The sequence below is a fragment of the Faecalibacterium prausnitzii genome, assembly GCF_019967995.1.
In the GTDB taxonomy this organism is placed as follows: Bacteria; Bacillota; Clostridia; order Oscillospirales; family Ruminococcaceae; genus Faecalibacterium; species Faecalibacterium prausnitzii_E.
Window position 1 is genome coordinate 226838 of record NZ_CP065377.1, and the last position, 112281, is coordinate 339118.

Annotated in this window: 103 protein-coding genes, 4 tRNA genes and 3 rRNA genes (1 of these 110 running past the window's edge); 50 read left to right on the plus strand and 60 right to left on the minus strand. The window is 61.2% G+C overall.

From position 1 onward, the window contains the following. Positions 1 to 325: the 5' portion of an ArsR/SmtB family transcription factor gene (locus I5P96_RS01130; protein WP_223382791.1), read on the minus strand. It extends 11 nt beyond the left edge of the window; the window shows 325 of its 336 coding nt (coding positions 1-325); it begins with the start codon at positions 323 to 325; its stop codon lies beyond the left edge, outside the window. 386 nt (positions 326 to 711) lie between these two features. Here I5P96_RS01130 and I5P96_RS01135 point away from each other — a divergent pair, with 386 nt between their 5' ends. Then, positions 712 to 1098, plus strand: coding sequence for a thioesterase family protein (locus tag I5P96_RS01135; protein WP_097791856.1), 387 nt, complete (start codon positions 712 to 714; stop codon positions 1096 to 1098). 289 nt (positions 1099 to 1387) lie between these two features. Here I5P96_RS01135 and I5P96_RS01140 read toward each other — a convergent pair whose 3' ends face one another. Further along, positions 1388 to 1630: a hypothetical protein gene (locus I5P96_RS01140; RefSeq protein WP_223382792.1), complete on the minus strand. Its 243-nt coding sequence runs from the start codon at positions 1628 to 1630 to the stop codon at positions 1388 to 1390. Positions 1631 to 1647: 17 nt separating this feature from the next. Between I5P96_RS01140 and I5P96_RS01145 the strand changes: the two genes are divergently transcribed. The 4 genes from I5P96_RS01145 (at position 1648) to I5P96_RS01160 (ending at position 9125) form a co-directional block, all read left to right on the plus strand. After that, a complete protein-coding gene (locus tag I5P96_RS01145) occupies positions 1648 to 3306 on the plus strand; it encodes a Na+/H+ antiporter NhaC family protein (RefSeq protein WP_223382793.1) in 1659 nt (552 codons plus the stop codon). 163 nt (positions 3307 to 3469) lie between these two features. After that, the gene (locus tag I5P96_RS01150) at positions 3470 to 6580 is read left to right on the plus strand and encodes a hypothetical protein (RefSeq protein WP_223382794.1); all 3111 of its coding nucleotides are present in this window, start codon (positions 3470 to 3472) and stop codon (positions 6578 to 6580) included. A gap of 155 nt (positions 6581 to 6735) precedes the next feature. After that, positions 6736 to 7194 carry a MarR family winged helix-turn-helix transcriptional regulator gene (locus I5P96_RS01155; protein ID WP_207686693.1) on the plus strand — a complete coding sequence of 153 codons (459 nt, stop codon included), beginning with the start codon at positions 6736 to 6738 and terminating at the stop codon, positions 7192 to 7194. Positions 7195 to 7325: 131 nt separating this feature from the next. Next, positions 7326 to 9125, plus strand: coding sequence for an aminopeptidase P family N-terminal domain-containing protein (locus I5P96_RS01160; protein ID WP_223382795.1), 1800 nt, complete (start codon positions 7326 to 7328; stop codon positions 9123 to 9125). Between the two features lie 144 nt (positions 9126 to 9269). Here I5P96_RS01160 and I5P96_RS01165 read toward each other — a convergent pair whose 3' ends face one another. Beyond that, the gene (locus I5P96_RS01165) at positions 9270 to 10220 is read right to left on the minus strand and encodes a glycosyltransferase (protein ID WP_097791766.1); all 951 of its coding nucleotides are present in this window, start codon (positions 10218 to 10220) and stop codon (positions 9270 to 9272) included. A 97-nt stretch (positions 10221 to 10317) separates the two neighbouring features. Between I5P96_RS01165 and I5P96_RS01170 the strand changes: the two genes are divergently transcribed. Beyond that, positions 10318 to 11040, plus strand: coding sequence for a LytR/AlgR family response regulator transcription factor (locus tag I5P96_RS01170; RefSeq protein ID WP_223382796.1), 723 nt, complete (start codon positions 10318 to 10320; stop codon positions 11038 to 11040). Between the two features lie 44 nt (positions 11041 to 11084). On the opposite strand, the gene I5P96_RS01175 is transcribed toward I5P96_RS01170, so the two are convergent. After that, positions 11085 to 11726 carry an HAD family hydrolase gene (locus tag I5P96_RS01175; protein ID WP_223382797.1) on the minus strand — a complete coding sequence of 214 codons (642 nt, stop codon included), beginning with the start codon at positions 11724 to 11726 and terminating at the stop codon, positions 11085 to 11087. 129 nt (positions 11727 to 11855) lie between these two features. On the opposite strand from I5P96_RS01175, the gene I5P96_RS01180 reads away from it, so the two are divergent. Further along, positions 11856 to 13028 (plus strand): patatin-like phospholipase family protein, encoded by a 1173-nt coding sequence (locus I5P96_RS01180; RefSeq protein WP_223382798.1) that lies wholly within the window; start codon positions 11856 to 11858, stop codon positions 13026 to 13028. Beyond that, complete coding sequence (locus I5P96_RS01185) at positions 13025 to 14638, plus strand: phosphoenolpyruvate--protein phosphotransferase (RefSeq protein ID WP_097791770.1); 1614 nt, start codon at positions 13025 to 13027, stop codon at positions 14636 to 14638. Before I5P96_RS01180 ends, I5P96_RS01185 begins: the two co-directional genes overlap by 4 nt. Positions 14639 to 14775: 137 nt before the next feature. Here I5P96_RS01185 and I5P96_RS01190 read toward each other — a convergent pair whose 3' ends face one another. Continuing rightward, positions 14776 to 15252 (minus strand): peptidylprolyl isomerase, encoded by a 477-nt coding sequence (locus I5P96_RS01190; protein WP_097791771.1) that lies wholly within the window; start codon positions 15250 to 15252, stop codon positions 14776 to 14778. A 195-nt stretch (positions 15253 to 15447) separates the two neighbouring features. Further along, positions 15448 to 16455, minus strand: coding sequence for an asparaginase (locus tag I5P96_RS01195; RefSeq protein ID WP_097791772.1), 1008 nt, complete (start codon positions 16453 to 16455; stop codon positions 15448 to 15450). Between the two features lie 142 nt (positions 16456 to 16597). Here I5P96_RS01195 and I5P96_RS01200 point away from each other — a divergent pair, with 142 nt between their 5' ends. Together I5P96_RS01200 and I5P96_RS01205 are read left to right on the plus strand one after the other, a co-directional pair. After that, positions 16598 to 17455, plus strand: a complete 858-nt coding sequence (locus I5P96_RS01200; RefSeq protein WP_223382799.1) for an NAD(P)/FAD-dependent oxidoreductase — start codon at positions 16598 to 16600, stop codon at positions 17453 to 17455. A 4-nt stretch (positions 17456 to 17459) separates the two neighbouring features. Beyond that, entirely contained in the window at positions 17460 to 18155 is a 696-nt protein-coding gene (locus I5P96_RS01205; RefSeq protein ID WP_207686701.1) for a Crp/Fnr family transcriptional regulator, read from the plus strand. A 61-nt stretch (positions 18156 to 18216) separates the two neighbouring features. Here I5P96_RS01205 and I5P96_RS01210 read toward each other — a convergent pair whose 3' ends face one another. From I5P96_RS01210 to I5P96_RS01235, 6 genes are all read right to left on the minus strand, one after another. Beyond that, positions 18217 to 18684: a hypothetical protein gene (locus tag I5P96_RS01210; RefSeq protein ID WP_223382800.1), complete on the minus strand. Its 468-nt coding sequence runs from the start codon at positions 18682 to 18684 to the stop codon at positions 18217 to 18219. Positions 18685 to 18720: 36 nt separating this feature from the next. Continuing rightward, on the minus strand, positions 18721 to 19683 hold the full coding sequence (locus tag I5P96_RS01215; RefSeq protein WP_223382801.1) for a GTP-binding protein: 963 nt from the start codon (positions 19681 to 19683) through the stop codon (positions 18721 to 18723). A gap of 31 nt (positions 19684 to 19714) precedes the next feature. Continuing rightward, the gene (locus I5P96_RS01220; RefSeq protein ID WP_223382802.1) at positions 19715 to 20962 is read right to left on the minus strand and encodes a CobW family GTP-binding protein; all 1248 of its coding nucleotides are present in this window, start codon (positions 20960 to 20962) and stop codon (positions 19715 to 19717) included. An 86-nt stretch (positions 20963 to 21048) separates the two neighbouring features. Continuing rightward, positions 21049 to 21303 (minus strand): MerR family transcriptional regulator, encoded by a 255-nt coding sequence (locus I5P96_RS14255; RefSeq protein ID WP_411703359.1) that lies wholly within the window; start codon positions 21301 to 21303, stop codon positions 21049 to 21051. Between the two features lie 99 nt (positions 21304 to 21402). After that, the gene (locus tag I5P96_RS01230; protein ID WP_097791780.1) at positions 21403 to 22773 is read right to left on the minus strand and encodes an NCS2 family permease; all 1371 of its coding nucleotides are present in this window, start codon (positions 22771 to 22773) and stop codon (positions 21403 to 21405) included. Between the two features lie 526 nt (positions 22774 to 23299). Further along, a tRNA-Lys gene (locus tag I5P96_RS01235) sits at positions 23300 to 23375 on the minus strand. 233 nt (positions 23376 to 23608) lie between these two features. On the opposite strand from I5P96_RS01235, the gene I5P96_RS01240 reads away from it, so the two are divergent. Continuing rightward, positions 23609 to 24880 carry a DUF3048 domain-containing protein gene (locus I5P96_RS01240; RefSeq protein WP_223382803.1) on the plus strand — a complete coding sequence of 424 codons (1272 nt, stop codon included), beginning with the start codon at positions 23609 to 23611 and terminating at the stop codon, positions 24878 to 24880. 36 nt (positions 24881 to 24916) lie between these two features. Beyond that, positions 24917 to 26023, plus strand: a complete 1107-nt coding sequence (locus I5P96_RS01245; RefSeq protein WP_223382804.1) for a DUF3048 domain-containing protein — start codon at positions 24917 to 24919, stop codon at positions 26021 to 26023. Positions 26024 to 26078: 55 nt separating this feature from the next. Here the strand turns inward: I5P96_RS01245 and I5P96_RS01250 are convergent, their stop codons facing one another. Both I5P96_RS01250 and I5P96_RS01255 read right to left on the minus strand, forming a co-directional pair. Next, entirely contained in the window at positions 26079 to 26684 is a 606-nt protein-coding gene (locus I5P96_RS01250) for a Tat pathway signal sequence (protein ID WP_118553706.1), read from the minus strand. A gap of 97 nt (positions 26685 to 26781) precedes the next feature. Then, positions 26782 to 27456, minus strand: coding sequence for a histidine phosphatase family protein (locus tag I5P96_RS01255; protein WP_223382805.1), 675 nt, complete (start codon positions 27454 to 27456; stop codon positions 26782 to 26784). A gap of 283 nt (positions 27457 to 27739) precedes the next feature. Here I5P96_RS01255 and I5P96_RS01260 point away from each other — a divergent pair, with 283 nt between their 5' ends. The 4 genes from I5P96_RS01260 to I5P96_RS01275 all read left to right on the plus strand — a co-directional run bounded on the left by I5P96_RS01260 (position 27740) and on the right by I5P96_RS01275 (position 30755). Further along, entirely contained in the window at positions 27740 to 28435 is a 696-nt protein-coding gene (locus I5P96_RS01260; RefSeq protein ID WP_097791784.1) for a helix-turn-helix domain-containing protein, read from the plus strand. Between the two features lie 114 nt (positions 28436 to 28549). Continuing rightward, positions 28550 to 29170, plus strand: a complete 621-nt coding sequence (locus I5P96_RS01265; RefSeq protein ID WP_223382806.1) for a twin-arginine translocation signal domain-containing protein — start codon at positions 28550 to 28552, stop codon at positions 29168 to 29170. A 159-nt stretch (positions 29171 to 29329) separates the two neighbouring features. After that, entirely contained in the window at positions 29330 to 29866 is a 537-nt protein-coding gene (locus I5P96_RS01270) for a twin-arginine translocation signal domain-containing protein (RefSeq protein ID WP_223382807.1), read from the plus strand. A gap of 253 nt (positions 29867 to 30119) precedes the next feature. Then, positions 30120 to 30755 carry an orotate phosphoribosyltransferase gene (locus I5P96_RS01275; protein WP_223382808.1) on the plus strand — a complete coding sequence of 212 codons (636 nt, stop codon included), beginning with the start codon at positions 30120 to 30122 and terminating at the stop codon, positions 30753 to 30755. Positions 30756 to 30911: 156 nt separating this feature from the next. Here I5P96_RS01275 and I5P96_RS01280 read toward each other — a convergent pair whose 3' ends face one another. From I5P96_RS01280 to I5P96_RS01370, 19 genes are all read right to left on the minus strand, one after another. Next, the gene (locus I5P96_RS01280; protein WP_097791788.1) at positions 30912 to 31376 is read right to left on the minus strand and encodes an Hsp20/alpha crystallin family protein; all 465 of its coding nucleotides are present in this window, start codon (positions 31374 to 31376) and stop codon (positions 30912 to 30914) included. Between the two features lie 255 nt (positions 31377 to 31631). Beyond that, positions 31632 to 33005: an MATE family efflux transporter gene (locus tag I5P96_RS01285; protein ID WP_223382809.1), complete on the minus strand. Its 1374-nt coding sequence runs from the start codon at positions 33003 to 33005 to the stop codon at positions 31632 to 31634. Between the two features lie 71 nt (positions 33006 to 33076). After that, positions 33077 to 33901: a PHP domain-containing protein gene (locus I5P96_RS01290; RefSeq protein WP_097791790.1), complete on the minus strand. Its 825-nt coding sequence runs from the start codon at positions 33899 to 33901 to the stop codon at positions 33077 to 33079. A 6-nt stretch (positions 33902 to 33907) separates the two neighbouring features. Further along, the gene (gene hisIE, locus I5P96_RS01295; protein WP_097791791.1) at positions 33908 to 34543 is read right to left on the minus strand and encodes a bifunctional phosphoribosyl-AMP cyclohydrolase/phosphoribosyl-ATP diphosphatase HisIE; all 636 of its coding nucleotides are present in this window, start codon (positions 34541 to 34543) and stop codon (positions 33908 to 33910) included. 68 nt (positions 34544 to 34611) lie between these two features. Beyond that, the gene (gene hisF, locus I5P96_RS01300; protein ID WP_223382810.1) at positions 34612 to 35367 is read right to left on the minus strand and encodes an imidazole glycerol phosphate synthase subunit HisF; all 756 of its coding nucleotides are present in this window, start codon (positions 35365 to 35367) and stop codon (positions 34612 to 34614) included. An 18-nt stretch (positions 35368 to 35385) separates the two neighbouring features. Then, a complete protein-coding gene (hisA, locus tag I5P96_RS01305) occupies positions 35386 to 36105 on the minus strand; it encodes a 1-(5-phosphoribosyl)-5-[(5-phosphoribosylamino)methylideneamino]imidazole-4-carboxamide isomerase (RefSeq protein ID WP_223382811.1) in 720 nt (239 codons plus the stop codon). 130 nt (positions 36106 to 36235) lie between these two features. Continuing rightward, positions 36236 to 36844: an imidazole glycerol phosphate synthase subunit HisH gene (gene hisH / locus I5P96_RS01310; RefSeq protein ID WP_223382812.1), complete on the minus strand. Its 609-nt coding sequence runs from the start codon at positions 36842 to 36844 to the stop codon at positions 36236 to 36238. Continuing rightward, the gene (hisB, locus tag I5P96_RS01315; RefSeq protein WP_118553697.1) at positions 36841 to 37431 is read right to left on the minus strand and encodes an imidazoleglycerol-phosphate dehydratase HisB; all 591 of its coding nucleotides are present in this window, start codon (positions 37429 to 37431) and stop codon (positions 36841 to 36843) included. The genes hisH and hisB overlap by 4 nt, the downstream gene beginning before the upstream one ends. A gap of 3 nt (positions 37432 to 37434) precedes the next feature. Beyond that, a complete protein-coding gene (gene hisC, locus I5P96_RS01320) occupies positions 37435 to 38496 on the minus strand; it encodes a histidinol-phosphate transaminase (RefSeq protein WP_223382813.1) in 1062 nt (353 codons plus the stop codon). 141 nt (positions 38497 to 38637) lie between these two features. Further along, positions 38638 to 39912, minus strand: a complete 1275-nt coding sequence (gene hisD, locus I5P96_RS01325; protein WP_223382814.1) for a histidinol dehydrogenase — start codon at positions 39910 to 39912, stop codon at positions 38638 to 38640. Next, complete coding sequence (gene hisG / locus I5P96_RS01330) at positions 39909 to 41501, minus strand: ATP phosphoribosyltransferase (protein WP_223382815.1); 1593 nt, start codon at positions 41499 to 41501, stop codon at positions 39909 to 39911. The genes hisD and hisG overlap by 4 nt, the downstream gene beginning before the upstream one ends. Positions 41502 to 41802: 301 nt before the next feature. Continuing rightward, the gene (trxA, locus tag I5P96_RS01335; protein WP_097791799.1) at positions 41803 to 42114 is read right to left on the minus strand and encodes a thioredoxin; all 312 of its coding nucleotides are present in this window, start codon (positions 42112 to 42114) and stop codon (positions 41803 to 41805) included. Positions 42115 to 42370: 256 nt separating this feature from the next. Continuing rightward, a complete protein-coding gene (locus I5P96_RS01340; protein WP_223382816.1) occupies positions 42371 to 42508 on the minus strand; it encodes a hypothetical protein in 138 nt (45 codons plus the stop codon). A 252-nt stretch (positions 42509 to 42760) separates the two neighbouring features. Next, on the minus strand, positions 42761 to 43099 hold the full coding sequence (locus tag I5P96_RS01345; protein WP_223382817.1) for a hypothetical protein: 339 nt from the start codon (positions 43097 to 43099) through the stop codon (positions 42761 to 42763). A gap of 108 nt (positions 43100 to 43207) precedes the next feature. After that, positions 43208 to 43549: a hypothetical protein gene (locus tag I5P96_RS01350; protein ID WP_097791801.1), complete on the minus strand. Its 342-nt coding sequence runs from the start codon at positions 43547 to 43549 to the stop codon at positions 43208 to 43210. Between the two features lie 204 nt (positions 43550 to 43753). Next, complete coding sequence (locus I5P96_RS01355; protein WP_223382818.1) at positions 43754 to 44917, minus strand: DHHW family protein; 1164 nt, start codon at positions 44915 to 44917, stop codon at positions 43754 to 43756. Positions 44918 to 44931: 14 nt separating this feature from the next. Next, positions 44932 to 46350, minus strand: a complete 1419-nt coding sequence (locus I5P96_RS01360) for an MBOAT family O-acyltransferase (RefSeq protein WP_223382819.1) — start codon at positions 46348 to 46350, stop codon at positions 44932 to 44934. A gap of 60 nt (positions 46351 to 46410) precedes the next feature. Further along, a complete protein-coding gene (locus tag I5P96_RS01365) occupies positions 46411 to 46986 on the minus strand; it encodes a DUF4358 domain-containing protein (protein WP_097791804.1) in 576 nt (191 codons plus the stop codon). A 161-nt stretch (positions 46987 to 47147) separates the two neighbouring features. Further along, complete coding sequence (locus I5P96_RS01370) at positions 47148 to 48029, minus strand: M15 family metallopeptidase (protein WP_223382820.1); 882 nt, start codon at positions 48027 to 48029, stop codon at positions 47148 to 47150. Between the two features lie 61 nt (positions 48030 to 48090). Between I5P96_RS01370 and I5P96_RS01375 the strand changes: the two genes are divergently transcribed. From I5P96_RS01375 to I5P96_RS01385, 3 genes are all read left to right on the plus strand, one after another. Next, positions 48091 to 48531 (plus strand): SpoVA/SpoVAEb family sporulation membrane protein, encoded by a 441-nt coding sequence (locus I5P96_RS01375; RefSeq protein WP_223382821.1) that lies wholly within the window; start codon positions 48091 to 48093, stop codon positions 48529 to 48531. A 111-nt stretch (positions 48532 to 48642) separates the two neighbouring features. Continuing rightward, positions 48643 to 49665: a stage V sporulation protein AD gene (locus I5P96_RS01380; RefSeq protein ID WP_223382822.1), complete on the plus strand. Its 1023-nt coding sequence runs from the start codon at positions 48643 to 48645 to the stop codon at positions 49663 to 49665. Continuing rightward, the gene (locus I5P96_RS01385; RefSeq protein WP_097791808.1) at positions 49662 to 50018 is read left to right on the plus strand and encodes a SpoVA/SpoVAEb family sporulation membrane protein; all 357 of its coding nucleotides are present in this window, start codon (positions 49662 to 49664) and stop codon (positions 50016 to 50018) included. Before I5P96_RS01380 ends, I5P96_RS01385 begins: the two co-directional genes overlap by 4 nt. Positions 50019 to 50154: 136 nt before the next feature. Here the strand turns inward: I5P96_RS01385 and rpsT are convergent, their stop codons facing one another. Continuing rightward, the gene (gene rpsT / locus I5P96_RS01390; RefSeq protein WP_005929709.1) at positions 50155 to 50415 is read right to left on the minus strand and encodes a 30S ribosomal protein S20; all 261 of its coding nucleotides are present in this window, start codon (positions 50413 to 50415) and stop codon (positions 50155 to 50157) included. Between the two features lie 178 nt (positions 50416 to 50593). On the opposite strand from rpsT, the gene gpr reads away from it, so the two are divergent. Beyond that, positions 50594 to 51376, plus strand: a complete 783-nt coding sequence (gene gpr, locus I5P96_RS01395) for a GPR endopeptidase (protein WP_223382823.1) — start codon at positions 50594 to 50596, stop codon at positions 51374 to 51376. A gap of 204 nt (positions 51377 to 51580) precedes the next feature. Then, the gene (gene spoIIP, locus I5P96_RS01400) at positions 51581 to 52687 is read left to right on the plus strand and encodes a stage II sporulation protein P (protein ID WP_223382824.1); all 1107 of its coding nucleotides are present in this window, start codon (positions 51581 to 51583) and stop codon (positions 52685 to 52687) included. A 49-nt stretch (positions 52688 to 52736) separates the two neighbouring features. Here spoIIP and I5P96_RS01405 read toward each other — a convergent pair whose 3' ends face one another. Further along, positions 52737 to 54230 carry a hypothetical protein gene (locus I5P96_RS01405; protein WP_223382825.1) on the minus strand — a complete coding sequence of 498 codons (1494 nt, stop codon included), beginning with the start codon at positions 54228 to 54230 and terminating at the stop codon, positions 52737 to 52739. A gap of 502 nt (positions 54231 to 54732) precedes the next feature. On the opposite strand from I5P96_RS01405, the gene asnS reads away from it, so the two are divergent. The 6 genes from asnS to I5P96_RS01435 all read left to right on the plus strand — a co-directional run bounded on the left by asnS (position 54733) and on the right by I5P96_RS01435 (position 60487). Continuing rightward, positions 54733 to 56121, plus strand: coding sequence for an asparagine--tRNA ligase (gene asnS / locus I5P96_RS01410; protein WP_097791812.1), 1389 nt, complete (start codon positions 54733 to 54735; stop codon positions 56119 to 56121). A 183-nt stretch (positions 56122 to 56304) separates the two neighbouring features. Further along, the gene (gene mutY, locus I5P96_RS01415) at positions 56305 to 57357 is read left to right on the plus strand and encodes an A/G-specific adenine glycosylase (RefSeq protein WP_223382826.1); all 1053 of its coding nucleotides are present in this window, start codon (positions 56305 to 56307) and stop codon (positions 57355 to 57357) included. Between the two features lie 199 nt (positions 57358 to 57556). Further along, positions 57557 to 57739 carry a phosphatase gene (locus I5P96_RS01420; RefSeq protein WP_097791814.1) on the plus strand — a complete coding sequence of 61 codons (183 nt, stop codon included), beginning with the start codon at positions 57557 to 57559 and terminating at the stop codon, positions 57737 to 57739. A gap of 200 nt (positions 57740 to 57939) precedes the next feature. Beyond that, complete coding sequence (locus tag I5P96_RS01425; RefSeq protein ID WP_223382827.1) at positions 57940 to 59244, plus strand: murein hydrolase activator EnvC family protein; 1305 nt, start codon at positions 57940 to 57942, stop codon at positions 59242 to 59244. A gap of 88 nt (positions 59245 to 59332) precedes the next feature. Next, a complete protein-coding gene (locus I5P96_RS01430; RefSeq protein ID WP_223382828.1) occupies positions 59333 to 59998 on the plus strand; it encodes a zf-HC2 domain-containing protein in 666 nt (221 codons plus the stop codon). A 3-nt stretch (positions 59999 to 60001) separates the two neighbouring features. Next, the gene (locus tag I5P96_RS01435) at positions 60002 to 60487 is read left to right on the plus strand and encodes an RNA polymerase sigma factor (RefSeq protein WP_223382829.1); all 486 of its coding nucleotides are present in this window, start codon (positions 60002 to 60004) and stop codon (positions 60485 to 60487) included. A gap of 52 nt (positions 60488 to 60539) precedes the next feature. On the opposite strand, the gene I5P96_RS01440 is transcribed toward I5P96_RS01435, so the two are convergent. The 3 genes from I5P96_RS01440 to I5P96_RS01450 form a co-directional block, all read right to left on the minus strand. After that, positions 60540 to 61523: an aldo/keto reductase gene (locus tag I5P96_RS01440; RefSeq protein WP_223382830.1), complete on the minus strand. Its 984-nt coding sequence runs from the start codon at positions 61521 to 61523 to the stop codon at positions 60540 to 60542. Positions 61524 to 61667: 144 nt separating this feature from the next. Continuing rightward, the gene (locus I5P96_RS01445) at positions 61668 to 63272 is read right to left on the minus strand and encodes a peptide chain release factor 3 (protein WP_097791819.1); all 1605 of its coding nucleotides are present in this window, start codon (positions 63270 to 63272) and stop codon (positions 61668 to 61670) included. Positions 63273 to 63496: 224 nt separating this feature from the next. Beyond that, a complete protein-coding gene (locus I5P96_RS01450) occupies positions 63497 to 64354 on the minus strand; it encodes a GNAT family N-acetyltransferase (RefSeq protein WP_118553679.1) in 858 nt (285 codons plus the stop codon). Positions 64355 to 64550: 196 nt separating this feature from the next. Here I5P96_RS01450 and I5P96_RS01455 point away from each other — a divergent pair, with 196 nt between their 5' ends. After that, positions 64551 to 65942 (plus strand): S1C family serine protease, encoded by a 1392-nt coding sequence (locus I5P96_RS01455; RefSeq protein ID WP_223382831.1) that lies wholly within the window; start codon positions 64551 to 64553, stop codon positions 65940 to 65942. A gap of 94 nt (positions 65943 to 66036) precedes the next feature. Here I5P96_RS01455 and pulA read toward each other — a convergent pair whose 3' ends face one another. Next, the gene (gene pulA / locus I5P96_RS01460; RefSeq protein ID WP_223382832.1) at positions 66037 to 67986 is read right to left on the minus strand and encodes a type I pullulanase; all 1950 of its coding nucleotides are present in this window, start codon (positions 67984 to 67986) and stop codon (positions 66037 to 66039) included. Positions 67987 to 68143: 157 nt separating this feature from the next. Here pulA and I5P96_RS01465 point away from each other — a divergent pair, with 157 nt between their 5' ends. Next, on the plus strand, positions 68144 to 70183 hold the full coding sequence (locus tag I5P96_RS01465) for an AAA family ATPase (protein ID WP_223382833.1): 2040 nt from the start codon (positions 68144 to 68146) through the stop codon (positions 70181 to 70183). A gap of 51 nt (positions 70184 to 70234) precedes the next feature. On the opposite strand, the gene I5P96_RS01470 is transcribed toward I5P96_RS01465, so the two are convergent. The 12 genes from I5P96_RS01470 to I5P96_RS01525 all read right to left on the minus strand — a co-directional run bounded on the left by I5P96_RS01470 (position 70235) and on the right by I5P96_RS01525 (position 81308). Then, positions 70235 to 71200, minus strand: a complete 966-nt coding sequence (locus I5P96_RS01470) for a helix-turn-helix transcriptional regulator (RefSeq protein WP_223382834.1) — start codon at positions 71198 to 71200, stop codon at positions 70235 to 70237. A 9-nt stretch (positions 71201 to 71209) separates the two neighbouring features. Beyond that, positions 71210 to 72073, minus strand: a complete 864-nt coding sequence (locus tag I5P96_RS01475) for a prephenate dehydrogenase (protein ID WP_223382835.1) — start codon at positions 72071 to 72073, stop codon at positions 71210 to 71212. Continuing rightward, positions 72063 to 73337 carry a 3-phosphoshikimate 1-carboxyvinyltransferase gene (aroA, locus tag I5P96_RS01480; protein WP_223382836.1) on the minus strand — a complete coding sequence of 425 codons (1275 nt, stop codon included), beginning with the start codon at positions 73335 to 73337 and terminating at the stop codon, positions 72063 to 72065. Before aroA ends, I5P96_RS01475 begins: the two co-directional genes overlap by 11 nt. A gap of 66 nt (positions 73338 to 73403) precedes the next feature. Beyond that, complete coding sequence (gene aroF, locus I5P96_RS01485) at positions 73404 to 74420, minus strand: 3-deoxy-7-phosphoheptulonate synthase (protein ID WP_097791828.1); 1017 nt, start codon at positions 74418 to 74420, stop codon at positions 73404 to 73406. 82 nt (positions 74421 to 74502) lie between these two features. Then, positions 74503 to 74967, minus strand: coding sequence for a type II 3-dehydroquinate dehydratase (locus I5P96_RS01490; protein WP_118553671.1), 465 nt, complete (start codon positions 74965 to 74967; stop codon positions 74503 to 74505). Then, positions 74948 to 76210, minus strand: coding sequence for a shikimate kinase (locus I5P96_RS01495; protein ID WP_223382837.1), 1263 nt, complete (start codon positions 76208 to 76210; stop codon positions 74948 to 74950). The genes I5P96_RS01490 and I5P96_RS01495 overlap by 20 nt, the downstream gene beginning before the upstream one ends. Beyond that, positions 76211 to 77353 carry a chorismate synthase gene (gene aroC, locus I5P96_RS01500; RefSeq protein ID WP_223382838.1) on the minus strand — a complete coding sequence of 381 codons (1143 nt, stop codon included), beginning with the start codon at positions 77351 to 77353 and terminating at the stop codon, positions 76211 to 76213. It lies immediately after the preceding gene. A gap of 2 nt (positions 77354 to 77355) precedes the next feature. Continuing rightward, positions 77356 to 78399 carry a 3-dehydroquinate synthase gene (gene aroB / locus I5P96_RS01505; RefSeq protein ID WP_097791832.1) on the minus strand — a complete coding sequence of 348 codons (1044 nt, stop codon included), beginning with the start codon at positions 78397 to 78399 and terminating at the stop codon, positions 77356 to 77358. After that, positions 78396 to 79466, minus strand: coding sequence for a bifunctional chorismate mutase/prephenate dehydratase (locus tag I5P96_RS01510; protein ID WP_097791833.1), 1071 nt, complete (start codon positions 79464 to 79466; stop codon positions 78396 to 78398). Before I5P96_RS01510 ends, aroB begins: the two co-directional genes overlap by 4 nt. 177 nt (positions 79467 to 79643) lie before the next feature. Beyond that, positions 79644 to 79805, minus strand: coding sequence for a hypothetical protein (locus I5P96_RS01515; protein WP_223382839.1), 162 nt, complete (start codon positions 79803 to 79805; stop codon positions 79644 to 79646). 4 nt (positions 79806 to 79809) lie between these two features. Further along, positions 79810 to 80574, minus strand: a complete 765-nt coding sequence (locus I5P96_RS01520; protein WP_223382840.1) for a hypothetical protein — start codon at positions 80572 to 80574, stop codon at positions 79810 to 79812. A gap of 8 nt (positions 80575 to 80582) precedes the next feature. After that, on the minus strand, positions 80583 to 81308 hold the full coding sequence (locus I5P96_RS01525; protein ID WP_223382841.1) for a lysophospholipid acyltransferase family protein: 726 nt from the start codon (positions 81306 to 81308) through the stop codon (positions 80583 to 80585). Positions 81309 to 81525: 217 nt separating this feature from the next. Between I5P96_RS01525 and I5P96_RS01530 the strand changes: the two genes are divergently transcribed. From I5P96_RS01530 to I5P96_RS01560, 7 genes are all read left to right on the plus strand, one after another. Beyond that, positions 81526 to 82374, plus strand: coding sequence for a DUF624 domain-containing protein (locus tag I5P96_RS01530; RefSeq protein ID WP_223382842.1), 849 nt, complete (start codon positions 81526 to 81528; stop codon positions 82372 to 82374). A 32-nt stretch (positions 82375 to 82406) separates the two neighbouring features. Then, positions 82407 to 83789, plus strand: coding sequence for a hypothetical protein (locus tag I5P96_RS01535; RefSeq protein WP_223382843.1), 1383 nt, complete (start codon positions 82407 to 82409; stop codon positions 83787 to 83789). Between the two features lie 58 nt (positions 83790 to 83847). Then, positions 83848 to 84456 (plus strand): AAA family ATPase, encoded by a 609-nt coding sequence (locus I5P96_RS01540; protein WP_097791838.1) that lies wholly within the window; start codon positions 83848 to 83850, stop codon positions 84454 to 84456. Positions 84457 to 84544: 88 nt separating this feature from the next. Next, complete coding sequence (locus I5P96_RS01545; protein ID WP_223382844.1) at positions 84545 to 85960, plus strand: MATE family efflux transporter; 1416 nt, start codon at positions 84545 to 84547, stop codon at positions 85958 to 85960. A gap of 45 nt (positions 85961 to 86005) precedes the next feature. Then, the gene (locus tag I5P96_RS01550) at positions 86006 to 86710 is read left to right on the plus strand and encodes an HdeD family acid-resistance protein (protein WP_223382845.1); all 705 of its coding nucleotides are present in this window, start codon (positions 86006 to 86008) and stop codon (positions 86708 to 86710) included. Between the two features lie 92 nt (positions 86711 to 86802). Then, positions 86803 to 88215: an NAD(P)/FAD-dependent oxidoreductase gene (locus tag I5P96_RS01555; protein WP_223382846.1), complete on the plus strand. Its 1413-nt coding sequence runs from the start codon at positions 86803 to 86805 to the stop codon at positions 88213 to 88215. A gap of 206 nt (positions 88216 to 88421) precedes the next feature. Next, on the plus strand, positions 88422 to 89222 hold the full coding sequence (locus I5P96_RS01560; RefSeq protein WP_223382847.1) for a MurR/RpiR family transcriptional regulator: 801 nt from the start codon (positions 88422 to 88424) through the stop codon (positions 89220 to 89222). A gap of 52 nt (positions 89223 to 89274) precedes the next feature. Here I5P96_RS01560 and I5P96_RS01565 read toward each other — a convergent pair whose 3' ends face one another. Together I5P96_RS01565 and I5P96_RS01570 are read right to left on the minus strand one after the other, a co-directional pair. Beyond that, positions 89275 to 90483 (minus strand): MalY/PatB family protein, encoded by a 1209-nt coding sequence (locus tag I5P96_RS01565; protein WP_223382848.1) that lies wholly within the window; start codon positions 90481 to 90483, stop codon positions 89275 to 89277. 266 nt (positions 90484 to 90749) lie between these two features. Further along, positions 90750 to 90825 (minus strand) — tRNA-Pro (locus I5P96_RS01570). Positions 90826 to 91011: 186 nt separating this feature from the next. Here I5P96_RS01570 and I5P96_RS01575 point away from each other — a divergent pair. Further along, positions 91012 to 92142, plus strand: coding sequence for an MFS transporter (locus I5P96_RS01575; protein WP_223382849.1), 1131 nt, complete (start codon positions 91012 to 91014; stop codon positions 92140 to 92142). 24 nt (positions 92143 to 92166) lie between these two features. Here the strand turns inward: I5P96_RS01575 and I5P96_RS01580 are convergent, their stop codons facing one another. Further along, positions 92167 to 92787 (minus strand): epoxyqueuosine reductase QueH, encoded by a 621-nt coding sequence (locus tag I5P96_RS01580; RefSeq protein WP_411703368.1) that lies wholly within the window; start codon positions 92785 to 92787, stop codon positions 92167 to 92169. Positions 92788 to 92922: 135 nt separating this feature from the next. On the opposite strand from I5P96_RS01580, the gene I5P96_RS01585 reads away from it, so the two are divergent. The 3 genes from I5P96_RS01585 (at position 92923) to I5P96_RS01595 (ending at position 95551) form a co-directional block, all read left to right on the plus strand. Beyond that, positions 92923 to 93126 carry a DUF896 domain-containing protein gene (locus tag I5P96_RS01585; protein ID WP_097791847.1) on the plus strand — a complete coding sequence of 68 codons (204 nt, stop codon included), beginning with the start codon at positions 92923 to 92925 and terminating at the stop codon, positions 93124 to 93126. 187 nt (positions 93127 to 93313) lie between these two features. Then, positions 93314 to 94606 carry an adenylosuccinate synthase gene (locus I5P96_RS01590; protein ID WP_223382851.1) on the plus strand — a complete coding sequence of 431 codons (1293 nt, stop codon included), beginning with the start codon at positions 93314 to 93316 and terminating at the stop codon, positions 94604 to 94606. A 45-nt stretch (positions 94607 to 94651) separates the two neighbouring features. Then, positions 94652 to 95551: a DegV family protein gene (locus tag I5P96_RS01595; RefSeq protein ID WP_223382852.1), complete on the plus strand. Its 900-nt coding sequence runs from the start codon at positions 94652 to 94654 to the stop codon at positions 95549 to 95551. 61 nt (positions 95552 to 95612) lie between these two features. Here the strand turns inward: I5P96_RS01595 and aroD are convergent, their stop codons facing one another. Further along, positions 95613 to 96371: a type I 3-dehydroquinate dehydratase gene (gene aroD, locus I5P96_RS01600; protein ID WP_223382853.1), complete on the minus strand. Its 759-nt coding sequence runs from the start codon at positions 96369 to 96371 to the stop codon at positions 95613 to 95615. A gap of 746 nt (positions 96372 to 97117) precedes the next feature. On the opposite strand from aroD, the gene I5P96_RS01605 reads away from it, so the two are divergent. The 8 genes from I5P96_RS01605 (at position 97118) to I5P96_RS01640 (ending at position 104799) form a co-directional block, all read left to right on the plus strand. Then, positions 97118 to 98628, plus strand: a 16S ribosomal RNA gene (locus I5P96_RS01605). 125 nt (positions 98629 to 98753) lie between these two features. Beyond that, a tRNA-Ala gene (locus I5P96_RS01610) sits at positions 98754 to 98829 on the plus strand. Between the two features lie 3 nt (positions 98830 to 98832). Then, a tRNA-Ile gene (locus I5P96_RS01615) sits at positions 98833 to 98909 on the plus strand. Positions 98910 to 99114: 205 nt separating this feature from the next. Continuing rightward, positions 99115 to 101949, plus strand: a 23S ribosomal RNA gene (locus I5P96_RS01620). A 125-nt stretch (positions 101950 to 102074) separates the two neighbouring features. After that, positions 102075 to 102191, plus strand: a 5S ribosomal RNA gene (gene rrf / locus I5P96_RS01625). The 16S, 23S and 5S rRNA genes sit together here with 2 tRNA genes alongside, the layout of an rRNA operon. Positions 102192 to 102333: 142 nt before the next feature. Further along, positions 102334 to 103197, plus strand: coding sequence for a TraX family protein (locus I5P96_RS01630; RefSeq protein WP_223382854.1), 864 nt, complete (start codon positions 102334 to 102336; stop codon positions 103195 to 103197). Between the two features lie 4 nt (positions 103198 to 103201). After that, positions 103202 to 103876, plus strand: coding sequence for a response regulator transcription factor (locus tag I5P96_RS01635; protein WP_223382855.1), 675 nt, complete (start codon positions 103202 to 103204; stop codon positions 103874 to 103876). Continuing rightward, complete coding sequence (locus tag I5P96_RS01640; protein WP_223382856.1) at positions 103858 to 104799, plus strand: histidine kinase dimerization/phospho-acceptor domain-containing protein; 942 nt, start codon at positions 103858 to 103860, stop codon at positions 104797 to 104799. Before I5P96_RS01635 ends, I5P96_RS01640 begins: the two co-directional genes overlap by 19 nt. Before the next feature lie 64 nt (positions 104800 to 104863). Here the strand turns inward: I5P96_RS01640 and udk are convergent, their stop codons facing one another. Then, a complete protein-coding gene (gene udk / locus I5P96_RS01645) occupies positions 104864 to 105493 on the minus strand; it encodes a uridine kinase (RefSeq protein ID WP_223382857.1) in 630 nt (209 codons plus the stop codon). Positions 105494 to 105634: 141 nt separating this feature from the next. Between udk and I5P96_RS01650 the strand changes: the two genes are divergently transcribed. Together I5P96_RS01650 and I5P96_RS01655 are read left to right on the plus strand one after the other, a co-directional pair. Continuing rightward, entirely contained in the window at positions 105635 to 106252 is a 618-nt protein-coding gene (locus I5P96_RS01650; RefSeq protein WP_223382858.1) for a C39 family peptidase, read from the plus strand. A gap of 6 nt (positions 106253 to 106258) precedes the next feature. Then, complete coding sequence (locus tag I5P96_RS01655) at positions 106259 to 107878, plus strand: phospholipase D-like domain-containing protein (protein WP_223382859.1); 1620 nt, start codon at positions 106259 to 106261, stop codon at positions 107876 to 107878. Positions 107879 to 107931: 53 nt separating this feature from the next. Here the strand turns inward: I5P96_RS01655 and I5P96_RS01660 are convergent, their stop codons facing one another. The 4 genes from I5P96_RS01660 to I5P96_RS01675 form a co-directional block, all read right to left on the minus strand. Continuing rightward, the gene (locus tag I5P96_RS01660) at positions 107932 to 108909 is read right to left on the minus strand and encodes an alpha/beta hydrolase (protein WP_223382860.1); all 978 of its coding nucleotides are present in this window, start codon (positions 108907 to 108909) and stop codon (positions 107932 to 107934) included. Positions 108910 to 108930: 21 nt separating this feature from the next. Continuing rightward, positions 108931 to 109797, minus strand: coding sequence for a YitT family protein (locus I5P96_RS01665; protein ID WP_223382861.1), 867 nt, complete (start codon positions 109795 to 109797; stop codon positions 108931 to 108933). A gap of 120 nt (positions 109798 to 109917) precedes the next feature. Continuing rightward, positions 109918 to 110595, minus strand: coding sequence for a P-II family nitrogen regulator (locus I5P96_RS01670; protein WP_223382862.1), 678 nt, complete (start codon positions 110593 to 110595; stop codon positions 109918 to 109920). A gap of 12 nt (positions 110596 to 110607) precedes the next feature. Further along, positions 110608 to 112161, minus strand: coding sequence for a DUF1538 domain-containing protein (locus I5P96_RS01675; RefSeq protein WP_223382863.1), 1554 nt, complete (start codon positions 112159 to 112161; stop codon positions 110608 to 110610). Positions 112162 to 112281 lie beyond the last annotated feature (120 nt).

Below are 112281 nucleotides of genomic sequence, written 5' to 3' on the forward strand. Positions count from 1 at the left end.
TATGGTCCATCCCCATGGAGAGGATGCTGCGCACATGGTCATCGTCCAGTGCGTAGTAAACGGTCTTTCCGTCCCGGCGGAACCGCACGAGCTTCGAGTCCTTCAGCACCCGGAGCTGGTGGCTCACCGCAGACTGGCTCAGCTGCACCGCATTCGCGAGGTCCTGCACACACAGCTCGCTGTCGTGGAGCGCATACAGGATCTTGATGCGGGAGGAGTCGCCGAACACCCGGAACAGGTCGGCCAGCTCATACAGCACTTCGTCGTCCGGCATCACGAGAGGCTCCGGCTGCGCGGCGGGCAGAGCGTCTTTGGGGTCGTTCATGGCAGTCTCTCCTTTCGCGGCACATTCATGTGAACGTTTGTTCATGTGTTCATAGTATCACGCAGAAGAGGCCCTGTCAAGGCTTTTTGCAAAGATTTTGAACAGAACCTCAAAATTGTAAAAAAATACCCCAATACGCAAGAAAACTGCAATTTCAATCTGCAAAAAGGGTGCGTTTTGAGCGCGGAAAAATGGACGCGCCCGGTGAGGGGGAAGTCCGGCACCGCCTCCCCCATTTTGCCCTATCATAACGCGTTTTGGGCTGACAGAAAAGAGGAAAATGCAGAAATCCACCAAAAACAGGTGCATCGACGCGGAAAATGTGGTATCCTATCAGAAGGTCGGAAATTTACTGCCGCAAGGCAATTCTGGAAAGGAAGTTTTTTATGTTGACTGTTGGCATTCACGGCGAGCAGAGCCAGCTCGTGACGAACGAAAACACCGCAAAGACCATGGGCAGCGGCACACTGGACGTGTTCGCAACGCCCGCACTGGTGGCACTGGCCGAAAAGACCTGCTGGATGAGCGTCGCGTCCGAGCTGGACGAGGGCTGCGGCTCGGTGGGCACGAAGCTGGAGCTGGAGCACACCGCCCCCACCCCCGTGGGCATGACCGTGACCTGTGAGAGCGAGCTGACCGCCGTGGAAGGCCGGAAGCTGGTGTTCAAGGTCTCGCTGCACGACGAAAAAGGCCCCGTGGGCGGCGGCGTGCATGAGCGCTTCGTCGTCAATGACGCGAAGTTCGCGGCGAAGGCGGAGAGCAAGAAGGGGTGAACCCTCTCAGTCACCTTCGGTGACAGCTCTCCCGAAGGGAGAGCCACTGGCGAGTCGGTAGTGGTCGTGCTGGACGAGCGAAGTTTTTTGCAATCGGGAACGGCCGGGCTCCGCTGTCTCGATTCACGGCTGCAATACAAATGCCGCTGCCAATGAGAGCAGGGCCCGGCACCTTGCGCCCCATCGGGCCCAAGCGAACAGCAGGGCTGGCCCGGCCTGCCAATGCCTCGCCCTTCGGGAGAGGTGGCAGTGCGCAGCACTGACGGAGAGGGTCAGTCCCGCAGCCGCTTCACGGTTTCTGGGGGGCGCCCTCCCGTGAGTGGGGACAGAGCGGTTCTTCCAACCGCAGCGGTGGTTCATCCTCCGCCATCACCTGTTCTTCGGCCCGCTGCTGGGCCTCGTGGAGGAGGCGGGCGGCCTGTTCGCTGGCGCGGAACAGCTCAAAGTACAGCGCTTTATAATCCGGCGCGGCAAACACCCCCTTCCCTGTCTGGTTGGGGATAGTCTGCCCCGCGCTGAGGCAAAAAATCAAAAGAGGAATCAGATCTTATGAAAAAAGTCAATCTTTCGTGGGCGGGCGCCGTGCTGGTGTTCGCTCTGCTGCTGTGGTGCACGGCGGCAACCCCCGGCACCATTGCCGACCCGTCTACCTACACCTGCGCCGTGTACAGCACGGCGCTCTCCCTGCTGCCGCCGGTGGTGGCCATCGTGCTGGCCCTGAATACCAAGGAGGTCTACACCTCGCTGCTGGTGGGCATCGCGACGGGTGCGCTGCTCTTTGCCAATGGCAACCTGGAACTGGCCCTGAACACCCTGTTCTTCAACGAAGACGGCGGCATGGTCGCCAAGCTGTCCGACTCCAGCAACGTGGGCATCTTGGTCTTTCTGGTCATGCTGGGCATCCTGGTGGCCCTGATGAACAAGGCGGGCGGCAGCGCGGCCTTTGGCCGCTGGGCGTCCACCCACATCCACACCCGCGCGGGGGCGCAGTTCATGACCCTTGTTCTGGGTGTGCTCATCTTTGTGGACGACTACTTCAACTGCCTGACCGTAGGCTCCGTCATGCGGCCTGTGACCGACCGGCAGAAGGTCTCCCGCGCAAAGCTGGCCTACCTCATCGACGCCACGGCGGCCCCGGTCTGCATCATCGCGCCGGTGTCCAGCTGGGCGGCGGCCGTCACCTCCTCGGTGCCGGAAGGTTCGGGCATCAACGGCTTTACCATGTTCCTGCGCACCATTCCGTATAACTACTACGCCCTGCTGACCCTCATCATGATCCTCTTCCTCATCTTCACGGGCACCGACTACGGCCCCATGAAGCTCAACGAGGACAACGCGCTGAAGGGCGACCTCTTCACCACCGAAGACCGCCCCTACGGCGACGATGTGGACGACGGCACCGCAGCCTGCGGCCATGTCATCGACCTGATCCTGCCGGTGCTGGTGCTCATTGCGGCCTGCATCTTCGGCCTCATCTACACCGGCGGCTTCTTTGAAGGCGTGGACTTCATCACCGCCTTCTCCGACTGCAACGCCTCGGCGGGCCTGGTGATGGGCAGCAGCATCGCGCTGCTGTTCACCTTCGTGTTCTACCGGGTGCGCGGCGTGATGACCTTTCAGGACTTCGCGGCCTGCATCCCGGAGGGCTTCAAGGCCATGGTCAGCCCCATGCTCATCCTGACGCTGGCGTGGACCCTTTCCGGCATGACCAACCTGCTGGGTGCCAAGTATTACGTGGCCAACCTGCTCAACGGCTCGGCGGCTGCGCTGCAATATCTGCTGCCGACCATCATCTTTCTGGTGGCGGTGTTCCTGGCCTTTGCCACCGGCACGTCCTGGGGCACCTTCTCCATCCTCATCCCCATCGTCTGCCATGCGTTCCCGCAGGGGGAGATGCTGGTCATCTCCATTGCGGCCTGCCTGTCCGGCGCGGTGTGCGGCGACCATTGCTCCCCCATCTCGGACACCTCCATCATGGCGTCCGCCGGTGCTCATTGCAGCCATGTGAACCATGTGTCCACCCAGCTGCCCTATGCCATCACGGCGGCGGCCATCTCGGCGGTGTGCTATGTTGTCACCGGCCTGAGCCAGATGTTCCTGGGCGCCAGCGCCAGCCTGCTCACCTCGCTGGTGCTGCTGGCCGTGGCCATCGTGCTGGAGCTGGTGGTGCTGAACGTCATCCGGCTGCGAACGGCCAAAGCAGACTGACCCAACCGGCGTTTTTGGCCCTGTCAAGGGGGCAAAAATCATCATTCGCGCAGTTTTCAGGGTGTTTCACGCGGTTTTGCTTCCGTTCCGGTTGTTTCTGTGGTATGATGGACCCAGAAACGAACGACCGTGCGGCCTTTGGCAGAAGAGGAGGACGACCCCAATGAAAAAACGCATTCTCAGCTTGATCCTGGCACTGAGCATGGTGCTCTCCGTGCTCCCCCTGGGGGCCTTTGCAGAAGGCTCCAACGGCGACCTCGTCATCGGCTCGGACGGCTACCCGGTCGGCTCCAACGGCGGAAAAGACTTTTGCAGTGGCAACAATTGGGAGTACAGTAATTACAAGGGCACACTGCATCTGAGTGCTGGAACGTTTGATCTCAGTACCACAGAGCCTGTGAAGTGCAAGATTCAGTCGCGTGCGAAGATCACCGGCGGCACCTTCAATGAGGCAGTGAAAATCATCGCCGCAACGATCACCAAAGGCATCTTCAGTGGAACAGTGTACAACAGCGACGGAAAAATCTCTGGCGGAACCTTCCAAAGCACGGGCAGTGTGACAAACTGGGGCGAGATCACTGGCGGCACCTTCGCGGGTAGTGTGGAAAATAAGTGTGACATATACGGCGGCGTGTTCAACCGTAATGCAACTCTAACCGACGTACCAGATGGCTACTCCATCACCTGGGATAAAGCCTCCTCCAAAGCCAAGATCACGGAAGTCAACGATGTGTCTGCGGATTGGGCCCCCTACGTCGTCGTGACTGACGAGGCCAAGACGAAGGTTGTGACCATCACCGCCGACACTGACATCTACAGCCTGAACGGCTACCCCATCGACGGGAGCCCCTACACCAGCAGCTACCCCAAACCAAACGACAAGAAGACCGTGACCTTTACCATGCCGGACGAGAACGTGGTGCTCAGCACCGGCGAACTCGTCATGGGCGCGGACGGTCTGCCGGACTTTACCGTTTTGACACCACAACAAGGGGAAAGGTATATCGGCCACAACTGGGGTTACGATAGAAGCACCGAGACACTGATTTTGATGGATGAAAAGTTTGATTTCAGCTCCACCCATCCCCAAGGCAAGACCCCAGGAACACCGACCACAACGCCTGTGGCGTGTGCGATTAAGATTGAAGCGGGTGCGGAAATTACCGGCGGCATCTTTGAGAAAGAAGTGACAAACAAAGACGGAGGAACAATCTCTGGTGGTACCTTTGAAGGAAACGTGACAAACTACAACGGAACGATCTCTGACGGCACCTTCAATGCAACAGTGACAAACAACGACAGAGGAAAAATCACGGACGGCACCTTCAATGGAACAGTGACCAACAACGTCGGAACGATCTCTGGTGGTACCTTCCAGAACGGGTGCAGTGTGACAAACTACGGCGACATCGATGGCAAAGGCACCTTTAATGGAACAGTGACAAACAACGCCGGAGGAGAAATCTCTGACGGAACCTTCAAGGGCGATGTAGAAAACAGCGGCTACATTGAGAAAGGCACCTTCAATGGAGAAGTGACAAACAACACGTCAGGAACGATCTTTGGCGGCACCTTCAGGGGCCAGGTGGACAACAACGGCAAAATCACCGGCGGCATTTTCGCGGCGGGCCTGTCTACGACCCCCGGCACTGTGACTGGCGGCATCTTCAACGGCAAGACGGGGCTGACCGATGCCCTCCACGTCACCGTAACGAATGGCAGTGTGAGCCAAGTGAACGACGAAGGCCCGCGGAACGCGGATGGAACGACCGGCACGGCATGGGACCTCTACTCTTACAAAGACACCACCGTGACCATCACTGCCGACACTGACATCTTCAGCCTGAACGGCCAGCCCATCGGCACGGGCAACTGCAACAGCAGCTACGGCGTCGACAAGAAGACCGTGACCTTTACCATGCCGGACGAGGACGTGGTGCTGAACAAAGCGATCACCAGCACCGACCTCGTCATGGAGAACGGCTGGCCGAAGGATTCCAACGGCGGCAAAAACCCCTGCAAGGGCGACGGCTGGGAGTACATCCCCAATGACCCGACCAATGGCGACATGCTGCTTCTGACGGGCAGCAACCAGACCGGCGGGCTGTTCGATTTCAGCACCATCGGAGATGGTTCGGCGGTGGAGTGCAACGTCTTTGTGGGCAAGCCGACGGCCATCACGGGCGGCGAGTTCAACGGCAAAGTGTTCAACAACAGCGGCATTCTGGGCGGCACCTTCCACGGCGAGGTCGACAATATGGGACCGGGCCGCATCGTGAATGGCACGTTCAAGAACTCGGTCGAGAACAACGGCATGATCGAAAACGGTGCGTTCCACGACGAAGTCAAGAACAACGGCACCATCAACGACGGCACCTTCCACGGTGCAGTCGAGAACAACGGTATCATCAACGGCGGCACCTTCAACGGTGCAGTCGAGAACAACGGCACCATCAACGGCGGCGTATTCAACGGTGCTGTGACCGGCAACGGCACAGTCAGCGGGAACATCACCGGCAGCGGTACGCTGAACGGCGAGCCCATCACCAAGCCGGAGACCAAGCCGGAAACCAAACCGGAGACCAAGCCGGAAACCAAGCCCGAAACCAAACCGGAACCCACCACCTACACCGTGACCGTCATCGGCGGCACGATCGACGGCAAGACGTCCGTTTCCGCCAAGGAGAAGGACACCCTGACCGTGGTGCTGGACCAGAACGACATTCCGGACGGCATGACGTTTGACATGTGGAGCATTTCGTCGAGCAAGCTCAGCGGCGACATCAACGTCGATTACCGGGCCGAGGCCATGACTTTCAAGATGCCTGCCGAGGATGTGACCATCCGGGCGCAGTACCGCTCGGCGGAGATCATCGAGGATGCAGCGCCCTCTCCGCTGGCAACGGCGGCGACCATCGCGGTGGGCGGCGCAGCCGCAGGCATCGTGGTGTGGCAGGGCGTGAACCTGGGCGTAGACCTCTACCTCGCCAATGCGCTGCCCCAGGGTGTGCCGGTGCCGACCGACCGCCGTGCGCTGGCGCTGCTCCTGTGGGAGACCGCAGGCAAACCGGAGGTGGCTCTGCCCACCCTTTACGGCGATATCCCCGCCGAAGAGATCGAGCTGCAAAAGGCCACCCGCTGGGCGGTCCAGAACGGCCTGATGGACGCGGCCGACAAGAAGGATGCGTCCTTCTTTGACCCGGACCATTATGTCACCAAGATGGACGTCTTCGGCGCATGGCTCCGGCTCAAAAAGCTCCTCGGCACCACCTGAACATCCCCGACGCAGTGAGCGTCCCCCTTAACGCAAAGGACCTCCCGGCCCCCATGGGCTGGGGGGCCCTTTGTTTCAAAACGGAAAAATTCCGTTGCTTCTGGGAAAAAACATGGTATACTAAAGGAAATTGAGCGATCGGAAGGAGCCGCACCATGCTGGAAAAAGCATTCAACGACGTTTACACAAAATTCAAGCTGCACTTCTATCAGAACGTGTTTCAGCGCTTTGCCACCCGCGAGGCGACCCTGACCACGGTGGAGTCCTTCTGCATGGAGGGCATCATGGCCATGGGCGAGCCCACCATTGCGGAGTTCTCGCGGATGATGAAGATCTCTACCCCCAACGCGGCGTATAAGATCGGCAGCCTGATGCGCAAGGGCTACGTGGAAAAGATCCAGTCCGCCAAGGACCGGCGCGAGTACCACCTGCGCCCCACCCAGAAGTATTTCGAGTACTACAACATCAGCTATTCCTACCTGCACACCGTGGTCGAGCGTGTGCGGGAGCGCTTCCCCGCCGAGGACGTGGACAAAATGGAACAGATGCTCACCATCATCAGCGAGGAGCTGATGCCGGAGCTGGATCTGAAATCAAAGACGGAGGACGAATAAGCGCCGTTTCACCCCGTTGGAGTAAAACGGCCGGGGCAATTGCAATCCGTGCGCCGGAATGATACAATAGGAGCCAGCGAGAACCGCCGCCGGACGTTTTTCCGGCAAGTGTAAGAAAGAAGGCTTTTATCATGAGCATGAATACAGTCCCTGAGCGTCTGGCTGCGCTGCGCGCCGCCATGGACGCCAATGGCGTGGACCTCTACCTCATCCCGGTGGGCGACCCGCACTCCAGCGAGTATCTGCCCGACCACTACACCTCCCTGACCTATTTCTCCGGCTTCCACGGCGAGAACTCGAACTTCGTCGTGACCAGAGACAAGAGCGCCCTGTGGGCCGATGGCCGCTATTTTGTGCAGGCCGAAAAGGAGATTGCGGGCACCGAGATCGAGTTGGAGCGGATGGGTGAGCCGGGTGTGCCCACTGTGGAGCAGTACTGCGCCGATGCCCTGCCGGAAGGCGGTGTGCTGGGCCTGTGCGGCCTGACCGCTTCCTGCCAGCTGGTGCGCAGCGTACAGAAAGCGCTGGACGCCAAGCACGGCACCATCAAGACCCTGAATCTGGAAGATGAGCTGTGGACCGAGGGCCGCCCCGCTCTGCCGGAGACCCCGGCCTGGCTCCTGAGCAAGGAGTATGCGGGCTTTGCCCCCGCCGAGAAGCTGGAGCAGCTGCGGGCCAAGCTCAAGGAGCTGGGCTGTACGGCCCAGCTGGTGGGCAAGCTGGACAACCTGGCCTGGCTGCTGAACCTCCGCGCGATGGACATCCAGTGCACTCCCTACGCCATGGCCTACTGCTATGTGACCGGGGACCGTGCCGTCCTCTTCATCAACACCCGTCGTCTGGGCGCGGAGGCCGCTGCCGAGCTGAAGGAGAACGGCGTCGAGATCGCCGAATACGACGACATCCTCACCTTCCTGGCCACAGAGACCGAGACCCAGACCGTTCTGGCCGACCCGGCTTCCGTCAACTATGCGGTCTACGAGACCCTGAACAACAACCCGGCCCTGACCGTCAAGGACGAGGCCGACCCCCTACTGCCGATGAAGGGCGTCAAGAACGAGACCGAGCTGAACCACAACCGTGAGGCCCATCTGCGCGATGCCGTGGCTATGGTGCGGTTCCAGAAGGAGCTGGAAGAGCGTCTGGCCGCAGGCGAGGAGCTGACGGAGCTGACCGTGGACGAGATCCTCCACAAGTACCGCTCGGCACAGGACAAGTTCATCGTGGAGAGCTTCGGCACCATTGCAGCCTACGGCGGCAACGCGGCCATGATGCACTACCACGCCACCGAGGAAGACCACGCCAAGCTCGAAAAGAAGGGCTTTTTGCTGGTGGACAGCGGTGCGACCTACATGGACGGCACCACCGACATCACCCGCACCTACCCGCTGGGCGAGCTGACCGAGGACGAAAAGCGGTTCTACACCTGGACGCTGCAGTGCCATATCGACATTGCCAAGGCCGTCTGGCTGAACTACTGCGACGGCCACATGCTGGATACCATCGCCCGTGAGCCGCTGTGGCAGCACCTCATCAATTACCGCTGCGGCACCGGCCACAGCGTCAGCTTCGTGGGCAATGTCCACGAAGGCCCCCACGCTCTGAACGGCCGCAACACCACCGTGTTCCAGCCGGGCATGATCGTCACCGACGAGCCGGGCGTCTACGAGAGCGGCGTCGTCGGCATCCGCATCGAGAACGAGCTGGAGTGCTACCACAAGGCCGACAACCAGTACGGCACCTTCCTGGCCTTCCGCCCGCTGACCTTTGTGCCCATCGCCACCTCGCCTGTGGTGCCCGGCATCCTGACCAAGGACGAGATCGAGTGGCTGAATGCCTACCACCGCGAGGTCTTCACCAAGCTCGCTCCCCGCCTGACCGAGGAGGAGCGCGACTGGCTGGCCAAGAAGTGCGCCGCCATCGGAGCGTAAATAAGGATAAAAAGACCCTCTCAGTCTCGCTGGCGCTCGCCAGCTCCCCCGATGGGGGAGCTTTGATGCAGGTTCAACTCGACATCAAAACCTCGCCCTTTGGGAGAGGTGGCATTGCACAGCAATGACGGAGAGGGTTCTTTATCATTCCTGTTCCGGTTTGTGCTCTTTCCAGTAGGCTTTTGCCTCATCAATGGCCTTTTTGAACGGGCCGGAGGGGTAGGTGCTCTCGGCGATGTCCACCAGAAACTTGTACAGCTGGGGGCGCACCTCCTCATACATGCCCAGGCGGGTGTAGAGGTCTTTGTAATAGCGGAACACCTGCAGCTTGTTCTGCACCACGGTGGATACGTGGACCTGGGTGTGGCAGATGCTCTGCGGGTTCTGGACGTAGTAATAACCGGCCTTGCCGATGGAAACGAAGGTCTCGGCGTACTGGATATACCGCAGGTTGAAGACGAGGTCTTCGGCCCAGTGCATCTCGCTGACGAACTGGATGTCGTTCCGGGTCAGGAGGTCGCGGCGGTAGAGCTTGTTCCAGAGCACGCTGTAAAAATAGGAGGCGGGCTTGTCCATCAGGCGGAGGGCGAAGGTGTCCTTGTCATAAACGCCTGCGGGCAGAAAGCCGTACTCCCGCATCTCCGGGGGCCGGGCGACGCTCATGACGCCCAGCTCGTCCTGGATCTTATCGAGCACCTGTTCGGGCTTGGAAGCGCCCGCCGGGATGACCATTTTGTAAGGTGCGATGACGAGGTCGGCGGTGTGCTCCTCGGCCGCAGCCACGAGAGCGGCTGTGAAGTCCGGGTCGAGATAGTCGTCGCTGTCCACGAACTGCACATACTTGCCGCCGGCCAGCTTCAGGCCCAGGTTGCGGGTGTCCGCTACGCCGGAGTTTTCCTTGTCCACCAGCACGATGCGGGGGTCTTTGGCGCGGAACTCTTCGCAGACGGGCAGGCTCTGGTCTTTGGAACCGTCGTTCAGGATGATGATCTCGATGTTGGAATAGGTCTGTGCGCAGATGCTGCCCACGCAGCGGGCCAGATGGTTCTGGGCGTTGTACACGGGCAGGATGATGCTGACAAGGGGCTGATTCATGGCGGCGTCTCCTTTTCTGATTTTATAGTAACTATACTCCCGTGCGGCGCAAAATGCAAGCGCCCGGAAGGCCGGGCAGGAGGAAGGAATTGAAAAAATGATCTTTCACATTGCGGTCTGCAGCCCGGATGCGGTGCTGCGGGGGCGGGTGCAGCGGCACTGCCTTGAATATTATGCCCGCCGGGCCGATGCCTGCATCGTGGAACAGCTGGGGGATGCGGGGGCCCTGCTCCGGAAAGAGGACGCGGGCAGCCGGTTTGAGCTGTATCTCATCGAGCTGACAGCGGCAAACCCGGCGGCAGGTCTGCAGGCGGCGGCGCAGCTGCGGCAGCGCGGGGTGCGGGCACCGCTGGCCTTTCTGGCCCACACGCCTGCCTACGCCTACGAGGCGTTCCGGGTGGATGCGATGCAGTATTTGCAGATCCCCTTCCGGCCCGAACAGCTCACCGCCCTGCTGGACCGCGCCACCGAGCCGGAGTACGGTCCCGTCATCCCGGTGACAACGGCGACCGGCCTGCGGGCCCTCCCCTTTGCGGACATCGAGTATCTGGAATGCACCCACCATGTGGTGCATTTCCACCTTGCCAACGGCGAGGATGTGGCCTCGCTCTCGCTGCGGGTGCCCTTCTCCGAAGTGGCGAAGCCGCTGCTGGCCGACCGGCGCTTTTTGCAGCCCCACCGCTCCTACGTGGTCAACCTGGCGGCGGCATCGCAGCTGTCCGTGGGGGAGCTGTGGATGCGCAGCGGTGCCCGCGTCCCCATCCCCCGCGGCCGCGAAGCTGCCGTGAGGGCAGCCTTCCGGAAGTTTTTGGAACGGTAAACGATAGAAAAGAGGTCTTGTCCCACGGGCAAGGCCTCTTTTTGTCAGAACTTCAACTCCGCCCACCGGGTCAAGAACTGGTCGCTGACGCGGCGGAGGGCGGATTCATCGGCGGCGCTGGCGGCGTCGGCGATGCCGATGACGTAAAAACCTGCGTTGTGGGCGGTGCGGGCCGCGTAGAGGGAATCCTCGCAGACGGCGCAGCGGTGCGGGTCGGTGCCGCCGAGGCGCTGTAAGGCCGCGAAAAAGACGTCCGGGCGGCTCTTGTGCAGGGGGCCCTGGGCTTCGATGTAGAACTCGAAGCAGTCGTCCACACCCAGGCGGGTGAGCACTGCTTTGCACTGGTCGCTCCAGGTGTTGGAGCAGATGCACATCCGGGCACCCTCGGCCTTGAGGCGGGCCAGCAGCTCCCGCACACCGGGTTTTAGCTCCACGGTCTCGTACAGCTCGGCGATGACCGAGCGCATCACGCCGAAGTAGTCTTCCGGCCGCAGGGGCAGCGCGTACTCCCGGATGAGGTACTGCGCCCCGTCCGCCATGCCCATGCTCAGGAGCGTGGAGCGCAGGTCGGCCCTTGGGGTGCGGCCGTAGCGGCGCAGCAGCGCCAGCGGGGCGTTCTCCCACACCGCAGTCATGCTGTCGGTCAGGGTGCCGTCCATATCAAAGATCCATTGGTTGCAGTTCATGCAGTCCTCCTCACAGTCATAATTTACTAAATTATACCACGCTTTTTGTTCCAAAAACAGGGAGAAATTTTTCCGAAAATATGGTATACTTTTTGCAGGTTTGAATCGGACGACAAGGAGGCGTATTGGATGGCGCAGAACGATACCCCCAGAAAGGCGCTGGTGCTTGCCGGCGGCGGGGCCCGCGGCAGCTATCAGGTGGGCGTCTGGCGTGCCCTGACCGAACTCGGCTGGAACCCGCAGATCATCACCGGCACCAGTGTGGGCAGCCTGAACGGCGCGATGTTCGCGCTGGACCTGTACGAGACCGCACGGGATATGTGGACCAGCATCCGCAGCCAGGACGTGATGGAGCTGCCGGAGGAGACCCGGAACCTGACGGAGCTGCACCAGTTCCTGCGGGACGTGGTGCGCGCGGGCGGCATGGATGTCACCCCGCTGGAAGAGATCGTGGAGCGGGTGCTGGACGAGGACGCGCTGCGCGCCTCGCCCATCCGGTTCGGGCTCGTCACGGTGGAAAAGCGGGGCCTGAAGCCCCGTGAGCTGCCGCTGGAAGAGATCCCGAAAGGCAAGGTGAAAGATTACCTGCTGGCTTCGGCTGCCTGCTTCCCGGCGCTGCGGGCCAAACAAATCGACGGGGTGCAGTTTCTGGACGGCGGCTACCGCGACAACATGCCCACAGGGCTGGCCCAGAAAATGGGGGCCGAGGAGCTGGTCTGTGTCGATCTGGAAGGGGTGGGCATCACCCTGCCCAACCGCACCGGCCTGCCCACCACCATGGTGCGCAGCTATTGGGAGCTTGGCGATATCCTCCACTTTGACCCGGACACCGCCAGACGGAACATCGAGCTGGGCTATTACGACACCCTGCGGGCCTTCGGGCGGCTGCGCGGCTGTGCCTATGCGGTGGCGAAGAACGAGCAGACCGCACAGGATGCGGCCGCATTCCGGCAGCGGTTCGACGCCGTGCAGAAGGCGGTGAAGGCAAAGTACCCGGTGACACTGACGGCAGACCTGGCGCTCAAGCTGGCCAACATGCAGGACGCAGAGCTGGCCCCGCTGGAAGCGGCCGCCGAGGACGTGGGCGTGGACCCCACCCGGTATTACACTGTGGAGACGCTGGCAAAGGCGTTTCTGGAGACCTGTGACCGCACCCGCATCGAGGGGTTTGAACCGCTGTTCGAGGGCAGCGGAAACGCGGCGCAGGCCGCATGGGCAGCGCTGCTGCCCAATACATTCCTGCAGGCGCTGGTCTGCCGCACGCTGACTGCGCCTGCCCCGACGGAGGTGACGGAGGAATGAAAGTCTATCAGGGATATGCCGCCTCGTCCGGCCTGGTGCTGGGGCAGGTGAGCCGTGTGGAGCGCAGGACCGAGAGCTTCGGCACAGGGCCGTTCAACCCGGACCGGGAACAGCGGCTGCTGGACCGGGCCGTCAAGACGGCACAGGCCGAGCTGGACTCGATGGCTGAGCGCAGCGGCCCCACCGAACAGGCCATCTTCCTGTTCCAGAGCATGATGCTGGAGGACGAGGGCTTCATGAACGAAGTCCGGTTCCAGATCAAGGCAGGCGTCGGCGCAGCCGAAGCCGTAGACCGGGCCGGCCGCCGCTATGCCGACCAGCTGGCCCAGATGGAAGACAACGCCTATATGCAGCTGCGCAGCGTGGACATCCTCGATGCCGCCCGCCGCGTAGTGAACATCCTGACCAACCGCCCCCGCGTCTGGCTGGCGCTGGACCACCCCGTCATCCTGGCGGCAGAGGTGCTCATGCCGAGCGACCTGTTCAGTGTGCCCGCCGGAATGATCCTGGGCATCATCACGGCAGAAGGCAACAAGCAGAGCCATGCGGCCATTATTGCGCGGGCCATGCACATCCCCGGCATCGTGCAGGTGGGCAGCGATTTTCTGAACGACTGCGACGGCCGCACGGCCATCCTGGACGCCGACAACGGCGAGTGCATCCTCGACCCGGATGCCGTCACCCGCCAGCAGGCGATGTCCCGCATCTGCGAGAAGCAGTGGGAGAACGAGGAGATGAACCGCGTCTGCGCGCTGCCGTGCCGGACGAAGGACGGCCAGCCCTTTGAGCTGCTGGCCAACTGCTTCGGGCAGGAGGACATCGAAACGGCGCGGCAGTCCGGCGCGTCCGGCGTGGGTCTGCTGCGCAGCGGTTACATGATGCTGCCGGGCCGCCCGGTGGACGAGCAGGAGCAGTATGTGTTCTATCACTCCTGCCTGGCGGCGGCAAAGGGCGGGGTGGTCACGGTGCGCACCTTTGATTTTGGTGCAGACCGCACCATGGCCGACGCCCATCAGGGGCCGGAGTCCTCCAAGCTGGGCCTGCGGGGCATCCGCAGCAGCCTGCGCCGCCCCCATCAGTTCGAGACCCAGATCTGTGCGCTGTTCCGTGCGGCGGCAGACGGCCCGCTGCGGGTGATGTTCCCGATGGTGACCAATCTGGAAGACTGGGACGAAGCCATGAAGCTGGTGGAGCACTGCCGCCAGCACCTGCGGGAGCGGGGGGAGCGCTTCAACGAGAAGATGCCTTTCGGCGTCATGCTCAGCGTGCCGTCGGCCTGCCTGACAGCGGAAGAATTTGTGGCCCACGGGTGTGAGTTCTTCGTCATTGAGACAAACGATCTCATCCAGTATACCCATGCCGTGGACCGCGACCTCTCCATCGCCGAGCGCTACTACCGCCCGGCCAGCCACGCGATGAAAAAGCTCATCGCCATGGTCGTGGAGGCGGCGGACGCAGGCCAGATCCCCGTGACCATCTGCGGCCTGGCCGTCGGCAACCCGGCCAACACCGTGCAGTACCTGAAACTCGGCCTGCGCAGCTTCTCCGTGAGCCCGCAGAGCCTCATCAGCGTGAAGCGCGCGCTGCTGGAGGCGGACAGCCGGGATTGACAAAAATCTGATCCGTGTTCCATTGTACTTGCGGTGCCCTTTCGGCATACAAAACACCCCATGTGTTAGACAGTATACTGTCTAACACATGGGGTGAAGTTCGCCCTGCGGCGGAAAGCTCTTTTTCAGATCGTGATTCAGCCCTCGATGAGCTCGACGGTCTTCATCCGGACCGGGGTCTTGGGCTTGTCGTTCCAGTCGGTGGCGACTGCAGCGATCTTGTCCACCACGTCCATACCGGCCACGACCTTGCCGAATGCGGCATACTGGCCGTCCAGATGGGGGGCATCCTGGTGCATGATGAAGAACTGGCTGCCGGCGCTGTTCGGGCTCATGCTGCGGGCCATGCTGATGACGCCGCGGGTGTGCTTGATCGGGTTGTTGACGCCATTGGCAGCAAACTCACCCTTGATGCTCCAGCCGGGGCCGCCGGTGCCGTTGCCCAGCGGGCAACCGCCCTGGATCATAAAGCCGGGGATGACGCGGTGGAAGGTCAGGCCGTTGTAAAAGCCCTGACCGACCAGCTTCTTGAAATTCTCACAGGTGAGAGGGGCGGCTTCCTCATTCAGCTCAATGTCGATGACGCCGCCGTCTTCCATAGTAATGCGAACCATACTGTTCCAATGCTCCTTTATCTTGGCCCCTCAGCGGGGCATTTGCGGCAGAAGTTCTGCCAGAATCCTCTTATAGTATACCATACCTTTTGGCTTGTGCAACGGCACAGTTGCAACGTTTTTGTGAATTTGGGGGTGATTTTTATGATTTCCCGTCAAAAAGGGCCGGCCGCCTGCGTTTTGGACACAGCGCCTTCAATGATAAAACGTATCAAAATTGACCTGCCGATAGAACCGCTGCTGGAGCTGGTCGAAGCTCTCGCAGTTCTGGGCCAGCAGCCACATCACCTTTGTGACGACGGCTTCGATGGTCATGTCGTGGGCTTCCAGGAAGCGGAACCGGTTCCGGACCCGCTTGCCGACCTCGTAAATGCCCACATCGCTGCCCTCGTAGGTGACCTGTGTGGTTAAGATCAGGATCTTGCGGGTCTTGTCGTAATCGCCCAGATTCTCTGCAAAAGCGTCCATGAGCCGCTGCGGGATGCCGCCTACGCCGAAGCTTTCCACAATGACGCAGTCGTATTGTTGAAAAATGGCCGGGATGAGCTCCGGGCCAAGGCCGGGCGTCAGCTTGAGCAGAAAGACCTTGGGGTTCAGCGCCCGGCCAAACTCCACCGGGCCGGTGGGCCAAGGCGAGGGGATATACCGCACCAGCCGGTCGCCCTGCACCAGCGCCAACGCCGGGAAGTTGACCGACGCAAAGGCATCGTAGCTGATGGTCTTGTTCTTCTTGGCGCGGGTGCCCGCGATGACATGCCCGCCGAACACCACCATCACGCCCCGGCTGCCGGGGTCCAGCGCGCAGATGACGCTGTCGCGCAGGTTTTTCTTCGCATCGGTGATCTCGTTGGAGATGGGCTGCTGCGCACCGGTGAGGATGATCGGCTTGTCCGCATTCTGGATGAGGTAGGACAGCGCCGCCGCCGAATAGGCCAGCGTATCGGTGCCGTGGCAGATGATGAAGCCATCGTAGAGCGCATAATTCTCCTGCACGGCCCGCGCCATCAGCAGCCAGTGTTCGGGGCCGAGGTCTGTGCTGTCGATGCTGCACAGCGCCAGCGTCTCCGGGCAGCACAGCTCGTTCAGTTCCGGCAGATGGGCCAGCAGTTCCTCGCTGGTCAGAACGGGCCGCAGCCCCTGTGCGGTGCGCACACTGGCGATGGTGCCGCCGGTGGTGATAAAAAGCAAACGCTGCTTGGACATGTTCGGTGCCTCCCTGGGTCAAATTCAGTCGATTCAGTATAACACACTCGGCCCCGGATGAAAAGTGTGCAGTTTTGAGACCTGGTCACAGATTTTTGCGGGAAAAGGTGTATACTAGAAGAAAAACTTCAGGAGGCTTCCCATGCCCAACATCGTCATCATCGGTTCCGGCCCGGCCGGCGTGTCGGCCGCTCTGTACACGGCCCGCGCAGGGGTCGAAACGACCGTTCTCACCAAAGGGCCCGGCGCACTGGACCGCGCCGCACACATCCAGAACTACTACGGCTTTGCTGCGCCCATCTCCGGTGCCGAACTGGAACGCCGGGGCATCGAAGGGGCCAGAGCGCTGGGGGTGCAGTTCGTTACCACCGAGGCCGTGGGCCTGACTTACACCGACAAACTCACCGTCGAGACGCTGGCGGGCGAGTTCCCCGCCGATGCCGTCATCCTGGCCACCGGCGCTTCCCGCGCCGCGCCGAAGATCCCCGGTCTGGCAGGGCTGGAAGGCCATGGCGTGAGCTGCTGCGCCACCTGCGACGCCTTTTTCTACCGGGGAAAGGATGTGGCGGTGCTGGGCAGCGGCGAATATGCCCTGCATGAGGTACAGGCCCTTCTGCCGTTGGTAAAGAGCGTCACCCTCCTGACCAACGGGGCCCCGCTGACGGCACAGTTCCCGCCGGAGGTGACAGTCTGCCCCGAAACAGTGGACGCCATCCTCGGCGAACAGACCGTCACCGGTGTGCAGCTGAACGGCGGCCGACAGGTGCCCCTGTCCGGCGTGTTCGTGGCGCTGGGCGTGGCGGGCAGCACGGCGCTGGCCCGCAAGCTGGGGGCCGAAGTCGAAGGGAACCGCATCGTCGTGGATGAGAAGATGCAGACCACCCTGCCCGGCCTCTACGCCGCCGGGGACTGCACCGGCGGGCTGCTGCAGGTCGCCAAGGCTGTTTATGAGGGAGCACTTGCAGGCACCGAAGCTGCCAAAGCGGTGCGGAAAGGATAACACCATGTCCGATGTGCAAAATACTCCGGTCAACCGGAACTGTCTGGCCTGCGCTTTCCCATTCTGGGACCAGCTCACGCCGGAGGAACAGGCGCAGCTCTGCCGCTTCACCCGACCGGTACGCTACCGGAAAGGGGAGCGGGTCCACAGTCCGGTCGAGAACTGCGTGGGCATCCTGCTGCTGCGGTCGGGTCAGCTGCGGGCCTATCTGCTCTCGGAAGATGGGCGGGACATCACGCTCTACCGGCTGTTTCCCGGCGAAGTCTGCATCCTGTCGGCATCCTGCGTGATGGATTCCGTCAACTTTGACCTGTACATTGATGCCGAGGAGGACACCGAGGCCTACTGCATCGGCGCAGGCGTGTTCCGCCAGCTGATGCAGCAGAACGTCCATGTCCGCTGCTACGCCTACCAGATGACCGCCGAGCGCTTCTCCGACACCATGTGGACCATGCAGCAGATCCTGTTCATGAGCGCCGACCGGCGGCTGGCCATCTTCCTCACCGATGAGCTGGCCAAGACCGGCGGCACGGATGTCCGCATGACCCACGACCAGATCGCCCGCTACATGGGCTCCGCCCGCGAGGTCGTCAGCCGCCTGCTGAAATACTTTGCCGGGGAGGGCCTTGTCCGCCTTTACCGCGGCGGCGTCACCGTACTGGACAAAGAACGGCTGAAGCAGATCGCCAACGGCACATAAAACGCATCAAAAAAGGACGTCTCATCCTGCGACGAGACGTCCTTTTTTATCGTTCACGATCTCAGCTCTTGCAGCCAGATTCCTCTTCCACGCCGGTGAAATCGCTGGCCTCAGCGATCTTGGTGACGTCGAACTTGCCCGTCTCATCCTTGGGGGCGACGGCGGGGCCGGCCTCCACCGGATTCACGGGTGCTTCTTCGGCCACAGACTTTTCCTCGGCCGTCTCCGGCTGTGCAGCGGGAGCCTCCGGCTCTTCGGATGCCTTTTCCTCGGATGCCTTTTCCTCGGATGCCTTCTCGAAGGCCGGGGGCCATGCGTCGCCCGGCTCAGCGGTCCTGGCCTCGCCTTCGGCGTAGGCTTCGGCTGCCTTGGCGGCCTCTGCGGGGTCCTTTTCAGCCTCTTCGGGGAACTCCACCTCTTCGACGTGGAGCGGGCCCTTGTCGTTCAGAACTTTGTCCAGCACCACGATGGCGGCACCGGTGGCGGCGACGGCAGCAGCCGCGCCCAGAACGCGAAACAACGTTTTCATGGTGAGATCCTCCTTGATGTGATTTCAGTGTGCGGGTTAAGAGAATGTGACGACATCGTTCAGCGGCTTTTCGGCGGGTTCGACCGAGATGGCGGTCAGCACCGGGCCTTTGCCGCGGTAGATGTTGTGGAACTTGTAATTGACCTTTGCGGTCACAGTGACCCAGGCGCGCTGCTCCAGCGCCTTGTAGCCATCGTAGGAGCAGGGGAAGCCGACGAACTGGATGTCCTGCACACAGCAGGTCATGGCAAAGCGGCCGGGCACGAAGCTGTTCTTTCCTGCGCGGTTGGTCTGGCAGACCTGCGCCAGAAATTTCACGGTCTTGCCCGCGTACTTCTGGGGCTCGTCCTGGCAGTCCATATACCAGATGCCGAAATCGTCGTCGCCGATCTCCACCACCGGCTTGTTCAGGTCGAATGGGAGGGGGTCGGGGATATCATCGTAGGCCACGCTGCCGTCGGCGAACTCATAGGCGATGTCGCACTTGCGGGATGCCTGACGCACCAGCTTGTGCAGCTCCTGACGGGCGGCATCGTTGTTGACGGCCTCGGCGCGGTTGAAGACGATCAGCTCACTGCGGGCGATCTTGTCCAGCAGCAGAGCGCGCATGGAGTTGTCGCGGGCATAGGTGAGGGCCGTGGTGCCGTCGGCCGTGGCGATGCACTGGTAGACGATCCAGTTTTCGGGCAGATTGTTGGCCAGGTCCTGCAGCAGCCACATGCCGTTGTACTCGATGACCACGCGGCCTGCATCTGCCTCCTTGGCCAATTTGGCCAGGTTCTGGGGGTTCAGTTCTGCCTTGTCCTCCAGATTGTAGAGGGTCACGCCGGGGAAGGCGAATTTCTTCTGATCGTATTCCTCTTCGCCCTCTTCGCAGACCAGCAGCAGGGTCTTGTCGCCGGAGTCGAAGTTGGGGTCTTCAAAGGTCTCCTGGATGAATTTGGTCTTTCCGCTTTCGAGGAAGCCCACAAACAGGTAGACCGGGATCTCATTTGCCATAAACGGTTTTCCTCCTCTGTGTTGTCTTGGCTCAGCAGCCGAACAGGCCGGCAATGGCCTTCTCGTCCAGCTTGGAGCCGATGACGACCAGCTTGCCGCCGACGTCTGCGCCGCGGGAACGGACTTCCCACTCGCCGGGCACATAGTCAAACTCCAGCCAGCCGTCTGCGCCGCCGTCCACGATGCCCTTGGAGCGCAGGATCATGCCGTACTTGCCGGTATCCAGCTCGGTCAGCGCATGCTCGATGTCAGCCTTTGCGATCTTCTTGGCGGTCTCGACGCCCCAGCTGGTGAAGACCTCATCGGCATCGTGGCCATCGTGATGATGGTGGTGGTGATGACCGCAGCAGCAGTGGCCGTCCTCATCGTGATGATGTTCGTGCTCCTCCTCATCATCATGGTCGTGATGATGGTGGCAGCAATGATCGTGATCGTGGTCATCGTCATCGTGGTGATGATGGCAGCAGTGGTCATGGTCGTGATCCTCGTCATCGTGGTCGTGATGATGCTCGTGTTCGTCCTCGTCCTCGTCATCATCGTCATCGTGATGGTGATGGCCGCAGCTGCACACGCCATTCTCATCGTAATGATGATGGTGATGCTCGTGCTCTTCTTCCTCGTCCTCGTGGGCATGCTCCTCATTGGCCTTGGCTGCCATGGCGATCAGCTCTGCCTTGAAGTCGTCCTTCGTGGACATAGCGTTCAAAATCTGCTCACCGGTCAGGGCATCCCACGCGGTGGTGACGATGGTGGCGGTGGGGTTCTTCTCGCGCAGCATAGCCACCGCTGCAGCGATCTTCTCTTCGCTGGCAGTCTGGGTGCGGCTCAGGATGATGCAGCTTGCATGGCTGATCTGGTCATCGTAGAACTCGCCGAAGTTCTTCATATACATCTTGACCTTGTTCACGTCAGCCACGGTGACAAAGCTGTTCAGCTGCACGTCCAGGTGCTCGGCCACGCCCTCGACGGCGCGGGTCACATCGGACAGCTTGCCCACGCCCGACGGCTCGATGACGATGCGGTCGGGGTGATACTGCTCCACCACCTGCTGCAAGGCGGCGCGGAAATCGCCCACCAGCGAGCAGCAGATGCAGCCGGCGTTCAGCTCGTTGATCTGGATGCCGGACTCCTTCAAAAAGCCGCCGTCGATGCCGATCTCGCCGAACTCGTTCTCGATCAGAACGACCTTCTGGCCCGCAAAGGACTCCTTGATGAGCTTTTTGATGAGGGTGGTCTTACCGGCACCAAGGAAGCCGGAGAAAATATCGATCTTGGTCATAATGCTGTTGCCTCTTTCTTTTTTCCAAAGTCCGCAAATCGGAACCTTCAAGCAATCCGAGCCGCCGAGTGCTGGCTCAAAAATCTTTACACTCCTATTATAACAAGCCTGTCAATGGGAAACCGCCCTTTTTCATGAGAAAATTGTAACATTTTTTGAAGTTTGCCCGCGTTTTGCGGAAAAGGGCGGTTGCGCGGGGAGGTGGACGGCCCTTCCACACACCAATCCATGAATTGCCGGATGTCCTTGATCTCCATGCCAGCCTTTTTCAGACATTCAATGACCCGGAGCGCTTCAATCTCTTTCTCGCTGAACTTCCGTATGCCGGACTTGCGCTCCATTCCGGGGAAGAGCCCCTGCCCGCCACACCCGCGCAAGAACCAATAAACGCACGAAAGCCCCGGCCGGAGCCGGGGCTTTCTGTTTACCGCAAATACCTGTTACAGCAGGATGTATTTCAGGATGAACAGAATGGTCAGCACATACATCAGGGGGCTGATCTTCTTCTCCTTGGCCTTGCCGGTGATGACATTCAGCAGGGTCCAGGAGATGACACCAATGGCGATGCCCTCAGAGATGCTGTATGCAGTGGGCATTGCCAGGATGGTCAGGAACGCAGGAATGCCCTCAGCAGGATCGTCGAACTCGATCTTCAGGGCAGAACCCATCATGTAGAAGCCAACGATGATCAGGGCCGGAGCGGTCGCAAAGCTGGGGATGGTCAGGAACAGGGGGCTGAACACCACAGCCAGCAGGAACAGCACACCGGTGGTCATGGAGGTCAGGCCGGTGCGGCCGCCCTCGGTCACGCCGGAAGCGCTCTCGACGAAGGTGGTGGTGGTGGAGGTGCCCAGCACGGCACCGGCGCAGGTGGCGATGGAGTCGGCCATCAGCGCGCCCTTGATATTGGGCAGCTTGCCCTCCTCATCCAGCATGTCGGCCTTGGAAGCAACACCGATCAGGGTGCCCAGGGTATCAAACAGGTCAACGAAGAGGAAGGAGAACATAACGGCGAAGAAGTTCAGGATGCCCACGCCGGAGAAATCGGTCTTGAACACCTGACCAAAGGTCTTGCCCAGAGCAGAGAAATCGAAGCTGATGAAGCTGGTGGGGATGACACTGTACATGCCGGCATCGGGGTTGGGGATGTAGATGCCGGTCAGCTCGCAGAGGATGCCCAGCACCCAGGTGATGAGGATGCCGTACAGGATGCCGCCCTTGACTTTTTTGACCAGCAGGACGGCGGTGATAAGCACGCCCACCAGAGTGAGGATCGCACCCACGCCGATGCTGTGGAAGGTCTCACCCTTAAAGTGCTGATAGGTGACAAGGGTGGAATCGCTGTTCACGATCAGCTTTGCGTTCTGAAGGCCGACGAAAGCAACGAACAGGCCGATGCCCACGCTGACAGCGCTCTTCAGGGTCATGGGGATGGCATTGAAGATGGCCTCACGCACATTGGTCAGGCTCAGCACGATGAAGATGATGCCCTCCACAAAAACGGCCATCAGGGCCAGCTGCCAGCTGTAACCCATGGTCAGGACGACCGTGTAGGAGAAGTAGGCGTTCAGGCCCATGCCGGGAGCCAGAGCGAACGGATAGTTGGCCAGCAGAGCCATCAGGGCAGTGCCGATGAAAGATGCCAGCGAAGTTGCGATCAGGACCGCATTGGCATCCATGCCCGAAGCGGACAGGATGCTGGGATTGACCGCAAGGATGTAGGCCATCGTCATAAAGGTGGTGACACCCGCCATGAGTTCGGTCTTGACATCGGTGTGGTTTTCTTTCAGGTGAAAGATCTTTTCTAACATGAAAGTTCCTCCTGTGTTATAGCAAAAATAAAAACAGCCGCGTGGGAACCGGCGGAACGAACAGCACCCATTGTAGCAGAACCGTTCCCACCTGTCCATGGACGAAACACAGAAAATTCACGAAAAGTTCAAACTTTCTTGTATGGGTATGACTTATCCGAAGGCTTTTTGGCGTTTTATGGAAATTTTTACAGAGTGGACATCGAAGATTTCATCAACCTCCGAGATCTTAAAATTTTCCGTCATAATAAAAGCTGCTCACAGGCATATTGCGCGCTTCATGCTGTTCCCGCGTGCTGACCCTTATATACCCATAGTCTGTATTTGATTTGCGATAAAATCGACCTCCTATTCACAAAAAAGCGCCCCCGCTCACTGCGATCTTACTGATATGTACCCCTAATACTGTGTGTCCGGTATTAGGGGTACATATCATCCCGCCGGTGTGCAAAAAGTGTGCAAAGGTGTGCAAGCATCCAGAAAAAGGAAAATCCCACGAGGAATCTTACGATTCTTCGTGGGATTTTGGTGCGCTCGAGGGAACTCGAATCCCTGGCCCTCTGATTAAAAGTCAGATGCTCTACCGGCTGAGCTACGAGCGCATACTGTATTTGTACAATATCAGAAATATTGCCGTATAATATTACCACAACTGCGGCCAAAAAGCAAGGCTTCGCGGCAAAAAAACTTTCTTTCACAAAAATGGGCCATGCCGGACGCAAACTTTCCCTTTACAAATCCGGTAAGAATCAGTACAATCAAATCAAGTATCGTTTACGATGGTCCCGGCCGTGCCGTGTGCACACAGGCCGCTGCGATAGGAGGTCTTTTTCTGATGAAAATTTCTCGACGGTCCGTACTTCGTTACACAGGTCTGACTGCGGCCTGGCTGACCCTGACCGGCTGCGCCCCCACCGGGAATGCGAGCCTTGGCGGCTGCCTGCCCGGCTGGCTGAAAAAGGTGCTGCGCGTGCCTTCGTCTGACGCCTCTTCGGCCAGCTCATCGGCTGCATCTTCGGCAGCCTCTTCGGCGGCGTCCAGCGAGGCCGCTGCATCGTCTGAGCTGGCGGCATCCTCGCTGCCGGGCGTCGAACAGCCGGAGGCTGCGGGCAGCGCGCTGCCCGCCTACGACGCCGACCCGCTGACTGGCGAGGCCCGCAGCACCGACGGCCGCATCGTGGGCGTCATGGTCAACAACATCTGCAATTCCGAGCGGCAGAACGCCCGCCCGCAGCGCGGCATTGGTTCGGCCGACCTGCTCATTGAGAGCAAGGTCGAGGGCGGCATCACCCGCTTCTGCGCGCTCTATTCCAATGTGAACAACATCCCGGAGATCGGCCCCATCCGCTCCGGCCGCGACCAGTTCCTGCAGCTGCTCATGCCCTGGAATGCACTGTACTACCACGACGGCGAGAGCATCTTCTGCACCCAGTTCATCCACGTGTACAACTACTCCGGCCTGAACATCGGCGGCAAAAATTACTTCAATACGCCGGTCCATCCGCATGTGGCCCACCGCATCAAGCGAAATGAGAACGTCGCCTACGAGCACACCGAGTTCACCTCGGCCAAGGAAATCAGGCAGGCGGCTGCTGACGCCGGCATCGGCCTGACCTATCCGTACGAGGGCACCTTCTTCCGCTTTGCCGACTACCGCACCGATGCCGTGAACGACCTGGCCGACACGCCCTCGGCCCGGAGCATCCTCATCACCTATTCGGCCAGCTATAAGACGAGCTTTGCCTACAACAGCTGGAACCGGAACTATAAGATGTCCATGTACAGCAGCCGCACCAAGAAATTCGAGTCTGCGGTGGACGAGCTGACCGGCAAACAGCTGACCTTTGCGAACGTCGTGGTCTGCTTTGCCAACATCGCTGCCTACGCAGGCGACTCCCACGATGTGCAGGAAGTCCAGTACGTCGAGGGCGGACAGGCCTATCTCTTCACCAGCGGCGGCGTCCAGACGGGCCGTTGGGAGAAGGATCATCCCACCCATCCCATCCGGCTCTACACCGACGCAGGCGAAGAGATGACCCTGAACCGGGGCAAGACCTACTTCGCCCTTGTGGATAACGATGAGTGGAGCAACTTCAGCTATCAGTAAGACCAGCCCTGCGCTGCGGGGCAGAAGAGGAACAAGATGAAATTTTGGAAGCGGACTGCTTTGTGCCTTGCGCTCTGCGCCGCGCTGCTGACCGGCTGCGTTCCCGCTGCGGACACCGCCTCTTCGGCGGCTCCCACCGACCCGCTCACCGGGCAGGAAGCGCTCTGGCCGGGGCAGCGCCCGGTGGCCGTCACGATCGAGAATGAGACGTCCAGCACCACCCAGTGGGGGCTTTCCTCGGCATCTCTGGTGCTGGAAGCTCTGACCGAGCCCCAGAGCGCCACCAGCCTGTGCCTGGTCTACCCGGCCGTGGATGCTGTGCCGCAGGTCGGCCCGGTGGCCGCCGGGCAGGACCTTTACTGGCGGCTGCTCGTGGGGCAGCAGGTGCTGCCCGTCCAGCGCGGCGGCGGCGCCTTTGACCAGAACTATCTGGACTATTACTCCCTGCGCGCGGTCGATGCGCTGGAAGTGGGCACCAACGCCTTCACCTGCGACACCACCTGGACCAGCCACCCGCTGTGGCGCACCAGCGGCAATGCGCTGGCCGGGGTGCTGCGCAGCCTGAACATCTCCTCCGCCCTGTCGGAGTCCCGCCTGACCGACGCTGCTTCCAGCGCCGCCGGGGAGAGCGAGAGCGAAGCATCCCCCACCCTGTCCGTCCCGCCGCTGCTGCCCCAGCAGACGGAAGGCAAGCTGCCCGACGCCTCCGCTGCCGATGCCGCCCGCGTTCAGGTCCAGTTCGGTGCGGACAACGCCACCGGCTTTGTTTACGACGCTGACAGCGGCACCTACAAAATGCTCCATGCCGACGGCACCCCCCAGTTGGATGCCAACAACAGCCAGCAGGCCGGTTTTGACAACCTGCTCATTCTGTTCAGCGCCTCTTCCCTGCGGGACGACGGCCTCACGCTGGACTACGACCTGAGCATGGGCGGCGGCGTCTGGCTCAACGGCGGGCATCTATGGACCCTGACCTGGACGCAGGGCAGCGACTCCACCTTCGCCTTTTACGATGCCGACGGCCGGCCCTTCAACCTGCTGGCCGGCCGGAGCTATCTGGCCCTCGTTTCCAGCCTGACCGGTCAGGAACTCACCGTGACCAATTCCGCCGGGGAAGCCCTGACCGCCGCATCGGCCCCCTGACAGACAGCAAAAAATCCCCCGTGCCATGCACGAGGGATTTTTTTGTGTCATCTCATTACAGGTCCACGACGCTGCCGACCTCGGCAGGGGTCGTGGGCACCGCGCCCAGCTGGACTTCGTCCATGTCCCGGCGCACCACAAAGTGCATCGTCTGGCCGGAGGCAAAATCGGGCTGGTAGGTCAGCTCCAGCGTGTTCCAGTCCTCCGGCGTCTCGCAGAAGCAGTGGAGCATGGCCCCGCGCCCTGCGGCCAGATTCAGCGTAAAGGCCGAGGCATCCGCCGCGTTCTCGCCATAGAGCGGGGCTGCAAAGCTGCCGCAGCGCACAGGCTGGCCGTCGCAGACGGCCGTTAAGCCGGTGCCCAGGCGGTACAGCTCTTCGGTCGTGGTCATCTCGCGGCTCTGCAGATAGCTCGTGCCCACGGCCAGCGCCTTTGCCGAGAGGTTCTCCACCGACAGATACACCAGGGTGCTGCCCAGTTCCGGCGCGGGGGCATAGCCCAGCAGCTCCACAGCGGCCTTGCCGTCCAGCAGGGCCGGTTCGCCCTCGTAGCAGGGGGCCAGCGCTGCAGCCGAAACACCGGTGAGCAGGGCAGCCGCCAGACTGACTGCACCAGAGCCGGCACATTTCAGGAACGAGCGGCGGGACAGAGATTGTGACATCGGGGATTCCTCCTAACAGCGGAAAAATAGTTCTCTCTATACAATAGTAAATTCCGGACAGCCTGTCAAGGTCTTTGCCCGGAATTTTACCGTGTATTTACTCGTATGCCTCGTTTTCCTCGGACTCCGCCTGGCCGCGCAGGGTATCGGCGTAGCCGAAGGGCACAATATCGATGGCCTCCACCAGACGGTCCCGCATCCAGAGCTGAACGTCCGTCTGGACAGTGTAGCCGCAGCCGGGGTCTGCCATCCACTGTTCCGGGTGGCGGGAGGGCAGGGCCCGCTGGCTGAGCATGCTCATGATGACGCCGCCGTGGGTCACGCAGGCCGCCTCGGTAACATCCATCCGGATCATATACTCAAACAGCTTGAGCAGGGTCTCCGAGCAGCGGGCATGGAACGCTTCGGTCGGCTCCGCGCCTTCGGGTACAAAGCCGGAGCCGGGGGTGATCCACTTCTTGAAGTCTTCGTTCTTGACCAGCTCCTTCACGGGGAGGTTCTCAAAGACGCCGAAGCCCGCCTCCCGCAGGTCGTGGACCGAGAACTGATGGGCCGCGTTGGGGAAGAGGATGTTCGCCGTCTCCACGGCGCGCATCAGCGGCGAGGAGAACACGGTGTCCACCTGGGGGTACTCGAACCGCTCCTTCAGGTCGGCCAGCTGGGCGCGGCCTTCGTCGCACAGGGGGATGTCCGTTCCGCTGCCGATGTACAGCCCCTGGAGGTTGCCCGCCGTGATACCGTGGCGGATCAGATGCAGTTTGAATGTTTTCATGGGTCAAAACACCTCGATTTTCGCAAAGATCGTCTCATTGTGCCCGTTTCTTCACGCCGGGCGCAATTTTCACGACCCCGGCGCGGCACAAAATATATACCAGTTGCCCCTTAGTTTAGCATAGATATGGTAGTCAGAGCAAGAGTTTTGACAAAAATGACGAAATTCGTCAAAAAATTCCGTCATTTTGCTTGCTTTACAAGTCGTTTTCCGTTGTGTATAATCAACATGCTGTAAACCAAAAATCAAAGAAGTCTCATTTTTCACTGAGGAGCCAAAGATCATGGAATTCAATCGTATCATCAAGCTGCTGCGCAAGGAGCGCGGCATCACCCAGAAACAGGCAGCGGAAGACCTCGGCGTCTCGCAGGCGCTGCTCTCCCACTACGAAAAGGGTATCCGCGAGTGCGGTCTGGATTTCGTGGTCCGTGTTGCAGATTACTATAATGTGTCCTGCGATTATCTGCTGGGCCGCTCGGCCGAGCGCAACGGCATGATGCTGACCGCCGATGAGCTGCCCAACCCCGACAAGATGAAGGACAACATCTATCACGGCAGCGTGCTGCCCACCATGAACAAAAAGCTGATCTCCAACAGCCTGAACGTGCTGTACGCCAAGATCGGTGAGTGCCACAGCAAGGCCCTGACCACCGAGGTCAGCAGCTACCTGATGATGGCCGTGGCCAAGATGTTCCGACTGCTCTACTCTGCGGAACCCCACAACGCCCAGAGCCTGTTCAGCGTGGAGGCCCGCCGCTGGCCCGGCTACGCCGATGCCGTGATGCGGATGAACGAGGCCAATGTGGAGGCCCTGCTGGCCGGTGAGAACGTCGGCGTCGGCGAGGGCGTCAAGGACCCGGCCTGCCTCTCCATGACCACCGAGAGCCTGACGCGGGAGTTCCCGCTCTATACCCCCAGCCTCTTAAATCTGGTCAAGACCAGCGAGACCCGCGTCAAGGGCCTCGGCCCGGAGCAGTAAGCCCCTGTGTGAAACTCGTGTTAATTTTTCCGCAAAAGGCTTGCACTTCCCGGCAAAAGATGTTATAAACGAACCATAGAAGAAAAAGACTATGCCAATTAAGGAGGCAGTTTTATGTCGAACAAGATTTCCCGCCGCGCTTTTCTGAAGGTCACCGGCGTTTCTGCGCTTGCACTGGGTGCCGCATCCATGCTGGGCGGCTGCCAGTCTTCCAGCGGCTCTGTCGAGGTGAAGGTCGGCGATAAGGTCAGCAACTGGAACAACCTGGGCGTCCAGCTGTCCAGCGTCTTCACGCTGTCCGATGCACCCGATGTGGCTGGCCACCAGTATGTCGCCGTTCTGGTCACGGCTGTCAACCGCTCCAAGACCGACAGCATGGCCATCGGCGCACAGAACATCGCGGAGATCGACGCCGCCTATCCCCTGACCGATGAGGCGTCCCGCGCCGCCAACACCGCCCCCTACTTCCACGCGCTGTCCGCTTCCACCACCGACTTCACCGTCACCGTGGACGGCCAGGCTGCCGAGGCCGGCGCTTACGTCTCCCTGTACGACGCCGCCACGGAGAGCTTCTCCGATGCGCCCAGCCTGCCCCCGCAGGGCACCGGCTACATTGAGCTGGTCTGCATGGTGCCCGCCGGCTGGCAGCAGATGACCGTGACCTACAACCCCACCTTCGCATCCGGCAAGAGCATCACCTTTGTGATGAGCGCTTCCGACCTGAAGAACAGCTGACCTTTTGGGACGAAATTTCGTCTCACCTCTGTTTTTTTCGGGTGAGATCTTCTCAAAAAATCTGTGAAAAGCATTGACATCCGCCCGGTTTTCGCCTATTGTATAGGCAAGGCCGTTTTGGCAAAATGATATGTGATCCCATACAAAGGAGGAACCATCATGTCTTTCGCATTTTCCCGCCGCTCGTTCCTGAAATACACTGCCGTCGCCGCTGTCGCCGTTGCCGGTGCCAGCCTGTTCACCGGCTGCAAAGTCGATACCAGCGACTCCTACAACGCGCTCCGCACGACGCCCGGTGAGCTCACGGTCCTGCAGGTCACTGCCGCCATGGGCAAATATGTGGAGGCCAGCAAGAGCTACACCGCACCGGATGTCACCGGTACGACCATTGCTTTCCCCTTTAAGATCACCAATGGCCGCGCCAACCCCATCTATGTGAACCCCAACAACTTCAAGGCCACCGTTCTCAACGATAAAGACGAGTTCATCACCAAGTATACGGCTTCCAACGGCCTGACCCTGGATGCCCCTCTGTGCGATACCAACCTGAAGAAGGGCGCCTCCGTGTCGGGTAATATCAACCTGAAGCTGGGTGCTGCTCTCGAACCGGGCCAGTCCATCGTGCTGACCTACTGCCCCGACCTGCAGTACAACGAGTACTCCCTGAACTGGAAGACCACCCGCCCAAAGGGCTGATCTTCCGCAATTGTTCCGCATCTTCCGCCCGGACTGGTTCCGGGCGGTTTTTGTTTGCCCGCGTTCTGGCAAGGTGTCTCAATTTTTCCTCTGATTTTCAGCAGTTTTGTATCTTGTGTACAGGGTGTTTTTCCTTTACAATAGGGTCATGGAAAAGGATGGGAGCGCAGCGGCTCAGAACATGCCGCCGCGCTGTTTGTTTTCCGCCCGGAACCGGAAGTCCGGACTTTTGATGAACAGGAGTGTTGCAGTTATGATCAACATGGTAAAGCTACCCACCAATAAGAGCAGTCTGTTCCTGCGCGTGGCAAAGGGGCATTTTGCCACCAGCCACAGCCATATCAACTATTACATCGACGTGACCACCCAGAAATCCCGTCTGTCCGAGGCCAAGGCCGTGGCAAAGGAGCTGGTGGCTGCCTATCAGCATAGCACCATCGTGGATACCGTCCTCTGCCTGGACGGCACCCAGGTCATCGGCACCTGCCTGGCCAACGAGCTCACGAAAGATGGCTTCGCCAACATGAACGCCCACCAGACCATCTATGTCATCACGCCGGAGTACACCACCGGCAGCCAGATCATCCTGCGCGACAATCTGGCCCCCATGGTCAAGGGCAAGCATGTGCTCATCCTGGCGGCTTCCATCACCACCGGCTACACCGCACAGGCTGCCATCGAGGCTGTCAACTACTACGGCGGCATGGTCGCGGGCCTGTCGGCCATCTTCGCCACCGCCACCGACTGCCTGGGCATCCCGGTCACGTCCATCTTCGACCCGTCCAACCTGCCCGACTACGCCAGCTTCGATTCCCGCGACTGCCCCCTGTGCAAGGCCGGCCAGCGCATCGACGCCCTCGTCAACAGCTTCGGTTATTCCGCCCTGTAAGCTGCCCCCATCGTCCTCTTCTGCCCCGCCGCACCGGACACGCTTCTGTTCCCATGCGGCGGGGTTTTCTGTGCGCAAAAATGCCCCCGGAGGGCCTTTCGCAGCTCTCCGGGGGCATTCTGTGTGCGTTGTGCTTTGGCGCACACGACCGGCGTTTTACTCGATCGCAATCAGATTCGGGTTCTCAGGCAAAGCCTTCGTCTGCTGAGGAGCAGGCAGCTCGACGTGCAGGACGCCGTCCTCGAACTTTGCGTGGATGTCTTCCTTCTTCACATCGCCCACATAGAAGCTGCGGGCGCAGGTGCCAGAGAAGGATTCGCGCCGCAGATAGCGGCCCTCTTTGTCCTTTTCGTCATTGCTGTGGCTGCGCACTGCCTGAATGGTCAGGTAGCCGTCGTTCAGATCCATCTGAACGTCTTCCTTCTTGCAGCCCGGCAGGTCAACGGCCATCTCGTAGCCGTTGTCCGTCTGTTTGACATCGGTCTTCATCATGTTTGCACCGCGCTTACCAAAGGTATCACGAGCCTCACGGTTCATCATACGTTCCAGTGCAGCGTCATTCCAGAACGGATCGAAGAAATCATCGAACAGGTTTTCATGGAAAACAGTCGGCATAAGCATAAATCATTCCTCCAATCCCGGCGTTCGGGTCGGGGCAAAAAATCTGAAGCGTCCACTCGGAAAGGCTTTCCGGAGCGCCTTGCGGCTCTCCGTTTGCCCTTCCTCCTGAGCACGGCCCTGTTATAGCACATGTTTTTAGCACTGTCAATAGAAGAGTGCTAAAATTCACAGAAGGATAACAGTTTGATAAAATCCCATGCGATTTTTCCTCAAATCATGCTTCTCTGCGTCTGTTTTCGGTTTGTGCGCTGCCGTTCAGCGCTTTTCCTGTTTCGGGAAGACGAAGGGGTCGTGCCGATAGACGGCCACAAGGTAGGCTGCCATGACGCACCAGATGATGGGCTCACAGAGGATGACCGCATCGTACCCGAACTTCGGGATGAACAGCACGACGAAGACGACCTTGCCCACCAGCTCGATGACGCTGGAGAAGAGCGGCAGCACCTTGTTGCCAAGGCTCTGCAGGGCGTAGCGGGTGGAGAGCAGGATGCCCAGCACCGCGTAGAACGGTGCGTTCCAGAGCAGATAGCGGGCACCGTTTTCAAGCACGATGGGCTCACTGGAGCCGGAGACGAAGGCCACCATCCACGGCGCTGCCACCCGCATCAGCAGAACCGCAGCCACGGCCACGACGACCGAGTAGAGGTAGATCTCCTTCATCCCCTTGCGGACGCGGCCCGGCTGGCCCGCGCCGCAGTTCTGAGAAACGAAGGTCGAACCCGCCGATGCCATGCTCAGCAGCGGCATATCGGTGAACATGAACATCTTGCGGGCAGCGGTGTGCCCGGCGATGACCAGTGTGCCCAGCCCGTTGATGCCATACTGCAAAACGACCGAGCCCGCCGAGACGATGCTGCTCATCAGGCCCATGCAGATGCTCTGGCTGAACAGCTCCCAGTACAGATGCCGGCCGACCCGGAAGTGTGTTTTCTCCGGGAGAAGCAGCTTGACTTTGGCGAACACATACGCGATGCAGAGCAGGACCGACACGCCCTGGGAGATGACCGTAGCCACCGCTGCGCCCTGCACCCCCATCCCCATCCGGGCAATGAAGAGCAGGTCCAGCAGGATGTTCAGGCCCGACGAGAGGAGCAGGAAGACCAGCGGCATAAAACTGTTGCCGATGGCGCGGAGCAGACCGGCGCAGAGGTTGTAGGCAAACATGACGAGGACGCCGTAGTCGATGACGATGATGTACCGGTAGGCGTCTTCGAGGATCTCTGCCGGAGTGTCCAGCAGCACCAGAAGCGGGCGCAGACCCACCGCACCGGCCAGCGTGATGCAGAGCGAGGCAATGAGGCCGATGACAAGGGAGCCAGCCACCGTCTTCTTGAGCAGATCGTGATCCTGCGCCCCGTAGGAGCGCGCTGCGACGATGGCAAGGCCGTTGCCGATGCCGAGGCCAAAGCCCACCAGAAGCTCGTAGATCGAGCCGCAGGAGCCAATGGCGGCCAGTGCCGTGTCGCCCAGCACATTGCCCACGATCATGGTATCCACCGTGTTGTAGAGCTGCTGGAACAGGTTCGAGACGAAGATGGGCAGCATGAAGACGACCAGGCTCTTGAAAATGGGGCCGTGCATCAGGTCTACGTTCATCGTAAATGGGGATCTTTTTGCGGTTTGGGTCATGCAGTTCCTCCTATCAGACCGGAAAATGACCCTCTCCGTCTGGGACAGAGAGGGCCATTCTGATGATACCGTTACAGTTCCTGTGCTTCGAAGCCGTTGACGGTGAGCACATCCACCTGGGTGAAGCCTGCGGCCCGGAGGGCAGCGGCTGCTTCGTCAAAGTCGAAGGTCAGGCTGGCCGTGTCGTGGGCATCGGCCGTGATGATGACTCTGCCGCCCATCTTCTGCCACTCGCCCAGCAGCCAGGCACCGGGGTAGAAATCCTTGCGGTAGCCGCGGTAGACGCCGCCGGTGTTCACTTCCAGGCGGCAGTCATGCTCTTTGGCCACGGCCAGCGCCTTGAGGGCAGCGGCCTTGTAGCGGGGAGACTCCTCGTCGAAGAACTCGCCCTCGCCGTTCAGCTTCTTGATGAGGTCGATGTGGGCCAGGATGTCTGGGCCTTTGGCCGCCACCTTTGCCACCTCGGCATAGTAGGCCTCGACTGCAGCCAGCGGGTCGCCGTCGAAGTCATCGAAGATGCAGTCGTGCAGGTCCTGCGGGCGGAAGTCGATCTCGTAATACCGGCCGGTGTTCTTGCCGTACAGATGATGCGCGGCGCCGATCCAGTAATCGTAGTTTTCGGGCTTATCCTCACTCAGCACGTCCCACTCGATGCCGCAGAGGATGTCCACCTTGCCCCGGTACTCCGCCTTGAGCTTGGCGATGGTGGCCTTGTACTGCGCGGTGCGGCTGGGGCTCATGCAGTATTCGCGGTCGCGCTGGGTGTAGCTATGGCCGGAGAAGCCCAGTGTAGTCAGACCCTGCGCACAAGCAGCGCTGGCCATCTCCTGCAACGTATTTCTGCCGTCGCACATTGTCGAGTGGCAATGCACGCTGGACTTCCTGTAATCTGCCATAGAAACTCACTGCATCCTTTCCTGTTTGACCTTGTGGTCGATGACATGTCGTTTTTCAAGCTCACGGGTGATGTCCTCCACCGTGATGCCTGCCTGGACCATCAGCACCAGCACATGGTATGCCAGGTCGCTGATCTCGTAGATGGTCTCGGCGCGGTCTTCCTTTTCGCCCGCAATGATGACCTCGGTGCACTCTTCGCCCACTTTTTTCAGGATCTTCTCCTTGCCCTTTTCGAACAGGTAGGTGGTGTAGCTGCCCTCCTGGGGGTCGGTCTTGCGGCCTTTGATGAGCGCATAAAGCCCCTGCCAGCTGAACTGCTTGAGTTCCGGCGAGAGATACACTTCGTGGAAGAAGCAGCTCTCGGCACCGGTGTGGCAGGCGGGGCCGTCCTTGACCACCTCCACCACCAGCGCGTCGTTGTCACAGTCGGCGGTGATGGACACCACATGCTGGACATTGCCGCTGGTGTCGCCCTTGCGCCAGATCTCCTGGCGGCTGCGGCTCCAGAACACGGTCCGCCCCTCGGCGATGGTCAGTGCCAACGTCTCGGCGTTCATGTAGGCAAGGGTGAGCACCTCTTTGGTGTAGTGGTCCTGCACGATGGCAGGAATGAGGCCCTTTTCATCAAATTTCAATTCCATCGTAGTTCTCCTCCCCCTCAAAAGGGGATACTTACAGTTTATCCTAAATGGGGCCGAAACGCAAGAGCTTAGACCCGCATTTCGATGCCATTTTCGTTCAGGTAGGCTTTCAGGTCGGCAATGGAGAGCAGTTTCTGGTGGAAGATGCCCGCCGCAAGGCCCGCGTCGATGCCCTTGTGGTGGAACAGTTCCAGAAAATCTTCCTTTTTGCCTGCGCCGCCGCTGGCGATAATGGGCACATGCACCCGCGCGGCCACGGCGTCCAGCATTTCGAGGTCGAAGCCGTTCCGCACACCGTCGGTGTCGATGCTGTTCAGGCAGACCTCCCCGGCCCCGTGCTCGGTGCACCAGGCGATCCAGTCCAGCGCATCGCGGCCGGTGTCCTCGCGCCCGCCCTTGGCAAAGACGCGGAACTGGCCGTTCACCCGCTTGACGTCGGCGGAGAGGACGACGCACTGGTCGCCGTAGCGCTGGGCGGCCGCCGGGATCAGGCCGGGGTCCTGCAGCGCACCGGAGTTGACGCTGACCTTGTCAGCCCCGCACTTGAGCACCCGGTCGAAATCCTCCAGCGTGTGGATGCCGCCGCCCACCGTCAGCGGGATGAAGATCTCACTCGCCACCTGGGTGAGGATATCGGTGAAGAGGGCGCGGCCCTCAAAGCTGGCCGTGATGTCGTAGAACACCAGTTCATCGGCCCCGGCGGCGTTGTAGAGCCGGGCCATCTCCACAGGGTCGGCCACATCCCGGATGCCCTCAAAGTTCGTGCCCTTGACCACCCGGCCATTCCGCACGTCCAGGCAGGGAATGATGCGTTTCGTTATCATGTTCTGCTCCCTTCCGGTTCAGCGCTGCACCCGCGCAGCGCAGCGTTTCAGGTCCAGCACACCGGTGTACAGGCTCTTGCCCAGGATGGCCGCCGCCACGCCCATCCGGTCCAGCTCTTCCAGCTCGGCTTCCGACGAGATGCCGCCGCTGGCCGTGAAGGCCACGCCGGGCACTTCGGCCTGCAATTGCCGGTAGAGAGCCAGATTCGTGCCCTGCATCGCGCCGTCACAGGCAATGTCGGTGTAGATGATGGCCCGGCAGCCCGCCTCGGCCAGCCGTTTGCAGAAGTCCACGCCCTGTTCGGTACTGACCTCCTTCCAGCCATGGATGGCAACGTATCCATCCTTCGCGTCCACGCCCACGGCGATCCGGTCGCCGTACCGTTTCAGCATCCGGGCCGTGAAGTCGAAATCGGTCACGGCCACGCTGCCCAGGATGCAGCGGCCCACGCCGAGCGACAGATACGTCTCGATCCGCTCTTCGGTGCGGATGCCGCCGCCGACTTCAATGTACAGGCCGCCCTGTTTTGCCAGCGCGGCGATGGCCTCGTAGTTGGAAAGGGTGCCATCCTTGGCACCGTCCAGATCCACGACATGGAGATTTTTTGCCCCGGCTTCCAGGAACTTCCGTGCCTGGGCACAGGGGTCTTCGCCGTAGACGGTCATCCGGTCGTAATCGCCCTGCGTCAGGCGGACGACCTTTCCGTTCCGTAGATCAATGGCTGGAAATAATTGCATTATAGATCTCCTTTAACTGGCTTCCCCCTCTCAGGCGCTTCGCGCCAGCTCCCCCAAAGGGGGAGCTTTTCAACCTCCCACTTCGGGGGAGGTGGCATCGCGTAAGCGATGACGGAGAGGGTTGAGCCGTTCACAATTCACTGAAGGCTTTCAGGATGCGCAGGCCGGGGTCTCCGCTCTTTTCGGGGTGGAACTGCGTTCCATACACCCGGCCCGCACGGACCACGCCGGTGACGGGGATGGAATAGTCGCTCACCGCCAGTGTGCTCTCCGCACAGTTCGTGCCGTAGTAGCTGTGCACGTAGTAGACGTATTCGCCCTCGTGGATGTAGCGGAACAGCGGGTCGTCCCGGACGATGTGCAGCGCGTTCCAGCCGATCTGCGGCACCTTGAGTGTCCGGCCTGCAAGGTCGGGTTCCAGCGGGCAGACCTCGCCTTTTACGAAGCCCAGGCCCGCGTGTTCGCCGTACTCATAGCTTTTTTCAAACAGCAGCTGCATCCCCAGGCAGATGCCCAGCAGCGGCTTTTGGGCGGCTTCTTCCCGGAGGACGGGCACCAGGCCGGTGGCTTCCAGCTTGGCCATGGCGTCGCCGAACGCCCCCACACCGGGCAGGATGAGCCGGTCGGCCGCGCGGATGACCGCCGGGTCGGCGGTGACGACGGCCTCCTGCCCCAGATGGGCCAGGCTCGACTTCAGGCTGAACAGGTTGCCCACCCCATAATCAATGATCGCGATCATACCAGCAGTCCTTTCGTGGAGGGGATCTCGTCCCGGTGGGCGGCGTCGATCTTGACCGCTGCAGCCAGCGCGTGGCCTGCGCCCTTGAAGCAGGCTTCGAGGATGTGGTGGGTGTTCTCGCCCGCGAACTGTACAAAGTGGACCGTGGCGGGCACGTTCCGGGCAAAGCCCAGCCAGAACTCTGAGGCGCACTCCACATCAAAATCGCCGACCTTTTCGGTCTTGCAGCGGACATCCCAGTTCAGGGTACACCGGCCGGACAGGTCCACGGCGCAGAGCACCAGTGCCTCATCCATGGGCAGATAGAAGCTGCCGTAGCGGCAGATGCCCCGCATATCGCCCAGCGCCCTGGCAAACGCCTGCCCCAGTGCGATGCCAATGTCCTCGGCGGTGTGGTGGTAGTCCACCTCCACGTCGCCGTGGCAGGTAAGCACCAGGTCGAACCGGCCATGCCGCGCAAACAGCTCCAGCATGTGGTTCAGAAACCCGCAGCCGGTGTCCACCTGATACCGGCCTGCGCCGTCCAGATTGAGGGTCAATTCGATCTGCGTCTCGTTGGTGTTGCGTTCCAAACTCACTTCCCGCATGGGTCAGTCCTCCAGTATCTTGTCCAGCGCGGCCAGCAGCGCCTGCATCTGGGCCGGTGTGCCGATGGTGATGCGCAGCCAGCTGTGGATGCGCGGTGTATCGAAATGCCGCACCAGTACACCGTTTTCCTTCAGTTTTCGGTACAGAGTGCCGCCGTCCTGCCGTGCCGTACGGACGAACAGGAAGTTCGACCGGCTGTCCAGCACCGTGAAGCCGCGCGCTTCCAGCTGCTGCCGGGTCCAGCTGCGCGTCTCGACGATGACGGCGCGGGTGCTGTCGAAGTAGGCGGTATCTTCCAGCGCGGCCTGCCCGGCTTTCAGGGTCAGGCGGTTGATGTTGTAGGGGTTCAGGCTGAACTTGACCCGGTTCAGGTCGGCGATGAGCTTCGCGTTGCCCATGGCCAGACCCAGCCGGGCACCGGCCAGCTGGCGGGACTTCGAGAAGGTCTGCACCACCAGCAGGTTCTCGTACCGGTCGATGAGGGGCACACAACTCTCCCCGCCAAAGTCCACATACGCTTCGTCCACGATGACCACATGGTCGGGGTTGGCCTTCAGAATGCCCTCGATGGCGCTGCGGGGCAGGGCCAGACCGGTGGGGGCGTTTGGGTTGGCCAGCACGATGGTGGTGTTCAGGCCGTAATAATCGGTGGGGTCCAGCGTGAAGTCCTCCCGCAGCGGGATGATCCGGCTGGGGATGTGCATCAGCCCGCACCAGACGCCGTAGCAGCCGTAGGTGATGTCCGCATAGGCCAGCGGGTGCTCCTCGTCGCAGAAGGCCCGCAGCGCGAAGAACAGGTTCTCATCGCTGCCGTTGCCGGACATGATCTGATCCGGCTGCAGCCCGAAGTGCTTTGCCGCCGCATTCAGCAGCTCGGCACAGGCCGGGTCGGAGTAGAGCCGCAGCTTTTCCACCTCGGCACGGCTCACGGCCTCCAGCACCGCCGGGGAGGGCGGATAGGGGCTTTCGTTGGTGTTCAGCTTGATGTACTGCTGATCCTGCGGCTGCTCGCCGGGGGTGTAGGGGGTCACCGTATCCAGCCTCGGTGAAAGGAATCTACTCATACGCTTTATCTCCTTGTCAGCGTCCTCACCCTCTCAGGCCGCTTCGCGTCCAGCTCTCCCAAAGGGAGAGCTTTTCAACCTCCCACTTTGGGGGAGGTGGCATTGCGAAGCAATGACGGAGAGGGGAAAACGCCTTCCCATTTATTCGTACCGGATCGTCACGCTTCTGGCGTGGGCGTGCAGGCCCTCGCGCTCGGCAAAATCGGCGATGCGGGGGGCCACCGCCTCCAGCGCATCGCGGGTGTAATAGAGGAAGCTGGACTTCTTGACGAAGTCGTCCACGCCCAGCGGGCTGGAAAAGCGGGCCGTGCCGCTGGTGGGCAGGGTGTGGTTCGGGCCAGCGAAGTAATCGCCCAGTGCCTCCGGGACGTTCCGGCCCAGGAAGATGCTTCCCGCATTCTTGATCTCGTTCAGCACGCCGAAGGGGTCTTCCACGCAGACTTCCAGATGTTCCGGCGCGATGATGTTGCAGGCCTCAATGGCCTTGTGCAGGTCGGTGCAGACGATGATCTTGCCGTTGTCGTCCACGCTGGCGCGGGCGATGGCGGCACGGGGCAGCTGGGGGATCTGGACTTCCAGTTCTGCCTGCACGGCTTTGGCCAGCGCTTCGCTGTCGGTCACGAGGACGGGGCTGGCCAGCTTGTCATGCTCGGCCTGGCTCAGCAGGTCTGCCGCCACCCAGGCCGGGTCACACCCGCCGTCTGCCAGCACCAGGATCTCGCTGGGGCCGGCGATCATGTCGATGCCCACCTTGCCGAAGACCTTCCGCTTGGCCGTGGCCACGTAGATATTGCCGGGGCCAACGATCTTATCCACGGCCGGGATGCTCTCGGTGCCGTAGGCCAGCGCTGCCACCGCCTGTGCGCCGCCGGTCTTGAAGATCTTCGTCACGCCCGCCGTAGCGGCAGCGGCCAGGATGACCGGATTCACCCTGCCGTCCTTTCCGGCGGGGGTGGTCATAACGATCTCCGACACCCCGGCAACCTTAGCCGGAATGACATCCATCAGCACCGTAGAGGGGTAAGCCGCCGTACCGCCGGGCACATAGACGCCCGCCTTTTCGATGGGGGTGTATTTCTGGCCCAGCACCACGCCGGGCTTGTCGTTCATCACAAAATTCTTGTGCACCTGCTGGCGGTGGAAGGCCTCGATGTTGGCAGCGGCCTCCTTCAGCGTTTCCAGGAAATAGGGGTCCATGTTCGCGAAGGCCTCGTCGATCTCCGCCTGGGTCACCTGCAATTCTTCGATGGACGCGCCATCGAATTTCAGGGCGTATTCCTTCAGGGCCGCATCGCCGCGGGCGCGGACGTCGGCAAGGATGCCGTCCACGACATCCTCCACATTCTTTTCGGCGCGGATGTCCCGGTTCAGAATCTCTTCCGGTCTCAGTTCGTCAAATTGGTACAGCTTGATCATTTTGCAGCCTCCTGTAAGGTCTCCCGCAGTTGTTCGAGCATTCGGTCCACTTCCCGGTGTTTGAACTGGTAGCTGGCCTTGTTGGCGATGAACCGGGCCGAGATGGGCAGAAATTCGGTCACGACCTTCAGGCCGTTCTCCCGCAGGGTCGTGCCCGTCTCCACGATGTCCACGATGACATCCGAAAGGCCCAGAATGGGGGCCAGCTCAATGGAACCGTTCAGCTTGATGATATCAATGTCCCGCCCGATGGACGCATAGTAGTTCTTGGCGATGTTCACGAATTTGGTAGCGACCCGCACCGGGCGGCTGGGGTCGTCCTGATAGTCGTTCGGCGCTGCTACGCACATCCGGCATCTGCCGAGGCCGGTGTCCAGCAGCTCATACACATCGGCGGAGGCTTCGGTGAGGATGTCCTTCCCCACGATGCCCACATCCGCCGCGCCGTGCTCGACGTAGATGGCCACATCGCTGGGCTTGACGAGGAAATACCGGATGCCCGCTTCGGGGTTCTCGACCACCAGCTTCCGGGTAGCATTGTAGTCCTCGGCGCAGCCGTAGCCGATGCGGGCCAGCAGGCCATAGACCTTATCGCCCAGACGGCCTTTCGGCAGAGCCACATTCAGCATCACCCGGTCGGTCTTCTGCTGCTGGACCGGCGGCAGCGGGGCGCTCAGGCGGTCCAGCTCATCCAGATAGACCGCAAACCCGATGGCGTCCGCGCCGGGGGTGAATTTCTGCATCAGCAGGTCGTAGCGTCCGCCCTTGAGCAGCGGGCGGGGCAGGCCCTGCAAATAACCCTGAAAGACCAGCCCGTTGTAATACTCCATCTCGCCCGCCAGCGAGAGGTCCAGCCGAACGCTCCCGCCCCCGGCGCTCAGAGAGCGTGTCAGCGCCCGCAGCTCGGCGGCAGCGGCCCGCATCCGGTCGTTTTTGCAGAAGGCCTCGGCGCGGGCCAGCGTCTCTTCGCAGCCGCCGCAGAGGGTCAGCAGCGCACACAGCGTATCGGCCCCAGCATCGTCCAGCCCGGCAGCCTTTGCGGCGGCCCGCAGCTCGTGGGCGTTCTTCTCGCGCAGCAGGTCCAGCAGGGCGGGGCGGGCCGTTTCGGGCACTGCCAGCGCATCCAGCAGACCGAACAGATACCCCATGTGGCTCAGCTCCAGCACCCAGGCCGCGCCCAGATGTTCCAGCGATTTTGCCGCCAGCCCGACTGTCTGCTGCACCTGCGCTTCGCCCACGGCGCCCAGCATCTCCAGACCCATCTGCGCGATCTCCTTGAAGGTGTGGCTCTCCGCCGAGGGGCGGTAGACGTTCTCGTGGTAGTAATATTTCAGCGTCTCGCCGGGGGCGGGCTGGGCCGTCTTGGCAATGGAGAGGGTCACGTCCGGCTTGAGCGCCAGCAACCGTCCGTCCAGGTCGGTGAAGGTGATGACCTGTTCCGACGACAGAAAGCTCCGGTTCTCCTGATACAGACCATATTCCTCAAAGCGGCCCATGTGGTATTTGCGGCAGCCCGCCGCCTCATACAGTGCCCGCAGCGCAAAGGAGGCCCGCTCCTTCGGCTGCAGATCCGACAGATCAAATCCCATGCTGGTTTCCCTTTCCTCTTTCCCGCCCTGTGTGCGGCACCGTCCGCGCCATTTGCTCTGCGAAATCGTTCTTGAATTTATTTTACTTTATCTTGATAAAGTTGTAAAGTACGAAAGTATCAAACTTTTCTCTTTTATCTTACCGTTTTTCTGTGCGTTTGTACAGAAACGCGAAATTGTTTCATCGTACCGGCAAATCAGATGATGCGTTCCGCAAACGCACCGCTCCCCAAAGCGCAAAAATGCCCCGCCGGGCGCAGGATGCGCACAGCGGGGCAAAACGCGATTCTTCGGGGGCGGCTCAGCGATCCAGCAGGGCCAGCACACCGCTCTTCGGGCGGGCACCGACCGCCTGATTGACGAGCCGACCGTTCTGGAAGACCAGCAGCGTGGGGATGCTCATGACGCCGAACTGGGCGGCGAGGTCCGGCTGCTCGTCCACATTGACCTTGCCCACCTTGACGTCGCTGCGCTCCTCGGCCACCTCGTCCACGATGGGCGAGAGCATCCGGCAGGGGCCGCACCAGCTGGCCCAGAAGTCCAGCAGCACCGGCTTTTCGCTGTGCAGTACCTCGGCGTCAAAATTTTCGGTCGTGATCGTAATGGGTTCCATATCTTCTACCTCCTGCGGGTGTGTTTGTTGTTCGATGATCTTAGTATACCCCAAATGCCGCCCCGCTTCCGTAACCGGGTCACAAAACACCACAAAAAGCGGCGGCCCGCACTTACGGAACAGCCACACAAAATCTTGACAATCCGTCCAAAACCGGATATACTACAAATAAGGAAGGCGCTGGCCCAACAAACGGCTAGCTCCTTACCGGCATATCGTCAAAAGAATGACCGTCGGCTTGGGCAAGCGTGGGCGGTCATTTCTTTTGTCCAATTTTGGTCTGAAACTCTTTGAGGCGAAGCACGATATCGATCGTGTCGTAGATAACTGTGACGATCAATCCCAGGAAACTGATGATGAGCGCCAACAGTGCAAGAACCTCAGTCAATGTCATTTGACATCCCCCCTTTCAGCCACAAGGCCTCCGGGGGACAAAAACTACAAAAGTCGCCCTCCCGGCGCCTTGCTGATAACAAGACCTTCCGGTAGGGAGTTGCCGCCTGCGTTCTGGACACAGCGTCTTCCGGTATTAGAATAGCACACTTTTCTCCAAAACACAACAAAAAGCGGCGGCCCGCCCCAGTTGGGGAGAGCCGCCGCTTTTCATTGTTCTTTGGAGTACTCCGGGCTGTCTGGCCTCAATGTTTTAGGCAGTGATGATGACCAGAGCGGTGATGGGCCACAGGCCGACAGCAGCCGTGCCAGCGCAGATGCCCTTGAATGCGCTGATCAGATCCTTCTGCAGGTAGTTCACATAGGTGTTCATGCCGCCCTCCAGCAGAGCTGCGGTATCCTGGCCCTTGTGCGCTGCGACATAGTTGCGGGTAGCGACCATGCCCTTGTAGTAGTTGTACAGGTTCCAGATGCTGAATGCAGTGCCAGCCAGAGCAGAAATAGCACCAATAGCGCTGCCGCCCTGCGTATAGGTCATTTCCTCTTCGTTCATGACGTTGTAGTTCGCGGGCATCTTCATCTTGTTTTCCATAATAACACTCCTTTGAAAAAGCAATAATATCCCAAGCAGTGCATTCGCTGCACTGCAGGTTTCCAAACAAATGCTAAGGGGTTCCAAGAGGCATCCGGGGCTGTCTGCTCAGATGAGCATCAGCACCACGCTGACCGGGGCCAGACCCACCACCGCAGCGGTGGAGACCACATCCCGCAGGAAGTTGGACGGGCTCTGGCTCATGTCCTCGCCGATATCATCCAGCGCACGGCCGATCACCGTGAAGACATTGCCCTTGCGGTTCTCCTTCTGGTTCAGCCAGCTGCGGGCCGTTCCGATGCCCCAGACATAGCTGGCACCCAGCACCACAGCTCCTACGACCGTTGCCGCCGTCGAGAGCGCATCCAGATAGCTGCCGCCCTCAACATAAGTCATCTCATCTTCCGACACCACGGCGCAGTGTGCGGGCATCTTCAGTTCATTCTTCATTCCTAATTTTCCCTCATTTCGACGGTTTCTGTTCCTCCGCCGCATCCAGCAACCCTGCTACATTCCTCACTCACTCTTTATACGCTCATTTTACTACGTCTGTCGATTTTCTGCAATAGATTCTGTGCAAAACTATGAAAAATCGGAAAGTCGCATGAAAACTTCGCAAAAAGTTTGTGAAAAAGGACTGCGTTTTTTCACGGCTCAGCCTGCCACGCCCGCACGGTAGAGATACGGGTCGCTGGTAAAGCTGGAATAGCTGTACAACACCAGGATGGCGTCGTAGTCGTTGTCTGCGATGAGCTGGTCCAGACCATAGTTGTAATTGCGGAAGTCCACCACGTCGATGGCCGCATAGTTCGTCGTCAGATACGGCACGAAGCTGTTGGCGTAGCTGTCCTTGATGACGAGGATCTTGCCGGTGCCGTCGCCCTCCACCCGGCTCAGGCCGTTGTTGCCGTGGAGGAACATGGCATACTTGTCGTAAACGTCCAGCTTGCCCGTATCGTACAGGCCGGTCTGTGTGCCCTCGGTGGGCTGGCCCGGCGCAGTGACGTTCCAGATGGTGAGCCGGTTCTGCAGATCGTACCAGGTGATGGTGTCCGGCTCGGCATTCCAGGTGCGCGCCTTGGAGTAGTGGGTGCCGTAGAAGTTTTCCGCCGTCTCCACAGGATGCGTACTGCGGTCAAAGGGCGTCAGGCCCTGCGCTTCGCAGAACTGCTCGTAGGCATAGTAAGCCCCCAGCGTCGTCCAGTGGTGGTCGGTGCGATAGTACAGATACTCGTCCTTGTGCGCCCGCAGCGCATCGGTGACGCGGAGAAACTGCACCGCCGGGAGCGCCGCCTTCGCTTCGTCGATCCGCCCTTCCTCGTCCATCTGGGGCGCAGCGAGGGGCAGGTCTTCCGGGTAGAGCACGGAGGCCGACGGCACGAGCATGAAGCTCACCTTGCCGGGGTAACGCTCGCCCAGCGACTGCACCGCCGCCAGATTCTTGTTCCAGACCCGCTCTTCGGTGGGCAGAACGCGGTAGCGCCGGGCAAACATCCGGTGCTCCCGCCCCAGCAGGATGCCGCCGCTCTGGGTCTTCTGGAACAGGGTCGTCTCGGCCAGGCTCTGCAGGCTGATCCACTGGTCCCGCCCGAAGACCTGATCCTTCACATATTTGGTATAGTTCGTAAAATAGTTGTTCAGCCCATCCACCGACACGGCCGTCAGTTTGGGCCGCTGGGTGAGGGTGGTGTTTTCCAGCTCGCTGTAGGCGCGGTCCGGCGTCACCAGGTCCAGCACGAACAGCGCCGCGAAGAACAGGGTGAAGGCCGCCAGCACCGGGTACTGCTTCAGGGAGGAAACACGCTTTTTCGGATCCATGCTTTACGTCCTCCTCAGAAATTGAAATACAGGAACGGGCTGTTCGTGCTGCCCACGACATAGGCCGTGGAGAGCACCAGCAGCACCAGCACCGTGGCCACCCGCGTTGCGGTGCGCTTTTTCAGCAGGTCCCAGATCTTTTCGATGAGCGGGGTGCAGCAGACCACCGACACCGCCAGCAGCACGCCGTAATTCCGCAGGAAATACACCGGCGACACACCGCCCGCAGGCACGAAGAGCTTATAGAACAGGTAGCTGAACCCGACGCCCCAGTCGTTGCCCACGAACATGGCCCAGCCCACCACTACGAGGAAGAGGGTGTAGACATGCGGCCAGATTTTGCCTTTTTCAAGGTATTTCAGCAGGAGCAGCTTCTCGACGGCCAGCAGGATGAAGTAGTACAGACCCCAGCAGATGAAGTTCCAGTCCGCGCCATGCCAGATGCCGGTGAGCAGCTCCACGACGAAGAGGTTGAAGATCTGCCGCTTGAGGCCCTTGCGGTTGCCACCCAGCGGGATATAGACATACTCCCGGAACCAGCCGGACAGAGTCATGTGCCAGCGCCGCCAGAATTCCGTGATGGAGCGCGAGATATAGGGGTAGTTGAAGTTCTGCGGGAAATCAAAGCCCAGCATCTTGCCCATGCCGATGGCCATCATGGAATAGCCGGAAAAGTCGAAATACAGCTGCAAGGAATAGGCGATGACGCCCAGCCAGACCAGCGCCGTGGAGGCATTGCCCAGACCCACATAGGTGGTGGAGGGACTGTTCTGGATGCCGATGATGTCGGTCCAGAGCGCGCCCACGGCATCCGCCAGCAGGACTTTCTTCGCCAGACCGAAGGTGAACAGGGTCATGCCCTCCTCGATCTGCCGGAGGCTGTAGCGATGTTCGTAGACATGCAGCTGAGCCGAGACATCGCGGTATTTGACGATGGGGCCTGCGATGAGCTGCGGGAACATGACCACATAGGCACCGAAATCAATGATGTTGTGCTCAGTCTTCACATCCCGGCGATAGACATCAATGGTGTAGGAAAGGGTCTGGAAGGTGTAGAAGCTGATGCCCAGCGGCAGGGTGCTGATGCCCTGAATGGCCGCGAACTGGGTGCCGAACAGGCTGTTCAGGCTGGAGAGGACGAAGTTCGCATACTTAAAATAGAACAGCATCCCCAGGCTCCCCGCCAGAGCCGCCAGCAGCAGCGCCGTGCGGGCGGCGGGCTTGTCCTCCATGCGTTCCAGCCCCAGGCCGCAGAGGTAGTTGATGAGGATGAGGGCCAGCATGACCGGGAAAAACCGGACTTCGCCCCAGCAGTAGAACACCAGACTGCACACAAAGAGCACGGTGTTCTTGAGTTTGGCGGGCGCAAGGTAATAGAGCGCCAGCGTGATGGGGAGAAACCGGAACAGAAAAAGGATGGTGCTGAAAACCAAGGTGTTCCTCCTTTGAAAAAGGGCCGATGCCGCCAAGGCACCGGCCCACGATGATCGTTGTTACTTGAGCAGAACGTCGTTGACGGCGTCGGTCAGGTCTTCCGTGCACGCGTTGGAGGCAATGACCATCACCACGCGGTCGGCGCTGTTGGCGATGACGGCATTTTCCACATTGGCCTGTGCCGCGGCAAACTCGGCATAGTTGCCGTAGAAGGCCACCTGGTCCTGCTGGTAGGCCTTCAGGGCCTCCACGATCTCTTCGGCCTTGCCCTCTGCCGGCTCGATGACCAGCACCAGACCGGCGTCGCCGTTGTCGTTGCTCTTCACGCCCTTATAGCTGGCCACATCCTCCGCCTTCAGGCCGAAATCGTACTCGATGTTCATGGCAGCGATCTCGAACTGGTTGGAGATGGGGTTGGCTTCCAGCAGCGCATCCACCTCGTCGGCCAGTGCATCGGGGCTGTTGGTGCCGTCGTCGGGCAGGGCGCTCTCCGCCTGGGACAGCACCACCGAGGACGCCGCCGGGCTTGCCGAGGACGCCGTGGACGAGGAAGCCGCGCCGCCGCAGCCTGCGAGCAGAGCGCAGCCCAGCGTGGCAGCCACAGCGGACAGTATCAGTTTTGAACGGATCTTCATAGATTATTCCTTCTTTTGCATTCATTACACTCAAGCCCGGCGCTGTGCCTTCCGGCGCGGCTGGCCGGGCCATTGCTATCTTACCATACCCTTGCCGGAAATGCAAAGGTTCGCGCAAATTTTTACGGTTTCTTCACCGGTCTTTGCCAGCGCTTTTCCGCTCAGCCCGCAAGGGTGTGCAGCTGGGCGATGTAGTCCTCGAAGCACAGGCCGCTGGCGCTGATCTTCCGGGCATTTTCCACGCCCACATACCGCCAGTGCCAGGGCTCGTAGGTGATCTCGGTCTGGGCCTCGGCCCCCTTGGGGTAGCGCAGGATGAAGCCGTAATCTGCCGCGTGCTCGCACAGCCAGCGGAAGGCCGTGGTGTTCTCAAAGCCCTCGTCCAGGCCGGTGTGCTCCGGGCTGTTCAGGTCTGCGGCCAGACCGCAGTTGTGCTCCGAATAGCCCGGCGGGTTGACGACCGCCGCCGCCTTTTCCTTGGCTGTGGCCAGGTCGTAGCCCTGGTCGGTGTAGTATTTCGTCTTCCGCTCGTACAGACCGGTCTGGTACTTGACGCTGCGGTAGCCGCTCTGCATCCAGATGGTCACATTTTCGGCGGCAGCGGCTTTCTGCATCTCCAGAAAGGCATCGCAGGCCACGGTCTGCAGCGTCTTGTTCACAGCGGTCTTCGAGCCGCACTCCTTGGTCTCAAAGGTATAGTCGTCCGGCATCTTGTTGGTGTGGTTCACCAGCACCATCAGCGGGTCGGCCAGCATAGCAGCGGCCTCGTCGGCGGTCAGGCCCAGAGCATTGCCATTGGTCTCCTCCACCGTGCTGGACGCTGCCGGAAGCAGGCTGTTCTCCGCATCCTCCGCCGGGGCGCTGGCCGCGCTGGCGGAAGGCACCGGGGCGTGGCGGTTGAGCAGGAACGCAGCCCCGCCCACGAACAGGCAGACAGCGGCGGTCAGCCCGGCCACCCGGCGGATGGCACGGCTGCGACGGCGGCGGCGCACTTCGGCGCGGGTCATGCGGCGGTGCGGTTGGTTCACAGGTCGTTGATTCATAAGGCTTCTCCTTGTATATTCTCTCCGGGCCGGGGACATCCTATCCCCGGAGGTGTTCTGCATGAAACTGACAGCGCAGGAATATGCGCGGCGGGTGCAGCGGGCAGGCCCGCATTCGCCGCTGGGCACCGACTGCCTGTGGGCTTTCGGCGTGGGCGGCGGCATCTGCCTGCTGGGCGAGGTGCTCCGCCAGTGGTATCTGGGTCTGGGGCTCGAAGCCGACCTTGCCGGTACCCTGACCAGCTGCACCCTCATCGCCCTCTCGGCGGTGCTGACGACGCTGGGCCTTTACCAGAAACTCGCCGCCCGCGCGGGGGCCGGGTCGCTGGTGCCCATCACGGGCTTCGCCAACGCCGTGGTCAGCGCGGCCATCGAGTTCAAGACCGAGGGCCACGTGCTGGGCACCGGGGCCAAGATGTTCACCATCGCCGGGCCGGTCATCGTGTACGGCACACTGGCTGCGGTGCTGTACGGCGGGGTGCTCTGGCTGCTGGGCGGCTGATCCCTCTCACTTACCATACGCTTTGCCGGGCGCAAAGATTGCACGCTCCCGGCGATTTTCCAGTATACCACAAAATCCGCAAAAAAACATCCCTGAAAGGAGGAATTTTTCATGGCGACCCGGCGCGGCGACACCCTGATCTTCCAGACTCCGCCCGTCATCGCGGCCCATGCGGCGGTGGGCGGCAAAAAAGAGGGGGAAGGCCCCCTTGCGGCGGGCTTCGATGCGCTGAGCGCCGACAACCGGTTCGGCCAGTCCGGCTGGGAAGCCGCCGAGACCCAGCTGCAGCTGCGGGCGGCGCGGCTCTGCCTGAAAAAAGCGCAGACCACTGAAAAAGAAGTCAGTCTGGCTCTGGCCGGAGACCTGCAGGCCCAGTGCACGGCCTCCAATTACGCTATGCGGACGCTGGGCATCCCCTATGCGGGGCTGTTCGGGGCCTGCAGCACCATGGCCGAAGCGCTGGGGCTGGGGGCTGCGCTCTGCTCGGCCGGGCTGGCCGACGGCCTGCTGGCCATGGCATCCAGTCATTTCTGCACCGCCGAACGCCAGTTCCGCACCCCGCTGAGCTATGGAGCCGTCCGCACCCCGACCGCCCAGTGGACGGCCACCGCCGCCGGGGCCTGTCTGCTGCGCCCCGCCGGGCAGGGGGTCGGCATCCGGGCCGTGACCTTTGGGCGGGTGCAGGACTATCAGATCCGAGACATCAACAACATGGGCGCAGCCATGGCTCCCGCCGCCAGCGCGACTCTGCTGCACTACCTGCGGGACACCCACGCAGAGCCGTCGGATTTCGACGCCATTTACACCGGCGACCTGGGCCATGTGGGCAGCCAGCTCTTTCGGGAGCTGCTGGCCGCCGAAGGCCTGCTCATCAAGAACCATGTGGACTGCGGCTGCATCCTCTACGATGCCAACGAGCAGGCCGTGAAGAGCGGCGGCTCCGGTGCGGGCTGCTGCGCGGCGGTGCTCTGCGCCCACATCCTGCCCCGGCTGGAGCGCGGCACCCAGAAGCGGGTGCTCTTCCTCGCCACCGGAGCCTTGATGAGCCAGACCACCTTTCTGCAAAAGGAGAGCATCCCGGCCGTCGCCCATCTGGTGGAGCTGACTGCGCCGGAGAAAGGAGCCGCATCATGAACTATCTCTGGGCTTTCGTCATCGGGGGCGGCATCTGCGCCGCCGGGCAGATCCTCATCGACCTGACCGGCCTGACCCCCGCCCGCATCCTGACGGGCTATGTCGTCGCGGGAGTCGTGCTGTCGGCCCTCGGCTGGTACGCTCCGCTGGCCGAGCTGGCCGGGTGCGGGGCCACCGTGCCGCTGCTGGGCTTCGGCCACCTGCTGGCCAAAGGCGTCCGCACCGCATTGCAGGAGGAGGGGGCCATCGGCATCCTCACCGGCGGGCTCACCGCCGCTGCCGCCGGCATCACCACCAGCCTCGTCTGCGGCGTGGTCTGCTCCTGGGTCGGCCGGAGCCACGACCAGAACTAGCCCGCAATAAAAAGCGGCGCTGCTTCGCGCCGGTTCGCGCCCGGCGGGTGGTAGGATGCAAAAAAACAAAAACCTCCGCACCGGAAACCGGCACAGAGGTTTTGTTCGTCAGTCGATCACTCGATCAGGCATGAACTCAAGCGTTCTTGTTTGCACGCTTTGCCATACGGCTGATCTTGCGAGAAGCAGTGTTCTTCTTGATGACACCCTTAGCGCGAGCCTTGTCGATCGCGGAAACAGCAGCCAGGACAGTTGCGTCCTTGTCAGCGGCTTTAGCATCGATGGCAGCGTCTGCCTTCTTGACGACTGTTTTCAGGTTGGTCTTAATGGCCTTGTTGTGAGCCTGCTCAGCTGCAGCCTGCACGACGCGGTCCTTCTGAGATTTGATGTTAGGCATTCGTTCCACCTCCTTGGCTACCTATAACAGCGCACCTTATGATACCATATTTGCCGTACCAGCGCAAGCCTTTTTTCGATTTTTGTTTAGAAAAGTTTTCAAAATCCCATACTGAAGCTGTAAAACCGGGCCAAAACGGCCCCAAATGCAAATTTCAGATGGGAAAGCGGGATGAATCATGCGGGAAACAGACCTTGCCGATGAGCTGTTCCGGGCACCGGACAGTGCACCGCCCACCGGTGTGCGGGTGGCCACAGCCAGGCGCGGCGGCGTGACCGTGACGCGGGTGGAGATCGCGCGCGAAGGGCTGGAGCGCCCCCGCGGGCGGTACGTGACGCTGGAAGTGCCCCGCGTCAGCCTGCTGGACGAGCGGGACGAATCGGTCATCGAACCGGCTGCGGCAGAGCTGCAGGCCCTGCTGCCTCCGGCAGGGCCGGTGCTGGTGCTGGGCGTCGGGAACCGGCGGGTGACCTCCGATGCCCTCGGCCCCCGGACCGTGCAGAAAATTTTCGTCACGATGGGGCAGCATGCCGTCCCGGTGCAGGGCATCCGGCCGGTGGCGGCAGTGGCACCGGGCGTGTCGGCTGCTACCGGGCTGAGTTTGCAGCAGCTGGCCGGGGCACTGGTGCGGGAGATCCGCCCCGCTGCCCTGCTCTGCGTGGACAGCCTCTGCTCTTCCGAACCGGAGCGGCTGGGCCGGACCCTGCAATTCTCGGACACCGGGCTGTTCCCGGCCCAGCCCGGCCACAGCCGCCATCTGGATGCCGCCCGGCTGGGGGTGCCGGTCGTAGCGACAGGCATCCCGACCCTGATGCAGGCCGAAGAGGGCAGCGACCTTGTGGTGACCCCCCGCGAGCTGGACAGCGTCATCGCCCACGGGGCCGCCCTGCTGGCCGCGGCCATCAACCGTGCTTTGCAGCCCCGCCTGAGTATTGCCCAGCTGGGCTGGCTGACGAGCTGAGGCCTTGGCTCCCCTACCAGGGGAGCTGTCGAGCCGTAGGCGAGACTGAGAGGTTGTATGAAGGGAAGCCTTTCCTCTGTACAACCTCTCCGTCACCTGCGGTGCCACATCTCCTGGTAGGAGAGGCCTTGGCATTCCGGCACGAAACGTTCTATCTCTACAGGTTAATTTCATACCCTATTAAGAGGGAAGGAGGTGTCCGCCATGCGCCGCAGGCAGGGAGATTTCGGGGCCGGGCCAGTGCTCAGTCTGGCCGGGGCGGCGGCGCTGATGCTGGCGCTGACCGTTTTTGCCCATGGGCTGGTGCTCAGTCTGGCGGCGCTCATCATCGGGCCGCTGCCCGCCGCGCAGACGGCCCTTTCTCTCAGCCGGAAGCAGGCTGCCTCCGCACAGAGCGGCGAATCTGCGGCAGAAGCGCTTCCGCCCGAAGTCCTCGAACCCGCTCCGGGATCTCTGCCCGCCGCCGCAGACCGCTCCTACCTCGTCCCGCTGGAAGGCGACGACGCCCGACCCGAAGACGCAGGCACCATCCTCGAAAAGACCTATCCGCAGGGCAGCGGCGAAAAGTACGTGGTCTGCGGGGCGGGCAGCATCAAGAACAACACCCGCGTCCCGGCGGCAGACATCGCGGCAGAGATCCAGAACCCCCTGCCTTTTCAGGTGGAGTGGAACAGCCCGGAGCCGCAGGTCCTCATCATGCACACCCACGCCACCGAGGACTACCGCCTCTCGGCCGGGCTGTGGTTCCGCCCCGGCGACGGCTCCCGCACCACCGACCGGAACTATAACATGTGCGCCGTGGGCCGCGTCATGGCCGACACCCTCAATGCCGCCGGGCTGAACACCCTCCACGACGAGACCCTGAACGACTACCCCAGCTACACCGGCAGCTACGCCAACAGCCGCGCTGTGGTGCAGCAGTACTTAGCCCAATACCCCAGCATCAAGGTGGTGCTCGATGTCCACCGCGACGCCATCGAGACCGAGAACGGCTCCCGGATGGCCCCGGTCTGCACCGTGAACGGCCAGCAGGCGGCTCAGGTCATGATCATCTGCGGGTGTGACAACGGCAGCAGCATCTCCCTGCCCAACTACCGCCAGAACCTCCGCTTCGCCGCCGCATGGGAGCGGGCGATGGAGGGGACATTCCCCGGCCTCACCCGGCCCGTGCTGTTCAGCTACCGCTTTTACAATCAGGACCTCACCACCGGAAGCCTGCTCATCGAGGTGGGCGGCCATGGCAACAACCTCAATGAGGCCCTGTACGCCGGGCAGCTGGCCGCCGAGGGGCTGATCAGGGCCTTGCAATAAAAAAGCCCGCTCAGGCATCGCAGCGCCATACCTGAGCGGGCAAGATCCATTATTCGTATACCACGCAGCCCAGAACCGTCTTGCCCAGACGAGCGATCTGCTCCTTCTGGTCGTTCACGCTGCTGTAACGGGAGCAGCTGCAGTCGGCCACGAGCACCACCGCGTCGGCGGCGTTGACTTCCAGAACGGCGGTGGAGGAGACCAGTACGCTCTCGGCGCAGGTCAGCTTCCGGTTGCGGAGGGTGTCGGCAGCCTGCAGCTGGGCGGTCAGGGCAGACAGCTGCTCTGCGGGCAGATCGCCGGTGACGAGGATGCGATCAGCCTTGGGGGCACGGCTGGCAATGGTGGCGGCGATCAGGCGCACCGTCTCGTCGTCGCGGCTGCCATCAGGGCGGCCCTCCAGCTTGTTGAGTTTGGCGTCCAGCTTGACTGCCTTCCGGGCAGCGGCACTGGCCAGCGTACCGAGGACGGGCAGATTGCAGGTGGACTTGAGGTCCTTCGCAGAGTAGACGAGGCCGGCGGTCAAGAACTTGACGACCGCAGCGCCGGCTACCAGGATCACGCCGAGGACCAAGCCGATCACGGCAGACTTCACAAGAGAGGAGCTGCCGTTGCCCGGATCTTTCGGCACTTCGAGGGCAGCCAGGTCCTGATCGGCCTTCTGGATGTTCTGCTCCAGCAGGTCGTGCTGCGCCTGCAGATCGGTCATCTGGTTCTGCAGGCTGGTCAGGTTGTCGCGGGTGTTCTGCTGCTGGTCGCGCAGGTCGGTGGACACGGTGACGCTGCTGGTGCGGGACAGCAGGGTGATGCTGTGGTGCCCCACGGTGGACTCAATCGTCTCGTACAGGCCGTTCATCCGGGCGATGACAGCATCCAGAATGGCGGTAGCATCTTCCTCGGATGCTGCGTTGATGCTGATGGAGAGCAACCGGGTGGAGTTGTCGCCCCAGACACTGACCAGCTCCCGCATGTACCGCTCTTCCATGTTGAACTGCTCTGCAATGGCAGAAATGGCCTCGTGGTTGGTCAGCAGGGAGGTGTATGCACTCAGGACCGAGCTGGTGTAGTCGGGGTTCTGGTAGTCCATGCCGGGCATGATCTTATAATCGGTGGTGACGTACAGATCTGCTCTGGCGTTGTAGACATTGTAGGGATCGATGCTGTTCAGGACGGACTTTTCCATGTACTCTTCGGCGTTGTCGATGTTGAACTGGACCGTCTGCTGCGAACGCTCATTGTCGCGCAGCTGCTGGTTGTAGCTCTGCACGTCGGTATCGCGTTTGTTCTGTGCTTCGCGGTACTCGACCATGTTCTCTTCATACGTCTGCTGGGCCGAAGTGCGGGGTGCGGTCTCGCCCTCTTCTGCCGCCTTCTGGACGGCGGCGTTCCACGAGATGTTCTTCATAACAGCCACGCCTGCAAACAGTACGGCGCAGACCAGGGCTGCGGCCGCCATCTGCCGGTATTTGCGCAGGACTGTGAACAGCAGGGAAACGAGGTTGATCTCCTCTTCCTGCTCATACGGGATCTGGTTTTCAGTCATAAATGTCCTCCTAAAACAACAGAGAGTTTGCAGCGCGGGATGCCTCCCCGGAACACCCGGAAACAGGATGGGTATAAAGCGCACAACATATCATTTTAGATGATATCATTTTTCGGCCCGGAATGCAAGACAAAGTCTTGATTTTTGATTGACAAAGCCGCTTTCCTGTGCTATTTTTAGAATTACCGAAAAGCACAGATCGGGAAAAGTAACGCATCCGGGACGCTTCCAGAGAACACGGCAGTTGCTGCGAGCCGTGAGCGCCCCCTGCGCGAACGAACACCCAGGAGCTGCAACCTGAACCCAGTTTTTTGCAAAACTGCCAGTAGGTGCGCCGCTGCGCCCCGCGTTACAAGGGCAGCGCTTTCTTTTTTGAGATGAGCGCGTGAGCGACCGGACACTTCCGGTAATTCAGGTGGCACCGCGGACATTACAAGACAGCTTGTTCGCCCTGAAACTTCAGGGCAAAGCTGTCTTTTTATTTTACATCGGAGGAGATACCATGGAACGCACTGAGATCGTTTCGCTGTACAAGAACACCCCCGCCGACGGCACCGTCGTGACCGTCTGCGGCTGGGCAAAGAACATCCGCGACTCCAAGAACATCGGCTTCATCGCCCTGTCGGACGGCGGCTGCTTCAAGACCCTGCAGGTCGTGCTGGAAGCCGGCAAGCTGGAAAACTACGACGCCGTCATCCACACCGGCCTCTACAGCAGCCTGCGCATCGTGGGCCGCATCGTGCTGACCCCGCAGGCCAAGCAGCCCTTTGAGCTGAACGCCGACTCCGTCGAGATCCTGGGCGACTGCCCCGCCGACGAATACCCGCTGCAGAAAAAGAAGATGAGCATGGAGTATCTGCGCACCATGCCCACCCTGCGCCCCCGCACCAACACCTTCAACGCTGCCTTCCGCGTCCGCAGCGTGGCTGCTTACGCCATCCACAAGTTCTTCCAGGAGAACGGCTTCGTCTACGCACACTCCCCGCTGCTGACCGCATCCGACTGCGAGGGCGCCGGTGAGATGTTCCGCGTGACCACCCTCGACCTGGAGAACGTGCCCAAGAACGAGGACGGCACCGTCGATTACACCCAGGACTTCTTCGAGAAGCCGGTCAACCTGACCGTTTCCGGCCAGCTGGAGGCCGAGGCCATGGCCATGGCCTTTGGCAAGGTGTACACATTCGGTCCCACCTTCCGTGCGGAGAAGAGCTTCACCACCCGCCACGCCGCCGAGTTCTGGATGATCGAGCCGGAGATGGCCTTCTGCGACCTGAACGGCTACATGGACACCGCCGAGGCCATGACCAAGTACGTCATCCGCTACGTGCTGGACAACTGCCCCGACGAGATGGCCTTCTTCAACCAGTTCATCGACAAGGGCCTCATCGAGCGCCTGGAGCTGGTGGCGAACAGCGAATTTGGCCGCATCACCTACACCGACGCCATCGAGGTGCTGAAGAAGAACAACAAGAAGTTCCAGTTCCCCGTCGAGTGGGGCGTGGACATCCAGACCGAGCACGAGCGCTACCTGACCGAGGTAGTCTTCAAGAAGCCCGTCTTCGTCACCGACTACCCGAAGGAGATCAAGAGCTTCTACATGAAGCAGAACCCGGACGGCAAGACCGTAGCCGCAGCCGATATGCTGGTGCCCGGCATCGGCGAGCTGATCGGCGGCAGCCAGCGTGAGGAAGACTACGACAAGCTGGTAGCCCGTATGGACGAGCTGGGGCTGGACAAATCCAGCTACGACTGGTACCTCAACCTGCGCAAGTTCGGCGGCGTGGAGCATGCCGGTTACGGCCTGGGCTTCGAGCGCATGATCATGTACCTCACGGGCATCCAGAACATCCGTGATGTCCTGCCGTTCCCCCGCACCGCGTACGGATTCTAAAAAATGAGGAAACCTCTCCGTCATTGCTTCGCAATGCCACCGCTCCTACCGAGGAGAGGCCTTGGCAGAACGGGAAACTTTCCCTTTTCGCCAGAGGCTCCCCTAGCAGGGGAGCTGGCAAAGCCGTCAGGCTTTGACGGAGAGGTTTTTCTTGATCCATTTTCAACATCGAGGTAACATTTCGTGGAAAACATTTCGCCCGCCCTGCTCCACTGGTTCCATGCGAACCACCGCATCCTGCCTTTTCGCTCCGACCCCACCCCCTACCATGTCTGGCTGAGTGAGATCATGCTGCAGCAGACCCGCGTCTCGGCGGCGCTGCCCTACTATGAGCGGTTCCTTGCCGCTCTGCCGGACATCCCCGCCCTTGCCGCCTGCGAGGAGGAAAAGCTCCACAAACTGTGGGAGGGTCTGGGCTACTACAGCCGGGTGCGGAACCTGCAAAAGGCGGCAAAGCTCGTCTGTGCGCAGTACGGCGGCGAACTGCCCGCCGACTACGATGCCCTCCGCGCCCTGCCCGGCATCGGCGACTACACGGCGGGTGCCATCGCCTCCATCAGCTTCGGCCTGCCGGTGCCTGCGGTGGACGGCAATGTGCTGCGGGTGTTTTCCCGCCTGTACAACGACGACCGCCTCATCACCGACCCCAAGGTCAAGCGGGCGTTCACGGCCCGTGTCATGGAACACCAGCCCCCGGCTGCCCCCGGCGACTACAATCAGGCCCTGATGGAGCTGGGTGCGCTGGTCTGCGTACCCAACGGTGCCCCGCTCTGCGCGCAGTGCCCGCTGGCCCACCTCTGCGCCGCCCATGCCGCCGGGACGGCCCTCACCCTGCCCCGCAAAGCGGCCCCCAAGGCCCGCCGCATCGAGCCGGTGACGCTGGCGCTCGTCCGCAGCCCGGAGGGCGTCCTGCTCCAGCAGCGGCCCGAAAAGGGTCTGCTGGCGGGCCTGTGGCAGCCGGTGCTCTGGGAGGATGAATCTCTCTCCGCCGACGAGGCCCGCGCCCGCCTGGCAGCGCTGGGCGTCGTCTGCACCCCCGATGCCGCCAAAGCCCTCCGCCCGGCCCGGCACATCTTCAGCCACATCGAGTGGCACATGGGCGGCTATCTCTTCACGGCAGAGCGCCAGCCCGCCCCCGTCGGCTGCGTCTGGGCCAGCCCGGAACAGCTGGAAGCCGCGTACACCCTGCCCGGTGCGTTCAAGGCGTACCGCAAACTGCTGGCCGCTGCATTTTAACTTCTTTCGTGCAGGTCGATGAAAATTTACGGATTGGCAGTTGTAATTTTTTTGCATTCCGGGTATAATATTCCTAACGCGATATTTCTACACGATATCCGCAAGGGCGGTTCCATGGCCCACCGCGAAACGGGCCACCCCGACACAAAGGATGTTCTGAACCCATCGTTCCGACCCAAAAAAGGAGTGTGCTGAACCTATGAAGAAATCTTGTTTGATCGCCGTGATCGCTACGCTGGCCGCCATCGCCGGTGCACTGGCTGCCGTGGCCGTTTATCTCCGCCGCCGCGAGAAGGAGCTTGATGAATACGAGCGCCTGCTGTTTGGCGAAGACAAGGCGGAACCCGCCGACGCACCTGCCGAGGACGCCGCAGAAGAATAACCGATCCGCTGAAGGGCGCACCCGGTGGTCAGTTCCTGACCCGCCGCGTGCGCCCTTTTTGCAACCCTCTCAGGCGCTGACACGCCAGCTCTCCCCAAAAAGGGGGGAGCCTTTGGCAGGTCGGATATATTTTTCAGACCCGCCTGCGGCTCCCATACTGCCGGGCCCTGCACCTTAATGTCAGGAGGATGTTACATATCATGAAGCGATTTTTTCTTTGGATCATCGGCGTCGCGCTGGGCGTCGTCGTGCTGCTGGGGGCCGTAATGGCCGTGAGCTATTCCTTTACCGGCGAGGGGGCCCGCCCTGCGGCGGACGTACAGTTCGGCGGGCAGGCGCTGGAAGTGAACGGCTCCTGCTGGCAGGTGCCGCTGGTGGGCGGTGTGCTCGACAGGGTCTTTGCCGAGCCGGACACCCTTACCGTGCAAAAGCTGGGCACACTGTACGATGCCCACCCGGCACTCGCCCTGCCCGACTGGGCCACCTACACCACCCTGACCATCGAGACCGACGTCGGCAGCCTCGTGTTCGCCGGTTCTGCCGGGCAGTATGAAGACTTCCTCTTCCCGGCCAACGGCAGCTACAAGGCCACGATGACGGTCTGGCGGCTCCCGGCCGACCTTTCTGCCACCCAGTTCGACGGCGGCACCAACGGCTCCATTCATAAGAACTGGGGGCAGGAGCACCCTGCCCGGCCCACCGGCTGGTATCGGTTCTCCTTCCGGTTCACGCTGCAGGCCAGCGCGAACGTCGAGCTTTCGGCTGAGCGGGTCGAGCAGGGCGGCATCGTAGGCGTCGCCATCACCGGCATGGCCGGGGACACGGCCCCCACCCTGGAGACCGACCTCGGCAGTGTTTCGTGCACCCGCAGCCCCTCCGGCTGGCGGGCCTACATCCCTGCGGCCTACAACGCCTCCGCCGGAGCCCACGAGATCCGCATCACGGTCAACGGGGAGACGCTCTCCCGGACACTGACCGTTCTGCCCAAAGACTTCGGCACTGCGGAAGTCGAGGCTGAACCGGCCCCCACCGAGGCCGCGAACACCGAGTTCCGGAACAACATCTGGCCGCTGTATGAGCTGCCCGTGCGGGAAAAGCTCTGGTCTGGCGGGTTCATCTGCCCGGCCGAGAACTATCTCATCCTGCTGGATTTCGGTCAGGTCAAGGTCACGAACGGCCAGCAGGGTTCCCGCTCCAACTCCACCAAACTCTATACCATCCCCGGCGACCCGGCCCGCGCCCCGGCGGACGGCGTCGTCGTCTTTGCCGGGAACCTTGCCCTCACCGGCAACACCGTCGTCATCGACCACGGCTGCGGCCTGCGCAGCTACCTTTACGGCCTGCAGACCCTCTCCGTCAGCCGAAACGCGACCGTCCAGAAAGGGCAGGCCGTCGGTGCGCTGGGCGAAGAGATGACCATGGACTTCAAACTGGGCAGCAAGAGCGTGAACCCCTGGCTGCTGTTCCAGACCAGCGGCGGAGCATTCTGGCGTGAAAACGGGTGAAGCAAAAATAGTTTCGGAGATTCTTGTAATATTTTCGTCTTTGGGGCGTTATTGAGGTGAATGGACACGAAAAAAGGAGGTCGTACTCATGAAACTGCCCTGTGAACTCATCCGGGACCTGCTCCCCCTCTACGCCGAACACCTCACCAGCCCGGAGACCGGCCAGCTCATCGAAGAGCATCTGCAAAGCTGCCCGGCCTGCCGGGACGAACTGCACAGCATCCGCCTGCCAGTCCCGGTGCAGGCCGATGCGCAGGCCGACGCCCCGCTGAAACAGGTCCATGCTACCCTGCGGAAAAAGCAGCTGCTGACCATTCTGGCGGCCGTGCTGGCCGTGGTGTGCGCTCTGGCACTGGCCGTGTGGATGTACAGCGCCGAGGCTCCCGCCACCGTCGAGGAAGCCCGGTTCTGGACCTACAACCGGAAAGAAGACTCTGCCAACCTCTGCATCCTCGAAGTGCAGGGCGAGGGCGTCTGGCTGACGCTGGACGAGCCCTTCAGCTGGGGCAGCCCGACCGTGACGGTGCAGGCCGTGCGCTACCGTTTCCCGCACTTCCACGCCGCACTGGCCGGGGTGTTCGGGAGCGCGGCATCTTCCAAGACCATCGCCGTTTCCAACACCCAGCTGCTCGCCGTCGTCTGTGCCGACGAAACGCTCCATTACCGGGAAGGCCAGCCGGTCTCGGCCTACCGCCTCAATGGCACCATCGTCTACGGCACCGAGCAGGAGCTGGGCCTCTATCCGAGGGCCTAGCCCATGGACATGGATGCACTTTACCGGCTCTATTTCCGGGATGTGTTCCTGTTTTTGCAGGGCCTCACCCACTCGGAATCGCTGGCCGAAGAACTGACGCAGGAGACGTTTTTCAAGGCCCTGAACGGTCTGAAGCACTTTGATGGCCGACAGGACATCCGCGCCTGGCTCTTCACCGTAGCGCGGAACTGTTATTACTCCCACTGCCGCAAGGCGAAACAGACCGTCCCGCTGGACGAGGCGTTCCCGCCCGCCGCTGCCCCGCAGCCGGACCTGGACGAACTGCTCATCGACGAAGACGCCGCTTTTACCATCCACCAGTGCCTCCACCGGCTGGAAGAGCCGTACAAGGAGGTGTTCACCCTCCGGGTCTTCGGCGAGCTCTCCTACAAGAAGATCGGTGCAATCTTCGGCCACACCGCCAACTGGGCCTGCGTGACCTACTGCCGCGCCAAACGAAAGATCCAGCAGATGCTGAAGGAAGCATAACAGAAGAGGAGCCGCGACCATTGGCCGCGGCTCCTCTTCTGCCTTTATTATCTTACGAAATGGCGTCCACGTCCCACTTCATGCGGACGGCATCTGCGCCGTTGAGCTGGATGCGCAGGGCACCGGCGTTGTCGCGCACCTGCTCCGGGGTGCGGGCACCGCAGAGCACATGCAGGCCGGGGATCATCCGGGCCGTCATCGCGATGACCAGCTGCGCGAGGGTGCAGTCGTATTTTTCGGTCAGGTCGCCCCACTTTTTCAGCAGCTCAATGGCCTGCGCACGGCGGGCGGGCTGGAAGCTGGGGTTGGTGTTGCGGGTGCTGCCCTCCGGGTAGGTGGTCTCCATCGTGACCTTGCCGGTCAGCAGGCCCTGCTCCAGCGGAGAGTAGGCCTGAATGGACACGCCAAGCTCCTTGCAGGTGGGCAGCAGCTGCTTTTCCACGCGGCGGGTCAGCAGGCTGTACTTCTCCTGGATGACGTCCAGCTGGCCGTACTTGCAATAGCCGCGGATGATGTTCGCCGTCACATTCGACGCACCGATGGCGCGGATCTTGCCCTGCTCCTTGAGCTTCATCATGGCCTCGACGGTCTCTTCCAGCGGGTAGAGGCCGAGATCCGGGCTCTGCCAGTGGGTGTACAGGACATCCAGATGGTCGGTGCCCAGCCGCTTCAGGCTCTCTTCCACGTCCTCGATGATGCTCTGGGCGGACAGGTCGCGGTAGACTGCGGTGCCGTCCACGACTTTGTGGAGCACCGGCGTCTCGTGCCGCCATTCCAGGCCGCACTTGGTGGAGAGGACCACCTTGTCGCGGTCGATGTGCCGGAGCGCCTCGCCCACGACCTGTTCGCTGTGGTACAAGCCGTAGATGGGGGCCGTGTCGATCCAGCGGATGCCCTGCTCGACCGCCGCTTCAATGGCGTTCACCGACAGGGCGTCGTCGTTGTCGCCCCACCAGTTGCCGCCGCCAATGGCCCAGGTGCCCATACCGAGAAAGGGCACCTCGATGCCGCTTTTTCCGATCGTGATATTCTGCATCTTATTTTCCTCCATGCCAGAAGTGTTCCCCATCGGGGGCCGGTCTCATCCCATTTCTGGCATTCTTTGTTGTATTTTTGATTTCTATCCAAAAAGAGCTGCTGTTTGGAGTCCCGCCCCGCACAGCAGCTCTTTGGGATCGTTTTAGATGTTGCCGAACTCGCTCAGTTCCAGCGTCTCGTTGTGGGTCTCGGCCCAGCGGATGGCCCAGTCCGAGGTGAACAGCAGCAGACGGTTGCCCTTCATATCCTCCACGGCCTTGGTGTCGCTGGTCAGGTCGAGGTCCCGCAGGTTGTAGGTGTCGGGGTCGTTCTTCACCCAGCGCAGCTGCTCGAAGGGGAGCTGCTGCATCCGGATCTCGACGTTGTATTCGGTGTTCAGGCGGTACTCCAGCACTTCCAGCTGCAGCACACCAACGACGCCGACCACGACTTCTTCCATGCCGCCGCCCACTTCGCGGAAGATCTGGATGGCACCCTCCTGGGCGATCTGCTCCATACCCTTCACGAACTGCTTGCGCTTCATGGTGTCCTTCTGCTCGATGCGCGCAAAGTGCTCCGGCGAGAAGGTCGGGATGCCTGCAAATTCCACCTTCTTTTTGCCGGTGCACAGCGTGTCGCCGATGGAGAAGATGCCCGGATCGAACAGGCCGATGATATCGCCTGCATAGGCCTCATCCACGATGGCGCGGTCCTGCGCCATCAGCTGGGTGCCGGTGGCCAGCTTGATGTTCTTGCCCTCCTGCACATGGTAGGCTTCCATGCCGCGCTCGAACTTGCCGGAGCAGATGCGCATGAAGGCGATGCGGTCGCGGTGGGCCTTGTTCATGTTGGCCTGGATCTTGAAGATGAAGGCCGAGAACTCTTCGCGGCAGGGGTCCACCGGCTCCCCGGTCAGGCTGTCCACACGGGCCAGCGGGGTGGGGGTCAGGCGGAGGAAGTTCTCCAGGAACGGCTCGACGCCGAAGTTGGTCAGCGCAGAGCCGAAGAAGACGGGGCTGAGCTCGCCGCGCAGCACCTTGTCCAGATCAAATTCCTCGGCGGCACCGTCCAGCAGCTCGATCTCATCGGAGAGCTGCTGGTGCAGATAGGGGGTCAGCAGCTCGTCCAGTGCGGGATCGCCCAGCTCGGCCTCGGTCTCCTCGACCTTCTTGACGCCGTTGGCGCGGCCGTCGCTGGAGAAGGCCAGCACCTTGCGGGTGTTGCGGTCGAACACGCCCTTGAACTCCTTGCCGCAGCCGATGGGCCAGTTCATGGGGTAGGTCTTGATGCCCAGGATCTCTTCGATGTTCTCCATCAGCTCAAAGGGGTCGCGGGCTTCGCGGTCCATCTTGTTGATGAAGGTGAAGATGGGGATATGGCGCAGGGTGCAGACCTTGAACAGCTTGATGGTCTGGGCCTCAACGCCCTTGGCGGCGTCGATGACCATGACGGCAGAGTCCGCCGCCATCAGGGTGCGGTAGGTATCCTCCGAGAAGTCCTGATGGCCCGGCGTGTCCAGGATGTTGACGCATTTGCCCGCATAGTTGAACTGCAGCACCGAGGAGGTCACGGAAATACCGCGCTGCTTCTCGATGTCCATCCAGTCGGAAACGGCGTGCTTGGCGCTCTGCTTGCCCTTGACGGAACCCGCCTGGTTGATGGCTCCACCGTACAGCAGCAGCTTTTCGGTCAGCGTGGTCTTGCCGGCGTCGGGGTGGCTGATGATCGCAAACGTCCGACGGCGCTCGATTTCTTCACGATTTGTCATAGATTTATAAGTCTCCCAATTTCAAGTCAGAGGGGTTTGTTTCGGGTCCTTTCTTCGTCACATGGGTCGTTCTCCATCAATAGGCCTGCCCTCTCAGGCGCTTTGCGCCCGCTCCGCCAAAGGGAGAGGCGGCATCGCATCCGCGATGCCGAAGAGGGTCCGGCCGTCTAAAAATCAAACAGCATTTATTTTAGCAGAAATTCCACCTAGATGCAAGACTTTTCTCATTTTTTCAGAAGAAAGCAGGGCAGGGGTGCCGTTTCGGCCCAATTGGCGAAATCGCAGACGAGGACGGTGCAGCGCGTCAGGGGCAGTGTGCGCATCCAGTGCAGGATCTCCGTTTTCTCGTCCGACCCGATGACCCGGCCGCTGTAAAGGATGGCGCTGAGCACCCCGCCGGGCCGCAGTGCGTCGAGGGCCGCTTCCAGCGCGGGGATGCTGCTCTCCGCGTGGGAAAAGACTGTGTGGTCTGCCCCCGGCAGCCAGCCGAAGTTGAACATCACGGCATCCGCCGTACCGGGCTGGACATCATGCAGCAGGTCTGCGTGGCTGCCGCAGTACAGCTCAGCAGAAAGCCCGTTCGCGGCCAGATTCCGTCGGGTGGAGGCAATGGCTTCGGGCTGGATGTCAAAGCCCAGCACCCGGCCTGTCCCGCCCGCCAGACGGCACAGAAACGCCGTATCTCCGCCGTTGCCGCAGGTGGCATCCACCAGCAGCTGCGGGTTTTGCAGCCGGGCCGCAAGGAAGTCCTGCACGAACTTCACAGCGGTCAGGTCCGGCGTCCGGCGGCGGCAGAGCCGCCCGGCCTCCTCCCGGAAGCCGAACTTCGCCCAGAACGCTTCCTCCCCCGGCACAGCGGGCAGCGGGGCCGTGAAAACGGTGGCCGTCTCCCTGTCATATCCGCCAAAGCGGCGCAATATCTCTTTTAGCAGATAAGACCCATAGCCTTTCCGCCGCCATTCTGGTACAATGGTAAGGCAGGCAACGTCCGCCCCTGCCGCCGTCCGGGTCAGCTGACAGCAGCCCACCTCGGTCTTCTCTTTATACAGTGCAAAGCCGCCGGGCCGTTCTTCCAGTTTCATACGCAGTCTCCTTTTCCCTTACAATACCAAGCTCCCGCGCCGCTGTCAAGGCCTGCGGTTACGACCTTATTTCACACATTCTTCACCCGCTCAGCGATTCGTTTTCACAATTAGCGGCTACAATAGAGCCAGTTCCAGAGAGGGACGGGCGAAGCGCCCCTCCCGAACCAGTCCCTTCGAGAAAGGAAGTTGTACCATGGAAAATGAAAACAAATGGGAATACGATTATTCCTCTGCAAATAGTTCGTCCGGCGATACCGGATACCCCAACGTCGGCTCCTCCGGCATGAACACCGCCAACACGGCGGGCACTTACAGCGACCCCGCCCCGGCCCGCCCGTTGGAAACTTCCACCGGCAATGGCGGCACCACGCCGCCCCCGGCAGGCCCGGAGCCTCAGGCCGCAGCCTCCAAGCCCCCGAAGAAGCGCCGCAAGCGCAGCGGCGGCCGCATCGTCCGCAGCGCCGTTGCGCTGGTGCTGGCCGCGGCCATGGGCTTTGCAGGCGGCTTCGTGGGCGCACGGGTCGGCAATGCAGGCAATAAGGTCGTCATCCAGCAGGTAGAGCGCACCGACAGCAGCGCGGCCTCCGGCACCGCCGTCTCGTCCAGCGGCATGACTACTTCGCAGGTCTCCGAGATGGTCAGCCCCAGCGTCGTGGTCATCACCACCGAACAGGTCGTCTACTCGCAGTGGTCCTGGTACGGCCAGAATCAGGTCGAGTCCGGCGCAGGCAGCGGTGTCATCATCAGCTCGGACGGCTATATCCTCACCTGTGCGCACGTGGTCTCCGGTGCATCGCAGATCACCGTGACCATCGGGGATACCGACTACACCGCCGCCGTGGTGGGCGAGGACGACACCAGCGATGTCGCCGTGCTGAAGATCGACGCCACCGGCCTGACCCCCGCCACCGTCGGCGACAGCGACAGCCTGTCGGTCGGCGACAGCGTCCTGGCCGTCGGCAACCCGCTGGGTGAGCTGGGCGGCACCGTCACCAGCGGCATCGTCAGTGCACTGAACCGCAGCGTGACCATTCAGGGCACCAGCTCCACCAACACCATGTCCCTGATCCAGATGGATGCCTCCGTCAGCCCCGGCAACTCCGGCGGCGGTCTGTTCAACATGAACGGTGAGCTGATCGGTCTGGTCAACGCCAAGTCCTCCAGCTCGGACGCGGAGGGTCTGGGCTTCGCCATCCCCATCAACGACGCCATTCAGGTGGCGCAGGACCTGCTGGAGAACGGCTATGTCTCCGGTCGGCCGTATATGGGCATCACCTACATCGCCGTGACCGACGCCCAGACGGCGGCCCAGCTCAACGTCAACGCCTACGGCGTCTATGTCGTGGACGTCGTGCAGGGCGGCCCGGCCGACAAGGCCGGCCTGAAGGCCGGGGACCGTATCGTCAGCATCGACGGCACCGAGATCGCCCAGAAAGACGACCTTGGCACCCTGATGCAGCAGCACACGGCCGGTGACACCCTTTCCATCACCGTTGCCCGCGATGGCCAGATGCAGACCGTCTCGCTGACGCTGGGCGAAAAGAATGCGTCGAACACTGCCGCACAGCGTTCGGCCAACAACTGAGCCACCCCCGCCGCAAGGCGTTATCAAGATTTGATTCCTTTCTTCTTCAAAAATCCCCCGACTGGCGGTGACCCGCTGGCCGGGGGATCGCTGTTTATACCAAGCCGAAGATGGTCGCACTGACCGGGGCCAGGACCGCTTCGCCGCTCAGGATGCAGCTGTCGCCCCGCCACAGGCTGGACGAGGTGCCGTCGCTCAGCAGCTTCCAGCGCCCGTCGGGCAGCCGGATGGGCTGTTCCTGTTCGGTGGGGTTGTAGTAGACGCAGAGTGCGCCCCACCACGCCCCATCGCCGGGCAGGGCAGGCAGACGCCAGCCCACCAGCGGCTGTTCCAAATCAAAAAATGCAATGGCGTTGGGGCTGGCCCTGTCCACCGCGCCCAGCCGCGGGAAGGCATTCCGCAGCCCGATGAGGCCCCGGTAATAGTCCACCAGCCCATGGAACTGCTCGGCCCGCTTCCAGTCCAGCCGGTTCAGCGCCGGGGAGGAGCGGTAGCTGTTGCCCTGCCCCTTTTTGGTGCGGGCGAACTCTTCGCCCGCCTGCCAGAAGGGCAGGCCCATGCAGGTGAGGTAGATGCCTGCCGCCAGCCGGTTCTGGGCCAGGGCGGCACGGTCCACCGCGCCGAACTCCGGGCGCTCGTAGCGCACCAGGAGCAGCTTGTCCCACAGGGTGAAATTGTCGTGGGCGGACACATAGCTGACGATCTGCCCCGGCGTGTGGGGCGGGAACTTATCGCTGCGGCACCATGCCGCCACGGCCCCGCCGATGTCCCAGAAGCTGCCGGGCCTGCCCTCCACGTAGCCCGGCTCCCGCGCATTGAAGCAGCCGCCCTTGATGGCGTCGCGGGTGTCGTCGCAGAAGATGCCGATGCGGTCGTTCAGCATGGCCAGATTGTTCTTGTTCGCCTCGTACCGGTGCAGCGCACTGCTGCCGCCCTGCCACGGCTCACCGTACATCAGGATGTCCCGCCCGCCGGGCAGCTTGTCCAGCTCGGCCCGCAGCAGGTTCATCGTCTCCACATCGTACAGGCCCATCAGGTCGAACCGGAAGCCGTCGATGTGGTACTCCTGCGCCCAGTAGAGCACCGAATCCAGAAAGTATTTCCGGGCCATGGGCCGCTCGCTGGCAAACTCGTTGCCGCAGCCGCTGCCGTTGGAAAGGCTGCCATCCTCGTTCTGGCGGAAATAATAGAGGGGGACCGCCCGGTTCAGCACGTTGTCGAAGCGGTACATGTGGTTGTACACCACATCCATCACCACGCCGATGCCCGCCGCATGAAGGGCCCGGATCATCTGCTTGCACTCCCGCACCCGGACTTCGCCGCGGGCGGGGTCGGTGGAGTAGCTGCCCTCCGGGACGTTGTAGTTGGTGGGGTCGTAGCCCCAGTTGTACTGCCGGGTCAGCGGGCGGCTCTCGTCCACGCTGCCGAAATCAAAGATGGGCATGAGCTGGACATAGCGCACCCCCAGCCGCTTGAGGTAGTTCAGGCAGGTGGGGTGGACGCCGTCGCCGTTCAGGGTCGTGCCCTGCTGGGTAAAGGCCAGGAATTTGCCCCGCCACGCATTGCGCACCCCGCTGGCCGGGTCCTGCGAGAAATCCCGGACGCTGACCTCCCAGACGCTCCGCTTCGACGCCGGGATGACCGGCCGTTTGTCCTGCTCCCAGCCCGGCGGGTCGGTGCGGGCCAGATCCACGATCATGCTCCGCGCCCCGTTCACGCCCGCCGCGCGGGCATAGGGGTCAGCGGTGGTCACGCTGCCCCACTCGGTGGTCACGTTGAAATTATAATACTTCCCGTGCTGGTCGCCGGGCAGGTAAACGCCCCAGACGCCCTGCCCCCACGGGCTCAGCGGCAGACTGCCGATGCAGGCCCCGCCGTCGCCTTTCCGGTAAAGATCGACCCGGACCGACTGCGCCGTGGGTGCCCACAGCCGCAGGTGGGTGCCCGATGGGGAATACGCCGCGCCCAGCGGTCCCTGATAGTCGGTCTGACGGGCAAACTCCTCGCTTTCGAACCATGCTTTCCATTGTGCAGGCGTTTTCATTGACTCTCATCCTTTATCCTAACATTCCCGCCCTCGCCAGAGGCAGGCCTTTTGAAATCAGTGTACCCGGCTTGCACGGATTTTGCAAGAGTTTCCTTGCAAATGGGGCTGCGGTACACTATACTGAAAGAAATGAACCGATCACGGAGGCGATGACATGGCATACACAGACGATTGGGAGACCCTGATGAATGGAGTCTTCGGGCCGGGCGGCAGATTCAAGGCCGCCCCCGGCACTCCCGCCGAGCCCCGGCAGCAGCCAAACAGCACCCTGAACGACCTGAACGCGGCGCTTCTGGAACAGCAGAAGAAGCTGGACGCGATGCTCAAGGCCCAGTCGGCCCAGCTGAAGACGCAGGACACCGCCGCCGAGGCCGCGCTGGCCGACAGCCGCCAGATGCTGCGGGACATGGAGAATGACGGCCTGCTGGCCAAAGGCACCACCGACGTGAAACCTGAACATCTGGGCAGCTTCGAGGGGCTGGCCGACGAAGTCCGGCAGACCGTGCTGGGGCAGGACGCCTTTGTAGACGCGGTCGTCCGCGCCATGCGCCGCCCCTTTGTGCTGGGCACCGAGCCGCCCGCCGCCCGGAACGTCATCCTGCTGAGCGGCGGCACCGGCACCGGGCGGCACTTCGCGCTGGAGGAGACCGCCCGCTGCATGGCTGCGCGGGGCCTGCTGCAAAACGACCAGATCGCCGCGCTCGACCTGGCGCTTTACGCGAACCCCGCCGCCGAAAAACTCTTTTTGCAGGACCTCTACGCCGCGCTCCACGCCCCCGGCGAGATCGTGGTCTTTGAACACTACGAGAGCTGCTGCACCAGCTTTCTGAAAACGCTGTCCGACCTGGCCGTCCGGGGCAGCGCCCCGCTCTCCAGCCGGTACATCGTCAACCGGGACGGCATTCTGGTGGACGCCGGAACGGCCTTGGCCCCCGGCGCGGTCAGCCGTCTCGACCCCTGCGGGAAGTATCTCATCTTCTTTTCGAACAAGGGCCGCGCCGCCATAGCGGACAAGTTCGGCGCAAGCATGGTCTCGGCGCTGGGCGACGTCTGCGAGACGACCGCCTACCAGCAGGCAGACCTTGCAGCCCTCGCCGCCCAGCAGCTGAACGCGCTGGCCCAGAAGGTCACGGCCCGGCTGGGCCTGACCCTCGCCGCCGGGGCCGATGTGCGGGACTACGTCGCCGCTCAGTGCACCCCCCAGAAGGGCGCAGCCGGGCTGTCCGGCTGCTGCGACCGCATCTTCCGCGCTCTGAGCGAATACTGCCTGCAAACGGACAAGCCGCTCACCGGCACCGTGACCCTGACCGCCGCACCGGAGGGCCTGTTCTTCCGCCTGCACGATGCCGCCCCGGCCCCGCTGTTTGACCTGCTGCCCGCCGCCTACACCGGCGCACTGGATGAGATCCGGGCGGAGATCTCGGAGCTGGTCGGTCTGGCCCCGGTCAAGGAATACGTGTTCGGTCTGGCCGACAATCTGCAGGTCCAGCAGCGCCGCGCCGCTGCGGGCATGAAGACAGCCAGCCTTTCGATGCACATGATCTTCACCGGCAACCCCGGCACCGGCAAGACCACCATCGCCCGGCTGGTGGCCAAGTACCTCAAGGCCATCGGGGCGCTCAAGGGCGGGCAGCTGGTGGAGGTGGGCCGCGGCGACCTCGTGGGCCGCTACACCGGCCACACCGCACCGCTGACCAACAGCGTCATCGAGAGCGCCCTCGGCGGCGTCCTCTTCATCGACGAGGCCTACAGCCTCTATCGCGGCGAGCAGGACAGCTTTGGCCTCGAAGCCATCGACACCCTCGTCAAAGGGATGGAAGACCACCGCGACGAGCTCGTGGTCATTCTGGCCGGATACACCAGAGAGATGGAGACCTTCCTCACCGCCAACAGCGGTCTGGCCAGCCGCTTCCCCAACAAGATCGAGTTCCCGGACTACACCGCCGACGAGCTGCTGCAGATCACCCACGTCCTCGCAAAAAACAAGGGCTACACCCTCTCGGAGGCCTGCGAAGAGCCGCTGCGGAACTACTACGCCCGCCGTCAGGCTGACGACGCCCGCACCGCCGGCAACGGCCGTCTGGCCCGCAACACCCTCGAAAAGGCCATCTTCCACCAGAGCCGCCGCCTCGTCGCCGAACCCGCTGCCGCGTTGGATATGCTCCTGCCGAGCGATTTAGAACTGGACGAATAATTGCAGAACCACGCAAAAAACGGACCGCTGAAACGGTCCGTTTTTTCTTGTTTAGCGATGTTCTTCCGCCAGCTGTTCGGCCAGTGCCCGCATCCCGGTGCGGACGTCTTCGGGCGCAAGGACTTCCACCTTGCCGCCAAAGCCCGCCACCCAGCCGTAGAACGGCTCGCTGACACAGATGGGCACATCAAAGTGGAAGCGCTCGTCCTCCTCCGGCAGGAAGGTCGGCGAAGCGCCGAACCGCTCCCGCATGGCGCTTTCGAGGTCGGCTGTGCAGCGCAGGGTCACGCGCCGTTCGGGGCCGCCGTACATGCTGAAGTGCTTGCGCAGGTAGGCGGGCAGATCGAAATCAGCAAACTGCTCCCGGCCGCGGCGGGGCAGCTCCAGCACCCGGACGCCGGACATCCGGTCCACCCGGTAGTGGCGGATGCCCACCGGCTCCTTTTCGTCCTGATAGGCGATGAGGTAATAGCAGCCGTTCTCCCACGCCATCTGCCATGGGCTGATGATTCGCTTTTCGGGCCGGCCCACTTTTTTGTAGTGGAACTCCACCATCCGGCCGGTGTTGATGGCCTCGTGCAGTGCGTCGATGCTGTACAGCAGGCTCCTGCTGTCGGTCTTGGGGCGGCCGTCCACGTAGACCTGACGCTGCAGCTGGCTGCCCTCGTAATTGGAGCAGAGCTTTTCCAGCTTCCGGATCAGGCGGCGGCTCGTGGCGCTGGACACCACCCGGCTGGCCTGCACGGCGTCCACCAGCAGCTTCAGCTCGGCCAGGTCAAAGGTGCGGCTGGCCAGAAAATAGCCGCCGCCCCGGCCCCGCCGGAGCTGGATGTCGTACCCCAGTGCGTTCAGCGCGTCGATGTCGCTGTACACGCTCTTGCGCTCGCAGAGGATGCCCTGCTGTTCCAGCAGCCCCACCAGCTGGGGCACGTTCAGCAGGTGATTTTCGTCGGTCTGTGTCTCAAAGATGCGCAAAAGCGCCAACAGCTTGGATTTCTGGCCTTCCTGCTTGGGCATAGGTTCACCTCATTCGGGGAGCTTCTTGTCGAACGCCGCACGGCGCTGGGTGGAAAGGCGGAACATCTCTTCGAGCTTTTCGCGGTCGCCCGCCGCCAGCGCGCTGCGCAGTGCGCCGAGCGCGGCGTCGAACTGGTCGATCTCCGAGATGAGGTTGTCCCTGTTCCAGAGGAACAGTTCCGCCCACATTTTGTCGTTGATGCGTGCGATGCGGGTCAGATCCCGGAAGGAGTCTCCCGTGTACTCGCACAGCGAGGTGTTGTCGTTGGCGCACATCAGGCTGACGGCGATGGCATGGCACAGCTGGCTGACATAGCCGACCATCCGGTCATGCTCCTGCACGGTCAGGGTGCAGATGTGTTTGAATCCCAGCACCTCGGCCAGCTCCCGGACCCAGGCGATGGCCTCCGGGGTATTCTTCCCGGTCGGGGTGATGATGAAGTTTGCCGGGGCAAAATTCACCTCGGCGGCGTGTTCCACGCTGGAAGTCTCGCGGCCTGCCATCGGGTGGCTGGCGATGAACTCGACCCCCGCCGGGCAGAGGGCCTGCACCGGCTCCACCAGGCCGGTCTTGACGCCGGACACATCTGTGAAGATGCAGCCGGGCTTGAGGAGCGGGCTGTACGTCCGGAACCACTCGATGAGGGCCGTGGGGTAGAGGCCGAAGATGATGTGGTCGGCCTCCCGGACAAGGTCTTCAAAATCGTGGGTTTTGCCCCGCTCGATGTAGCCATGGTCGAGCGCGAACTGCAAGTGGCCCTCGCTGCGGTTGATGCCGTCCACATGGAACCCGGCTTTGGAGAGTTCCAGCGCATATTTGCCGCCCAGCAGGCCGAGGCCCACCACGAGATAACGTTTCGTTTTATCCAACATCTTCTACCTCCGCGCCCAATGGCTTGATGGCTGTAAAGAAATTCGGCCAGCTCTTCGTGATGGCCTCGGCGCCGTCGATGGGCAGCCGCAGCCCCGCCGCCAGTGCCAGCACCGACAGGCTCATGACGACCCGGTGGTCGTTGTGGCCGGAGAGGACGCCGTCCGGCGCATGGAGCGCCCCGGCACAGCCCTCGATGGTGATGGTGCCGCCCGCGCTGGACAGCACCCCGCCGCATTTGCGCAGCTCTGTTTCCATGGCCTCGATGCGGTCGCTCTCCTTGATGCGGAGGCGTTCCGCGTTCCGGATGACCGTCTGCCCCTCGCAGAACAGGCCCAGCACCATCAGCACCGGGCCGAGGTCGGGGCAGTCGGCCAGGTCGATGTCCGTGCCGTGGAGCGGCGCTTTCCGGAAGACGATGCCCTGTTCGGTGCGGGAGAAGTCGCCCCCGCACCGGCGCAGGATGTCCAGAATGGCCGCGTCGCCCTGCAAGGTCGGTTCGGCCAGACCGGTCAGCGTGACGCCGCCGGTGACAGCCCCCAGCACCGCCGGGAAGGCCGCCTGGCTGTAATCGCCCTCGACAGTGTAGTCACAGGGACGGTATGCCTGCCCGCCGGGGATCTCCAGCGTCGTTTCGTCCACCCACCGGCTCGTGACGCCGAACGCCGCCTGAACGGACCGGGTCATGTCGATGTAGCTGCGGCTCTCCACCGGCGGGAGAAGGTGAAGGGTGCTGGTGCCGCCCAGCAGCGGCAGGGCGAACAGCAGCCCGCTGATGAACTGGCTGGACACATTGCCCGCCAGCGTATAGTCCCCGCTGGAGAGCGCCCCCTCCACGGTCAGGCCGGAAGGACTCTGCACAAAGCGGAGGCCCTGCTCCCGGTACAGCGCTTCATACACCGACTGGGGCCGCTCCATCAGCCGCCCGCGGCCCACAAAGGTCACTTCCTGACCGGTGAGGCTGGCCAGCGGGATGAGGAAGCGCAGGGTGCTGCCGCTCTCGCAGCAGTCCACCGGGGCTTCCACGGGCAGAAAGCGGCCCAGGCCCTCCACGACCGCATCGTTCCCGCCGGTGGTGACGCGGGCGCAGAGCTGGCCCGCCGCCGCGAGGGTGGCGGCGATATCCTTGCTGAACTCCAGATTCCGGATGTGCGAGATGCCCTTTGCCAGCGCCGCACAGAGCACAGCCCGGTGCGCCATGCTCTTGCTGGGCGGGGCCATAATGACTCCGTCAATGTTTCTGTCTGGTTGGATCGTGATCTGCATTTGCAGCCCTCCTTCTGCCCGTTCTGCCAAACGCTCTCCCTGCGGGAGAGCTGGGGCCTGAGAGGGTCACATCTCCCGCCCGATGGCCCATGCGACCTGGCGGCACTTGGCCATGGCCTGTGCAAAGCTGTCCGGGGTCAGGCACTGGGCACCGTCGCTCCATGCGTGGCGGGGGTCGTAGTGAACCTCCACTTCCAGACCGTCGGCACCGGCGGCCACCGCAGCGATCATCATCGGCTCCACGAGGTTGGCCTTGCCGGTGGCGTGGCTGGGGTCCACGATGACGGGCAGATGGGTCTTTTCGTGGATGATGGGCACGGCGGAAAGGTCCAGCGTGTTGCGGGTATACTTTTCAAACGTGCGGATGCCGCGCTCGCAGAGGATGACCTGCTCGTTGCCGCCGGCCATGATGTACTCGGCGCTCATGATCCACTCCTCGATGGTGTTGCACAGGCCGCGCTTGAGCAGGACCGGCTTGTGCATCTTGCCCACGGCCTTGAGCAGCTGGAAATTCTGCATGTTGCGGGCACCGATCTGCACGACATCGACATACTCTTCAAACTCCGGGATGCGGTCTTCGCTCATCAGCTCGGAGACGATGGGCAGGCCGGTGGCCTCGCGGGCCTTGACCATGTCGAGGATGCCCTCGGTCTCCAGACCCTGGAAGGAGTAGGGAGAGGTGCGGGGCTTGTAGGCACCGCCGCGGAAGAGGGCAGCACCGCCGGCCTTGACGCTCTGGGCGATGCGCAGGGCCTGCTCCTCGCTCTCGATGCTGCACGGGCCGGCCATGACGGCAATCTTCTCCCGGCCGCCGATCCGGACGCCGCCGCAGTCGATGACCGAGTCGGCGGGATGGAACAGGCGGTTGGCGCGCTTATACGGGGCCGACACACGGGTCACGTTGTCGATCCAGGGGTTGGCGAGCACATCGCGCTCGTCGATCTTGGTGGTGTCGCCCACCAGACCGAAGACGTTGTAGTCCTTGCCGGTGATCAGGGTGACATCGAGGCCCTGCTTTTCAAAGCGGTCCACGATCTTTTCCAGTTCTTCCTTCGGGGTGCCTTTTTTCGTCGAAATGATCATCTTCTTGCATTCCTTTCCCTTTTATCAACGTGTCAACGTGTCAACCTCTCAGTCTGCTTCGCAGACTGAGAGGTTTCTTTCTTTACTGCACCATGTGCGATTGTGCGCCGCCGTCCAGCCGGAGCAGCTGCACCAGATAACTGCATGCGTGGAGATAGCCGCCGATGCCCTCGCCCGCAAAGCGGCCCTGACAGCCGAACGAGACGACGTCCGTGTTCCGGAACGGCTCCCGGCCGCTGGGTTCGCTCATGAGCACCTCCACGGCGGGCACACCGCAGAGCTGCAGCGCTTCCAGAATGGCCACGCTGTAATAGGCATAGCCGCCCGGATTGAGGATGATGCCGTCGGCGCGGCCTGCGGCCGACTGGATCTCATCAATGATGTCGCCCTCGTGGTTGGACTGGAAGAAATCCGGCTCGATGCCCATCTGCTGGCAGCAGACGTCCAGATAATCCAGCAGGCCGTTGTAGTCCACTTCGCCCTCCACACCGGGCTCGGTGAAGCGGGCGATGTTGACGTTTGGCCCGTTAATGAACAAAAATCGCATCCAATGCCTCCAGTGCCGCTGCAACGGCGTCTGCAACGGTCGTTTCGTTCGGGATGACCGCATCGGCTGCGGCCAGATAGAGCGGGCGGCGCTGGGCTTCCATGGTCTTCAGCGCCTCGGCGCTGGTGGAAAGCGGACGCCCGCCGCCCACGGTCAGGGCGTCCAGCGGGCGGTCGATGAAGAGCACCACGCCGTTCTGCCGCAGGGCTCGCAGGTTTTCGGGCCGCTTGACGACCCCGCCCCCGCAGGAAAGCACCTGACGGCCCTCTCTGGCAAAGCGGGCGGTCTGCTCGACCTCCCGTGCCCGGAAGCCGTCCTCGCCCTCTGCGGCGAAGAGGTCCGGGATGCTGCATCCCGCGGCCCGGACGATCTCCTCATCCAGGTCCACGAACCGCTTGCCCAGCCGGTCGGCCAGCGCGCGGCCGATGGTCGTTTTGCCGCAGGAGGGCATCCCGATGAGCGCCACGTTCAGCTGCTCTTTCCGGAGCTGGGCGGTGATGGCGCGGATCTCGGCCGGGGCATCGTCAAACTTGCGGTCCAGGAAGTATTCCGCCGCATACACGGCCTGGGCCACCAGCATTTCGAGGCCGCCCACGGCCACCGGCACACCCGCCTCCTCGGCGCGCAGGATCAGTTCCGTTTTGTCCGGATTGTAGACCACGTCGAGGACGGCTTCCAGCCCCGGCATCGCGGCCACATCCAGATGACAGCCCCCCACGTTCGGGTACATGCCCGCCGGGGTGGTGTTGATGACAATGTCGGCCCCGCTGTGAACGGCTTCCGCATAGGAAAGCTCGCCCTTTTCGGGGTCCGGATGCCGGCTGACGGTCAGCACTCTGGCCGCGCCCTTATCTTTTGCCACGGCGCTCGTGGTGTTGTGGGTGCCGCCGGTGCCCAGAATGAGGACGGTCCGGCCCGCGAACTCCACGCCGTGAGCATCGGCCAGGTAGGCAAAGCCGAGATAGTCGGTGTTATAGCCGTAGAGCAGGCCGTTCCGGTTCACGACCGTGTTCACGGCTCCGATGGCCTTGGCGCGCGGGTCGATGTAGGAGCAGGATCCCATGACCAGCCGCTTATACGGGATGGTCACATTGATCGCCTTGAAGGCCCGCCGTGTCAGGAAGGCCCGCGCCTCCTCCTCGGTGGGCAGCGGGCACAGGTCGTACCGGTAGCCGCAGAGCATCTCGTGGATGATCTTCGAGTACGAGTGCCCCAGTTTGGAGCCGATGAGTCCGTATTCCATTTACAGCTCCTCCTTGCGGTAAGCGGTGGGCTGTTCCATCCAGGCCATGCCGTACTTCGCGGTCAGCAGGTCGCCGACGGCTAGCGCCGCCGCGCAGGTCTGCACGATGGCCGCACGGGGCACGATGCAGGGGTCGTGACGGCCCTGGATGGAAAGTTCCGCGTTCTGTTTTGCAATGTAATCCACGGTGTCCTGTGGTTTGTAGATGCTGGGCGTGGGCTTGACCACGGTGCGGAAGACGACCGGCATCCCGTTGGAGATGCCGCCGTTCAGGCCCGCGTTGTGGTTGGTAGCCGTCACGATGCGGCCCCCCTGCATCCGGAAGGCATCGTTCGCCTTGCTGCCCTTCAGGTCGGCGAAGCCAAAGCCGGTGCCGAACTCGATGCCCTTGACGGCCGGGACCGAGAAGGCCATGTGGGCCAGCTCGCTTTCCACGCTGTCAAAATAGGGTTCGCCGATGCCTGCGGGCAGGCCGAGGATGGCGGTCTCCAGCGTACCGCCCACACTGTCGCCTGCGCTGCCTGCGGCGCGGATGGCCGCTTTCATCGGCTCTTCGGCTTCTCCGTTCAGCAGAGCGAAGCCATCGCCCCGGCTCAGCAGCGCTTCGGCCTGCGCCCCCAGTGCCGCCGGGTCATCCAGCGCAAAGGGGGTGTCCGCAACGCCCGCGCACCGCCCGATGTGGGTCACGATGTTGATGCCGGCCCGGTCGAGGGCACCCAGCACCACCGCACCGCCTGCCACCAGCGCCGCCGTGATGCGGCCGGAAAAGTGTCCGCCGCCCCGCGCATCCTGAAAGCCGTGGTATTTGGCATAGGCTGTGTAATCCGCATGGCCGGGGCGGAGCAGGTCGGCGGTCCTGGCATAGTCGCCGCTGCGGGTGTTCTGGTTCTCGATCATCAGGGCGATGGCGGTGCCGGTCGTCCGGCCGTTCACAACGCCGGAGAGGAACTGCACCCGGTCCGCCTCCACGCGGGGGGTGGACAGGCCGTCGCCCCGCGCCCGGCGCTTGTCCATGCAGGCGGCGAGGAACGCCTCATCCACCGGCACCCCCGCCGCCATGCCGTCCAGCACGGCGCCGATAGCGCGGCCATGGCTCTCGCCGAAGATGGTCAGGGAGAGGGCAGACCCGAACGTGTTCTTCATGGTCATTCCTCCATACCCAGCAGGGGGCGCAGGCCCTCCACCGGGATGGTCTCAGCGCGCCAGCAGCCCAGACCCGGCACCTTGATGATGGTGATCTGACCGCCCTGCGCCTTTTTGTCGTGCAGCATCTCGGCCAGCACCTTTTCTTTGTTGTAGGTGGTGCGCAGGGGCAGGCCCAGGCGGCGGTAGACCGCCCGCACCCGCTTTTGCAGCGCCTTGGATTCGATCATGGGCAGCATCCCCAGCGCCACGCACTCGCCGTGGAACAGGCCCACGGTGCGGCGGCCCTTGATGCCCTTGACGGCTTCGATGCCGTGGCCGATGGTGTGGCCGAAGTTGAGGGCCTTGCGCATCCCGCGCTCGGTCTCATCCTGCTCGACGATGTTTTTCTTGAACCGCAGGCTGCGGTAGATGATCTCGTTGATCTGGCCGTCGATGTCGCCCTTTTCAAAGATGCCGAACAGCTCCGGGTCGGCCAGCAGGCTGGCCTTGACCGCCTCGGCCAGGCCGTTGATGTAGTGGCGGCGGGGGAGGGTGGCCAGCGTATCCGGGTCCACGATGACCAGTTTAGGCTGCCAGAAGGCACCCACGATGTTCTTGGTATCGCCCAGATCCACCGCCGTCTTGCCGCCGATGGAGGAATCGATCATCGAGAGCGTGGTGGTGGGGCAGTTGATGAAGTCGATGCCCCGCATATAGATGGAAGCGGCAAATCCGGCCAGGTCGCCCACGACGCCGCCGCCCACCGCCACGACCAGGTCGCCGCGGCCCATGTTGAAATCGAGCATCTGCTGTAAAACGCTCTCCAGGATCTTGAAGCTCTTGCTGGCCTCGCCCTGGGGCACCGTGATGATCCGGGCCTCGCGGCACTGGTCGGCCACCCGCTGGGCATACTGGGCCGGGACGCCGCTGTCGGTGACGACGGCTACCCTGCGGTCCAGCCGGGCGAACTGGTACAGGTTCTCCAGTGCGCCGTTCTTCAGGATGATGTCATAACTGCGCTCGCCCAGATTCATGGTGAGCTTGGTTCCGATAAAATCGCTCATTTGTTGTACACTCCTAACAGCCGTACCGTGCGGCAGACATGGTTCAGCGCGCGCAGCAGCGCGGCGGTCTCTTCGGCGGTGGGGTCGCCCACCAGCTCAACGTAAAAATAGTAATCGAAGGGGACATGGGGCAGCGGGCGGCTCTTGATGGACTCCATATCGTAGCCGCTGGCACCGATGATCTGGATGACCTCGGCCAGCTTGCCGGGCTTGTTGTCCACCGTGAACAGCAGCGAGAAGCGGTTGCCCGCCGTGGGCTTTTCGCGGCTGAGGACGATGAACCGGGTGGTGTTGTCGCCATCGGTGTTGATGCTGGGCACCAGAACTTCCAGCCCGTACAGCGCCGCCGTTTCCACGCTGGCGATGGCCGCCTGCGTCCGGTCGCCGCTCTCGGCCACGAACTTGGCCGCCATGGCCGTGTTGGGCATGGCCGTGGCCGGCAGGCGGAACTGCTTTAAGAAGGTCTCGCTCTGGGCAATGGCCTGCTGGTGGCTGTACACATGCTTCAGCTCGCTCAGCGGGGTGCCGGGCAGGACCAGCAGGTTCTGCGAGATGGGCAGGTCGTACACATCCACGACCCACAGGGCGGGGTGGTTGTAGCACAGGTCCAGCACGGCGGACACATCGCCCGCGTGGCTGTTCTCAAAGGGGACCACGCCATGGGCTGCATCGCCGCGTTCCACCGCGTCGAAGACTTCGTCCCAGGTGGGGTAGCTGACCGCCTCCGCATGGGGGAAGAGCGCCTTGAGCGCGATGTGCGCAAAGGCTCCCTCCACGCCCTGATAGGCGGCGCGGTTCCGGCCCAGCACCTCGGCCTCGTACTGCTTGGCCACATCCATCATGTGCTGTACGTGGTCGCGGTAATAGGGGCGCAGGGCAGGGTCCTGAATGCGTGCTTCGGCCTTGTCCAGCACCACGGCTTCCCGCGCGGCATCGAAGATCGGCAGGCCGTGGGCCTTTTTGTATTCGGCGACCGCCAGCACAGCCGCCATCCGCCGCTCGAACAGCGCGGCCAGCGCGGCGTCCACCGTGTCGATCTCCCGGCGGGCTTTGTCCAGTGCGTCCATGGGTTCCACATCCTTTGTTTTCATGATACCGGAGATGATACGGAATGAGTATACCATAACCCGGACACAGAAACAACAAACCCCGCCCCGGTTCTGTGCGGAGTTTTTTTCAGATTTTGCTTTGGAAAAACGAAAGAGTCTCATCTGCCATCGGGCGGATGAGACTCTTCTGTCGGGTCATTTTCGCAGGTCTTCCCAACTCCGCGCCTTCCCGTAATACCGGCCATAGGGGTTGTCGAGGTCGGCGGCGCGGGGCGGGGCGCGTTCTGGCTCCGGGGGCGGCGGGGCGGGCAGGCGGCGGGGGGCACCGGCCTCCCGCTTAATCAGGCGGAACCGCATGGCGTCAGTCCTCCGCGCTGGCGGTGGAGACGGCCCCGGCAGTCAGCGCCTGCCAGAACGCTTCGCCGCCCTTGAGATTGTCGGCGGTGCCGGAGTTCCAGGCACCGCGCATCCCGACGTAGAACTGCGCCATGTATTCCTGGCTGTCGCCGCCCTGAGCGTGGGTGGTATCGGCCTGGTATTCACCAAGGTCCAGCCCGGTCAGGGCGGGGCAGTCGGTCCACCGGTAGACCATGTTCCACCAGTCGCCGTCGCTGCCGGGTTCAGGCAGGCTGCCGTCGAGGTAGCGCAGGGTGCCGGTGCTCTCTTCAAAGCCCGCCGGGTCGTACAGTAGGAAGACCGCGCTCAGACCACCCTGCACATCGGCGGCCAGCTTGGTGGTGCCCGCCATGGTCAGGTAGGCCGCGCTCTCGGTCTGGGTCTCCTCGTCGGAATAGTCCAGCGTATAGACGTTCAGGGTCACGACCACCTTGCCGTCGCCGTTCCGGTCTTCGCCGAATTGGGCAAGCTGGGTCTGGAGTGCGTTCACGGTATCCTCCGGCAGGTAGTAGGGAGCCACCACGGCCACATTGTAGTCGGCCTTGGTGGTAAAAAAATACTGCCCGATGAAGTTGTACGCCACAAAGGCCACGGCGATGCCGATGAGGATCACCCACTTCAGGTTATAATCCCACCAGTTGGCCCAGCGTTCTTTCCGGGTATACTGTTTTTCCCGGCGGGGTTTGAGGTCGCCGGGCTGGATGTCGCGTTCGTAACGATAGCTTGCCATAGTTCTCCTTAAAGCTGTGCGAGGATGGTCTGGCGGACGGCTTCGGGCAGCTGTTTCTGCTCTGCCTTGCTCATGCCGACCGTCCGGATGGGCGGCAGGATGCGGATGTGGATGGAACCGGGAGTCGCACGGTTGCCATGGGCCTCGAACAGGCCGCGGGCACCGGAGATGGCCACCGGCACCACCGGGGCACCGGTCTTGATGGCGATGCGGAACGCACCGGCCTTGAACTCGCCTGCGCCGCCCTCTTCGCCCTTATAGCGGGTGCCTTCGGGGAAGATGACGAAGCTCTTGCCGCTCTCCACGATGGCCGTGGCATCGTTCAGCGCCTTGACGGACGCGCGGATGTCGTCGCGCTTGACGAAAACGCAGCCCAACAGCTTCATCCAGCGGTTGAGCAGAGGGATCTTTTCCAGCTCCTCTTTCGCCAGGATGCCGTGAGGCGCATCCAGCGCCGCCAGAAGCAGCGGGATGTCGTAGTAGCTGCGGTGGTTGCCCACGAAAACGCAGGGGCCGTCCTTGGGGATGTTCTCCTGCCCTTCCACCACCAGCCGTGCGCCGGTCACTTTCAGGATGCCCTGGCTCCAGTGCGGGATATGTTTGTTGATGATCTGCTCCACGGTATCCATGTCCCCGGCGGCGAGGGCGCGCTCGGCCCGGCGGAGCACACCGTAGTGGACGATCATATAGCCAAACAGATATACAAACATCGCGATCGTGCGAAGAATGCTCATGATACGTTCCTCCTTCTGGCCTGAAAAGCCGGTTTCATTGTACCACACTTTGGGCGAAAATGGGAGCCGAAACACTTTTTTTACAAATGAAGGGCCGGATGGCTTGCAAAATTCACAAAATCCGGGTATATTTATAGAAAGAAAGGTAGCACAATGGGCAGTTCCTTTTCCTTCTGCCCCACGGCACCGTGCCAAACCAGAAAGGGTTCGAAACAAAATGGGTCTTTTTCCTTCTGCAAATGATTTCCGCAAGGCCGGGCCGGGCGTCGAGAAGGACGCCCCCCGCAAAACGGGCATCGGCCGCTTTTTTGAGCTGGTCGGGCGCGACATGTCCGGCATGTTCCTGGCCAATCTGCTCACCTGCATCGGCTTTCTGCCGGTCATCTGCCTGGTGTATGTCGGTTTTCTGATGAACAACCTCACCGTCATGGTGGTCAGCGCCATTGCGGGCGGCATCCTGGCCGGCCCCGCACTGGCGGGCATGTACGACACCGTGCTCCGCGCCCTGCGCGATGAAGCGGGCTACTGGTGGACTACCTACCGCCGCGCGTTCAAGCGGAACTTCAAAGCCGCCATCCTGCCCGGCATCGTCTACTGCACCGTCATCACCATCCAGATCTTCCTCGTCTATTTCTGCTTCAACATGCTGTACCACGGCACCAACGTCGGCCTGCCCATGTGGGTGGCCACGGTGCTGAACCTGGTGCTGTTCCACATGCTGTTCGCCTACCTGTGGCCGCAGGTGGTCCTGCTGGACCAGCCCTTCCACCAGACGCTGAAGAACTGCCTGAACTGCATGATCGCCTTCCTGCCCCACGCACTGGCGTCTGCCATCGTGACCATCCTGTTCTGGGGCGTCGTCATCCTGTGCATGCCGCTGGGCATCTTCCTGATGCTCATCTTCGGCTTCTGGTTCCAGACCGAGGTCTGCTGCCAGATCGTCTACGGCGACGTGAACCGCGTCTTCCACATCGAGGAGAGCCTCCAGAAGCTGCACGACGCCGAGCTGGACGCCGCCCTCCGGGAGGAATACGGCGAAGACGAGCCGGACGGCACCGAACACTGATCTTTCACCGATGCGCAAAGGAGAACCGTGCGATGGAACAACGAAATAACCTCGTGTTGCAGGGCACCGAGACCTTCTCCCGCGGCGCGCTGGACAATGTCGCGCTGGAAAGCGGCGCTTTGGTGCTGGACAGCTCCGCCGGGCGGTATCTGCCCTACGGCAGCTACACCACGCCGGAGTTCGCGATGCCGGCTTTCTGCAACCTGAACGTCAGCTGGAACGCCAGCGCCCCTCATAACACGATGGTGGAGGTGCGCTGCCGGGTCTATGCCGGGAACACCTGGACCGGCTGGATGAGCTTTGGCAAGTGGGCCCCGGATTACCCCCGCTGCAGCATCAACGCCCAGAGCGAGGACGGGATGATCTTCCTGCTGGGGGACACCGTCACCGTGGCCACGCCGGGCGGCGGCACCGGCATCCAATTGCAGGTCAACCTCTCGACCAACGACGACAAATCCACCCCTGCCGTGCGGCTGCTGGCTGCTGCCGTCCGCCCCCTGACCTGGGAAAAACACGAGGGCCGGCCGCTGAACCGGCGGCTCTATCTGCCGGAATACTGCCTCTCTGCCCACGACCCCAGCTTTGGCCGGGAGATGGATCTGCCCCTTGTCATGGCAGCGCTGATGAACCGCTGGGGCGAGGACATCCTGCCCGAAGAGGTGGCCTACGCCATGGAGGACAACGCCACCCGGAGCACCGGCAACGCCGCCTTTGCAGCGGCTGCCGCAGGCTGCTGCGGCTTTCCCTGCTGGCAGGCCTGGATGGACCTGCAGGATCTGCGCACCCAGATCCACGACGACTGCCCCGTTGCCGTCCGGGTCGAGCGCCGCATCCGGGGCCAGCGTGACCCGGTGGGCATCTGGATGGGGCTGCGGGGCTTTGGCCACGACGACGCCGTGATGGCTGATTATGTCCTGCTCAACGACCCCACCGCCGACAGCGACGGCTCCGTCAACTGCACCATGGCGCTGTCGGATTTCCTGCGCTACTTCACAGGCCGGGCCATCGCCCTGCGGCGCAAGCCCAGAGATGCAGCCGCCGACCTGCCCGACCGCGTCCGCTGCGAACTGGCCCGCAGCGAGGATGGCCGCTGCTATTACTTTGAGCAGCGGGGCCAGCGCGACCCGCTGCCGGACGATTTCTCCGGCTGGACCGCCTACACCCTGCACGACGGCATCGCCCATGCCACCACGGCCCACCGGACGTTCCGCCGGATGGAGCGCACCCCGGACGGAGGCCTGTGCTTCCCGCCCGAACAGCTGGCCGCAGGCGGGCGGTGCAGCGTTTACGCCGTAGACCAGACCGGCCGGATGCGGGTCGCGGAAGTCCGCCTGCCCGCGCCGCCCAGACCCCCGGCAGCACCGCCTGCCGCACCTCAGAATGACCCCCAGAGCACCGGGCAGCCGGGCCGCTAGGCCCGCCCCCGCCAAACGCTTTCCGGGGATAAAAACTGTTACATAGGAGGAACACATTATGGCAAAGACGATCATCACCATTGGCCGTGAGTACTGCACCGGCGGCAACTACATCGCAGAGGATGTTGCAAATGCTCTGGGCATCAAGCTCTACGACAAGGAGCTGATCACCATGGCAGCCAAACACTCCGGTCTGTCCGAGGAGGCTGTCGCCGCCAGCGAGAAACGCCACACCCACAGCCTGCTGTACAGCCTGTACACCATGGGCAACGAGCTGCCGCTGGGCGATCAGGTGTTCATCCTGCAGAGCCGCATCATCAAGCAGCTGGCAGAGGAAGGCCCCTGTGTCATCCTGGGCCGCTGCGGTGACTATGTGCTGCGGGACCGCAAGGACGTGCTGCGCGTCTTCATCTATGCGCCGGTGGAGTGGCGCCGTGAGCTGGCCAAGACCGACCCTCTGGTCAAGGCACACGACGAGAAGGGCATCAAGGAAGAGATCGAGAAGACCGACCGCAACCGCTCGGCCTACTACAACTACTACACCCAGAACCGCTGGGGTGATGCCCACAACTACGACCTTGCCATCAACGCCGCCCTGGGCCGCGAGACCTGCGTGAAGATGATCCTGGACGCAGTGGCCGCCAAGGAAAAGGCTGCGGAGAAGTAACCGCTCCGGGCTGCAAAGTCAAAAAACAATGATGTTGCGTGGGTAGGGTGCTTTGGCGCTCTGCCCACGTTTCAAGCATAGAGAAAAAATGTCAAAAGGAGAAATCGTGGAAAACAAGCAGACCAATCCCCCCGCCGCCCAGGAAAACATCATGGGCACCATGGCCATCAACCCGCTGCTCGTCAAGCTGAGCATCCCGATGATGGTCTCGATGCTGGTCCAGGCACTTTATAATGTCGTGGACTCCATCTTCGTCTCGCATGTCAGCGAAGGTGCGCTGACCGCCGTTTCGCTGGCCTTCTCGCTGCAGAACATGATGATCGCCGTCGGTGTCGGCACCGGCGTCGGCGTCAACGCCCTGCTGTCCAAGAGCCTGGGTGAAAAAGACCAGGAGCGCGCCAACAGGACGGCTGAAAACGGCATCTTCCTGGCGCTGTGCAGCTTTGCTGCCTTTTTCATCATCGGCCTGACCTGCATGAAGCCGTATTTCTATGCGCAGACCAGTGATGTGGAGATCGCCGAGCAGGGCATCCGCTACCTGACCGTTTGTTCCGTGTTCAGTCTGGGCCTGTTCCTGCAGACCATGAGCGAAAAGCTGCTGGCCGCGACCGGCCGCACCAACCTGAGCATGTGCAGCCAGCTCATCGGCGCCATCGTGAACATCGTGCTCGACCCCATCTTCATCTTCGGCTACTGCGGTGAGGCCCTGTCCGGCACCACCGGCGCGGCAGTGGCCACGGTCATCGGCCAGTTCTGCGGTGCCGGTGCCGCCATCTTCTTCAACCTGAAGAAGAACCCCGACATCCAGATCCGCTGGCACGGCTTCCGCCCCAGTGCAGACGCCATCAAGCGCATCTATGTCGTCGGCCTGCCCAGCATCGCCATGCAGTGCGTCGGCAGCGTGATGACCTTCTTCATGAACCAGATCCTGATGGCCTTCTCGGCCACGGCGGTCGCTGTCTTCGGCGTCTACTTCAAGCTCCAGAGCTTCGTCTTCATGCCCATCTTCGGCATGAACAACGGCATGGTGCCCATCATCAGCTACAACTACGGCGCCCGTAATCCCGACCGCGTCAAAAAGACCATCAAGCTGGCCATGTGCTACGCAGAGGGCATCATGCTCATCGGCTTCTGCCTGTTCCAGTTTGCACCGGACAAGCTGCTGAGCTTCTTCGCCGCCAGCGACGCGATGCTGGCCATCGGCATCCCGGCCATGCGCACCATCTGCTTCCACTTCCTGCTGGCCGGCATGAGCATCATCCTGTCCTCCACCTTCCAGGCGCTGGGCAACGGCATGTTCAGCCTCATCGTCTCCGTCTGCCGCCAGCTGGTCGTCCTGCTGCCTGCCGCCTGGCTGCTGAGCCAGACCGGCAACGTCGACCTGGTGTGGTGGTCGTTCGTCATCGCCGAGCTGGCCAGCGTGACCCTGAGTTTTGTCTTCTTTGCCCGCCTGGACAAAAAGATCATCGAACCCATGTACAACAAAGCTCCTGCCATGCAGTGAGCGGAGCCGGCATTCTCCAAATTGAGAAAGGAACGTGACTGTTTTATGGGAAAGAAGTTGAAATGGAATCTGGTCCTGATGAGCATCCTCTATCTGGGTCTGGGCATCTTCCTGCTGCTGGTGCCGGGCACCGCGATGAACATTGTCTGCTATGCGCTGGGCGGCGTGGTGCTGGTCTGCGCAGCGGTGCAGCTCGTCCGCTACTTTGCGGTGGAGCGCGGTGTCTTCCAGAGCCAGCTGACCCTGATCTCCGGTCTGGTCTGTCTGGGGCTGGGGGCGTTCCTCATCATCCGCAGCGACATCGTGGTGCGCATCCTGCCCATCGTCTTCGGCCTGTTCGTCATCTTCGACAGTCTGGGCCGCATCCAGAACGCACTGGAGCTGCGCAAGTGCCAGTATCCCAGCTGGAAAGGCTTCCTGCTGCTGGCCGTGCTGAGCATCGTGCTGGGCATCGTCATGATCCTCGACCCCTTCGGCACCATGGAAACGCTGGTCATGGCCATCGGCGTCATCCTCATCGTGGAGGGTGCGTTGAACCTGCTCAGTGCGCTGTACACCGTCATCGCGGTGAAGCGGTTCCTGAAGCTGCACCCGGAGACGCAGTCCATGCTGGAAGCCGTCACCGGGGAAGACCTGAACGGCGACGGCATCGTCGCCCCGGAGGTCGCCCATGCCGATGTGGAAGCCACTGCCGTCGAACTCGACCATGTGGACGAGAGCGCTGAGGTGGAGCAGGAAGACGACCCGTAAAACAAGCCCGCATTAAAGCTCCCCATCGGGGGAACTGGCCGCAGCGCGGCCTGAGATGGTTTTTATCAAATACAGCAAAGGATTACAGAACAATGGAAAAGTACGATCTGATTATCGTTGGCGCCGGCCCGGCCGGCATCTTTACCGCCGTGGAGCTGCTGCGCCACGGCAGCAAAAAGAAGATCCTGCTGGTGGAAAAAGGCAAGCCGGTGGAAAAGCGCCACTGCCCCAAGGCAGAGCTTGGCCACTGCGTCAACTGCCGCCCCACCTGCGCCATCACCACCGGTTTTTCCGGTGCCGGTGCCTTCTCGGACGGCAAACTGAGCCTGTCCTATGAGGTCGGCGGCGACCTGCCCAGCCTCATCGGCGAGGAGTTCGCTCAGGAGCTTATCAACTACACCGACAAGATCTATCTGGAGTTCGGCGCAGACCCCCATGTGGAGGGCATCTACACCGGCGAGGAGATCAAGGAGATCCGCAAGAACGCCATCCACGCCGGTCTGAAGCTGGTGGACTGCCCCATCCGCCATCTGGGCACCGAAAAGGCCCAGCAGCTCTATCTGGCCATCCAGAACTATCTGGCCGACAACGGCGTCGAGATGCTTTTCTCCACCGAGTGTGAGAACATCATCCTGGAAGACGAGGTCTGCAAGGGCGTGTATCTCCGCGCGGGCAGCGACAGCGAGCCCCGCGCCGTCTATGCCGACACCGTCGTCATCGGCACCGGCCGCCGCGGCGCGGACTGGCTGGAAAAGATCTGCGCCGAACACCACATCGCCCACAAGCCCGGCACCGTCGATATCGGCGTCCGCGTCGAGTGCCGCAATGAGGTCATGGAGAAGGTCAACAAGGTGCTGTATGAGTCCAAGCTCATCGGCTACCCCAAGCCCTGGAAGAACAAGGTCCGCACCTTCTGCCAGAACCCCGGCGGTTTCGTGGCGCAGGAGAACTACGACAATGACCTGGCCGTCGTCAACGGCCACAGCTTCAAGGAGAAGAAGAGCGAGAACACCAACCTCGCCATCCTCGTCTCCCACAACTTCACCGAACCGTTCAACCAGCCCATCGCCTACGCACAGAAGGTGGGCGAGCTGACCAACATGCTGGGCGCAGGCCACATCATGGTCCAGCGCTACGGCGACATTCTGGACGGCAAGCGCACCTGGGCCAAGGAGCTGGCACAGTCCAACGTCAAGCCCACCCTGAAGGACGCGGTGGCCGGAGACATCACCGCCGCCATGCCTTACCGCGCCATGACCAACATCATCGAGTTCATCAAGATGCTGGATATGGTCGTGCCCGGCTTTGCCGCCAACGAGACCCTGCTCTACAGCCCGGAGCTGAAGTTCTACTCCAACAAGGTCAAGATGGATGAGAACCTCGACACCAACATTCAGGGCCTGCACTGCTTGGGCGATTCTTCCGGCTGGACCCGCGGCCTGATGATGGCGTCCGTCATGGGCGTGCTCATGGGCCGCAAGCTGGCCGAAAAGGAAGGCTGCTGATCCCCGGAACTCACGATCCCCCGTGCGATTTGCATGGGGGATCTTTTTGCTGATTTTTGCCGGTTTTTGTCTGGATTTGCCAAACTGGCGGTGTTCCGGTCCTGTTCAGCCTCCTTCACGGAAATAATTGATTTTTTTCGCGAAAACTGCTACACTAAGAAAAAACTCCACTGAAAGCGCTTCATAGATGTAGGGAGGTATCTTCTATGCGCGATTCTCCGGGAAGCGTCGTCACACTGCTGTGTTCTGGCATTCAGCTTTACAGCGCGGAACGGCGCATTGCAGACTGCATCCTCAACGATGTGAAATGGGCGTCTGTGGTCACCTCGGCCCAGCTTGCCCGCGCCAGCCAGTCCTCGGAAGCCACCGTCACCCGGCTGTGCCACAAGCTCGGCTTTGACAACTACCGCAAATTCCAGCTGGCACTCGCGCGGGATGTGATGGACCAGCAGGAGACGGAGACCCAGCGCTCCACCAGTCCGGACCCCTTGCGGCAGGCCCTGCAGTCGGTGCAGGCCAACCGGCAGGAAGAGGTGCGCGCCACCATCCAGGCACTCAATCTGCGCCAGTTGCGGAAGGCGATGAGTGTCCTGCGCAGCGCAGAGCTGATCGAGGTCGAAGCCTCCGACAACAGCCTGCCCGTGGCCATGGATGCGTCGCTCAAGCTCGGCAGCCTGGGCAAGCGCTGCATGACCAGCGCCGTGCCCGACCGGACCAGAGCCTTTGCCACCACCCTGACCGAGCGGGACGCCCTGCTGCTCATCTCGAACTCCGGCCGCAGCGAGCGCCTGCTGGAAACGGCTCGCGCCGCCCACGAACGGGGTGCCTCGGTCCTGCTCATCACCTGCGACCGCCGCTCCCCTCTGGCCGCGCAGGCAGACCACCTGCTGCTGGCCTCCAACCGGGCGCAGCGCATCGTGGCGACCGACCCGGTCCCATCCCTGCTCTCGTCGGCCCTTCTGGTCGAGGTGCTGTACTACCTGCTCCTGACCGAAGAAGACCTCTGACCAACCAAAAAGGACCCTCTGCCAACCGGCAAAGGGCCCTTTTTCTGTTTCCTTACGCATGGAAGACATACTGGTCCATCCGGCGGAAGGCTTCCTCGATGCGGGAACGGGGCGAAGCCAGGTTCATCCGCAGATGGCAGGGGCCGTGGAACATCTTTCCGTCCTGCACGGCTACGCCGACCTCCCAGCAGGCCTTTTCCACATCGTCGATGGTCTTGCCATGGGCGGCGCACCAGTCGGTGCAGTCCACAAAGAGCATATAGGTGCCTTCGGGCTTGGAGACCGTGACGCCCGCAAAGTGCTGTTCGATGTAGTCGCAGGCAAAGTTCACATTGCCGCTCAGTACCTCGCAGAGCTCGTCCGTCCACTCATAGCCTTCGGGCTGATAGGCACCGATGAGGGCGTGCATGGACAGCACGTTCATCATGTTGTAGTGATTCAGGCTGGACTCTTTCTCAATGCGGTCACGCCACCAGTTGTTGTACACGATGTGGTAGCTGCCCACGAGACCGGCCAGGTTGAAGGTCTTGGAGGGAGCATAGAAGGCGGCGGTGCGCATCCGGGCATCCTCGCTGACGGACTGGGTGGGGGTGTGCTTGTGGCCGTTCAGGATGATGTCCGACCAGATCTCGTCGGAGACGACATAGACGTCGTACTTTTTGAACAGCTCCATGGCCTTTTCCAGCTCCCAGCGCTCCCAGACGCGGCCGCAGGGGTTGTGGGGGTTGCACAGGATGGCCGCATGGATATGCTCTTCCTTCAGATGCTTCTCCATGTCCTCAAAATCCATCCGCCAGACGCCGTTCTCGTCCTTCACCAGCGGGGAATGCACGGCCTCGTAGCCGTTGTTCTTCAGGCTCATCGTGAAGCCGATGTAGGTGGGGCTGTGGATCAGGATCTTGTCGCCGCGGGAACAGACGCAGTTCAGCGCACTGATGACACCGCCCAGCACACCGTTCTCGTAGCCGATGTGTTCCGGCTTCAGGCCGGTGACGCCGTTGCGCTTCTCATGCCACCGGATGATGCTGTCGAAATACGCATCCGTAGCTTGAAAATAGCCGAAGGCCGGGTGTTTTGCACGCTCAATGATGGCTTCCTGGATGGTGGGCACGGTGGGGAAGTTCATGTCGGCCACCCACATCGGGATCGCGTCAAAGCCCGCCTTCGGGGGAGCCGGGGAGAAGCCGTCGCCCTTCAGGCCGTCCACTGCGATGGCGTCTCTACCGCGGCGGTCCAGGATGGAAGTAAAATCGTATTTCATAAGTGCGCTCCTTCTCAAAAATTTTGTCTGGCCCCACCTTAACACATTTGGGAGCCGGATGCAACCGCCCGCCGGGAAGTTGAAAAAATCGTGCGGAAAAATCACGAATTTCTACGATAAAAAAGAGCCTTCCGGCCGCCGAGTAAAGCACTTTTTGGGGCGATAAGGCACAAATAAGGCACATTCTAGCCAGATTTCAGGATTCTGAAAACAAAGAAAGCCACGATAAAACCGCATTTGTAAACGGTTCATCGTGGCTTTTCTTGTGGTCGGAGTGGCGAGACTCGAACTCGCGGCCTCCTGCTCCCAAAGCAGGCGCGCTACCAACTGCGCAACACCCCGGAAAATACTATCATAGTATACTCTTTTTTGCGGCGTTCGTCAATCCTGAAGTGCGCAACTTCACGCTCCCGCTGTTTGTGCGCATTTTTATAAGAAAATCCGGTTGCAAAGGCCGGAAGGGATAGTCTATAATGGGAGTTGAAAAGCGGCCAGGAGCCGTTCGATTGCCAAAGTGAGGAGACCGGAATGAACGAGCAGAAAACGCGCCTGCGGAATGCGGGCTTTGTGACTTTCTTTTTCAGCGGCATCTGCGCCATTTCCAGCGGTGTGGTGGTCAGCCTGCTGCAGGAGCAGTATGGGTTTGCCTACGGCATGACCGGGACGCTGCTCTCGCTGATGAGCATCGGCAACCTGCTGGCGGGCTTTCTGACCGGTGTGCTGCCGGGTGTGCTGGGGCTGAAACCAAGCATCCTGCTGCTGACCATCGGGTACACCGTCGGCTACGGGATCATGGGCTTTACCGGGGCGGAGGTCCTGCTGGCGGCGGCATTCTTCCTTGTGGGCGTTGCCAAGGGCAGCGCCATGAACGCCTGCACCATCCTCGTCAGTGACAACTCCGCCGACCGCACCCGCGGCATGAACCTGATGCACAGCTGCTATGCCTGCGGTGCGCTGCTCTGCCCGTTCCTCATCGCAGCGGCAGCGCGGGTCAGCACCGCACTGGCGGTGTTCCTGCTGGCGGCGCTGGGCGTGGTGCTCTGGCTGGTCTACTGGAAGACCCCGATGGAAGGTAAGGTCAAGGACCGGAAGGCGGTCATCGACTGGAGCTTTCTGCGCTCCGGCCGGTTCTGGCTGCTGACGGGCCTGCTCTTCTGCCAGAACGCGGCCGAGCAGAGCGTGACCGGCTGGATGGTGACCTATTTCAAGGGCAGCGGCATCATTGCGGGCACACTGGCTGCCTATACCGTGACCGTGATGTGGGGGGCTACACTGGTGGCCCGGCTGCTCATTGCATTCGTGTTCCCGTTCAAGTCCCCGCGCAAGGCGATGGTGGTCATGGCTGTGACCTGCACCCTGTTCTATGTGCTCCTGATGCGGGCCGACAGCCAGCCGGCCGCGATCCTGCTGCTGTTCGCCTTCGCGTTTGCGATGGCAGGTATGAACCCCACTGCAGTGGCCAGCGCGGGCAGGATGACCAGCGTGACCAGCATGGGCATCATGCTGCCCGCTGCGTCCGGCGGTGCCATCCTGATGCCCTGGGTCATCGGCCGTGTGGCAGAGCGCGCGGGCCTTGCCGCCGGGATGGCGATGAACATCCTCCCCTGCATCGGGCTGTGCGTGTTTGCGGTGCTGGTTGCCCGGATGAAGGAAGAGTGATGACCGGAGGGGAGGACGGGCCGCTTATGGCTCGATGCCTCTTGCTTTGGCGCTGAACTCGCAGCCGCAGTAGTCCTGCCGGTAGAGGCCGTACTCTTCGGATAATTGCAGGCTGCGCAGATAGCCGTTGTGCTTTTTGAAGTCGGAGGGCAGGTGCTTTACGCCGAATTCGGCTTCGAGCGCCTGCCCGATCTCGTTGATCCGCCTGGCGTCCTTATGGGGGCTGATGGACAGGGTGGTGGTGAACCACGCAAAGCCGTGCTCCTGGGCGTACTGCGCGGCCCGGCGCATCCGCAGCCGGTAGCAGACTGTGCACCGGCTCCCACGCTCCGGCTCCTGTTCCAGACCGGCGACGGCGGAATAGAACTCCTGCGGGTCGTAGCGGTCTTCCACGACGGTCACGCCCAGCGGGTGGGCCGCCGCCACGAAACGCTCCAGCTCCTCGCCGCGGCGGTGGTATTCCGCAGCAGGCCAGGTGTTGGGGTTGTAGTAGAGCACGGTGATCTCGAAGTGCTCGCACAGCTGCTCCAGCACGGCGCTGGAACAGGGGCCGCAGCAGGCGTGGAGCAGGAGCTTCGGCCGGGCGGGGCCGAGCGTTTTCAACACTTCGTTCATCTGTTGTGCAAAATTCAACTGCTTTGACATAAAACGCATCCTTTGATATACTGATAAAATGATTGGATCGGTCTTCGTACAGCGTTTTCGGGACCCCGGACGAAGCCGTACCAGGGAACACGGTAGTTATTATAGCACACTTTTGAATAAAAGAGGAGAACTTCGATGACGAATGAAAAGATCGCCCGCATCAATGAGCTGGCGCGCAAGAGCAAGACCACCGGCCTGACCGAAGCCGAAAAGGCGGAGCAGCAGGCCCTTCGGCAGGAGTATGTGGCCGACGTCAAGGCCAGCCTGCGGGCCCAGTTGAACAACACCTCCATCCAGGAGCCGGACGGCACCATCCACAAGATTGGGAAAAAGAACTAAAAATGAAACGTCGGGTTTGTGCAAGAATTTGCGCAGACCCTCTTTTTTTGCCCGCCGAATCGTGCTATACTATACTTGTACTGTTATGACTGCTTGACAGTGCGGTACAAGATTCCCAAGGTGGCGTATCCCGCGCAAAGTGCGCGGAAAAGGCTGTCTTTTGAAAAGGATAAAGAGGTCATTTATTATGCTAACTGCAATTACGGGTATCAACTGGGGCGACGAGGGCAAGGGCCGCATGGTCGACCTGATCAGCCAGGAGTACGACATCGTTGCACGGTATCAGGGCGGCAACAACGCCGGCCACACCGTCAAGAACGAGCGCGGCAAGTTCGTGCTGAACCTGCTGCCCTCCGGCATCCTGCGCCCGGATGTTGTCTGCGTGATGGGCAATGGTATGGTCATCGACCCGCACCATCTGGACGGTGAGATCAACAAGCTGCGCGAGCAGGGCATCTCCATCACCCCCGAAAACCTGAAGATCTCCGACCGTGCGACCATCACCATGCCGTACCATGTGGCACAGGACGGCCTGGAAGAGGCCCGTCTGTCCAAGACCGGCGCACAGTTCGGCTCCACCAAGCGCGGCATTGCATACGCTTACGGCGATAAGTATATGAAGAAGACCCTGCGCATGGGCGACCTGCTGCATCTGGACGAGTCGGTGAAGAAGCGCCTCGTGACCATGGTCGATTCCAAGAATCTGGTCATGGAGGGCAGCTACAATGCCGAGCCCATCCGCGTGGATGAGATGTGGGCATGGCTGGAAAAGTATGCCGCCATCTTCAAGGATTACATCTGCGATGTGGGCCAGTACCTGGCCGATGCAGATGCCGCCGGGAAGAAGGTCCTGTTCGAGGCCCAGCTGGGCGCTCTGCGCGACATCGACTTCGGCATCTACCCCTACACCACCTCTTCCAACGTCATCGGTGCCTATGCACCCATCGGTGCCGGCATTCCGGGCCACAAGCTGACCAACTCCATTGGCGTCATGAAGGCTTACTCTTCCTGTGTCGGCGACGGCCCCTTTGCCGCTGAGCTGGCCATGACCGAAGAGGAAAAGCACGACCTGCGTGAGGCTGGCCACGAGTATGGCGCAGCCACTGGCCGTCCCCGCCGCGTCGGCCCCATCGACCTGGTGGCAAGCCGCTACGGTGTCTTCTGCCAGGGCTGCGACGAGGTCGCACTGACCCTGCTGGACGTGCTGGACTACATGGAGAAGATCCCCATGGTCACGGCCTACAAGCTGACCGACGGCACCACGACCACCCGCTTCCCCATGGGCGAGGCTCTGGATACCGCACAGCCCGTGGTGGAGTACCTGCCCGGCTGGCACTGCGACATCACCGCAGCCCGCAAGTGGGAAGATCTGCCCCAGGAAGCACAGGCCTATGTGGAGTACCTGGAAAAGGCTGTCGGCTGCAAGATCACTTATATTTCGGTCGGCGCAGAGCGCGAGGCATACATCCATCGCGCCTGACCCGCTCTGCCTTCCCGGACCGCAATCGAAAAGGAAGCGTCACTTATGTTTGATATCATTACAGACAGCGCCTGCGACCTGACCCCCGAAACGGCGGCCAGGCTGAACGTTGAGGTCATCCCCTTCTATGTCTCGCTGGACGGCGAGCACTACCGCAAAGAGGGCACGGAGATCGCGGTGCGGGACTTCTACCAGTTCATGGTGGACAATCCTTCGGCATACCCCAAGACCAGCCTGCCTTCGCTGGAAGACTTCGAGACGGCGTTCCGCGCCCATGCCGAGGCGGGCCGCCCGGTGCTCTGCCTCTGCTTCACCAGCAAAATGAGCGGCTGCGTGGGCAGCGCCCGCAATGCCCGTGAGCTGGTGCTGGAGGATTACCCGGACGCGAAGATCGAGGTCATGGACACTACGGCGGCGACCGTCACTGAGTCCATCGTGGTGGAAAATGCCGTGGCCATGCGCGACGGCGGCTGCACACTGGAACAGACCGTGGACTGGCTGAGCGCAGAGCGTGCGACGAACCAGATCTTCTTCACGGTGGGCAACCTCGACTACCTCATCAAAGGCGGACGCATCGGCAAGGTCACCGGCCGTGCGGCCAACATCCTGGGCATCAAGCCGATGATCCTTTTCAAGGAGGGCGAGATCTTCTCCGGCGGTGTGGCCCGTGGACGCCAGAAGAGCTTTGAAAAGGCGCTGGAACAGCTGATGGCTTACCTGGACGAGCGGAACGCGACCCCGGATGATTACTGCATCACCGTGGGCTATGGCTACGACGAGGAAGAAGGCAAGCGTCTGTGGATGCAGACCCGCGCTGCGCTCCGCGCCAAATATCCCACCAGCAAGTGCGAAGTCGGCCTGCTGCAGATCGGCTGCACCATTGCCGTCCATACTGGCCCCTATGCGCTGGGCATGGGCGTCATGCGCCGCTGGAAAAAGCAATAAAACGATAAAATGAAATCCCCGCTGTTTCATCTCGAAACGGCGGGGATTTTTTGTGTGCGGTTCAGGAGAGCCGCAGGCTGTCCAGCACGGCGTCCACAACATCCAACGGCACCTGACCGGGGGCGCTGGCGGTGCCGGGGTTGGCAAAGGTCATGGCCGAGCCGAAGGCCTCGCCGCACAGGCGGCTGACGGCGCCCAGCGCTCCCATACTCATGGTAATGACGGGTGTTTCGGGGTGGCGGTCGGCCATCTCGGCCGTCGCGGCCAGCAGCTCCAGCACATCGGTGCGGCAGGTGGGCATGACGGCCAGCTTGGGCAGGTCGGCCCCGGCCTGCTGCATCCGGAGCATCCGCTCCACGAGTTCAGCGCGGGGCGGCGTCTTCTGGAAATCGTGGCTGGAACAGACCACCTTTACCCCAGCGGCGTGGGCAGCTGCGATCCATTGGGGCAGGCGTTCCCCGGCAGAAAAGAACTCGATGTCCAGTAGGTCGGCGCAGCCGGAAGCACAGACGGCTGCGCAAAAGGCCGCGTACTGGTCGGTGGTCAGGGCCGCTTCGCCGCCCTCGGCCTGGGTGCGGAAGGTGACGAGCAGCAGCTTCTCGCCCAGCGCAGCCCGCAGCCCGCGCAGGCAGCGGCTCAGCGCGTCGGCGTCCAGTGAATCGGCGAACCAGTCGGCCCGCCATTCCACACAATCGGCGGAACTTGTGGAAAACGCAGCGGCTTTTTGCAGGATGGCGGCTTCGGTGCGCTCCACGATGGGGACGATGACCTTGGGGCGTCCCTCCCCGATGCAGCAGCGGCGGATGGTGATAGATGACATGGCAGACCCCTCTCTTTCCTTCTTATAATAGAGGGGCGCGGCGGGACTTGTCAAGTCCGCAGCGATTTGTTGGTTTCTTTTTGTGAAAATTGGCCCTTGTGGAACGCCGCGAAATCCAGTACAATAAACCCAGCGAAGGCAGAGCGGCCCACATCCGGGCGGCTCTGCTTTTTTGTAAGGGATAAGGATTTCTTTATATAGAACAGAGAAAGCAGAAAGCGCCTGTGCGGCCCAAACGCATGGACGCTTTTATTGCGTCAAAGAAGATGCGAGTTCCACGCAAAAAACTGGTAAAAAAGCCAAACCGAGAAAAAAGGGCAAAAAAGTTGAAAAAAGGGGTTGCCAAACGGGCGGGTGTATGGTATTATACTTGAGCGCCAAGCGCTGAGACAAAAGAATGACTTCCGAAGCCTCAGCTGAGAAGCGAGAGAAAAGAACCAATAGACGCTGAAAGATTCCAGTCAGTTCTGAGAAATCGGAAGCGATCCAAGTTCAGAACGTTCGAAACGCTTCGAAAAAAGTGCTTGACAAAAAATCACTTCTGTGATAAAATAATCAAGTCGTCAGCCGGTCGGCTGAGGCGCACAGGACCTTGAAAATTGAACAATATCGAAAAACTTGTAACGGAACCTATTTTCGTGTTGGAAAAACACGGTAAACAATTCCAAACAAAGTAATTCACACAGGACGCAAGCGATTGCGTGCTGAGCGAAAAAGATTTAACACTTTTTAAGTGATAAATATCATTTATAAAGAGTTTGATCCTGGCTCAGGACGAACGCTGGCGGCGCGCCTAACACATGCAAGTCGAACGAGCAAAGAGGAGCTTGCTTCTTTGAGCGAGTGGCGAACGGGTGAGTAACGCGTGAGGAACCTGCCTCAAAGAGGGGGACAACAGTTGGAAACGACTGCTAATACCGCATAAGCCCACAGGTCGGCATCGACCAGAGGGAAAAGGAGCAATCCGCTTTGAGATGGCCTCGCGTCCGATTAGCTAGTTGGTGAGGTAACGGCCCACCAAGGCGACGATCGGTAGCCGGACTGAGAGGTTGAACGGCCACATTGGGACTGAGACACGGCCCAGACTCCTACGGGAGGCAGCAGTGGGGAATATTGCACAATGGGGGAAACCCTGATGCAGCGACGCCGCGTGGAGGAAGAAGGTCTTCGGATTGTAAACTCCTGTTGTTGAGGAAGATAATGACGGTACTCAACAAGGAAGTGACGGCTAACTACGTGCCAGCAGCCGCGGTAAAACGTAGGTCACAAGCGTTGTCCGGAATTACTGGGTGTAAAGGGAGCGCAGGCGGGAAGACAAGTTGGAAGTGAAATCCATGGGCTCAACCCATGAACTGCTTTCAAAACTGTTTTTCTTGAGTAGTGCAGAGGTAGGCGGAATTCCCGGTGTAGCGGTGGAATGCGTAGATATCGGGAGGAACACCAGTGGCGAAGGCGGCCTACTGGGCACCAACTGACGCTGAGGCTCGAAAGTGTGGGTAGCAAACAGGATTAGATACCCTGGTAGTCCACACCGTAAACGATGATTACTAGGTGTTGGAGGATTGACCCCTTCAGTGCCGCAGTTAACACAATAAGTAATCCACCTGGGGAGTACGACCGCAAGGTTGAAACTCAAAGGAATTGACGGGGGCCCGCACAAGCAGTGGAGTATGTGGTTTAATTCGACGCAACGCGAAGAACCTTACCAAGTCTTGACATCCTGCGACGGACATAGAAATATGTCTTTCCTTCGGGACGCAGAGACAGGTGGTGCATGGTTGTCGTCAGCTCGTGTCGTGAGATGTTGGGTTAAGTCCCGCAACGAGCGCAACCCTTATGGTCAGTTACTACGCAAGAGGACTCTGGCCAGACTGCCGTTGACAAAACGGAGGAAGGTGGGGATGACGTCAAATCATCATGCCCTTTATGACTTGGGCTACACACGTACTACAATGGCGTTAAACAAAGAGAAGCAAGACCGCGAGGTGGAGCAAAACTCAGAAACAACGTCCCAGTTCGGACTGCAGGCTGCAACTCGCCTGCACGAAGTCGGAATTGCTAGTAATCGTGGATCAGCATGCCACGGTGAATACGTTCCCGGGCCTTGTACACACCGCCCGTCACACCATGAGAGCCGGGGGGACCCGAAGTCGGTAGTCTAACCGCAAGGAGGACGCCGCCGAAGGTAAAACTGGTGATTGGGGTGAAGTCGTAACAAGGTAGCCGTAGGAGAACCTGCGGCTGGATCACCTCCTTTCTAAGGAGTCAGGCAGGAAGAAAGCATCGAAGATGGTTTCTTCCTGGAACAGGTGACAGAGACAAGTAGAGTAGATATTGTTCGATTTTGAGGGCCCTGAAAAGGGGTTACTCAAAACCTTATGTGGGGGTTTAGCTCAGCTGGGAGAGCACCTGCTTTGCAAGCAGGGGGTCAAGGGTTCGATTCCCTTAATCTCCACCACATGGGCCAATAGCTCAGCTGGCTAGAGCACACGACTGATAATCGTGAGGTCGATGGTTCGAGTCCATTTTGGCCCACCATGTGATGAAAATCGAAGTTTCAGGAAACTGGGCTTTGAGGGACATCACCAAGACGTACCTTGAAAACTGAATAATAACTGCGAAACAAAGATTATAGTAAGTTCTTTTTAAGAAATATTACAATTTCAAAAGGAAGGGTAACATAATCTTCGTTGGCAAGAGAGAATCAAGAGGATACCAAATGTTCTTGAAAGAACGTTTGAAAGGTCAAGCGAACAAGGGCGCAGGGCGAATGCCTTGGCACTGGGAGCCGATGAAAGACGTGATAAGCTGCGATAAGCTTCGGGGAGCTGCAAATAAGCATTGATCCGGAGATTTCTGAATGAGGAAACTCACCTGGGTTCATACTCAGGTACGATCTACTGAACTTCAAAATAGGTAGATCGAGGGAACCGCCTGAACTGAAACATCTAAGTAGGGCGAGGAAGAGACATCAAACGAGATTCCGTAAGTAGTGGCGAGCGAACGCGGAAGAGGGCAAACCGGGAGTCGAAAGACTTCCGGGGTACGGACTGCATTTAAGACTTGAGTTGTTAACCGAACGGCATGGGAAGGCCGGTCAGAGAGTGTGAGAACCACGTAGGTGAAAATGACGAGAGCTGAGCAAGTTCCAGAGTACGGCCAGACACGTGAAACCTGGTCGGAAGATGGGGGGACCACCCTCCAACCCTAAATACTACCCAGTGACCGATAGCGTATAGTACTGTGAAGGAAAGGTGAAAAGCACCCCGGGAGGGGAGTGAAAAAGAACCTGAAACCCTGTGCCTACAAGCACCTAGAGCACGTCAAAGTGTGATAGGGTACTTTTTGTAGAACGGTCCGGCGAGCGATTGTATGCAGCAAGGTTAAGGTCTTCAGGACTGGAGCCGAAGCGAAAGCGAGTTTGAAAAGGGCGTTAAGTTGCATACAATGGGCCCGAAACCGGGTGACCTACCCATGGTCAGGTTGAAGTGGAAGTAAAATTCCATGGAGGACCGAACCGACCTCCGTTGAAAAGGCGGCGGATGAACTGTGGGTAGCGGAGAAATTCCAATCGAACCCGGAGATAGCTGGTTCTCCCCGAAATAGTTTTAGGACTAGCCTCAGGTTAGATATCTGGAGGTAAAGCACTGAATAGCCTAGCGGCCGAGAGGTTAGCGAAGCTTATCAAACTCAGAATGCCAGAATATTGATGCCTGGGAGTCAGACAGTGTCAGATAAATGTCATTGTCAAAAGGGAAACAGCCCAGATCTACAGCTAAGGTCCCAAAGTCAGGTTAAGTGGAAAACGATGTGAAGATACGCAGACAACCAGGATGTTGGCTCAGAAGCAGCCACTCATTCAAAGAGTGCGTAATAGCTCACTGGTCGAGCGTCTTTGCGCGGAGAATTTAACGGGGCTAAACCTGGCACCGAAGCTTAGGCAATGTAGTAATACGTTGGGTAGGGGAGCGTTGTATACGCGGCGAAACAGTAGCGCAAGCGGCTGTGGAGTGTATAGAAGTGAGAATGCCGGAATGAGTAGCGCGAATGCAGTGAGAATCTGCATGGCCGAAAGCCTCAGGTTTTTGGAGGAAGGTTCGTCCGCTCCAAGTTAGTCGGGAGCTAAGGTGAGGCCGAAAGGCGTAGCCGATGCACAGACGGTAGAGATTCCGTCACCACCAAAAGAGTTAAGCACAGGGACACATAAGAAGTCTCAGAGCCGGGTGTTGGTTCCGGTAGAGATCGAGGGAAAATAGTACCGAAGTCTGGGATGGAAGATGGCGAGAAAAGCTGTGTGGATTTCTGAGGTGCCCGTACCGCAAACCGACACAGGTAGGTAGGAAGAAGATTCTAAGGCCAACGGGAGAAGGGTTGTTAAGGAACTCGGCAAATTGACCCCGTAACTTCGGGAGAAGGGGTGCTCCAGAGATGGAGCCGCAGAGAATCGGCCCAAGCAACTGTTTACCAAAAACACAGGTTTGTGCTAAATCGAAAGATGACGTATACGAGCTGACGCCTGCCCGGTGCTGGAAGGTTAAGAGGAGATGTGCAAGCATTGAATCGAAGCCCCAGTGAACGGCGGCCGTAACTATAACGGTCCTAAGGTAGCGAAATTCCTTGTCAGGTAAGTTCTGACCCGCATGAAAGGCGTAATGATTTGGGCACTGTCTCAACAGCCCGCCCGGCGAAATTGTAGTACCGGTGAAGATGCCGGTTACCCGCGACAAGACGGAAAGACCCCATGGAGCTTTACTGTAGCCTAATATTGGGTTTCGATGTTGCATGCACAGGATAGATGGGACTCTGGGAAGTGATCGCTTTGGCGGTCATGGAGAGGACGTTGGGATACCATCCTTGCGATATTGGAATTCTAACCTGCGGCTCTGAATCGAGTCGGGGGACATTGTTAGGTGGGCAGTTTGACTGGGGCGGTCGCCTCCTAAAGAGTAACGGAGGCGTTCAAAGGTTCGCTCAGCTTGAACGGAAATCAAGCAAAAGAGTGCAAACGCAGAAGCGAGCCTAACTGCGAGACTGACGGGTCGAGCAGTAACGAAAGTTGGAGTTAGTGATCCGGTGGTATGTGAGTGGAAATGCCATCGCTCAACGGATAAAAGTTACCCTGGGGATAACAGGCTGATCTCCCCCAAGAGTCCACATCGACGGGGAGGTTTGGCACCTCGATGTCGGCTCATCGCATCCTGGGGCTGTATTCGGTCCCAAGGGTTTGGCTGTTCGCCAATTAAAGCGGTACGCGAGCTGGGTTCAGAACGTCGTGAGACAGTTCGGTCCCTATCTGTCGTGGGCGCAGGATATTTGATGGGAGCTGTCCCTAGTACGAGAGGACCGGGACGGACGTACCTCTGGCGCACCAGTTGTTCCGCCAGGAGCATAGCTGGGCAACTACGTACGGATCGGATAAACGCTGAAAGCATCTAAGCGTGAAGCCGACCCAAAGATAAGATATCCCACTGATTTGATCAGGTAAGATCCCTTGAAGACTACAAGGTTGATAGGCACGATGTGTAAGTGGAGTGATCCATTCAGCAAGTGTGTACTAATAGATCGAGGGCTTGACCACAATTCGCTTGAGACTCAAAGAGTCAACGAAAAAATGTTAGCAGTGATTATTCAGTTTTGAAGGCACGTCCTTCTAAAAACACTGGACAAACAGTAGACCGTATGGTATACTGAACCAGTCATATGGTCGGTGACGATGACGGTGAGGTCCCACCTGTTCCCATTCCGAACACAGTAGTTAAGCTCACTCGTGCCCAAGATAGTTAGCTGGAAACGGCTTGTGAAAATAGGTAGTCGCCGACTTGATCGAAACGCTCTGAGAGAAATCTTAGGGCGTTTTTTGTTGCACTTTGGAGCGAAAAATAGTATCATAAAAGGCAGAAACTTATAGTTTCTACAGATATTCCTGCTACACTGGATGCAGTACAAAGAGAGGAGTGTCTGTATGGAACAATTGATGAAAAAAGGGCTGGATGGGACTCGGCTCAAGACCGTCGCGCTGGTGCTGATGGTGTTGGATCACATCCATTATTTCTTTGAATTTACGGGCTGGGTGCCCACCTGGTTCAGTATGCTGGGGCGGCTCAGTGCGCCGCTGTTTCTGTTCTGCACGGTGGAGGGCTTCGCGCACACCCATGACCGGAAGCGCTACGTTCTCCGCATCTGGGCAATCGGAACGGCGATGGCGGCACTGGAATTTTTCATGATCTATGCCGGTGCCTTCCGGCGTGGAGACGGCTTTTATCCGCAGAATGCCATCTTTCAGGATCTTGTGCTGCTGTGCGTGGTCTGGCAGGGCATCGACTGGCTGCGCGAAAAGAAAATTGCAAAGGGCGCAGCAGCCATTGCAGCTGTGCTTTGCTGGCCCTATATGGTCGTGGCTTTTCTGCTGCTTTTCCCCCAAGTGCAGGATATGCCCATTGCCTCTGCGGTGGTGGCGTTCCTGATGACGAGTCCGCTGCCCATGTGGACGGCTGTCACAGACGGTAGCTGGGGCTTTTTGCTGGGTGGTGTGCTGCTGTATGCCCTGCGGGGGCATCGTCCGGTGCAGCTGGGCGTGTGGGCGCTGAATGCGCTTCTGTGGGATTTGGTGCTGCCCTTTGCGATGGTTCACGCTCAGGCAGATTTCGTCTGGACCCAGATGTTTACGGATTATTACGAGTGGTTCGGCGTAGGCGCTGTGGTGCTGATGCTGCTGTACAACGGCCAGCGGGGCAGCGGCCACAAGCAGCTGTTTTACTGGTTCTATCCGGCCCATATCTATCTTTTGTATGGGGCGTCCTGCCTGCTTTACAATGTGATGAGGTGATCGTGTGGCAAATATTCTGGCGGTGGATGACAACCCGGATCTGTGCGCCTTGCTGAGGACTGCCTTGGAGCGGGACGGCCACCGGGTGGAGACGCGCTGCTCCGGCAAAGAGATCACGGATGCCCTGTGCCGCTGGGCAGATTGCATCCTGCTGGATGTGATGATGCCAAACGAAAGCGGCTTTGCTGTCTGCCGCCGGATCCGGGAGCAGACGGATGCACCCATTTTGTTCCTGACGGCCCGGACCGATGAGGCATCCGTGCTGGAGGGGCTGGGCATTGGAGGAGATGACTACCTGACCAAGCCCTTCCGGGTGGGTGAACTGCGGGCGCGGGTCGCGGCCCATCTGCGGCGGCAGAATCGTGTTCCGGTGTACCGGATGGTGCGTAGCGGGGTGAGCTTTGATATGACGGGCAAATCGGCGTCCTACGCAGAAAAAGAACTGCCGCTGACCCGCTCGGAGTACGCTATCTGTGAGTATCTGGCGCTTCATGCCGGGCAGACCTTCACCAAGGAACAGATCTACGAAGCCGTGTTTGGCGTGGATGGAACAGCGGACGACACCGCTATCACCCAGCATATCAAAAACATCCGGGTCAAGCTGCGGGCCGCAGGGGCACCGGAGACGCTTTTGAAGACGGTGTGGGGAGTGGGCTATCAATGGAAAAGCGAAAACTGATCTCGCTGCGGGCCGTGCTGCTGGGGTATCTTGTGCAGACAGCGGTGAGCTGCATTGTGGCAGCGGTGCTTTGGCTCCTGCTGTTTTTTTTGTGCATCGACAGCGGATGGCTTCTTCCGGCCAACCGGGCGGCGCGGGTCTCGAACGAGGCAGTACAGAACATCCTGCCGTACCGGACGGCGAAAACATTTGACCCGGCTGAGCTGGACCCGCTGTGCCGGTATGTGCTGATTGATGCAGAGGGGAATACGGTGCTTGCCACCAACATGGACAGTTCCCATCTGCAAAAGGCAATGCGGGAGTGGACGGGGGATCTTCGCTGGGAGATTGGATACGAACAGTATTATCTGCGCGTGAGATTGCAGGACGGGACGGTTTGTCTGCTGCAATTTGACTACGCAGTGCCCTATGCAGACCCAACTCTGCGCGATACTCTGCCGGATGTGCAGACGATGCACTTGATCTTGGGCATTTTCCTGCTGGTGGGGGTGGTCGCGTGGAGCACCCACCGTTCCGGTGCGTTTCTGAGGCGGGAGACGGCTCGGCTGACGGAGGCGTCCCGGCAGGTGGCCGAAAAAAAGGGCATCGAGGACATCGACTTTACCGGGGCAAAGGTGCGGGAGTACGATGAGGCTCTGCGTGCGTTGCAGCTGATGGGCGAGGAACTGACCGACAGCCTGCAGGCCCAGTGGGAAATGGAGCACCGGCAGCGGGAGAGCATCATCCAGCTGTCTCACAAGCTGAAGACGCCGTTGACGGTCATTCAGGGCAATGCCGAACTTCTGGCCGAGGATGAGGGCATGACCGGGGAACAGAAGGCCCAGCTCGACGCCATCCTTCGCAGCACCGGAGAGACGCGGAATTATCTGACCCGCATCCGCGCTGAGGTGCAGACGCCCCTGAAATACAAGCAAAGACCATAACAACAGCCGTCCCGCCGCGTTGAGAGAACAACGCGGCGGGGCGGCTGTGTGGTATCGGAAAATGTTACTGCATGTTGGCCTTTTGGATCAGGCTGCGGATGTGGTGGGCCAGCATCTCGATGGCGGGGCCGTTCTCGCCGCCGTTGGGGATGATGATGTCGGCGTTGCGCTTGCTGGGCTCCACAAAGGCTTCGTGCATGGGCTTGACCGTGGTGCGGTACTGGGTGATGACGCTGTCCAGCGAGCGGCCGCGCTCCTTGACGTCCCGCAGGATGCGGCGGAGGATGCGCTCATCGGCGTCGGTGTCCACATAGATCTTGTAGTCGAACAGCTTGCAAAGCTCCGGCTCGGCCAGGGGCAGGATGCCCTCCACGATGAGGACGGGGGCCGGCTCGATGTGCTGCACCTCGCTGCTGCGGTTGAGGTCGGCGTAATCGTAGACCGGGCAGTCGATGGCGCGGCCTGCCTTCAGCTCCTGCAGGTGCTCGATGAGCAGGTCGTTGTCAAACGCGTCCGGATGGTCATAGTTCAGCTTGCAGCGCTCCGCAAAAGGAAGCTCGTCGTGGCGCTTGTAGTAGCTGTCGTGGGAGATTAGACGCACCTCGTCCTCCCCGAACCGTTCCTTGAGCCGGATGGCCAGTGTGGTCTTGCCGCTGCCCGAACCACCCGCGATGCCGATGATGAGATTGTTCATGCTCCAAAATCCTCCCGCCTGCCGATTTCGGTAGAAAAACCGGTCAAAATAAGTTATAATAGAAACACGGTATCTTACTGCCTATCATAACACAAAAACGCGGTTTTTGACAGAGCAAACCATGCTCTTGGAGGAAATTTGATGGAAAAAATTGTTTTGGCTCCCTACATTGACCAGACAGACCGCTGGGTGAACGGCTGCGAGAGCATCAGCGCGGTGATGCTGCTGCAGGCGATGGGCATCCGGATCGACCCGGACACCTTCATCGAGCGGGACCTGCCCCATGCTCCCTACTGGGAGCAGGATGGGAAACTCTACGGCCCGGACCCGTGGCAGGTCTACCCCGGTGACCCGCACGACCACACCGGCTACGGCTGCTATGCGCCCTGCATCGTCCGGGCGCTGAACAGTGCGCTGGAACACGAGGGCGCGGCCGGGCAGTTCGAGGTGGTGGACGAGAGCGGCAAGACGGCGGCGGAACTCTGCCGGTACATCGACGCCGGGATGCCGGTGGTGTTCTGGGCGACCCTGGACTTTCAGCCCGTGCCCGAACAGCGGGACCACTGGCTGCTGGCCGACGGCACCGACTTTGCCTGGAAGTGCAACGAGCACTGCCTGCTGCTGGTGGGCTACGATGCCGAGCATTACTGGTTCAATGACCCATGGCACGATCACGGTCTCTGCTGCCAGCCCAAGGCGCTGGTGGAGGCCTGCCATGCCGCGCAGGGAATGTTCGCTGTGACCCTGCGCAGGAGGTGAGCTGCCATGCAGAAGGACGAATTGAAACAAAATGTCAAAAACTACGCCCAGAAGTTTGAGGACGGCGGCCTCCGGCTGCTGAAAAAGGGCCAGAAGGGGGTCATTCACGCCATCTTCAGCCGGTTCGGGCTGGTGCTGCTGCTCCTGCTGCTTCAGGTGGGGCTGCTGGTCAGCATCTTCCGCTGGTTCGGCAATCTGTGGCCCCACTACTTCGGCGGCAGCGTGGCCGTCACGGCGGTCATGGTCCTCTATCTGCTGAACAGCAAGATGGACAACAGTGCAAAGATCACCTGGATGGTGGTCATTGCGCTCTTTCCGGTGGTGGGTGTGCCGCTGTTCTTCTATGTGAAGAGCAACTTCGGCCACAACATCCTGCGCAAACGGCTGCTGGAACTGGAAGATGTGCTGCGCACCCAGCTGCCGCAAAACCGATCGGTCGTCCAGAAGCTGGAAGCGTCCGAACCCGGCGCGGCGTCGCTGGCGACCTATCTGTATGGGAGGGGCGGCGGCTTCCCGGTGTATGAGAACACCGCCATGACCTATTTCCCCAGCGGCGAGGCCAAGTTCGAGGAATTGCTGCGCCAGTTGGAAACGGCAGAAAAGTACATCTTCGTCGAATACTTCATCATCGACGAGGGGCTGTTCTGGGGCCGGGTGCTGGAAGTGCTGGCCCGCAAGGCCGCAGCGGGGGTGGACGTCCGGGTAATGTACGACGGCACCTGCGAGTTTTCGACCCTGCCGCGCGATTACCCCCGGCGGCTGGAAGCGCTTGGCATCCAGTGCAAGGTGTTCAGCCCGGTGCAGCCGTTCGTCTCTACCCACTACAATTACCGCGACCACCGGAAGATCCTGGTCATCGACGGGCGGGTGGGCTTTACCGGCGGCGTGAACCTGGCCGATGAGTACATCAACCAGGTGGAAAAGTATGGCCGCTGGAAGGATGCCGCTATCATGCTGGAGGGCGAGGCGGTCCGCTCGCTGACCGCGCTGTTTTTGCAGATGTGGTGCATCCTGAAGGAGCCGGAGTTCGACGCCTTTCTGGCCGAGCCCATCCCGGTGCCGGAAAATGCCGGAGGCACGGCGGCTCCCTATGGGGACTGCCCGCTGGATGGTGAGCGGGTGGGCGAGATGGTCTACATCGACCTGCTCAACCGGGCGCGGCGGTACATCCACATCATGACGCCCTATCTGATTTTAGACGGCGAGCTGGAAACGGCCCTGAAGTTTGCCGCCGAGCGCGGTGTGGACGTCCACCTCATCCTGCCGGGCATCGCGGACAAAAAGTTTGCGAACTCGCTGGCCAAGACCCATTATTCGTCCCTGCTGGATTCGGGGGTGAAGATCAGCGAGTGGACGCCGGGCTTTGTTCATGCAAAGGTCTTTGTCGTGGACGACCGGGAGGCCGTGGTGGGCACCATCAACCTCGATTACCGCAGCCTGTACCACCACTTTGAAGATGCGGTCTGGCTGACGGATGCCCCCTGCATCCGGGACATCGAGGCGGATTTTCAGGCGACGCTGGAACAGTGCCGCACTGTGGAAAACGACCCCAGAAGCATCTGGCAGGGGCGGTGGCTGTTCCGTGCGCTGGGCATGCTGCTCAAAGTGCTGGCACCGCTGCTGTAAAAAAGAAACAAAAAACGAGGCTGTCCGCGGGATACGGGCAGCCTCGTTTTTGCTTAGTTGAGTGCAGTCAGTGCCTTGACACAGGCGTCAAAGCGCTCCTGCGGGAGGGTCTGGGTGAAGAGCTGGAACTTCTTCAGCGTCAGGGCGCGGCAGTCGGGATAGTTCTGGACAAGTTCGACCAGCTCCGGCAGATGCTCTGCCAGCAGCGGGGCGCTGGCGGGGTCATCCAGCAGCTTGCCGATCCGCATGTCCGGGCCATACTCCGTGGCCTCTGCGGGCTGGGGCACAAGCTCGTCATGCCGGAAGATGTGTTCCAGAAAGCGCAGGGCCATCGGGAACCAGTGGGCGAGATCCGGGTTCTCATAGCTGCGGGGCGCGGTGACGTTGAGGGTGCCCAGCGAAGCACCGTGGTCGCCGTAGGAGAAGATGTGGATCTCATAGGGGGTGTGCAGCGCCGCCAGGCGGGAGGCAAAGTCCAGCGAATTCGAGGCGGGCACGAGCCGGTCGCCCTGGGTCGCGAACAGGAAGGAAGGCGGCGTCTGGGCGTCGATGTGGTTCAGCACATTGGGCATCTGGACGCCCATGGCGACACCGTCCGCGGCGTAGACGCCGTAGCCCAGCAGCAGGGCGGCGGGGCGGATGCGGCCCATGGTGCCCAATGCACCGGTCAGGTGGGCACCGGCGGAAAAGCCCAGCACGGCGATCTTGTCCGGGTCGATGTGGAGTTCTTCCGCGTGGTCATGCAGGTAGATGAGCGACTCCTCCGCCTCGGCCAGCGCATTGTCGAACACCTCGGCACCGGGGCAGCTGGTGCTGACGGTATACCGCAGCACGAAAGCGTTGTAACCGGCATTCAGAAAGGCCAGCGCCACTGGCTCGGCCTCGCGGTCGGTGCAGTAGGCATAGCCGCCGCCGGGGCAGATGAGGACGGCGGGACAGACATTCAGATTGGGCAGGGCGCTGCTGGTCTGCTGGACATAGCCGGTCAGGGTGGCGCTGCGCCGTCCGACGGGATGGGTGAACTGATTCATAGTGGGTACCTCCGTTTGATTTTATTGATACTGCTTTTCCAGCGAGAAACCGCGCCCGCTGACTTCGGTGACGCGGCTGACGATGAGAAAGCATTCCGGGTCGATGGAATGAACGAGCTTTTCGAGCTTGGGCAGCTCCCGGTTGGATACGACGCTGAGCAGCACCTCAGTAGGCTCGTGGGTGTAGCCGCCTTCGCCGTGCAGAATGGTCACGCCCCGGTCGATCTGTTCCAGAATGGCATCCAGGATCTCGTCCGACCGGGCGCTGACGATCTTGACCTGGGTGCGGCTGTCGCCCAGAAGGAGCATCTTGTCCATGACGATGGTGTGCAGGATGACCATCACGATGCCGTAGAGCACCTGTTCCGGCGGGCTGAAGAGCGCCTGCACCAGCAGGATGGCGATGTCGAAGACCATCATCGTGAGAGACACCGGCAGGCGGAACCATTTCTGGAGCACCAGCGGCGGGATGTCCATGCCGCCGGTGGAAGCACCGGCCCGAATGACCAGCCCCAGTGCCACGCCGATGCCCAGCCCCGCGAAGACCGTGCATAGGAAGATGTCCTCGGTGAGGACGCGGTCGGCCAGAAGCCGTTCCCACAGCGCCAGAAAAACGGGGCTGAGGATGCTGCTGGCCAGCGTGTTCAGCGCAAAGGCGCGGCCCAGAACGGCCCAGCCCCAGACCAGCATGGCCAGGTTGAACACCAGCAGAAAGCCGGAGACGGACAGGCCCGTGAGCCGCCCGAAGGCCAGCGCGATGCCGGTGGCACCGCCGGTCACGAGCCCGGCAGGCTCCAGAAATAAGGCGACCGTCAGCGCGTAGAGCGCGTTGCCAAGGACGATGACAAGGCTGTTCCAGAAGAGCTGGCGGCGATGCGTGTGGTTCATAGAAGATCCCTCCTTTCTCCTATGATACAGGATAAATATGAAAAAATCCACGTCTGCGATGCAATAAGATGCAATAACAAGAAGAACGGCACCCACCGGGTGCCGTTTTTCTTGTTATGATCATGATTCTTCCTCCAGAAGCCGCAGGCCCGCCGTATCGGTGACGGGCAGGGAGAAGACGATGGCCCCGGCTTTGGGGTCGGCCTTGCGCATGATAGCGTTCATGATCTGGTTTTTCTGGGCGGTGTGGGAGACGATGAGGACCAGCTCCTTTTCGTTGACCAGCTCCACCCCCATGAAGTGGGCGGCCCCCTCCATGCCGGTGCCCTTGGCGTGGATGACGGTGCCGCCGCCGGCTCCCTCGGCGCGGGCCGCATCCATGATGGAACCGGTGTGGCCCTGGTTGGCGATGACGAGCAGCAGCTCATAGCGGGTATCTTTCAAGGTGCTCTCCTCCTCTGCGGTGAAGGTCTGGTGTTCGGTCAGGAATTGCAGGGCGCGCTTGCCGCCGATGCTGCTGACCGGCACGATGAAGGCGATGCCGGTGCCGGGCACATCGATCTGCAGCTTGCGGCGCAGGCCCTTCTGGAGCCTGGGCCAGGTGTCGGCAGTGATCATGGCAAAGAGGACGGCTTTCTCGGTCTTTTCCAGGCCGAGGGTGGAAAGCGTCTCCTGCACGGCGGTGCCGGAGCCGACGGTGCGCAGGCTGACCGTGACGCCGAACTCGGCATACAGAGCCAGAAAGGCGTCGGTGGAGCGGCGGTCGGTGATGGTGACCAGCCAGTAAAGTGAATTCACGCAAAGACCTCCTTACAGCTCGATGATGGCGTCATCCGGCAGGTCGGCAAAAGCCAGCGCGGGGGTGGTGTGCACCGGCTGTGCGCTGCGGGCGCGGCGCTGCTTGAGCTGCGCCATCAGGCCCATGAGCTGCACGGTGATGAGGGGCGTCATGGCGACCATGGCCACCACGCCGAACGCATCGGTGACGATGTTGCCGCCCACCGCCGCGCAGGCACCCTGCGCCAGCGGCAGCAGGAAGGTGGCCGTCATGGGGCCGGAGGCAACGCCGCCCGCGTCGAACGCGATGGCGGTGTAGAGCTTGGGCACCACGAACGAGATGCCGATGGCGAACGCATAGCCGGGGATGAGGAACCACAGGATGGAAATCCCGGTGAGCACCCGCACCATGGCGAGGCCGACCGAGAGGGAGACACCGGCCGAGAGGGCCGCGCCCATCGTCCCGGCGGAGATGGCACCGTCGGTGACTTCCTCGACCTGCTTGTTCAGGACGTAGACCGCCGGCTCGGCCTTGACGATGAAGTAGCCGATGAGCATCCCGATGGGGACGAGGAGCCAGCGGAAGGTCTGCCCGGCCAGCACCTGGCCCAGATAATTACCCGCTGGCATAAAGCCGACGTTTGCTCCGGTAAGGAAAAACACAAGACCGATGTACGTATAGGCCAGGCCCACGCCGATGCGGCCCAGCGTCCGGCGGTCGAGTTTGAGGGCCACCAGCTGGAAGACACCGAACATCAGCACGATGGGCAGCAGCGAGGTGGCGATCTCTTTGAAGTAAGTGGGCAGGCTGACATGGAACAGCTGCCACAGCTCCACCGAGTCGCCCACATCGGGCAGGATGGGCGGGACGTAGGCGCTGTCGCTGGCCCGGAACAGGATGCCCAGCAGCAGAACGGCCAGGATGGGGCCGACCGAACAGAGGGCCACGAGGCCGAAGCTGTCGTCCGCCGCGTGGCGGTCGCTTCGGATGGCGGCCACACCGACACCCAGCGCCATGATGAAGGGCACCGTGATGGGGCCGGTGGTCACGCCGCCGGAGTCAAAGGCGACGGCCAGGAACTCTTTGGGCACGAAGGCCGCCAGCACGAAGATCAGCCCATAGAACACGACGAGGAGCTTGGGCAGCGCGATGCCAAGCAGCATGCGCAGGAAGGCCACGACGAGGAAGAAGCCCACGCCCGCCGCGACCGAGAGGATGAGCGTCATGTTGGGGATGGAGGGGACCTGGTTGGCCAGGACCTGCAAGTCCGGCTCGGAGATGGTGATGAGGAAGCCCAGCGCAAAACCTACCCCGATGATGAGGGGGACGCTGCGGCTCCGGGTCAGCACCGCGCCCACCCGCTCGCCCATGGGGCTCATGCTCATCTCGGCACCCAGGGTAAAGAACATGATGCCCACGATGATCATGGCCGCACCCAGCAGAAAGCAGAGCAGGATGCTGGGGGAGACCGGCGCGATGGAAAAGCAGAGCACCAGCACGATCGCCACGATGGGCAGCACGGCCTGCAGTGCTTCGAGCAGTTTTTCCCGCAGTTTGGGAAGCGAACCTTTGCGTATAGTGTCCACCGACCTTTCTGGACCTGTTTTGCGTCGGAATGACAAAAACAGGTATCCTCTTTGGAATAATCACACTGTGATTTATCTCTAGTATACAAGAAATGACGATGCAGGGCAACTAAGAATTGG

Excerpts from the sequence above, each read along its gene's own strand:
- I5P96_RS01265 (WP_223382806.1), top strand. The coding sequence starts at position 28,550 with ATGTCGAACAAGATTTCCCGCCGCGCTTTTCTGAAGGTCACCGGCGTT.
- I5P96_RS01135 (WP_097791856.1), top strand. The coding sequence starts at position 712 with ATGTTGACTGTTGGCATTCACGGCGAGCAGAGCCAGCTCGTGACGAAC.
- I5P96_RS01450 (WP_118553679.1), bottom strand. The coding sequence starts at position 64,354 with ATGAAACTGGAAGAACGGCCCGGCGGCTTTGCACTGTATAAAGAGAAG.
- aroD (WP_223382853.1), bottom strand. The coding sequence starts at position 96,371 with ATGTCATCTATCACCATCCGCCGCTGCTGCATCGGGGAGGGACGCCCC.
- I5P96_RS01210 (WP_223382800.1), bottom strand. The coding sequence starts at position 18,684 with ATGAAAACGTTGTTTCGCGTTCTGGGCGCGGCTGCTGCCGTCGCCGCC.
- I5P96_RS01150 (WP_223382794.1), top strand. The coding sequence starts at position 3,470 with ATGAAAAAACGCATTCTCAGCTTGATCCTGGCACTGAGCATGGTGCTC.
- I5P96_RS01385 (WP_097791808.1), top strand. The coding sequence starts at position 49,662 with ATGAACTATCTCTGGGCTTTCGTCATCGGGGGCGGCATCTGCGCCGCC.
- I5P96_RS01655 (WP_223382859.1), top strand. The coding sequence starts at position 106,259 with ATGCAGAAGGACGAATTGAAACAAAATGTCAAAAACTACGCCCAGAAG.
- hisF (WP_223382810.1), bottom strand. The coding sequence starts at position 35,367 with ATGATAACGAAACGCATCATTCCCTGCCTGGACGTGCGGAATGGCCGG.
- I5P96_RS01290 (WP_097791790.1), bottom strand. The coding sequence starts at position 33,901 with ATGGCAGATTACAGGAAGTCCAGCGTGCATTGCCACTCGACAATGTGC.
- I5P96_RS01380 (WP_223382822.1), top strand. The coding sequence starts at position 48,643 with ATGGCGACCCGGCGCGGCGACACCCTGATCTTCCAGACTCCGCCCGTC.
- I5P96_RS01145 (WP_223382793.1), top strand. The coding sequence starts at position 1,648 with ATGAAAAAAGTCAATCTTTCGTGGGCGGGCGCCGTGCTGGTGTTCGCT.
- I5P96_RS01245 (WP_223382804.1), top strand. The coding sequence starts at position 24,917 with ATGAAATTTTGGAAGCGGACTGCTTTGTGCCTTGCGCTCTGCGCCGCG.
- I5P96_RS01640 (WP_223382856.1), top strand. The coding sequence starts at position 103,858 with ATGGAAAAGCGAAAACTGATCTCGCTGCGGGCCGTGCTGCTGGGGTAT.
- I5P96_RS01345 (WP_223382817.1), bottom strand. The coding sequence starts at position 43,099 with ATGGAAAACAAGATGAAGATGCCCGCGAACTACAACGTCATGAACGAA.
- gpr (WP_223382823.1), top strand. The coding sequence starts at position 50,594 with ATGCGGGAAACAGACCTTGCCGATGAGCTGTTCCGGGCACCGGACAGT.
- I5P96_RS01545 (WP_223382844.1), top strand. The coding sequence starts at position 84,545 with ATGTCAAAAGGAGAAATCGTGGAAAACAAGCAGACCAATCCCCCCGCC.
- I5P96_RS01350 (WP_097791801.1), bottom strand. The coding sequence starts at position 43,549 with ATGAAGAATGAACTGAAGATGCCCGCACACTGCGCCGTGGTGTCGGAA.
- I5P96_RS01490 (WP_118553671.1), bottom strand. The coding sequence starts at position 74,967 with ATGCGATTTTTGTTCATTAACGGGCCAAACGTCAACATCGCCCGCTTC.
- I5P96_RS01660 (WP_223382860.1), bottom strand. The coding sequence starts at position 108,909 with ATGAATCAGTTCACCCATCCCGTCGGACGGCGCAGCGCCACCCTGACC.
- I5P96_RS01180 (WP_223382798.1), top strand. The coding sequence starts at position 11,856 with ATGGCGCAGAACGATACCCCCAGAAAGGCGCTGGTGCTTGCCGGCGGC.
- trxA (WP_097791799.1), bottom strand. The coding sequence starts at position 42,114 with ATGGAACCCATTACGATCACGACCGAAAATTTTGACGCCGAGGTACTG.
- I5P96_RS01405 (WP_223382825.1), bottom strand. The coding sequence starts at position 54,230 with ATGACTGAAAACCAGATCCCGTATGAGCAGGAAGAGGAGATCAACCTC.
- I5P96_RS01590 (WP_223382851.1), top strand. The coding sequence starts at position 93,314 with ATGCTAACTGCAATTACGGGTATCAACTGGGGCGACGAGGGCAAGGGC.
- aroB (WP_097791832.1), bottom strand. The coding sequence starts at position 78,399 with ATGAGCGATTTTATCGGAACCAAGCTCACCATGAATCTGGGCGAGCGC.
- I5P96_RS01275 (WP_223382808.1), top strand. The coding sequence starts at position 30,120 with ATGATCAACATGGTAAAGCTACCCACCAATAAGAGCAGTCTGTTCCTG.
- I5P96_RS01420 (WP_097791814.1), top strand. The coding sequence starts at position 57,557 with ATGAAGAAATCTTGTTTGATCGCCGTGATCGCTACGCTGGCCGCCATC.
- I5P96_RS01160 (WP_223382795.1), top strand. The coding sequence starts at position 7,326 with ATGAGCATGAATACAGTCCCTGAGCGTCTGGCTGCGCTGCGCGCCGCC.
- I5P96_RS01195 (WP_097791772.1), bottom strand. The coding sequence starts at position 16,455 with ATGTCCAAGCAGCGTTTGCTTTTTATCACCACCGGCGGCACCATCGCC.
- I5P96_RS01495 (WP_223382837.1), bottom strand. The coding sequence starts at position 76,210 with ATGGAATACGGACTCATCGGCTCCAAACTGGGGCACTCGTACTCGAAG.
- hisA (WP_223382811.1), bottom strand. The coding sequence starts at position 36,105 with ATGCAATTATTTCCAGCCATTGATCTACGGAACGGAAAGGTCGTCCGC.
- I5P96_RS01465 (WP_223382833.1), top strand. The coding sequence starts at position 68,144 with ATGGCATACACAGACGATTGGGAGACCCTGATGAATGGAGTCTTCGGG.
- I5P96_RS01560 (WP_223382847.1), top strand. The coding sequence starts at position 88,422 with ATGCGCGATTCTCCGGGAAGCGTCGTCACACTGCTGTGTTCTGGCATT.
- I5P96_RS01280 (WP_097791788.1), bottom strand. The coding sequence starts at position 31,376 with ATGCTTATGCCGACTGTTTTCCATGAAAACCTGTTCGATGATTTCTTC.
- I5P96_RS01650 (WP_223382858.1), top strand. The coding sequence starts at position 105,635 with ATGGAAAAAATTGTTTTGGCTCCCTACATTGACCAGACAGACCGCTGG.
- hisD (WP_223382814.1), bottom strand. The coding sequence starts at position 39,912 with ATGATCAAGCTGTACCAATTTGACGAACTGAGACCGGAAGAGATTCTG.
- I5P96_RS01430 (WP_223382828.1), top strand. The coding sequence starts at position 59,333 with ATGAAACTGCCCTGTGAACTCATCCGGGACCTGCTCCCCCTCTACGCC.
- I5P96_RS01470 (WP_223382834.1), bottom strand. The coding sequence starts at position 71,200 with ATGCCCAAGCAGGAAGGCCAGAAATCCAAGCTGTTGGCGCTTTTGCGC.
- hisC (WP_223382813.1), bottom strand. The coding sequence starts at position 38,496 with ATGAGTAGATTCCTTTCACCGAGGCTGGATACGGTGACCCCCTACACC.
- I5P96_RS01260 (WP_097791784.1), top strand. The coding sequence starts at position 27,740 with ATGGAATTCAATCGTATCATCAAGCTGCTGCGCAAGGAGCGCGGCATC.
- hisB (WP_118553697.1), bottom strand. The coding sequence starts at position 37,431 with ATGCGGGAAGTGAGTTTGGAACGCAACACCAACGAGACGCAGATCGAA.
- I5P96_RS01155 (WP_207686693.1), top strand. The coding sequence starts at position 6,736 with ATGCTGGAAAAAGCATTCAACGACGTTTACACAAAATTCAAGCTGCAC.
- I5P96_RS01445 (WP_097791819.1), bottom strand. The coding sequence starts at position 63,272 with ATGACAAATCGTGAAGAAATCGAGCGCCGTCGGACGTTTGCGATCATC.
- I5P96_RS01220 (WP_223382802.1), bottom strand. The coding sequence starts at position 20,962 with ATGACCAAGATCGATATTTTCTCCGGCTTCCTTGGTGCCGGTAAGACC.
- rpsT (WP_005929709.1), bottom strand. The coding sequence starts at position 50,415 with ATGCCTAACATCAAATCTCAGAAGGACCGCGTCGTGCAGGCTGCAGCT.
- I5P96_RS01270 (WP_223382807.1), top strand. The coding sequence starts at position 29,330 with ATGTCTTTCGCATTTTCCCGCCGCTCGTTCCTGAAATACACTGCCGTC.
- I5P96_RS01535 (WP_223382843.1), top strand. The coding sequence starts at position 82,407 with ATGGAACAACGAAATAACCTCGTGTTGCAGGGCACCGAGACCTTCTCC.
- I5P96_RS01515 (WP_223382839.1), bottom strand. The coding sequence starts at position 79,805 with ATGCGGTTCCGCCTGATTAAGCGGGAGGCCGGTGCCCCCCGCCGCCTG.
- I5P96_RS01455 (WP_223382831.1), top strand. The coding sequence starts at position 64,551 with ATGGAAAATGAAAACAAATGGGAATACGATTATTCCTCTGCAAATAGT.
- hisG (WP_223382815.1), bottom strand. The coding sequence starts at position 41,501 with ATGGGATTTGATCTGTCGGATCTGCAGCCGAAGGAGCGGGCCTCCTTT.
- I5P96_RS01185 (WP_097791770.1), top strand. The coding sequence starts at position 13,025 with ATGAAAGTCTATCAGGGATATGCCGCCTCGTCCGGCCTGGTGCTGGGG.
- asnS (WP_097791812.1), top strand. The coding sequence starts at position 54,733 with ATGGAACGCACTGAGATCGTTTCGCTGTACAAGAACACCCCCGCCGAC.
- I5P96_RS01520 (WP_223382840.1), bottom strand. The coding sequence starts at position 80,574 with ATGGCAAGCTATCGTTACGAACGCGACATCCAGCCCGGCGACCTCAAA.
- I5P96_RS01555 (WP_223382846.1), top strand. The coding sequence starts at position 86,803 with ATGGAAAAGTACGATCTGATTATCGTTGGCGCCGGCCCGGCCGGCATC.
- I5P96_RS01475 (WP_223382835.1), bottom strand. The coding sequence starts at position 72,073 with ATGTTGGATAAAACGAAACGTTATCTCGTGGTGGGCCTCGGCCTGCTG.
- I5P96_RS01365 (WP_097791804.1), bottom strand. The coding sequence starts at position 46,986 with ATGAAGATCCGTTCAAAACTGATACTGTCCGCTGTGGCTGCCACGCTG.
- I5P96_RS01630 (WP_223382854.1), top strand. The coding sequence starts at position 102,334 with ATGGAACAATTGATGAAAAAAGGGCTGGATGGGACTCGGCTCAAGACC.
- I5P96_RS01215 (WP_223382801.1), bottom strand. The coding sequence starts at position 19,683 with ATGGCAAATGAGATCCCGGTCTACCTGTTTGTGGGCTTCCTCGAAAGC.
- I5P96_RS01550 (WP_223382845.1), top strand. The coding sequence starts at position 86,006 with ATGGGAAAGAAGTTGAAATGGAATCTGGTCCTGATGAGCATCCTCTAT.
- I5P96_RS01200 (WP_223382799.1), top strand. The coding sequence starts at position 16,598 with ATGCCCAACATCGTCATCATCGGTTCCGGCCCGGCCGGCGTGTCGGCC.
- I5P96_RS01205 (WP_207686701.1), top strand. The coding sequence starts at position 17,460 with ATGTCCGATGTGCAAAATACTCCGGTCAACCGGAACTGTCTGGCCTGC.
- I5P96_RS01165 (WP_097791766.1), bottom strand. The coding sequence starts at position 10,220 with ATGAATCAGCCCCTTGTCAGCATCATCCTGCCCGTGTACAACGCCCAG.
- I5P96_RS01175 (WP_223382797.1), bottom strand. The coding sequence starts at position 11,726 with ATGAACTGCAACCAATGGATCTTTGATATGGACGGCACCCTGACCGAC.
- I5P96_RS01230 (WP_097791780.1), bottom strand. The coding sequence starts at position 22,773 with ATGTTAGAAAAGATCTTTCACCTGAAAGAAAACCACACCGATGTCAAG.
- I5P96_RS01435 (WP_223382829.1), top strand. The coding sequence starts at position 60,002 with ATGGACATGGATGCACTTTACCGGCTCTATTTCCGGGATGTGTTCCTG.
- aroF (WP_097791828.1), bottom strand. The coding sequence starts at position 74,420 with ATGATCATTTCGACGAAAAAAGGCACCCCGAAGGAAGAACTGGAAAAG.
- I5P96_RS01425 (WP_223382827.1), top strand. The coding sequence starts at position 57,940 with ATGAAGCGATTTTTTCTTTGGATCATCGGCGTCGCGCTGGGCGTCGTC.
- I5P96_RS01595 (WP_223382852.1), top strand. The coding sequence starts at position 94,652 with ATGTTTGATATCATTACAGACAGCGCCTGCGACCTGACCCCCGAAACG.
- I5P96_RS01440 (WP_223382830.1), bottom strand. The coding sequence starts at position 61,523 with ATGCAGAATATCACGATCGGAAAAAGCGGCATCGAGGTGCCCTTTCTC.
- I5P96_RS01355 (WP_223382818.1), bottom strand. The coding sequence starts at position 44,917 with ATGGATCCGAAAAAGCGTGTTTCCTCCCTGAAGCAGTACCCGGTGCTG.
- I5P96_RS01255 (WP_223382805.1), bottom strand. The coding sequence starts at position 27,456 with ATGAAAACATTCAAACTGCATCTGATCCGCCACGGTATCACGGCGGGC.
- I5P96_RS01510 (WP_097791833.1), bottom strand. The coding sequence starts at position 79,466 with ATGGACGCACTGGACAAAGCCCGCCGGGAGATCGACACGGTGGACGCC.
- I5P96_RS01575 (WP_223382849.1), top strand. The coding sequence starts at position 91,012 with ATGAACGAGCAGAAAACGCGCCTGCGGAATGCGGGCTTTGTGACTTTC.
- I5P96_RS01370 (WP_223382820.1), bottom strand. The coding sequence starts at position 48,029 with ATGAATCAACGACCTGTGAACCAACCGCACCGCCGCATGACCCGCGCC.
- I5P96_RS01525 (WP_223382841.1), bottom strand. The coding sequence starts at position 81,308 with ATGAGCATTCTTCGCACGATCGCGATGTTTGTATATCTGTTTGGCTAT.
- spoIIP (WP_223382824.1), top strand. The coding sequence starts at position 51,581 with ATGCGCCGCAGGCAGGGAGATTTCGGGGCCGGGCCAGTGCTCAGTCTG.
- udk (WP_223382857.1), bottom strand. The coding sequence starts at position 105,493 with ATGAACAATCTCATCATCGGCATCGCGGGTGGTTCGGGCAGCGGCAAG.
- I5P96_RS01565 (WP_223382848.1), bottom strand. The coding sequence starts at position 90,483 with ATGAAATACGATTTTACTTCCATCCTGGACCGCCGCGGTAGAGACGCC.
- pulA (WP_223382832.1), bottom strand. The coding sequence starts at position 67,986 with ATGAAAACGCCTGCACAATGGAAAGCATGGTTCGAAAGCGAGGAGTTT.
- I5P96_RS01285 (WP_223382809.1), bottom strand. The coding sequence starts at position 33,005 with ATGACCCAAACCGCAAAAAGATCCCCATTTACGATGAACGTAGACCTG.
- I5P96_RS01585 (WP_097791847.1), top strand. The coding sequence starts at position 92,923 with ATGACGAATGAAAAGATCGCCCGCATCAATGAGCTGGCGCGCAAGAGC.
- I5P96_RS14255 (WP_411703359.1), bottom strand. The coding sequence starts at position 21,303 with ATGGAGCGCAAGTCCGGCATACGGAAGTTCAGCGAGAAAGAGATTGAA.
- I5P96_RS01580 (WP_411703368.1), bottom strand. The coding sequence starts at position 92,787 with ATGTCAAAGCAGTTGAATTTTGCACAACAGATGAACGAAGTGTTGAAA.
- I5P96_RS01375 (WP_223382821.1), top strand. The coding sequence starts at position 48,091 with ATGAAACTGACAGCGCAGGAATATGCGCGGCGGGTGCAGCGGGCAGGC.
- I5P96_RS01250 (WP_118553706.1), bottom strand. The coding sequence starts at position 26,684 with ATGTCACAATCTCTGTCCCGCCGCTCGTTCCTGAAATGTGCCGGCTCT.
- I5P96_RS01170 (WP_223382796.1), top strand. The coding sequence starts at position 10,318 with ATGATCTTTCACATTGCGGTCTGCAGCCCGGATGCGGTGCTGCGGGGG.
- aroA (WP_223382836.1), bottom strand. The coding sequence starts at position 73,337 with ATGCAGATCACGATCCAACCAGACAGAAACATTGACGGAGTCATTATG.
- I5P96_RS01240 (WP_223382803.1), top strand. The coding sequence starts at position 23,609 with ATGAAAATTTCTCGACGGTCCGTACTTCGTTACACAGGTCTGACTGCG.
- I5P96_RS01665 (WP_223382861.1), bottom strand. The coding sequence starts at position 109,797 with ATGAACCACACGCATCGCCGCCAGCTCTTCTGGAACAGCCTTGTCATC.
- I5P96_RS01340 (WP_223382816.1), bottom strand. The coding sequence starts at position 42,508 with ATGACATTGACTGAGGTTCTTGCACTGTTGGCGCTCATCATCAGTTTC.
- hisIE (WP_097791791.1), bottom strand. The coding sequence starts at position 34,543 with ATGGAATTGAAATTTGATGAAAAGGGCCTCATTCCTGCCATCGTGCAG.
- I5P96_RS01530 (WP_223382842.1), top strand. The coding sequence starts at position 81,526 with ATGGGTCTTTTTCCTTCTGCAAATGATTTCCGCAAGGCCGGGCCGGGC.
- aroC (WP_223382838.1), bottom strand. The coding sequence starts at position 77,353 with ATGAAGAACACGTTCGGGTCTGCCCTCTCCCTGACCATCTTCGGCGAG.
- I5P96_RS01190 (WP_097791771.1), bottom strand. The coding sequence starts at position 15,252 with ATGGTTCGCATTACTATGGAAGACGGCGGCGTCATCGACATTGAGCTG.
- I5P96_RS01540 (WP_097791838.1), top strand. The coding sequence starts at position 83,848 with ATGGCAAAGACGATCATCACCATTGGCCGTGAGTACTGCACCGGCGGC.
- hisH (WP_223382812.1), bottom strand. The coding sequence starts at position 36,844 with ATGATCGCGATCATTGATTATGGGGTGGGCAACCTGTTCAGCCTGAAG.